Raw genomic sequence first — 113,666 nt, 5'->3', positions numbered from 1 at the left:
CATGCCGATCTGAAGATCGGCGTCGTCCCGGTCATCAACCTCGAGTGGATCCAGAAGCTGCACCGGGACAAGGCGACCCGCGGCTATTCCACCGAGGCGGTCACCGACACGATCCTGCGGCGCATGCCCGACTACGTCACGATGATCGTGCCGCAGTTCACCAAGACCGACATCAACTTCCAGCGCGTGCCGACGGTCGACACCTCCAACCCCTTCATCGCCCGGACCATCCCGACCCCGGACGAGAGCATGGTGGTGATCCGCTTCCGCGATCCGCGCGGCATCGACTTCGCCTATCTCCGGACCATGCTGCACGACAGTTTCATGAGCCGGGCGAATTCGATCGTCATCCCCGGCGGCAAGCTCGACCTCGCCATGCAGCTGATCCTGACGCCGATGATCCTCAAGATCGTCGACCGCAAGCGCCGGTCGAGCTGAAGGAGGGGAGAGGCCGCCCGTTCCTCTCCCCCACCGTCATCCCCGGGCTCGCCCCGGGGATCCATGAGGTGCACCGGAGCCTTCGAGGCCGGACCGACGACCGGGTCGCGCCCGGTCCCGACGGAGACCGAGGCACCCGCGACGCGAGGACCGCGACGACCGGGTCGCGACGCGTCGATCGAGCAACGAACGAGACCTTCGTCAGAGGACCCCCCGATGAACGCCCCCACCACCGTCGACACCGCCCGTCCGGGCTCGCTCGCCTGGCCCGTCACCGCCGCGCTGCGCGCCCTCGCCATGGACGCGGTCGAGGCCGCCAAGTCCGGTCATCCCGGCGCGCCGATGGGCATGGCCGAGATCGCCGCCGTGGTCTGGCGCGATCATCTGAGGCACGATCCGCGGAACCCGTCCTGGCCGGATCGCGACCGTTTCGTGCTCTCCAACGGGCACGGCTCGATGCTGCTCTACGGGCTCCTGCATCTGACCGGCTACGACGTCTCGATCGACGACCTGAAGGCGTTCCGCCAGCTCGGCTCCAAGACCCCGGGGCACCCGGAAGTCGGCCATACGCCGGGCGTGGAGACCACCACCGGCCCGCTCGGCCAGGGTCTCGCCAATGCCGTCGGCTTCGCGCTCGCCGAGCGCACGCTCGCCGCCCAGTTCAACCGGCCGGGCCACACGATCGTCGATCACCGCACCTTCGTCTTCCTGGGCGACGGCTGCCTGATGGAGGGCATTTCCCACGAGGCGGCCTCGCTCGCCGGGTCGCTCGGGCTCGGCAAGCTGGTGTGCTTCTGGGACGACAACGGCATCTCGATCGACGGCAAATGCGCCGAATGGTTCGCCGACGACACGCCCGGCCGTTTCGAGGCCTATGGCTGGCACGTGGTGCGCGGTGTCGACGGGCACGATCCGGTGGCGATCGAGGCGGCGACCCGGGTGGCGCTCGCCGAGACGGCCAAGCCGTCGCTGATCTGCTGTCGGACCGTGATCGGTCGCGGTTCGCCGGGCAAGGAGGGCAGCGAGAGCTGTCACGGTGCGCCGCTCGGTGCGACCGAGATCGCCGCCGTGCGCGCGGCGATGGCCTGGCCGCACGCGCCCTTCGAGATCCCGGAGAGCGTCCGCGCGCAATGGGACGCACGCGCCGCCGGCGCCGCCCGTTCGGCCGAATGGGCCGAGTGCTACGCCGCCTATGCCGCCGCCCATCCCGATCTCGCGGCCGAATTCTCGCGCCGCGTCGAAGGCCGGCTCGCGCCGGACTTCCACAAGGGGCTCGACACCGCGCTCGCGGCCTGCGAGGCGGCGGGCACCGTCGCCAGCCGCAAGGCCGGCCAGATCGCGCTGGGCGCGCTCGCCGAACACGTGCCGGAGTTCCTCGGCGGTTCGGCCGACCTGTCGCATTCGAACCTCACCGTCCACAAGGGCTCGGTGCCGGTCAGCCGCGACCCCGCCGGCAATCAGGTTCTGTGGGGCGTGCGCGAATTCGGCATGGGGGCGATCGCCAACGGGATCGCGCTGCACGGCGGGTTCATCCCGTTCTGCTCGACCTTCCTGGTCTTCTCCGACTATGCCCGCAACGCCATCCGCATGGCCGCCTTGATGAAGCAACGGGTGATCTGGGTGCTGACCCACGATTCGATCGCGCTCGGCGAGGACGGCCCGACCCATCAGCCGATCGAGCATGTCGAGAGCCTGCGGCTGATCCCGAACCTCGACGTGTGGCGGCCGGCGGACGCGGCGGAGACGGCGGCGGCCTGGGGGGCGGCGCTCGCGCGCACCGACGGTCCCTCGGCGCTGATCCTGTCGCGTCAGAACCTGACGCCGCAGCCGCGCACCGCCGTTCCCGGCGCCCAAGGCGCCCATGTCCTGCGGGCGCCGGACGATGCGCGCGTGACGCTCCTCGCCACCGGCTCGGAGGTCGGCCTCGCCGCCGCCGCCGCCGATCTCCTGGCGAAGGAAGGGATCGACGCGCGTCTCGTCTCCATGCCCTGCGTCGAGGCGTTCGAGCGCATGAGCGCAGAGGAGAAGGCGGCGATCCTGCCGAAGGACCTGCCGATCGTCGCGATCGAGGCCGGCACCACGCGCGGTTGGCGCGGCGTGGTCGGCGAGCGCGGAGCGGTGATCGGCATCGATCGCTTCGGCGAGAGCGGCCCCGACAAGGCGCTGCTGGCGCATTTCGGCTTCACGCCGGAGCGCGTCGCCGAGACGGTGCGCGCCGTCCTCGCCTGACGAACCCGATACGTCCCCCGACCCGAGGGACGGCCCGGAGAGAGGGATCCGCGTCGGCCCGCGCCTCTCGCTCTCCGGGCATTTCTTTCCCCCCACGGTCCGCCGGCGACCGTCGCTTCAGAGGTGCGCCATGCTCCCGCTCGTCATCGCTCCGTCGATCCTCTCCGCCGACTTCGCCCGCCTGGGCGAGGAGGTCCGCGCCGTCGAGGCGGCCGGCGCCGACTGGATCCATTTCGACGTGATGGACAATCACTTCGTCCCCAACCTGACCTTCGGCCCGATGGTGCTCCAGGCGATCAAGCCCTGGACGAAGCTCAAGATCGACGCCCATCTGATGGTCGAGCCGGTCGACGCGCTGATCGAGAGTTTCGCCGACGCCGGCGCGGATCTGATCTCGATCCACGTCGAGGCGACGAAACATCTCGACCGCTCGCTGCGGCTGATCCGCCAGAAGGGATGCGAGGTCGGCGTGGTGCTCAATCCGGCGACGCCGGTCGCGACGCTCGACTGCGTGCTCGATCAGGTCGATCTGGTGCTGCTGATGTCGGTCAATCCCGGCTTCGGCGGGCAGGCCTTCCTGCCGCACGTGCTCGACAAGATCGCGGACGTGCGCGCCCGCATCGATCGCTCCGGGCGCGCCATCCGCCTCCAGGTCGACGGCGGCGTCGCCCCGGACACGATCGGCGCGGTGACGAAGGCCGGCGCCGACACGGTGGTGGCGGGCTCGGCGATCTTCAAGAAGGCCGACTATGCGGCGGCGGTCGCGGCGCTCAGGGCCGGCGCGGCCGCGTGAGGCGAGGGGGCGTCGGTGGGGGGGCCATCCAGACGGCCCTCGCCTGCCCGGGAGGTCGCAAGCACTCGCGACCGAAGGCGGAAAACGGAAAACGGCGCCGGATCGCTCCGGCGCCGTTTCTTCGTTCGATCCCCTCGGAGATCAGAACTTGTAGCTGTAGCCGAGCGAGACCTCGTACTGCTCCATCGACAGCGAGATCGGCTGACCGAACATGTCGACGCCGTCGAGACGGGCGCGCGGCACATAGGCCACGGCCAGATCGATGCCGGAGTTCTTGTTGAGCTGATAGCTCATACCGGCCGAGACGTGGTCGGTGACGATGCCCGGGGCGAAGATGTTGAAGAACGCGTCCTGGGAGCGGACCGGGTTGGTGTTGTGCGAATAGCCGACCCGCAGCGTCGCGTCCGCGGTGACCTTCCACGCGGCGGCGAAGGCGAAGACGTCGACGTCGCGCCAGCCGAAGCCGGGGCCGCCGCTGGCGCCGAGCGGAACCGCGCCGAGGGTCGCCGAGGTGTTGGCGATCGCCGGGACGGACGCATAGAAGATGTGGCGATAGTCGGCCATCAGGGTCACGCCGGGCATGGCGTCCCAGGCGACACCGGCGGTGACGTTGGCGGGAATGTCGAAGCTGCCGCCGTCGGCGAAGAGGCCCGAATACCTGTCGAACTTGGTCGACCAGATCGGGGTCTGACCGGACAGGCCGAAGCGCACGCCCGGGGTGACGTTCCACTGCAGACCGGCGCGCACGCCGGCGCCATAGGACCAGTCGTCACCGTTGTTGGTGAGATTGGTCGGCGAGGCGGAGAAGCCGGTGAAGGCGGCGAGGCCCGAGGCGCGGAACTTCTGGATGGCGAAGACCGGGGCGACACCGACCGAGAAGTCGCCCATGCGGCGGGCGTAGCCGACCGACACGAACATCTGCTCGAGGTTGACGCCGGCCTGACCGCCGCAGAAGAGACCCGTGCCGCCGCCGCAGGCGGCGAAGGCGCGCGCCATGCCCGGCCAATCGGTGTTCATGCCGCCGTTGCCGAAGACCGCGACGCCCCAGGCCGACTGCGCGTCGATCTGGCGGGAATAGGCCATGTTCGGCATCAGGAAGAAGTTGCTCTCGCTGGTGGTCGTGCCGCCCGGGAGCATGCCGAAGCCGTTCGCGGTGACGTCGCGCTGGGGCGAGAACACGGTGAAGGCGGCGTTGAAGCGATCGCCGATCGAGACGAGACCGGCCGGGTTGACCGAAAGGCTCATCGCATCTTCCGGATTGGCGACGCCGGCGCCCGACTGCGCCTTCTGGATCGTGCCATAGCCGGTCTGGAAATAACCTTCGGTGGCGTTCGCGGCCGAGCCGGCCCCGAGAAGGGCGGTGGCGGCGAGCGCGAGCGCGGAGACCCCGCCGACGAGATGCCTGATCGTCATACTATCCCCCAATGCGGTCCCGAGACCTTCGGTCCGCCCATCGCACCCGCGTGGCCCGCGCGGGAACGTTCTTGCTTGTTCTTGGGCGAGGATCCGGTGGAAGAGCGCCTCGCGTCCCCCTCCCGGACCCCCGAGACCGACGAACCCCCCGGCCCGCCGATCGTCGACACTCCGATATTCCAGTCGCCCCGAAAGGGCTGAACCACCGAATGCCTCTCGCGGTGGAGCCGCGTCGGACGTCGGTGGTTCCATTCCTCTTCCGGTCGCGTCCCCGTCGCTTCCGGTAGATCGTGATCTCGCTCACGCCGCGCGGCGAATGACGAATCTGAACACCGCACCGTCCTGCGATTGTTCCACCATTTCGTTCCCGGTGGTACGGCAGAAGGCGGCGAAGTCGGCCACGGAACCGGGGTCGGTGGCAATCACTTCCAGAGTGTTGCCGACCGGCAACTCCTTGAGCATCTTCTTCGTCTTGATGATCGGCAGCGGGCAGTTGAGACCCTTGGCGTCGAGGACCTGATCGGCCATGACGAAACCCTTTCGTGGGAGGTCGTGGGGAAGGGGAGCGCCGGCATGCGGCCGGCGCTCAGATGTAGAGGTTGATGTCGGACTTCAGGGCGTTTTCCATGTAGGTGGCGGCGCCGCCGAGCGTGATGCCGTCGATCATGTCGTTCCTGTCGAACTCGAACAGATCCATCGTCATCTGACAGGCGATCATCTTGACGTCGCACTCGATCGCCATGTCGCGCAGCTCCTCGATCGAGGCCACGCCCTTCTTGGCGATCATGTTCTTCATCATCTTGGACGCCATGGCGTCGACACCCGGCAACATGCCGATCAGATTGGGCATCACCATGTGGGTGCCCATCATCGGCATCGCCATCGCCGGGTTGCCCAGCGTGGTCACCTGCAGGTCGAGCTTCTTCTTGAGGAGCGGCAGACCATAGAAGGTGAAGAAGAGAGTCACGTCGACACCCATCGCCGCCGCGGTCGTCGCCAGGATGAAGGGCGGGTAGGCCCAGTCCAGCGACCCCTTGGTCACGATGATGGTCATCGACTTGGGCTTGTTGTCGTCTTGTTCGCTCATCGTCGGACATCGCCTCCTGACGGTCTGATCATGCGTCGTTGCCGTCTTTCAGGGCATATTCGCATATCAGAATGCTGCGATGGAAGAGGGGTAGGCCCGCCGCCCCGGCGTCGCAAGTCTGTTGTTTTGCGAAGGAAATCCGCTGCACTGCGGTGTTCGCAGACGCGAAGGAAAGACGTGAACAATTGAAATGTCGAATGAAATTCCTCAATGAAGCCGTCGTCGTCGCCTCCGACGTCTACCGTCGTGCGGCGTACGGCCGCAATCATCCGCTGGCGATCGCGCGGGTCGAGACCGCTCTGGACCTCGCCGGCGACCTCGGTTGGCTCGCCGGGCGGGTCCATTCGTCCCCCGTCGCCGACTGCGACCTGTTGACGCGGTTTCACACCCGCGACTGGGTTTCGGCACTCGCGGCGGCCGATGCGAGCGGGGTGGTGGCGCCCGAGGTCCGGGCCCGGCACGGGCTCGGGGGGATGGAGAATCCCCTCTTCGCCGGCGTGTTCGAGCGCGCCTCGACCAGCGTCGGCGGGTCGTTCGAGGCGGCGCGTCTCGCCCTCGACGGGCGCGTCGCGTTCCATCCGGCCGGCGGCACCCATCACGGCCGGCCCGACGGGGCCTCGGGCTTCTGCTACTTCAACGACCCGGTCTTCGCGATCCTCGGCCTGCTCGACGGCGGCCTCGAGCGGGTCGCCTATGTCGATCTCGACGCCCATCACGGCGACGGGGTCGAGAATGCCTTCGCGAGCGATCCGCGCGTCTGGACGATCTCGATCCACGAGGCCGGGCGCTGGCCGGGGACCGGCGCCCTCGACGATCGCCGCGAGGGCAGGGCGCGCAACGCGCCGGTCCCACGTGGCATCGTCGACGCCGAATACGATCTCCTGATCACCGAGGGCGTGGCGCCGATTCTCGAGCGGCTGGAGCCGGAGGCGGTCGTGGTCACCTGCGGCGCCGATCCGCTCCTGGGCGATCCTCTGTCGAGCATGCGACTCTCCAACGGCGCGCTGTGGCGGGCGGTGACGCAGGTCATCGCCCACGCGTCCCGGGCCGTCGTGCTCGGCGGCGGCGGCTACAATCCCTGGACGCTGGCGCGGTATTGGGCCGGATTGTGGGGCGTTCTCGCCGGATTCCCGTTGCCGGGGACCCTGCCGGAGGTCTCGCGCGCCCGGCTCGCGGCGCTCGACTGCGACCTGGTCGAGGAGGAGGACCGCGATCCCGCATGGACGACCACCTTGGTCGATTTGCCGAGCGAAGGGCCGATTCGAGACGAGATTCGGACCATCGCGGGCGCGATCCGGGCCGGCTGAAGAAAATGTGAACCGATTAGAAACGCAAATTGCGCGATCGGCCAACTTGCCGCATGGTTTCAGGGTTCATCCCGATTGCGTCGGACGGTGAATGGGAGTTACCTCGATCGAAATATCAGAAGTTTCGCATGTGAGACTCGAAACGAAGCGAGGGAGAGCGTCGGATGGGTTGGTCGGAAGCGATCGCCGCGATCGAGCCGCTCGAGGATGCCGTCTTCGATGCCGCCCTGCTCGCCGAGATGGAACGGGCGGCGGCGGGCCGGTCCCAGCGTGGGCCGATCCGTTTCTCCACGCCCACCTTCAAGGAATATGAGACGAGCGAGCTCTCGGGCTGTTCCAAGGGGACGTTCCCGGCCTTCTCGATCACCGGCTCGGCCTGCGCGCTGAACTGCGACCATTGCCGCACCGAGATCCTGAAGCCGATGATTCCGGCGCTCAGGCCGGAGGAGTTCGACCGGCGCGTCCGCGACATGATCGCGCTCCGCGGGCTCTCCGGCTTCCTGCTCTCCGGCGGTTCCGACAAGCGCAACGAGATCCGCTACGAGCGCTTCTATCCCGTCATCGAGGGGCTGAAGCGTGACTTTCCCCATCTGAAGATCGCGATCCATTCCGCCCTCATCGACCGCGTCCGCGCCCGCGCCATGGAGGCGGCCGGCGTCGACACGGTGATGATGGACGTGATCGGGGCGCAAGAGACGATCGCGCAGGTCTACCATCTCGACCGGCGGGTGGAGGATTTCGAGGAGACGCTGGCGGCGCTGACCGAGACGGGGATGGAGGTCGTCCCCCACATCGTCGTCGGGCTCCATTACGGCCGCATTCTCGGCGAGGCGCGGGCGCTCGACATGGTGGCGCGTCACCCGGTCCATTCGCTGGTCTTCGTGGTGATCATGCCGTTCTACGCCGCGCCCGGCACTTTCGAGACGCCGGATACGGCCGAGGTGGGGCGCATCTTCCTGGAAGGCCGCGCCCGCGTGGCCGATCGCGACGTGCTGCTCGGCTGCGCGCGGCCGGCCGGCATGCACAAGCGCGTGACCGATGCCTATGCCGTCATGGCCGGCCTCGACGGCATCGCCTTCCCGGCGGAAGGCGCGGTCGAGGTGGCGCGGATGATCGGCCGGCCGCACACGCAACAGATGGCCTGCTGCTCCATGAAGGAGACCCGCGACGGTCTGATCGAGGGGAGGGGGCGGATCGCCCCCTGCGCGGCATGACCGGGGCGGCGCTCGAGGCTTGCGACGTGGTCGTGGTCGGGCTCGGCCCGGCGGGAGCGTCGGCGGCGCGGGCCGCCGCGCGGGCCGGCGCCCGCGTGATCGGCCTCGACAAGCGCGTCCGGCCCGGCGAGCCGGTGCAATGCGCGGAATTCGTGCCGCTGTCGCTCGGCTCCGAAGTGGAGGCGCTCGGGCGTTTCGCGGTTCAGCCGATCGCGGCGATGGAGACCTACACGGAAGGCGACGGCCCGCGACGCGACGCGCTGCCCGGCTGGATCATCGATCGGGCGCGGTTCGACGCTGGGCTGGTCGAGGCGGCGCGCGAGGCGGGGGCCGAATGTCGCTTTTCCGCTCCCGTCGCTCGGGTCGACGCCTCCGGCGTGACGCTCTCCGACGGATCGCGGATCGAGGCGAGGGTGATCGTCGGCGCCGACGGTCCGCGCTCGGCGGTCGGCCGGGCCATCGGCTCGGTCAATCGGGTGGTCTCGCACACCCGCCAGATCACCGTGCCGCTGCTCGAGCCCCACGACGCCACCGACATCTTTCTCTCCGCCACCATGCCCGGCGGCTACGGCTGGCTCTTTCCGAAGGGGTCCGTCGCCAATCTCGGCCTCGGCGTCGACGCGCCGGCGCGCGGCTTCCTGCGGGTCCTGCTCGAAGGGCTCCAAGCGACGTTGGTGCGCGAGGGGCGGATCGGCTGGGACGTGCTGGCGATCACCGGCGGGCTGATCCCGGCCGGTGGCCTGCTGGCGCCGTCGGGACGGCTCGGCGGCCGCGAGGTGATCCTGGCGGGCGACGCCTGCGGCCTCACCAATCCGATCACCGGCGCCGGCATCGCCTCCGCCGTGATCTCCGGCCGGATGGCGGGCGAGGCGGCAGCCGCGCGCATCGCCGGGGAGAGAGCCGCGCTCGAGGACTACGCCGAGGAGATCGAGGATCTCTTCGCCCCCGCGCTCACCCGTGCGGTCGCCCGCCGCGAGGCGATCGTCGCGGCCTGCGCCCGCCATCGGGCGACGCCCGCCGATCTCCAGCGCGCCTGGATCGCCTACGACGACTATTGGACCGCGCCCCTCGAGGCGGCGCCACATTCGGGAGTAGCCGCATGAGCTGCCTGGAAACCCACGGGACCACCCGGCCCACCACCGCCGGCGCCCCCGACTTCAACCCCTTCGACGCGATGGCGCCGCGCGCGCCCGCCGTCGTTCCCGCCTCGGCCAAGAACGGCGCGCGAGTGAAGGCCGGTGACGTGGCGCCGCGTGGCGTCTATCTGCCGAACGACAACATCCAGACGCCGAACATGCGTTCGCCCGACTACGTCCAGGTGTCGACGGCGGCCGCGATCTCGCTCGGGCTGATGGGCGGCAAGATGTATCGCTGCTCCTGCACCCATTGCCTCAATCTCCTGCTCACCTACCCGGAAGGCTGCCGCGCCAACTGCGCCTATTGCGGCCTCGCCCGGCACCGGGAGGCGGACCGCGACTATGCCGACCGCAACTTCATCCGCGTCGACTGGCCGGCGGTGCCGATGACCGAGATCGTCGACATCGTGAAGCGCCAAGGTCCCAAGACCAGCTTCCACCGCATGTGCATCTCGATGATCACCCATCCCGACTCGGATGCGGACACGCCGACGGTCCTGAAGACCTGGACCGATCGGATCGATCCGTCGGACATCCCCGTCTCGATCCTGTCGAACCCGACCACGATGGAGCGCGCCGACGTGCAGCGCCTCAAGGATCTCGGCGCCGACATGTTCACCGTCGCCTTCGACGCGGCCACCCCGGACATCTTCGAGCGCACGCGCGGCAAGACCGTCGACGGGCCGCATCGCTGGGAGCGCTATTGGGAGGTGATGGGCCACGCCGCCGACATCTTCGGCCCCGAGAAGATCGGCGTGCATCTGATCGCCGGCATGGGCGAGACCGAGGCGGAGATGCTGGCGATGGTCCAGCGGGTCAAGGACATCGGCGGCCACAGCCACATGTTCTCCTTCTTCCCCGAGAAGGGCTCGCTGATGGACCATCTGCCGGCGACCCCGCGCGACCAGTGGCGCCGGGTTCAGCTCGGCCGTTACCTCATCGATTATCGCGGCCTTCGCGTCGACCAGATGCGGTTCGACAATCATGGACGTGTCGCCGATTTCGGCCTGCCGCGCGCCGAGCTCGAGACGGTGATCGAGGCGGGCACGGCCTTCCGCACCTCCGGTTGCCCGGGCAAGGTCGCCGAGGACGTCTCGGCCTGCGACCGGCCCTATGGCGACAGCCCGGTCTCCGACATCGCCAGCTTCCCGTTTCAGCCGAACAAGCGCGATCGCGCCAAGATCCGCCGTCAGCTGAACCTGCCCAAGGTGGATGCCTGAGATGGGTCCGGTCTTTCGCGTCATCGACACCGGGGTTCGCGGCGGCCGCGCCAACATCGCCTTCGATCAGGCTCTGATCGAGGCGCACAAGGCGGGCGAGATCCCCGACACGATCCGCTTCCTGACCTTCTCGCCCTCGGCGCTGGTCGGGCGGCATCAGTCGTTGTCGCGCGAGATCCGGCTCGACTGGTGTCGCCAGAACGGCGTCGAGACGGTCCGGCGCATCACCGGCGGCGGCACGCTCTATATGGACGAAGGCCAGTTCGGGCTGGAACTCGTGTTCCATCGCCGGAGCCTCGACCTTCCGACCCTCGCCGATGTGGCGCGGGGCGTGTGCGAATCGATCGCCCTCGGCCTGACGAAACTCGGCGTGCCCGCCCGCTATCGGCCGCGCAACGACATCGAGGTCGAAGGTCGCAAGATCTCCGGCACCGGCGGCTTCTTCGACGGCGACACGCTGTTCTATCAGGCGACGATCCTCGTCGACATGGATCCCGTACGCATGTTGGCGGCGCTGAACGTGCCCGAGGCGAAGCTCGCCAAGCGCGCGCTCGACGACGCCGGCGCCCGCGTCACCACGCTGAAGACGCTCCTCGGGCCGGCCACGCCGTCGACCGAGGCGGTCCGCGCGGCCCTCCTCGAGGGGCTCGCCGAACGGCTCGGCATCGCCACCGAATGGGGCGCGATCACCGCGCGCGAGGAGGAGCTCGCCGCCCATGCCCATGACGAGGAGATCGGGACCGACGACTTCGTCGCCGAGATCGATTCTCCCCCCGTCGAGGCCGGTCACGCCGCCAAGCACGGCGCGGGCGGGACGATCGAGGCCTGGGTGCGCCGGGAAGGGGCCTCCGACGACCGGATCCGCGAGGTCCTGATCACCGGCGACTTCTTCGTGACCCCGCCGCGCACCATCCTCGACCTCGAGGCGGTGCTGCGCGGGGCGCCGGTCGCGGAGATCGGCGAGCGGATCGAGCGCTTCTTCGCCGAGGCGCGCGTCGGCGCGCTTTCGGCGGGCGCCGGCGATTTCGCCGAGGTGGTCGAAGCGGCCGCGACCGGAAAGCCACTTTCCATCTCGTGAGGTGGAAAGCAGCCTTCCACCCGATTGTTTTGTCGCAGAGGAAAAAGACGGACGACCAACAGCGAATCCGGACTTAACATTAGAATATCATAATGTAGAGCCCCGACGCGGGGGCCGGGAGGCACTCCGCGCGAACCTCGACGGGAGACGTCACGTGGCCAGCAAACTCTTGATCGTCATGTCGAACACCGATCCCCGCAACGGTCAGGAGCTGGGTGCTCCGCTGTTCCAGGCGACGGTCGCCGCGGCGATGGACTACGAGGTCGAAGTGATCATGACCGCCGCCTCCGGCATCCTCCTGAAGAAGGGCGAGGCCGAGAAGCTGGTGGTGAAGCCGGGCAGCCCGAAGTCGGTCTACGACTTCATCAAGGACGCCCACGGCGCCGGGGTCGTGTTCAAGTCGTGCTCGCCGAACCTCGATCTCTTCGAGATGACCGCCGACGACCTCATTCCCGAGTGCTCCGGCGTGGTCGGCGCCGCCTACATGCTCGAGAAGATCATGGAAGACGACGACCTTCGCGTACTCACCTACTGACGAGACGGGCGTGGGGCAGGGCCCCGCGCCTCTCGCGTCCGATGTCATCCTTCTGAGAGGAAACGAAAAATGCCCGTGGTGCGTGGATGCAACCTTCCCGACGATCTCCTCTACGACGTCGAAAGCCACACCTGGTACCGTGAACTCGACGGCGGCAAGGTGCAGATCGGCATGACCCAGGTCGCCGTGGCGCTGGCCGGCAAGCTCGTCGCCTTCACGCCGAAGAAGGTCGGCAAGCCGATCGCGGCGGGCAAGTCCTGCGCGACGGTGGAGAGCGGCAAGTGGGTCGGCCCGGCGAAGTCCGCCGTCGGCGGCAACGTGCTCGCGGTCAACGACGCTCTCGTCGCCACCCCGACGCTCGCCAACGAAGACCCTTATGTGAAGGGCTGGATGATCGAGCTCGAGCCGGAAGGCTGGGACGCGGTCAAGCCGACGCTGACGCCGGGCGCGGCCGTCTCCGACAAATACGAGGCCAAGATGGCCGCGGACGGGTTCGCCGGCTGCGCCGGCTGAACCTTCGACGACGCATCCATGCTCGCTGAACGCGGACCCGCACGGCGCGGGTCCGCGCGAGGAGGCGTATGTCTCGACGCCTTCGCGGTGCAGCATGCGCTCGCACTCGCAGCACGATCCAAGTCCGTGAAATTCCTCGAGAAATTCGTCATCGGACTTGAGAAAATCGTCCTCGGACAGGTATCGTGTTGATCCGGATCAAAGCGTGCGACGAATTAGAATTTCATAAAGTACGCATGTCTCAGACGGTCGCTTCGAGCCCTCGGTGATCCCATGACCTCGACATCCGCGTCTTCCGAAATCGTCGTCCTCGGTGTCGGCAACACGCTGCTCACCGACGACGGCGTCGGCGTGCTGGTGGTGCGCGAATTGGCGGAGGCCTCGACGAGCGAGGTCGCGTCCGCCGGGGCGGAGGGATCCGTCACCTATCACGACGGCGGCACGATCGGCCTCGCGTTGCTGCCGCTGATCGAGAACACCCCGTCGGTGATCCTGGTCGACGCGGCCGACTTCGGCGGCACGCTCGGCGAGGTGCGCCTGTTCGAGGGCGACGAGATGGACGCGCTGCTGCGGGTCAAGCGGTCGACGCCGCACGAGATCGCCGTCTCCGACCTCATTCTCACCGCCGAGCTGATCGGCGCCAAACCCGGCCGTCGCGCGCTCGTCGCGATCCAAGCCGGCGACCTGACGCTCGGGGCCGAGCCCCAGCCGACCGTCGCCGCCGCCGTGCCCGAGGCCCGGGCCCAAGTCACGGCGCTGATCGAGCGCTGGGGAGGACGCGCATGAACTCCGTTTCACCCATGACCGGGGAGGCGACTCCGCTCGCCCTCGCCGTTCTCTCGGAGATCGCCACCGCGCTCGCCCGTCTCGCCGAGACGGGGGAGGAGACGACGATCGACCTGAAGAGCCTGCCGCTTTCGCCCGACGATCTCGCCCGTCTCGGCGAGTTGTTGGGGGAGGGGGAGGTGCGCTGCGATCTCGAGGTCGCCGGCCGCTCCGAAGTGCGCGAGACCGGCTTCTCCGGCGTCTGGTGGATCCGCCATCTCGGCCTCGGCGACGAGGTCGCGCTGGAGGAGATCGCGATCACCTTCGTTCCCGAAATTCTACATGCCCATCCCGACGACGTCGCCCGCGCCGCCCGGCGCCTCGCCGAGGCCGTCACCGCCCCTCTCGCAGACGAGGAGGAAACACCCCGTGGCTGAATTCGCGACACTCGGCGAACGACTGGCCGAACACGGCATCTCGCGCCGCGCCTTCGTCAAATACGCCTCCTATCTGGGATCGCTGATGGCGCTCGCGCCGGAGGTCTCGCGGTCGATGGCGGCGGAGCTCGCCAAGGCCCGGCGTCAGTCGGTGATCTGGCTCTCCTTCCAGGAGTGCACCGGCTGCACCGAGAGCATCACGCGCTCCTATTCGCCGACGCTCGAGGACCTGATCTTCGACTTCATCTCGCTCGACTACCACGAGACGCTGATGGCGGCCTCGGGCGAGGGGATCGAACATGCCCGCAAGGAGGCGATGGCCGCCAACAAGGGCAAGTACATCGTCGCGGTCGACGGCTCGATCCCGCTGAAGGACGGCGGCATCTATTCGACGAGCGCCGGTCAATCGAACCTCGCCATCCTCGAAGAGACCTGCAAGGACGCCTTCGCGGTGATCTCGATCGGCACCTGCGCGGCCTTCGGCGGTATCCCCAAGGCCAAGCCCAATCCGACCGGCGCGGTCTCGGTGGCCGACATCATCAAGGACAAGCCGATCATCAACATTCCCGGCTGTCCGCCGATCCCGGAAGCGATGACCGGCACGATCGCCTATCTGCTCGCCTTCGGCAAAGTGCCGGAGCTCGATCACCTCGGCCGGCCCAAGGCCTTCTTCGGCGACAACATCCACGACCGTTGCTATCGCCGTCCGTTCTACGAGCGCGGTCAGTTCGCCAAATCCTTCGACGACGAAGGAGCGCGCGCCGGCTGGTGTCTCTATGAAGTCGGCTGCAAGGGCCCGGTCACCTACAACGCCTGCGCCACGACCAAGTGGAACGGCGGCGTGTCCTTCCCGATCCAGTCCGGTCACGGCTGTCTCGGCTGCTCGGAGCCCGATTTCTGGGACAAGGGCGGCTTCTACGTGCCGCTCTCCGGCTCGGTCGGCCCGACCGCCAAACTGGTGGGTGGCGCCGCGATCGCCGGTGCGGTCGCCGGTCTCGCCGCCGCCGCCGTCGCCCGTCATCGCAAGTCGTCGTTGAACAAGGGGTGAGGATCATGGATCTCTTGGATTTCGCCCGTGGCCCGGCGATCAACGTCGCGATGGCCGTCCTGGTGTTCGGCGTCCTGTGGCGCCTGTTCGCCCTCCTGTTCCTCGGCAAGCCGGTGGATCGCACCATCCCGCGTCTCGGCACGCCCGGTCCGTTCTGGGCGGGCCTGCGCGAGATCGGCCGGCGGATGCTGCCGCATCCGACCTTCGCCACCGCCGAGCGCTTCGCCTTCTTCAACGGCTGGGTGTTCCACGTCGGTCTGGCGATCGTGGTGTTCGGCTTCCGGCCGCACATCCTCTTCATCAAGAATCTGACCGGGCTCTCCTGGCCGGCGCTGCCGTCGGGCGTGATCTACGCCGTCGGCGCGATCACCGCGCTCTCGCTGATCGCGGCGCTGGTGAAGCGCATCACCAGCCCGGTGCAACGCTTCATCTCGACCTTCGACGACTACTTCACCTGGGTCGTCACCATCGCGCCCGTGCTGACCGGCCTCGCCGCCGTCGGCCATGTCGGCGCCCGCTACGAGACGCTGCTGGCGATCCACATCCTGTCGATCGCCGTGCTCCTGATCTGGCTGCCCTTCGGCAAGCTGTTCCACGCCTTCCTGGTGTTCCTGTCGCGCGGTCAGACCGGCGCGTTCCTGGCCCGGCGCGGCGTCTGAGTTCCCGTCTCGGGCGGGATTTCCCGCCCGACCCTTCTTCCGTCCCCATGGCCGTCCGTCGAACGAGACGCCGGGGACCCTTGAACCGGAGCACGACCCATGACGGAGCGTGTCGTCGTCGACCCCATCACCCGCATCGAGGGTCACCTTCGCATCGAAGCGGAAACCGGCGCCGACGGCGCCATCACCAAGGCCTATTCGTCGGGGACGTCGGTGCGCGGCATCGAGATCATCCTGCAGGGCCGTGACCCGCGCGACGCCTGGGCCTATGCCCAGCGCATCTGCGGCGTCTGCACGCTCGTCCACGGCCTCGCCTCGGTGCGCGCGGTGGAGAATGCGCTCGGCTACGTCATCCCCGAGAACGCGCAGTTGATCCGCAACCTGATGGTCGGCGCGCAATATGTGCACGACCACGTCATGCACTTCTATCACCTGCACGCGCTCGACTGGGTCGACGTGGTCTCGGCGCTGAAGGCCGATCCCAAGGCGACCTCGGAATTGGCGCAGTCGATCAGCCCTTACGCCAAGTCCTCGCCCGGTTATTTCGCCGAGACCCAGAAGCGGCTGGCGAAATTCGTCGAGGCCGGCCAGCTCGGCATCTTCTCCAACGGCTATTGGGGCCACCCGGCTTACAAGCTGCCGCCGGAAGCGAACCTGATGGCGGTCGCGCATTATCTCGAGGCGCTCGCCTGGCAGCGCGACGTCGCCCAGCTCCATGCGATCTTCGGCGGCAAGAACCCGCATCCGAACTTCCTGGTCGGCGGCACGCCGTCGCCGATCTCCTCGGCGCCGGTCGCCGGCTCCGGCTCGGCCTCGACCTCGGTCAACGTGCTCGGTCTCGAACACGTCCGCCAGATCATCAGCAAGATGAAGGCCTTCGTCGACGAGGTCTATGTCCCCGACACGCTCGCCATCGCCTCCTTCTACAAGGACTGGTTCGCGCGTGGCGAGGGCCTCGGCAACTTCATGACCTTCGGCGACTTCCCCGAGAAGGGGTCGGGCGATCCCTCGACCTTCATGGTGCCGTCGGGCGTGATCCTGAACCGGGATCTCTCCAAGATCCATCCGGTCGACCTCAACGATCCCAGCCAGATCCAGGAGTTCATCGGCCATTCGTGGTACGACTACGCCGGCGGCAAGGACAAGGGTCTCCATCCTTACGAGGGCGAGACCAAATTCGCCTATACCGGCCCGAAGCCGCCCTATACCCAGCTCGACGTCGAGAAGGAATATTCCTGGCTGAAGGCCCCGCGTTGGCGCGGCCATGCGGTCGAGGTCGGGCCGCTCGCCCGCATCCTGATGCTCTACGCCAAGGGCCACGAGGAGACCAAGGCGCTGGCCGGCATGGCGCTGAAGAAGCTCGATCTGCCGCTCACCGCGATGTTCTCGACGATGGGCCGCACCGCCGCCCGCACGCTCGAGACCAAGCTGATCGTCGACAAGATGGACGCTTGGCTCGGCACGCTCAACGCCAACATCAAGGCCGGCAATCTCGCCGTCCACAATCCCGACAAGTGGGAACCCTCGACCTGGCCGTCGAAGTGCCAGGGCGTCGGCTTCATGGAGGCGCCGCGCGGCGGTCTCGCCCATTGGATCGTCATCGAGAACGGCAAGATCGCCAATTATCAGGCGGTCGTGCCCTCGACCTGGAACGCCGGACCGCGTGATCCCTCCGGTCAGCCGGGTGCCTACGAAGCGGCCTTGATGGATCGCCACCAGATGGTCGACGCCAAGCAGCCGATCGAGATCCAGCGCACGATCCACTCCTTCGATCCCTGCCTCGCCTGCGCGGTCCACGTCACCGACGAGGACGGTGAGGAGCTGATGCAGATCCGTGTGAGCTGAGCGACGAGGAGACGTTCGTCATGACCGACACCATCAACGTCCAGGCGGCCGCGGACAAGTTCCTCTCCGTCGTCGGACGCCCGCTCGCGACCTGGGCCGAGGCCTGCGTCAAGTGCGGTCTGTGCGCCGAGGCCTGCCACTTCTATCAGGCGACCAAGGACCCGAAATACACGCCCGCCTACAAGATTCTGCCGATCGCCAAGGCCCACAAGGCCCGCACCGGCTTCCTCGGGATGCTCGGCCTCGCGCCGAAGATCACCGAGAAGGATCTGAAGGACTGGGAGGAGCTGATCTTCGACACCTGCAACATGTGTGGACGTTGCACATTGGTGTGTCCGATGGGGATCGACATCGCCTCGATCACCGGCGCCACCCGCGCGGCCATGGCGTCGGCCGGCATCGGCCCGGCCGATCTCTTCGCGGCGGCGGAGAATTCGCGCGATCGCGGCTCGCCGCTCGGCCTGTCGCCGGAGAAGCTCGAGGATCGTCTCGAGTGGCTCGCCGACGACAACGAGATCGAGTTGCCGCTCGACAAGAAGGGCGCCGAGGTGCTGCTCACCGTCTCGTCGATCGAGATGATGAAGTACCCGGACAGCATCGTCTCCATGGCGAAGCTGCTCAACCACGCGGGCGTGAACTGGACCTTCTCCAAGAAGGGCTACGAGGCGACCAACTTCGGCTATCTCTCCGGCAAGTCCGACATCGCCAAGATGATGACCATGCGCATCGTCGAGGCGGCGGAGGAATTGGGCGTCAAGGCGGTGATCATCCCCGAATGCGGCCATGCCTATGGCGTGATGCGCTGGCAGGCGGCCAACGTCATCGGCCGGCCGCTGCCCTTCGAGGTGTGGCACATCACCGAATATCTCGCCAAGCTGAAGCGCGAGGGCAAGTTCGAGTTCAAGCCCTACACCACGCCCTTCACCTATCACGACCCCTGCCAGATCTCGCGGCGCGGCGGCGCGGCGGCGGACGCGCGCTACCTGATGGAAGGGTTCATGACCGACTTCCACGAGATGGCGCCGACGGGGAATTCCAACTGGTGCTGCGGCGGTGGCGGCGGCGTGCAGGCGATCGCGCGGTCCGCGCCGATCCGCTATCAGGTCTTCAAGATCAAGACCGATCAGGTCGCCAAGGCGGGCGTCGAGACGCTGGTCTCGTCCTGCGCCAACTGCCGCCTGACCATGGACGAGGCCAAGGCCGCGACCAAATGGACCGGCGGGCTCGACAGTATCGTCGAGATCCTGGCGAGCCATCTCATCACGAAGGACGACGACTGAACGCCCCGCGGCTCGCGCCGCGGTCCGTCGTCCCACATCCACACGTTCGCGTGTGACCTCGAAGATCCCGGCTTCGCGGCCGGGATTTCTTCGTCTATGGATCGGGTGACAGCCGAGGAGAGGGAGCGCGATGAGCACCGATCAGTTCCACCATTGGGAGACCCGCTTCGCCCATCCCGACTACGTCTTCGGGACCGAGCCCAACGCCTTCCTCGCCTCCTGCGAGGGGCTTCTGCCGCAGACCGGCGGCAAGGCGCTGGCGATCGCCGACGGCGAGGGGCGCAACGGGGTGTTCCTGGCCGAGTGCGGGCTCGAGGTGCTGTCGATCGACTTCTCTCCGACCGCCCAGGCGAAGGCGCGCGCGCTCGCGGCGGAGCGCGAGGTGGCGCTGGAGACGCGCACGGTCGACATCCTCCATTGGGATTGGCCGGAGGCGGAATTCGACGTGGTCGCCGCGATCTTCTTCCAGTTCGCGACCCCGGCGGAGCGGGCGAAGATCTTCGAGGGGATCCGCAAGGCGCTGAAGCCCGGCGGGCTGCTGATCCTCACCGGCTATCGGCCGGAACAGCTCGCCTATGGCACCGGCGGTCCCAGGGCGCTCGAAAACCTCTATACTCGCGCCCTGCTGGAACATGCCTTCGGCGACTTCACCGATCTCTCGATCGCCGAACACGACACCGTCGTCGACGAGGGCCACGGCCACAAGGGGCTCTCCGCCCTGATCGATCTCCACGGCCGCAAGCCGGTGTGACACGGCGGGGAGAAGGCCGCGACGCTCGCTCGCGGCCTTCTCGAGGGTTCGGCTTCACCCTGAGGTGAAGGGTCGATGACGGTGCCTCGAAGGGCGAAGCCACGACGGGCGGTGCCTCTCGGCCCTTCGCCCTTCGAGGCTCGCTCGTGCTCGCACCTCGGGACGAAGCGCCTCCGCTCGACATCGAATCTGTCCGGACACGCCGCGTTCGGCCTCACCCGTCGGTCTGGCGATCGGCCCAGGCGACCATGGCCGCGCCCCAGTCCCGCGCCGTGGTCGCGTCGAGGTCGAGCTGGGTGATGCGGTGCCCCTCGCGCACGATCACGCGCAGCATGATCATGCCACTCTCGAATTCCACCTCCTCGAGGCGGACCTCGCGGCGGTAGGGGGCCTCGAGCGTGGTCAGGGGTCTGCGGACGACGTCGCTCATGTGGGGGATCCGTCGGACGAGAAATCGGGAACGCCGGCGCGGTAGAAGACCAGCTCGAGGCGCTTCTGCCAATCCCGAGGCGTGTCGGGAAAGTCCGGCTTCAGATCCATGTGCAGCACGATCATGCCGTCGTGGGCGGCGGCCTCCACCAGCTTCTCGAGGTCGCGGTAGGAGGTGATCTCGCGGTGGGAGATGATGAGATCGGACAGAGAGGCCATCAGGCGGTGAACTCCGGTCGGGGAAGGGCGATGCGATCGTAGGACCGCAGGCGGAGGAGCAGGCGACCCTCGGCGGGATCGTCGGCGTCGACGAAGCCGGAGCGGTCGTGCAGGACGTTGTCGGCGAGAAGGCCCATGCCGGGCTCGAGCGCCAGACGGAAGATCACGGGATCGTCGGTCATGATCTCCACCAGCGCCGCCACGGCCGTCCGGGTGAGGGCATCCTCGGCCCAGGCGATGTGACGCTTGCGGGCGGTGTAACGCATGCCGAGGCGGCCGGTCGCGGGGTCGCGGAAGAAGACCGGGCCGATCGTCTCGCCGCGCACCGTGCCGTCCTCCTCCTCGCAAGGGGGGATCAGCATGGCGCCGGGCCGCATCAAGGCTTCGACGAGGGCGGGATCGCGGTCGCGCAGGCGCAGATAGGCAATCTCGGGGTCGAGCAGGGCGTTGAGGCCGCCGGAGCGCGCCGGGCGCACGCAATGGAGCACCATCGCCTGGATCGCCGCCTCGGGCCCACCCCAGGCGTAATAGCCGTCGGTGTGCCAGCCGAGCGGACGGTCGCTGTAGGGGATGAAGCCCGCCTGTCGCGGCGCGTCGGTGATGCGGATCGCCACCAGCCCGTCGTCGCCGGCGGAGCGATGGCGCTCGAAACGGCGCAGTCCGCAGGCCCGCGCGAGCCCCGAGACCGCCGCCCGCGCCCCTGCCTCGTCGAGCACGGGCCCGCGATAGATCACCATGTTCGCCCGTCCGAGCACCTCGGCGAGGGCGTCGAGTTCACGCGCCGTCGGCCGCGCCGGATCGGCGAGCGGCACGATCAGCTCGTCGGCGCGGCGCGGGTGCTCGGCCAGTTTGGCGGCGCGCCAGGCCCGCCACGCGACGTCGTCGTCGAAGCGGGTCGGATCGAATCGCCGCGCCACGCCGAAATCCCCCGGTAGAGCCGCCGGGGCCGGCCTCTCCTCGAGTCGCACCGCGTCCATGAACCCTCCGTCTCCTCCCGCGCGGCCCCGTCTTCGCGGGTGCTCGCGCCGTCTGGTCGATACCCCGGGGCGATCCTCGCCCGTCCTCCCGTCTCCTCGGTGAAAAATTTTTCAACCGATTCAAAAGTCTCGCGGGAAAGTGCGAATCCGTTCGCCGAGGCTCTTTGCAATTCTTGAAAATCAGCATAGCATCATATTCGTGCTCTCGCATATAACCGTTTCGAACGGGCGCCATCACCGACACGAATCGGCTGCGTTCGGCGAGAGAAACGAGTTTTCACGTCCCCCCGGTTCGGACGGAACGGGTGGGGGGCGTGTCGGAATTTCAAACGAGCTTCGTCGCCGACATGTGTGAGACATGCGGGACGGACGAGGCGATAGGGGTCCGATCGGTCTTTCGGGAGCGGTCGGGAAACGTTCGAAGGAGATATCCCATGTCGGGTGTCGAAGACGCCCGCGACGGAGCCGTGTCCGGCGCCGCTCGCGAGACCGCGCAGCATCCCACGCCTCATCTCGACCAGCTCGAGACCGGCCCCTGGCCCAGCTTCGTCACCGGCCTGAAGCGGCTGCGCGACAGCGGCGGCAAGCAATATGCCGCGATGATGAACGACCTGCTCGGCCAGCTCGAGCACTCCTACACGAACCGCCTCGGCTACTGGAAGGGCGGCACCGTGTCGGTCTTCGGCTACGGCGGCGGCATCATTCCGCGCTTCTCGGAAGTGGCCGACAAGTTCCCGGAATCGAAGGAGTTCCATACCCTTCGCGTCCAGCCGCCGGCGGGCTACCACTACACCACCGACCTCCTGCGCAACATGTGCGACATCTGGGAGGAGCACGGATCCGGCCTGATCGCGCTGCACGGCCAGTCCGGCGACATCATGTTCCAGGGCTGCAAGACCGAGAACGTCCAGAAGGCCTTCGACGCCCTCAACGAGATCGGCTTCGACCTCGGCGGCGCCGGCCCGGCGCTGCGCACCTCGATGTCCTGCGTCGGTCACGCGCGCTGCGAAATGTCGATGTACGACGAGGTCAAGGCGCATCGCTCGGTGATCAACGAGTTCCTCGACGAGATGCACCGGCCGTCGTTCCCCTACAAGTTCAAGTTCAAGTTCTCCGGCTGCCCGAACGACTGCGTCAACGCGATCCACCGCGCCGACTTCGCGGTGATCGGCACTTGGCGCGACGACATGAAGGTCGACCAGGAGGAAGTGAAGGCCTATGTCGCCAAGGCGGGCCGCAAGTACACGATCGACCACGTCGTCGCCATGTGCCCGACCCGGGCGCTGTCGCTCAACGACGACGACACGCTCGAGGTCGACAATCAGTCCTGTGTGCGTTGCATGCATTGCATCAACGTCATGAACAAGGCGCTGGCGCCGGGTGACGACCGTGGCGCGACGATCCTGATCGGCGGCAAGCGCTCGCTCAAGGTCGGCGATCTCATGGGCACGATGGTGGTGCCGTTCTTCGACCTCAAGACGGACGAGGACTACGAGAGCCTGGTGGAATTCGCCCGGTCGATCATGGAGTTCTTCACCGACAACGCGCTCGAGCACGAGCGTGTCGGCGAGACCATCGATCGCATCGGCCTGCCGGCCTTCCTCAAGGCGGTCGGCATCGAGCCCGATCCGAACATGGTCAAGCACCCGCGCACCTCGAGCTACGTGCGCACGGACGACTTCACCGTCGAGGCCGACAAGTACTTCGAGCGCAAGCTCCACAAGGCCGCCGAGTGATCCGTCGCATTCGACGAGCCGATCGGGTCGCGACGATCCGATCGGCCGACGACGACGCGGGGGAGAAACCCCGCGCGTTCGAACCATGCCCAGACGTCCCTAGGGAGGGAACATCGCGATGAGCCAAGCTCAGACGGCCGAAGTGCGGCCTCGGCTGCCCGACGAACACGGCGTGCCGGATCCGTTCCAGTACATGCATCCGATCATGAAGAAGAACTACGGCAACTGGGCCTGGCACGATCGCCCGCGCCCCGGCGTGCTCCATCACGTCGCCAAGAACGGCGACGAGATCTGGACCGTGCGCGCCGGCACCCAGCGCCAGATGGACGTCGGCACGATCCGCACCCTCTGCGACATCGCCGACACCCACGGCGAGGGCCATGTCCGCTTCACCACCCGCTCCAACATCGAGTTCATGGTCGGCGACTTCGCCAAGGTGCCGGCGCTGATCTCGGCGCTCGGCGCGGCAGGCTTCCCCGTCGGCGGCACCGGCAACTCGGTGTCGATGATCTCCCACACCCAGGGCTGGCTCCACTGCGACATCCCCGGCACCGACGCCTCCGGCGTGGTGAAGTCGCTGATGGACATGATGCATCACGAGTTCACCCACGAGGAGATGCCGAACCGCGTGCGCATCACCACCTCGTGCTGCCAGATCAACTGCGGCGGCCAGGGCGACATCGCGATCAACGTCCAGTACACGAAGCCGCCGAAGATCAATCACGATCTCGTCGCCAACGTCTGCGAGCGCCCGGCGGTCGTGGCGCGTTGCCCGGTGGCGGCGATCCGTCCGGCCATGGTCGACGGCAAGCCGTCGCTCGAGGTCGACGAGAAGAAGTGCGTGTGCTGCGGCGCCTGCTATCCGCCGTGCCCGCCGATGCAGATCAACGGCGCGGACTCGACCAAGATCGCCATCTGGGTCGGCGGCAAGCACTCGAACGCCCGTTCGAAGCCCGCCTTCCACAAGCTGGTGGTCGCCAATCTGCCCAACAACGCGCCGCGTTGGCCCGAGGTCGAGGAGGTCGTCCGCAAGATCCTCTACGCCTACAAGGACAACGCCAAGGACTTCGAGCGCATGGGCGAATGGATCGACCGGATCGGTTGGCCGCGTTTCTTCGAGCTGACCGGCCTCGCCTTCACCAAGCATCACATCGATACCTGGGTCGGCGCGCGTCACAACATGAACATGTCGACGCACGTCCACTTCTGAGACCGGCGCGGGGCTCGTCCGAGCCCCGCCGCCCCACCGAAGAGGTCAGAACGAGCCCGGGAGGTTTCCGTGAAGTTCGCAGTCGTGGTCAACGAAGGTCCCTATACCCATCAGGCGTCGGATACGGCGTATCAGTTCACCAAGGCGGCGCTCGAGAAGGGACACGAGATCTATCGCGTCTTCTTCTATCACGACGGCGTCAACAACGCGACGCGTCTGACGGTTCCGCCGCAGGACGAGCGCAACGTGCAGAAGAACTGGTCGGAACTGGCCGAGAAGAACGCCCTCGACATGGTCGTCTGCATCGCGGCGGCGCAACGGCGCGGCATTCTCGACGAGGGCGAGGCCAAGCGCCACGGCAAGGGCGAGGGCTCCGCCAACATCGCCCCGGGCTTCCGCATCTCCGGCCTCGGCCAATTGATCGAGGCGGGCATCCAGGCCGATCGCCTCGTCGTCTTCGGCGACTGAGGGGAGGGGATCCATGTCCGACACCAAGCGTTTTCTCTACGTCAACCGCAAGGCGCCGCACGGCACCGTCTATGCGCTCGAGAGCCTCGAGGTGGTGCTGATCGGCGCCGCCTTCGAGCAGGACGTCAGCCTCGCCTTCCTCGACGACGGCGTGTTCCAACTGGTCAAGAAGCAGGTGACGACCGGCATCGGCGTCAAGAACTTCGCGCCGACCTACCGGGCGCTCGGCGACTACGACGTCAAGAAGCTCTACGTCGAGCGCGAGAGCCTCGCCGAGCGCGGCCTCACCGAGGACGACCTCATGGAGGTCACGCACGAGAACGACGACGAGGAGGACGTCTCCTCGATCGAGATCGTCGATCGCGCCCGCATGGCCCAGATCATGGCCGCGCAGGACGTCGTCCTGAGCTTCTGAGGGAGAGACCACCGATGTCCACGCTGCACACCGTGAACAAGTCCCCCTACGAGCGCGGCAGCCTCGATTCCTGTCTGGCGCATGCGCTGCCCGGCGACGCGGTCCTCCTCATCGAGGACGCCGTGGTCGGGGCGCGGGCCGGCTCCACCCGGGTCGCCGAAGCCTTGAAGGCGGCGATGCCCGGCTGCACCATCCATGTCCTCGGTCCGGATCTCGCCGCGCGCGGCATCCCGGCCGATGCGGTGGTCGAAGGCGTCTCGGTCGTCGATTACGGCGGCTTCGTCGACCTGGCGGCCACCCACGACAAATCCCAGGCCTGGCTCTGACCGGACTGGCCACGACAACGAAAATTCACTGGAGGAACCCCATGAGCTATCATTTCAACGGCGCCGACATCGCTTCCGACGAAGAGGGCTATCTGACCGACCTGTCGCTGTGGAACCCCGAACTCGCCCTGCTGATCGCCAAGGACGAGAAGATCGAGATGTCGGACGAGCATTGGGAAGTGGTGAACTTCCTGCGCGAATATTACGACGAGTATCAGATCGCCCCGGCCATCCGCGTCCTCACCAAGGCGCTGAAGAAGAAGCTCGGCGAGGAGAAGTCCTCGAACAAGTATCTCTACGAGCTGTTCCCCTACGGCCCGGCCAAGCAGGCGTGCAAGATCGCCGGCCTGCCCAAGCCGACCGGCTGCGTCTGAGCCACGGGCGCGCGGCCCCGGCCCGCGACGGCGCGTTCGTTCTTCTCCCCGTCGCCGGGGAGAGGTGACGACCCGGACGGAGCCGTCGCGATCTCGCCGCCTCGCATCGGGCGCGCCTTCGCCCGAACGGACGTCATCGACCGATCAGGTCCTTTTGCGGATGGCAGGGGAACGCCCGTGCTGACGACGATCTACGCTTGTCTCTTCTATGGCGCGACGGCGATCTTCCTCGCCGGCATGGTGTTGCGCATCACGCGCTTCGCCCGCACCCCGGCGCCGCTCAAGATTCCGACCATGCCGGCCCCGACCACCAAGTCGGGTGTGGCCTACCGTCTCTTGCGCGAGGTGACGGTGTTCGAGAGCCTGTTCCGGGCCAACAAGTGGATCTGGGCCTTCGGGTGGATCTTCCACGTGGCGCTGGCGGTCGTGCTGATCCGTCACTTGCGCTACTTCGTCCAGCCGGTGCCGAGCCTGCTCGCCCTGATGCAGCCCCTCGGCGTTCTCGCCGGCTTCGCCATGGTCGCGGGCCTCGCGGGCCTCTGGGGCCGCCGCCTGATCGTGCCGCGCATCCGCTACATCACCGGGCCGTCGGACCATCTGATGCTGGCGCTGCTGGTGGCGATCGGCTGCTCCGGGCTCCTGATGAAATTCGTCGCCCACACCGACATCGTCGCGGTGAAGACCTTCTTCCTCGGCCTGATGCGCTTCGACATCCAGCCGCTGCCGAGCGATCCGATCCTGCTCGTCCATCTCGGGCTGGTGGCGACGCTGATGATCGTCTTCCCGTTCTCCAAGCTGGTGCATGCCGCCGGCGTGTTCTTCTCGCCCTCGCGCAATCAAGTCGACGACAGCCGTGAACGTCGTCATCTGGCGCCGTGGGCGGCGAAGCTCGAAGCCGACCGCGCGAGGTGAGACCCATGGATGCGATCGTTCCCGGCTCGGATGCCGACCGTCTCGATCCGCTCGAGATCCCGACGCTGTGCCCCGGCGCCATGGCTGCCTCGCAGCCGTGGGGCGCCTCGCCCGACCACCAGAAGGCGCTCGGTTTCCCGGGCGAGCTGGTCGACGACTGGCAGAACGTCGCCATCGCCAAGATGGGCGAGCTTCTGGAAAAGAACCGCGCGCTCCGGGTCTATCTCGACTCTTGCGTGAAGTGCGGCGCCTGCACCGACAAGTGCCACTATTTCCTCGGCACCGGCGACCCGAAGAACATGCCGGTCGCCCGCCAGGACCTGCTGCGCAAGGTCTACCGTCGCTATTTCACCTTCACGGGGAAATATTTCCCCGGTCTCGTCGGCGCGGAAGAGCTGACGAAGGAGGTGATCGACGACTGGTACTCCTATTTCCATCAGTGCTCGCAGTGCCGGCGCTGTTCGGTGTTCTGTCCCTACGGGATCGACACGGCCGAGATTTCGATGGCCGGCCGCGAGATCCTCGATGCGATCGGCAAGGGACAGAAATACTGCAACGAGATCATCGGCAAGGTCCACACGATCGGCAACAACCTCGGCCTCAACAAGAACGCGCTGCGTTCGACGTTGGAGGGCCTCGAGGAGGACATCGAGGACGACATCGGTGTGCCGGTGAAGCTGCCGCTCGACGTCAAGGGCGCCGACATCCTGCTGGTCACGCCCTCGGCCGACTTCTTCGCCGAGCCGCACGTCGACGGGCTGATAGGCTACGCGAAGGTGTTCCACGCCGCCGGCGCCAGCTGGACGATTTCGTCCTACGCCTCGGAGGCGGCGAATTTCGGCATGTTCATCGGCTCCTACGAGCAGATGCGGCTGATCTCTCTGCGCATTCGCGAGGCGGCGCTCGATCTCGGCGTCAAGCGCATCGTCTTCGGTGAATGCGGGCATGCCTGGCGCGTCGCCTATTCGTTCCTCAACACGCTCGCCGGTCCCTTCGACTTCCTCGACCAGCGCTACCCGATCCCGCAGCACATCTGCGAGTACACCTGGGATCTGATCCAGAAGGGGGCGCTCGAGTTCGACAAGTCGAAGAACGACCACATCCGGCTCACCTATCACGACAGCTGCAACGTCGCCCGCGCCACCCGCATGGGCGACCAGCCGGGCGGCCAGTTCGAGATTCCGCGCGCCATCCTGAAGACGGTCTGCAACCATTACTTCGACATGGCGCAGGACACGATCCGCGATCAGACCTTCTGTTGCGGCGGCGGCGGCGGGCTCCTGACCGACGAGTTGATGGACATCCGCAAGAAGGGGGCGAGCCCCCGCATGAAGGCGCTGAAGACCGTCGCCGAAGATCACGGCGTCACGCACATGGCGGCGATCTGCGCCATCTGCAAGACCCAATTCGCCAAGGTGATGCCCGACTGGGGCTTCGAGCGCGACTCCATCCTCAGCGTCCACCAGCTCGTCTCCAACGCCATCATCCTTCAGAAGCCCAAGCAAGAAAACGACGACGACCGCTGAAGCGGCGCGAATGGTCCTGGGAGGACGTCATGAACGAGAGCCCGAACCCCAAGAAGTTGACCTTCCGTCGTTTCGAGAACGGCGAGTCCATGTGGAATTGGGACGATCTTCAGGAGAAGATCTTCACCGCCGACAAGTCGCACAAGTGCCCGACCTACATCCACCGCGCCCCGCCGTGTCAGGCCGGCTGCCCGTCGGGCCACGACATCCGCGGCTGGCTCGCCATCGCCCGCGGCCAGGACAAGGCCCCCGACGGCCGGCCGTGGCAGGCCTATGCCTTCGACCGCATGGTCGAGGCCAATCCGTTCCCGTCCGTCATGGGTCGCGTCTGCCCGGCGCCGTGCGAGGACGGCTGCAACCGCAACGAGGTCGACGATTTCGTCGGCATCAACGCGGTCGAGCAATATGTCGGCGACTGGGCGATCGACAACGGTCTCGCCCTGCCGAAGCCGGAGGCCGAGACCGGCAAGAAGGTCGCGGTGATCGGTGGCGGCCCGGCCGGCCTCGCCGCCGCCGGGTTCCTGCGCCGCAAGGGCCACGCCGTGACCCTGTTCGAGGCCCATGACCGCCTCGGCGGCATGATGCGCTTCGGCATCCCCGGCTATCGTACGCCGCGTGACCGTCTCGACGCCGAGATCGACCGGATCATCGCCACCGGCATCGAGGTCCGGCTCAACACCCGCGTCGGCACCGACGTGAGCCTCGAGACCCTCGAGGCCGACTTCGACGCGATCTTCTGGGCGCTCGGCGCGCAGAAGGGCCGGCCGCTGCCGGTTCCCGGCAACGACGCCGAGGGATGCATCACCGGCATCGAGTTCCTCGACGCCTTCAACCAGGGCTGGGTCTTCTCGACCGCGCCGCGCGTGGTCGTGGTCGGCGGTGGCGACACCTCGATCGACGTCGCCTCGGTCGCCCGCCGCCTCGGCCACATCACCAAGAGGGCCGAGAAGGATCGCGCCGGGTCGGAGACGATGGGCTTCGAGGCCCACGACGTCGCCGGGACGATGGCCCGCGAGGGCGTCAAGGCGACGCTGACCTCGCTGTTCCCGATGGCCAAGATGACGGCGGCCGAGCGCGAACGCGAGGACGCGCTGCGCGAGGGCGTCGACATCCGCGACAGCGTGATGCCGCTCGAGGTGATCTCCGAGGGCGGTCGCGTCACCGGCCTCAGGATGTGCGCCTGCGACATGAAGGGCATGGTGCCGATGCCGCGCGAGGGCACCGAATTCGTCATCGAATGCGACATGATCGTCTCGGCGATCGGCCAGATGGGCGATCTCGCCGAGGGTCTCGCCCGGCTCGACGGCGGTCGTGGCTTCATCGCGGTCGACGGCGTCTATCGGGTTAAGGGCACCGAGAAGCACTTCGCCGGCGGCGACATCGTCAAGCCGCATCTCCTCACCACCGCGATCGGCCACGGCCGCATCGCCTCCGAGGTGATCGATCACTTCCTCGACGGCGAGATGCCGGAGAAGCGACCCAAGATCGACGTCCACCATTTCCGTCTGCTCGAGGAACTCCAGCAACGGCATCTGGAGCCGGAGGCCTACGACCATCTCCAGAAGCGCGGGACCAGCGAAGCCGACTTCGCCATCCACAACTGGGACGATCGCTCGTCGTCGCACGTCGTGCCGCACACCGATCTCTTCAAGGGTCACTTCTCCTACGACCCGCGCGAGCATCGCGCCGAGATCCACGTCGAGGCGGAGAACGTCATCGGCAACTTCCAGGAGCGCATCCAGGGGCTGACCGAGGAGCAGGCGCAACACGAGGGCAAGCGCTGCATGAGCTGCGGCCTCTGCTTCGAGTGCGACGCCTGCGTGATCTACTGCCCGCAGACCGCCATCTCGCGTGTGCCGAAGAAGGAACGGGCGATCGGGCGTTACGTCGAGACCGACTACGCCAAATGCGTCGGCTGCCACATCTGCAAGGACGTCTGCCCGACCGGCTTCATCCAGATGGGTCTGGGGGAGTGACATGACGCGTCGCTCCAACCTCGCCACGCTCCTGTTGTTCCTGGCGACGCTGTTCACGGGCGGCCTCGTCGGGGCGGCGACGGGCTCGGCGATCGAAAGCGCGGTCGCGGCCCCCGCGATCCCCAAGGCGGAAGGCCAATGCGTGGCGCCGCCGGAGGTGATGCGGCGGTCGCACATGACCATGCTGAAGCACACCCGGGACGTCACGGTGCGCGAGGGCGACCGCAAGACCGCCGAGGGCCTCACCGCCTGCATCACCTGCCATGCGGTCAAGGACGCCTCGGGCGCCTTCGTCTCGATCAAGTCGCCGCAGCACTTCTGCCGCGCCTGTCACGACTACGCGGCGGTCAAGGTCGACTGTTTCGAGTGCCACGCCTCGCGTCCCTTGACCGAGAAGACGGCCGAGGCGGCGCACGCCGCCTCGAGCGCCGACCTCGCGGCCCTCGCGGCCTTTGCCCGGGAGACCAGACCATGAGCGGATGCGGCACGGACAAGACCGGCGGATGCGGCGGCGGTTGCGGTTGCGGTTCGGCCGCGCCCTCGGCCGAGACCGCGATCGACGCCGGCCGTCGCGCCTTCCTGGGCGGGGCCGGCGCGGTGGCGGTGACGACACTCGCCCCGACGGTGACCCTGATCGCCTACGGCACCTCGGAGGCCCAGGCGGCCGGCGCCGATCCGGCCAAGCGCTGGGGGCTCCTGATCGACATCTCGAAATGCGCCGACGGCTGCACCGCCTGCGTCACCGCCTGCAAGACCGAGAACGGTTGGGAAGGGGGGGCGGACAACCAGCAGGACAGCCAGTGGATCCGCAAGGTCTCGCTGCGCGATCCGAAGTCGGGGGTGACGCGTTCGGCCCCGGTGATGTGCCAGCACTGCGCCCTTCCGCCTTGCGTCGACGTCTGCCCGACCGGCGCCTCGATGAAGCGGGCGGACGGCATCGTGCTGGTCGACAAGCATCGCTGCATCGGCTGCCGCTACTGCATGATGGCGTGTCCCTACAAGGCGCGGTCCTTCGTCCATCACGAGCTCGAGGACCAGAAGCCGTGGGCGCCGCGCGGCGTCGGCACGGTCGAGAGCTGCACGCTCTGCGTCCACCGGGTCGATCGCGGCGAGGCGCCGGCCTGCGTCTCGGCCTGCGCGACCGCCGGCGGGGCGATGCTCTTCGGCGATCTCAACGATCCCGGCTCCGAGATCGCCAAGGCGGTGGCGAGCGTTCCCACCAAGCAGATCCGTGGCGACCTCGGCGTCGACCCGGGCGTGCGCTACCGCAATCTGTGAGGGGACGGACGATGACCCACATCACCTATACCGAATGCAAGGGTGGGCGCTGGTTCGGCACGGCCTTCGTGGCGCTGCTCGGCGTCCTCGGCATCGGCGCCGCCTCCGCGCTCTACATGGAGATCAACGGCCACGTCGTCTCCGGCATGAACAACTCGGTCGTGTGGGGGCTGCCTCACGTCTTCGCGATCTTCCTGATCCTGGTCGCGTCGGGCGTGCTCAACATCGCCTCGCTCGGCTCGGTCTTCGGCGAGATGGGCTACAAGCCCAAGGCGCGCCTGTCGTCGGTGCTGGCGATCACCTTCCTGGTCGGCGGCCTTTCGGTGCTGGTGCTCGATCTCGGCCGTCCCGATCGGCTGACGGTGGCGATGACCAACTACAACTTCCGATCGATCTTCGCCTGGAACGTGCTGCTCTATTCCGGCTTCGTCGGCATCGTCGGCGCCTATCTGGTGGTGCAGATGACGCGGCGCTGGGAGAGGTTCGTCAAGCCGGTCGGGCTCCTCGCCTTTCTGTGGCGTCTGATCCTGACCACCGGCACCGGCTCGATCTTCGGCTTCCTGGTGGCGCGCTCGGGCTACGGCACCGCGGTGCTGGCGCCGGAATTCATCGCCATGTCTCTGGCGTATGGCCTGGCGGTGTTCCTGCTGATCCGCATCGCCATCGACGACGCCTCCGACCGCCGCCTCGCCGACCTGCTGCTCGATCGGCTGGCGCGTCTTCTGGTGATCTTCGTCGGCTCGGTGCTCTATTTCACCGGCGTCTACCACTTCACGGCGATCTTCTCGCCGGAGCGGGTCGAGTTCGAGGCCTGGATCCTGCTTCACGGCGGGCTCTACACGGGCGTCTTCTGGATCGGCGCGGTGGCGCTCGGCCTGATCGCGCCGATGGCCATGCTCTACAACCGCACCGAAGTGACGCGCGGCCGGGTGGCGCTCGCCAGCGCCCTGGTGATCCTCGGCGGCTTCGCCCAGCTGTGGGTGATCCTGATCGGTGGACAGGTCTTCCCGATGCGTCTCTTCCCCGGATTCGAGGTCTCCTCGAGCTTCGGCGACGGCGTGGTGGCGACCTATGTCCCGAGCCTGCCGGAATTCGGTCTCGGCCTCGGCGGCGTCGCGGTGGCGCTGCTCTTGACCATGATCGCGCTCCGGCTCTTCCGGCTGCTGCCGCACGAGGAGGCCTGAACCATGCCGCGTCTCGTCGTCTCCGCCGCCCACAAGTCGTCCGGCAAGACCACTTTCACGATCGGCCTCGCCGCCGCGCTCGCCCGCATCGGCCGGCGCGTCCAGTGCTTCAAGAAGGGGCCGGACTACATCGATCCGCTGTGGCATCGCCGCGCGTCGGGCCGACCGAGCTACAATCTCGACTTCAACACCCAGACGCCCGACGAGATCGCCGCGCAGGTGGCGGCGCGCGAGGCGGGGCTCGATCTCGCCCTGATCGAGGGCAACAAGGGTCTGCACGACGGGGTCGATCTGGAAGGGGCGGATTCGACCGCCGCGCTCGCCAAGCTCCTGAAGGCGCCGGTCGTGCTGGTGCTCGACGCCTCCGGCATGACGCGCGGCATCGCGCCGCTCCTGATGGGCTATCGGATGTTCGACAGCCAAGTCGACATCGGCGGCGTGGTGGTGAACCGCGTCGCGACCGCGCGCCAGGAAGCGAAGCTGATCGCCGCGATCGAACGCTACACCGACGTGCCGGTGCTCGGCACCATCGGCCGGCGCGCCGATCTGGTGGTCGAGGAGCGTCACCTCGGGCTGACCACGCCGCAGGAGACCGACGACGTCGAGCGCGTCGTCTCCCATCTCGCCGAGACCGTCGCCGGCGGTGTCGACCTCGCCCGGATCGAGGCGCTCGCCGAGAGCCGGGCGCCGACCCCCGATCGGGCCCGCCCGATCGTGGTGCGCGGTGGCAAGGCGTCGCTGCCCCCGGGCGCGCCGACCATCGCGGTCGCCCGCGACGGCGCCTTCTGCTTCTACTACCAGGACGATCTCGAGGCGCTGGAGCGGGCCGGGGCGCGGCTCGAGTTCTTCTCGACCCTCGAGGCGAAGCGTCTGCCGCCGGCCGACGGTCTCTTCATCGGCGGCGGCTTCCCGGAGAGCCACGTCGCGGCGCTCGAGGCCAATGCGAGCCTCAGGGCCGACATCGCCGAGAAGGGCAGGGCGGGCCTGCCGATCTACGCCGAGTGCGGCGGGCTGATGTATCTCTCGCGCAAGATCGTCTGGAACGGCGTCGAGGGCGACATGGTCGGTCTGGTGCCGGGCGACGCGGTCGTCCACGAACGTCCGCAGGGTCGTGGCCTCGTCGTGCTCGAGGAGACCACCGCGATGCCGTGGCCGCGCGGCGGCGCCACGCCCGAGGCGGCCGGGCCGCGCCGCGTGCGGGCGCACGAGTTCCACTACGCCCGGCTCGAGAACCTCGCCCCGGACCTCGCCTACGCCTGGAAGGTGTTGCGCGGCGACGGCATCACCGGCCGCGACGACGGCGTGGTGATCGCCAATACGGTGGCGAGTTTCACCCATCTGCGCGACACCTCGCGCCTCGATTGGGCACGGCGCTTCGTCGCCTTCGTCGAGACGCATCGCGCGGCGCGGCGCGAGGGGCGCGGCGAGCGGATCGCCGGGGCGGCGCCGGCGCCGGTAGGGCGGCGCGGCGATCTCGGCGCGGTCGGCGAGGCGATGGCGTTCGGAGGCCTGCGGTGACCCGACGAGCCCGCCCCGCCACCGACGCCGACGGCTATCTGCTCGACCCCGACGACTGGGACGAGACCTTCGCGCTCGAGACGGCCGCCGCCCTCGGCGTCACCATGACCGAGGAACATTGGGACGTCGTGCGCTTCATGCGGGCGGAGCGCGAGGAACACGGCGTCTCCCCCGACGCCCGCCACGTCATGCGCCACCTCGCGGAGACCCGAGGCGCGCCCCGCAATCGCCTGTTCGAGCTCTTTCCCTACGGCTATCCGGGTCAGGCGTGCCGGATCGCCGGGATGAAGCGCCCCCGTGTCTGGAGTACGGGATGATCCTCGACCCCACCCGAGACCCCGGCGATCTTCACCGAAAGAAAGGTCGATACCGGGTGAAATTTTTGACCCGTGACATGGCGCGGGTCGAAACATGAGAATATTATGAAGGACATAATGGTGGTGTCCTCGTCCGGGCCGTCTCACCGGGGGGTGATCGGTGGAGGCACGACCGAAGAAACAGACCGCCTCGAAGAGGGTCCCAGGACTTCGCGGCGGGCGTGATCAGGAGGGTTCGATGGCTCACATCGTCGTAATGGGCGCCGGTCTCGGCGGCGTCGTCATGGCCTACGAGATGAAGGATCAGCTGCGTCCGGAGGACAAGCTGACCGTCATCACCAAGGATCCGAAATATCATTTCGTCCCGTCGAATCCGTGGATCGCCGTCAAGTGGCGCCAGCGCGAGGACATCCAGATCGATCTGGCGCCGACCTTCGCCAAGCGCGGCATCGGTTTCCGCGCGACGCCGGCCAAGAAGGTGATGCCGACCGAAAACAAGGTCGAGCTCGCCGACGGCTCTTTCATCGACTACGACTTCCTGATCATCGCCACCGGCCCGGAACTGGCCTTCGACGAGATCGAGGGCTTCGGTCCCGAAGGTCACACCCAGTCGATCTGCCACATCGATCACGCCGAGAAGGCGGCCGAGGCCTTCGAGGAGTTCTGCAAGAATCCGCAACCGATCATCATCGGCGCGGCGCAGGGCGCTTCCTGCTTCGGCCCGGCCTACGAGTTCCTCTTCATCGTCGAGACGGAGCTTCGCCGCCGCAAGATCCGCGACAAGGTGCCGATGACCTTCGTCACCGCCGAGCCCTATATCGGCCACCTCGGCCTCGACGGCGTCGGCGACACCAAGGGTCTGCTCGAGAGCGAGATGCGCGGCAAGCACATCAAGTGGATGACCTCTTCGCGGGTGAAGAAGGTCGAAGCGGGCAAGATGACGGTCGAGGAGATCGCCGACGACGGTTCGGTCAAGGCCGAGAAGGAGATGCCGTTCGGTTTCGCGATGATGCTGCCGGCCTTCCGCGGCATCGAGGCGGTGCGCGGCGTCGAGGGTCTCGTCAATCCGCGCGGCTTCATCCTGGTCGACAAGCACCAGTGCAACCCGACCCATCGCAACATCTTCTCGGTCGGCGTCTGCGTCGCCATCCCGCCGATGGGGCCGTCGCCCGTGCCCTGTGGCGTGCCCAAGACCGGCTTCATGATCGAGTCGATGGTCACCGCCACGGCGCAGAACATCGGGCAGATCCTGCGCGGCGGCGTCTCGACCCACGAGGCGACCTGGAACGCGGTCTGCCTCGCCGACTTCGGCGACTCGGGCATCGCCTTCGTCGCCCAGCCGCAGATCCCGCCGCGCAACGTCAACTGGTCGTCGTCGGGCAAGTGGGTGCATGCGGCGAAGATCGGCTTCGAGAAGTACTTCATCCGCAAGATGCGTCGCGGCGAGAGCGAGCCCTTCTACGAGAAGGCGATGCTCGACTTCCTCGGCATCGGCAAGCTGAAGAAGAGCACCTGATGCCAAAGGCCGAGGGTGCGGACGCACCCGGCCTTTGAAGAAGCGCGAATTTCTCATCTGCATCAGAGGCATGAGAAGTTCGCGTCGGGAATACCGTCGGTCATTTTCAATGCCCGACGGCATGACGCATCGACGGCGCCGGGTCCCCGGCGTCGTCCTCCCCCTTCGCGACCGCCCGTCTCGTCCTCCTCGCGGGGATCGAGGAGCGAAAGGTCGTACCCGAAACGGGTCGCCGGGCCTTTCCGCCCGGCGATCAGGACGACCGACCCCTCCGACAGACGAGGGGCGAGAGCGGAGCCCGAACAGGGGCCCGCGAACGACGTCTCGAGGAAACCGACAACGAGGAGGGACCGCGCCTTGGCCGCGTCCGCTCGCATCAGTGCCGTCTTGCCCGCGCTCCTGCCGTTCCTCGGCTGGATGCGGATGAGCGACCGCGCCTCGATCCGAGCCGACCTGATCGCCGGCCTGACCGGGGCGGTCGTGGTGCTGCCGCAGGGCGTCGCCTTCGCCACCATCGCCGGCATGCCGCCGGAATACGGGCTCTATGCCGGCATCGTCCCGACGATCATCGCGGCGCTGTTCGGCTCGTCGTGGCATCTCGTCGCCGGTCCCTCGACCACCGCCTCGCTGGTGCTCTTCACCTCGCTCTCGGCCTTCGCCACGCCGGGGTCGGAGCGCTACGTCGAACTCGCGCTGACGCTCGCGCTGATGGTCGGGGTGATCGAACTCAGCCTCGGCGTCTTCAAGCTCGGGGCGATCGTCAACTTCATCTCCCATTCGGTCGTCGTCGGTTACACGACCGGCGTCGGCATCCTGATCATCGCCCATCAGGTCAAGGGGTTCCTCGGGATCCCCGTCTCCAAGGACGCCGAATTCCTGGAGATCCTGCGGGATTTCGTCTTCGGGCTCGATCAGATCGCCTGGCCGACCTTCGCCGTCGCGATGGCGACCCTTCTGACCGCGATCGCGGTGCGGATCTGGACGCCGCGCATCCCCTACATGATCGTGGCGATCCTCGCGGGCGGGCTCGCGGGCGCGCTGGTCGATCGTTGGATGCCCGGGTCGGTCTCGACCGTCGGGGCGCTGCCGGCGCATCTGCCGCCGCTGTCGATGCCGGATTTCGACCCGGCGACCTGGCGCATGCTGCTGCCGACGGCCTTCGCGGTCGCGGTCTCCGCCTCCAACGAGGTGGTGTCGATCTCGCGGGCGCTGGCGTTGCGTTGCGGTCAGCACGTCGACGCGAACCAGGAGTTCATCGGCCAGGGGCTCGCCAACGGGATCGGCAGTTTCTTCTCCGGCTACGTCGTCTCGGGCTCCTTCAATCGCTCGGCGCTCAATTACGACGCGGGTGCCCGCACACCGCTCTCGGCCCTTTCGGCCGGGGTGCTGCTGGCCGGCATCCTGGTCTTCGCCGCGCCGCTCGCGGCGTGGCTGCCGCATGCGGCGATGGCGGCGACGCTGGTGCTGGTCGGCTGGAGCCTGATCGATCGCAAGCGCATCGCCCAGATCTTGCGCTCGGCCCATTCCGAACGCGCGGTGATGGCGATCACCATCTTCACGGCGCTCTTCGTGCACATCCAGGCGGCGATCCTTGTCGGCGTGGTGCTGTCGCTGATCGTCTATCTCTATCGCACGTCGAAGCCGCAGATCCTCCCGCGCGTGCCCGATCCGATGAGCGGCGGCCGCAAGTTCACCAATCCCGGTCCGACCCTTCCCGAATGTCGCCAGCTGCGCATCATCCGCATCGACGGATCGCTGTTCTTCGGCGCGGTGGCGGCGTTTCAGGACAAGCTCAGGCGCTTCGAGGCGGAGAGCCCGAACCGGCGTCATCTCGCCATCGTCATGAGTGGCGTCAACTTCGTCGATCTCGCCGGCGCCGAGGCGCTGGTCCAGGCGGCGCGGCGGTGGCGGGCGCGCGGCGGCGGGCTCTATCTGATCCGGGTGAAGGAGCGGGTCTGGGACATCCTGGAGAAGGGCGGGCACCTCGACGAGATCGGCCGGGCCAACGTCTTCACCTCCAAGACCGACGCGCTCAGGACCCTCTATCGCAAGTTCGACTACGAGGAATGCAGGAGCTGCGGACTGAACGTCTTCGTCGAATGCGCCCGGATGGGCAAACAGGAACCGCTCGAGGAGGACTTCGAGGAAGAGGTCACGATCGAGAACTGTCCGCCCGAATGGGTGGGCGGCGAGGCGGAGCGGGACGCGCCCGCGCCCGCGAAGTGAACCGTCCGGCGTGACGCCGACGAAGCTGAATCAAGGCCCCTCGCGGGCGAGGCAAGAGGAAACGGGGTTCATGTCGAAGGAGCCGACACCGGATCTGTCGCCCGTCGTCCACGACGAGGTGAAGTACACGACCTGCTACATGTGCGCCTGCCGTTGCGGCATCAAGGTCCACCTCAAGGACGGGATGATCCGCTACATCGAGGGCAACAAGAACCATCCGATCAACAAGGGCGTGATCTGCGGCAAGGGATCCTCCGGGATCATGCAGCATTATGCGCCCTCGCGCCTCCGGAAGCCGCTGAAGCGGGTCGGCAAGCGCGGCGAGGGCGAGTTCGTCGAGATCGAGTGGGAGGAGGCGCTCGGCCTCGCCACCGAATGGCTCGGCGCGATCCGCGCGAGCGATCCCAAGAAGCTCGCCTTCTTCACCGGCCGCGATCAGTCGCAGTCGCTGACCGGCTGGTGGGCGACCCAGTTCGGCACGCCCAATTTCGCCGCCCATGGCGGCTTCTGTTCGGTCAACATGGCGGCCGCCGGGCTCTACACGATCGGCGGCTCGTTCTGGGAGTTCGGCGAGCCCGATTGGGAGCGCGCGAAGTATCTGATCCTGTTCGGCGTCGCCGAGGATCACGATTCCAACCCGATCAAGACCGGCCTCGGCAAGATGAAGGGGCGTGGCGCCAAGGTGGTGTCGGTCAACCCGATCCGCACCGGCTATTCGGCGATCGCCGACGAATGGCTCGGCATCCGGCCGGGTACCGACGGGCTCTTCGTGATGGCGCTCATCCACGAGTTGCTCCACGCCGACAAGATCGATCTCGACTATCTGATCCGCTACACCAACGCGCCGTGGCTCGTCATCGACGCGCCCGGCACCGCCGAGCATGGGCTCTTCGCCCGCGACGCCGCCGGCGATCCGCTCTGCTTCGACCAGACCACCGGCCGGCTGGTGTCGGCGAAGCTGCCCGAGGTGGCGCCGGCGGTCGTGGGCTCGTTCGAGCTTCCCGACGGGCGACAGGCGGTGCCGTCGTTCCAGCGGATCGCCGAGCGCTACATGGACGCGGCCTTTGCGCCGGAGGCGGTCGCGGCCTCCTGCGGCATTCCCGCCGACACGATCCGCCGCATCGCCGCCGAGCTCGCCGAGGTCGCCTTCGAGCAGACGATCGAGCTCGACGTCGAATGGACCGACTGGGCCGGGCGCACCCATTCCAAGATGATCGGCCGCCCCGTGGCGATGCACGCGATGCGCGGCATCTCCGCCCACACCAACGGCTTCCACACCTGCCGGGCGATCCATCTCCTCCAGGTGCTGCTCGGCTCGGTCGAATGCCCCGGCGGCTTCCGCTTCAAGCCGCCGTTCCCCAAGCCGATCCCGCCGGGTCAGAAGCCGGCCGGCAAGACCTCGGCGCCCAACACGCCGCTCGCCGGCCTGCCGCTCGGCTTCACCACCGGGCCGGAGGACCTGATCGTCGACGACGAGGGCCGTCCGATCCGCATCGACAAGGCCTATTCCTGGGAGGCGCCGATCGCCTCACACGGCCTGATGCACATGGTGATCACCAACGCCTGGAAGGGCGATCCTTATCCGATCGACGTGTTGTTCATGTACATGGCCAACATGAGCTGGAACTCGACCATGAACACCAAGGGTGTCATGGACATGTTGACCGACGTCGATCCCAAGACCGGCGAATACAGGATCCCGAAGATCATCTATTCCGACGCCTATGCCTCGGAGATGGTCTCCTACGCCGATCTGATCCTGCCGGACACGACCTATCTCGAGCGCTGGGACTGCATCTCGCTGCTCGACCGGCCGATCTGCGAGGCCGACGGGCCGGCCGACGCGATCCGCCATCCGATCGTCGAGCCCGATCGCGACGTGCGCGCGTTCCAGACCGTGCTGCTCGATCTCGGCGCCCGGCTGAAGCTTCCCGGCATGACCAATCCGGACGGCACGGCGAAGTTCCCCGGCGGCTATCCCGACTACATCGTCAACCACGAGCGCACACCGGGCATCGGTCCGCTCGCCGGTTGGCGCGGCGAGAACGGCGAGACCTTCGGGCGCGGCGCGGTCAATCCGAACCAGCTCGACGCCTATATCGCCCATGAGAGCTTCTGGCATCACGAACTGGCGCCGGATCAGAAGTTCTACAAATTCGCCAACAAGTCCTATCTCGACTTCGCGGTGAAGATGGGCTTCATCGGCCACGCCGATCAGATCGTCATCCAGCTCTATTCCGAGCCGATGCAGAAGTTCCGCCTCGCGGCCGAAGGTCACGGCGCGATCCAGCCACCCGACCATCTGCGCGCCAATCTGAAGGCGGCCTTCGATCCGCTGCCCGTCTGGTACGTGCCGCACGAGGAGGCCTCGGTCGACACCAAGACCTATCCGCTGCACGCGCTGACCCAGCGGCCGATGATCATGTACCACTCCTGGGGTTCGCAGAACGCGTGGCTCCGCCAGATCCTCGGTCGCAACAAGCTCTATGTCGCCACCTCCAAGGCGCGCGACCTCGGGCTCGACGACGGCGATTGGGTGCGCGTCACCAGCCACAACGGCTCGATCAAGGTGCAGATCAAGACCATGGAGGGGCTCAACCCCGACACCGTCTGGACCTGGAACGCGATCGGCAAGCGCTCGGGTTCGTGGAACCTCGCCCCCGACGCGCCGGAGGCGAAGAAGGGCTTCCTGCTCAATCACCTGATCTCGGAGCTGCTGCCGCCGCGGTCGGACGGGCGCCGGCTCTCCAACTCCGATCCGATCACCGGACAGGCGGCGTGGTTCGACCTGCGCGTGCGCATCGAGAAGGTGGCGGCGGGGGCGGAGATCACCGAGCCGCAATTCCCGACCCTGCCGCGCGTCGTCGGTCTCGACCCGGCGCCGGCGATCAACGACTACGGCGCCCATTTCGCTCCCGATCACGACCCGAAGAGGACCCGCGCATGACTTCGCTGCCCGCGACCCGGCCCGAAAAGCGCCTCGGCCTCGCCATCGATCTCGACACCTGCGTCGGCTGTCATGCCTGCGCGACCAACTGCAAGGAATGGAACACCGGCGGCATCTCCGGCCCGCTGACCGACGTCAACGCCTATGCCGCCGAACAGCACGGCGTGTGGTTCAACCGCGTCTTCACCTACGAGGTGGGCGGGGAGGGGGAGGCGGGCCGCACGGTCCACTTCCCGAAGAACTGTCTCCATTGCGAGAACCCGGCCTGCGTCACGGTGTGTCCGACCGGCGCCTCCTACAAGCGGTCGGAGGACGGCATCGTCCTGGTCGATCACGACAAGTGCATCGGCTGCAAACTGTGCTCCTGGGCCTGCCCCTACGGCGCGCGCGAATACGACGAAGTCCAGGGCGTGATGAAGAAGTGCACGCTCTGCGTCGACAAGATCTACAACCAGAACCTCCCCGAGGAAGACCGGGTGCCGGCCTGCGTCGCGGCGTGCCCGTCCAAGGCGCGTCACTTCGGCGACTTCGCCGATCCGAATTCGACCGTCTCGAAGTTGACGGCCGAGCGCGGTGGCTATGATCCGATGCCGGAGAAGGGCTATCGCCCGACCTCGAAATATCTGCCGCCGCGCCCCGGCCGTCGTGGCGCGGCGCCGGCGGCGACCGCCGCCACCGCGAGCCTCGAAGGCGCCGGCCGCTTCCTGAAGTGGGTCGACCGGATCCTGACGCGTTGAGAAGGACGACGAGACGATGCATCCCGCCTATTCCGTCATCTTCTTCACGACCGCCTCGGGCGCCGGCTACGGTCTCTTGATCCTCGCCGCGATCTTCGCCGTCGGCGGTCTCCTGCCGGCGACGAGCCTCCTCGGCTTCGTCGTGGTCGGCCTCGCCCTCGGGCTGATCGGGGGAGGGCTCTTGTCCTCCACCTTCCATCTCGGCCGGCCCGAACGGGCGATCAACGCCTTCTCGCAGTGGCGCACCTCGTGGTTGTCGCGCGAGGGCGTTCTGGCGGTCGCCACCTTCCTGCCGGCCGGTCTCTTCGGCATCGGCTGGGTGTTCCTCGGCAAGACCACCGGCTTCTTCGGCTGGATGGGCGTCGCCGCGGCTCTGCTCGCCGGCGCCACGGTGATCGCCACGTCGATGATCTACGCCAGCCTCTCCACCATCCGGCAATGGAACCTCGCCACGGTGCCGGTCGCCTATCTCGGCCTCGGGCTGATGTCGGGCGCGGTCCTGCTCGCGGTCGTCACGCGCCTCTTCGGCGTCCACACCCCGGCGGTCGACGTGGTGGCGATCGCCTCGATCGTGATCGCCTGGGGCGTCAAGCTCGCCTATTGGACCACCATCGATCGGCTCCAGCCGACCAGCGATCTCGGCACCGCCACCGGCCTCGGCCGTTTCGGCGCCGTGCGTCTGCTCGAGCAGCCGCATACGGAGGCGAATTTCCTGATGCACGAGATGGGCTTCGTGGTGGCGCGCAGACATGCCCGCCGGCTGCGCTCACTCGCCCATGTCGCGCTCTTCGCGCTGCCGCTGATGCTCACCGTCGCCGCGCTCTGGGCGCCCGCGGTGACGGCCGCGGTGATGGCGGTCGGCGCGGTCGGCTCGCTCGCCGTCGGCCTCCTGGTCGAACGCTGGTTGTTCTTTGCGGAAGCCCGGCACGACTGCATGATCTGGTACGGCCGCTGAGACGGCCGACCCGAACCCTTCCCCGCGTTCGCGCGTGGGGAACACCTTCAACGAAGAAACTCCAAGGGAGACGAACGCCATGGCCGACATGACCCTCGACGCCAAGGGACTGAATTGCCCGCTGCCGATCATCAAGACCAAGAAGATGCTGAAGGACGTGCCGTCGGGCGGCACGCTCGAGGTGCTCTCGACCGACCCCGGCTCGGTCGCCGACTTCGACGCCTTCTGCCGCACCACCGGCAACACGATGGTGGAGAAGAGCGCCGACGCGGGCGTGTTCCGCTTCGTGATCAAGCACACCGCCTGACGACGACGGCGGATCGGGACGCTTCGCCTTTTTCTCGCCACGGATGAGGACGAGGGGAGGCGACCCGGCCGCCGGGGCAATGCGCGGCGAGGATCGAGCATGGACGAATTCGAGCCGACAGACACCTCCGCCGCCATGCGTCGCCGCGACCTGATCGGCATGGTGATTCTCGCCCTGGTCGCGGCCGCCCTGATCGTCGTCGCCGTCGTCCTCGGGGGTGGCCTCAGCGACTGACGGCGCCTCCGGCGTCACCGGGGGACATCACGCCGCCACACCTCGCCTCTTGAAGTTCCCGATGGTTCCGGCCATTGAAGGCGCGACGGAAGCGTGGCCGAGTGGTTTAAGGCAGCGGTCTTGAAAACCGCCGTGGGTGCAAGCCCACCGTGGGTTCGAATCCCACCGCTTCCGCCAAGACGCGCGGTCTCCGGTTCGTCCATCGAGGAGCGAAGGGGCGGACATGCCGCGCGCGATCAACGTCGTCGACTTCTGGCGCGGCTTCGCCCTGGTCGAGATCTTCGTCAATCACATCCCCGGCAACGTCTACGAGCAGTTCACCCACAAGGCGCTGTCGCTGTCGGATTCGGCCGAGCTCTTCGTCTTTCTGGCGGGCTGGTCGCTGAAATACGTCGAAGGCCCGGCCCATGCGCCGCGTCCGACCGTGCACGTGGTCGGCCGGCTGGGGCTTCGCGCCGGCAAGCTCTACGCCGCCCACATGGTCATCGTGATGATGGCGATCGCGATGCTGGCGGTCACCTCGCTTTGGCTCGACAATCCGCTGATCCTCGAATGGTTCAACGCCGGGGCGGTCTTCACCGATCCGATCGAGGCGCACATCGGTCTGGTCTTTCTGACCCATCAGCTCGGCTATTTCGACATCCTGCCGCTCTATGTCGTGCTGCTCTGCCTGTCGCCGCTCGTGGTGATCCTCCACCGACGATGGCCGGCGCTGCTCTTGCCGGTCTCGGCGGCCGTCTACCTGACCGCGCTCGTCGGACAGATCACCTTCCCGACCTGGCCGACGCAGGGGGAGTGGTTCTTCAATCCGCTGTGCTGGCAGTTCGACTTCGTTCTGGGTTTTCTCCTGTCGCGCCCCGAGGGCCTCGGTGGCTTCGCGGCGCGGCACATGACGGCGATCCGCGTGATCGCGCTGCCGCTGATCGTCGCCGCCGCGGTTCTGCGCCTCGAAGGGATCGAGCTCGATCCGACCATGGCGCCGTTCCCGCGTCTGCTCTTCGTCAACGACAAGAGCTTCCTGACGCCGACCCGGATCGTCCATTTCCTGCTTCTCGCCACCCTCTTCGCGCCGACCTTCACGTTCTTCGAGCGCTACGTTCCTCGGTTCGCGGGGGCGTTGTCGCTGCTCGGGCGGCATTCGCTGCTGGTGTTCTGTCTCGGCTCGATTCTCAGTCTCGCCGGGCAGATCCTTCGATTTGCGTTCAGGGGCGGTTTGCCTTTGGATACGATCGTCGTCTGCGTTGGGCTGGCGATCTCGTTCGTCGTGGCCCGGGGGGCCGACTGGTGGGAGCGCGCTCGATGACGACGATGGGACGTCGGGTCCGGATCGCCCTCTTCCTCACCGCGCTCGCGTCGGCGACGGGCGCGCGGGCCGAGGCGCCGGTCGCGCCCTCGTCCTCTGCCTGCGGGCTCGCGGCCGGCGACGCGACGGCGATCGCCTTTCCCAATCTCGAGCGCGCGATGAAGGAACGCAAGCGCATCGTCGCCGTGGCGATCGGCAGTTCCGTCGTCGGCGGGAGCTTCCGCAACGGCGATTATTACGAGCTGGTCGAGGGGTTTCTGGAAAAGACCTTCAAGGGCCTCGACGTGGTGGTGGTCCAGCGCGGCGTCTCCGGCGAGCTCGCGCGCGACGCCGCCGACCGGATCCGGCTCGAGGTCGCCCGATCCGCGCCCGACGTCGTCTTCTGGCAGGTCGGCACGGCCGATGCGATGGCCGGCCTCGATCCGGCGGAGATCGGCGAGACGGTGCGCGACACCATTCGCTGGCTGAAGGACCACGGCGTCGACGTCGTCCTGATCGGCCTCCACTACACCCCGGTTCTGCGCAACGACGCCGAATATCAGGCGGTGCGCGCGATGATCACCCAGGTCGCGCGCGAGGAGAGGGTGCTGCGGGTGCGCCGCTACGAGGTCGGCGAGACCTTGGAGAAGCTGCGCGCCGGCAAGGCCGACACCGCCACCAGCGGCGAGGTCGCGACCCGGACCGACGGCTGCATGGCCGAGGATCTGGCGCGGTCGCTGGCGACCGGGCTCTTCGCGAGACGGCCATGATCGGGGCCGCGCGCGACCTCTTCCCCTTCCCACGATCCCCTTCCGCCACCGAGCGAGGCCCCATGACGACGTCGAGCGACGAGGCACGATCGCGAAGCCCGAGGACCCCGCAGCGGCGGTTCGCGCTCGTGGCGGCGGGGCTCGCCGCCGGTCTGATGGTGGCGATGCCGTCGCTGGCCTCCGCCGAGGCCGCGCCGGCCGAGCCGGTCTGTGCCGCCCCCCCGGAAGGGGTCCGGCTTCATCGCCCGTTGCCGCGCTTCTACAAGCGCTGGGTCGACGGCGGGCCGCTGAAGATCGTCGCGCTCGGGTCGTCCTCGACCTTCGGGCTCGGCGCGTCGAGCCCGGAACGGTCCTATCCGAGCCGGCTCGAGGCGGAGCTGCGCCGCGCCGCGCCCGGGCGTTCGATCACCGTCGTCAATCGCGGCGTCAACGGCAACGAGACCCGAGACGAGATGCTGCGCTTCGATCGCGACGTCCTCGCCGAGCGTCCCGACCTGGTGATCTGGCAGATCGGCACCAACGTGCTTCTCGCCGGCCACGACATGTGGTCGGTGTTTCTCGACGCGCGCGCCGGGATCGCCCGTCTCCAGGCGCAAGGGTCCGACGTGCTCCTGATGAACATGCAATATTCGCCGCGCGTGCTGGCGCGGTCGAACTACGAGGCGATGCTCGATCTCATCGCCGTCACCGGGCGCGAGACGCGGGTGGACGTGTTCGATCGCTTCGCCGTCATGAAGAGCTGGCATCGCGATCGCCACTATCCGTTCGAGACCTTCGTCACCGAGGACGGGCTGCACATGAACGACTGGTCCTACGGCTGCGTCGCGCATCTCCTCGCCGGGGCGATCCTGGAGGCGCGTCCGCACGGGCGTGGTCCCGGACCGGCTGCGGCTCGAGACGACGCCGCCCGTGCCGATTGAGCGGCGCCTCGGCGCGGCGTCCGGCGATCCTTCGGTGAAATCTGCGGGGCCCGGCGTTTTCGACGCCACGTAAACGTCCTCTCAACCATCACACTTCATCGTCCGCTCATATACGAGCGCGGCACGAGTATGAGTGTGGCACTGGCGCAGCGGGAGACGTCGATGGGCACCGATCTGAACATGGCATCCGTGAGCGCCTTCATGGGGCGATCGAGCATGCCACGGCGCGGCCGGGTCGACCTGTGGGCCGATTGCGAGAAGGTCGTTCCCGCGATCCTGAGCGAGTTCTATCAGGGTCTGCGCCAGAGCGAGGAATTCGGCGAGGCCGTCGCGTCGGACGTCACCGTCGAGCGGCTGAAGGGCGCCCAGGCGGCCCATTGGCGCGAGCTCTTCCGGCCGGAGCTTCCCGCCGATTTCGCGACGCGCAGCAAGACCATCGGCGAGGTTCACGTCAAGATCGCGCTGCCGTCGGGCTGGTACATGGCGGGCTACGCCTTCCTGCTCAAGAAGCTGGTGCCGCATCTCGCCAAGCGCCATCGCTTCTCGCCGGGCGGGTTCGAGGCGGCGGTCGATCTCTTGATCGAACGCGTCTTCACCGACATGATCGTCTCCAACACCGCCTATGAGGACCTCGTCGGCGAGGCCCGCGACGGCAAGGCCTCGCGCGAGAGCGATCTGCGCAACCTGCGCAATGCCGCGCACATGGTCTCCGACACCAACGAAACCGCCCTCGATCTCGCCCAGCTGACCCGCAACACCGTGCTCGTCGGCGAAAACAGCCAGACGATTTCCGCCGCCGCCGCCGAGCTGGTGGCCTCGGTGGAGGAGATCGCCCGCAATTCCGAGAGCGCCTCGTCGGAAGCGGTGGAGACCGATCGCACCGTCGGCGTCGGCCGTTCCGCCGTGCGCGACGTCGCGGCGGCGATCGGCAACATCTCGACTGCGGTCGACGAGACGGCGGCGAGCGTCGACGAACTCTCCAAGGCGTCGGAGCAGATCGGCCAGATCCTGACGGTGATCGAGGGGATCGCCGGCCAGACCAATCTCCTCGCCCTCAACGCCACCATCGAGGCGGCGCGCGCCGGCGAGGCGGGACGCGGCTTCGCCGTGGTCGCCGCCGAGGTCAAGAACCTCGCCAACCAGACGTCGCGCTCGACCGAGGACATCACCCGGCGCATCGCCGCGCTGAAGGCGGGCATGACCGACATCCTGGAGACCATGCAGCGCTCGAACGCCGCCGTGGCCGAGGGGCGCTCGGCGATCGACCGCGCCGCCTCGACCATGGACACCGTCGCGGGGCAGGTCTCCAACGTGACGCTCAAGATGCGGGACATCTCCGAGATTCTCGGCGGGCAGAAGAACACGTCCTCGGAGATCGCCGCGGCGATTTCCCAGGTCGCCGGCACCGCGACGCAGAATCAGTCGATCCTCGTCACGATGAGCGACAAGATCCGCGACAACAACGATCGCTTCGCCGATCTCGCCAAGAGTTGGTTCGAGCCCGATTCGGACCGTTCGATGTGTGAGATGGCGAAGATCGATCACGTCTTCTTCAAGAAGCGGATCCTCGACACGCTGGTCGGCCGTGGCGACTGGAAGCCGGGCGAGATGCCCGATCATCACCAGTGCCGCCTCGGCAAGTGGTACGATTCCATCTCGAAGCCCGAATATCGCGCGCTGCCGGCCTATCGCAATCTGGTCGAGCCGCATGCGCTGGTCCACGCCTTCGGTCTCCAGGCGCTGCGCGCCCATGCCGAGGGCCGCGACGTCGAGGCCTTCGCGGCGATGGAGAAGGTGGGCGAGGCCAGTCATCAGGTGCTGGCGCTGCTCGACGAATTGTCGCAGGCGATCGGCGGCATCGAGATGGGCGAGGAGCGGCGAGGGGACGTGCGTCGCATCGTCGCCCAGCCGGCGATGCTCCAGGTCGACGGGCAGAGCCGTTCCGTCACCATCGTCGATCGCTCGTCGGGCGGCGTGCGTGTCGAAGGTCTGACGCCAAGGGACGTCGGACGTTCGGTCCGCCTGACGCTGCGTGACGGAAGTTGTTGCACAGGACATGCCACTTGGGCCGAGGGCAATCAGGGTGGGATCCGCTTCGAGGCGGTCGCGGCGGAGTGAGACGAGCGCCTCCGGGGGGTGCTCTTTTCACGGCGCCGTGATTGATGTATTTCGTTTACGAAGAGTTAACCGCGTAGATCGATGATCGAACTCGACGGCGCCGGCTCGAGGTGCGTCGTCGGGGAAGACGCGGTCGCGACGGTGCGGCGGCAGAGGGAGCACACCATGGCAAGTGACGCGGGTTGGACGCGACGTCGGACTTCGCTCGTCGGCGCTCTCGTCGCCTCCACGGCCTTCTCACTCGCCGGATGTTCCTCCACTCACAATCTGCGCACCAGCGGCATCGAGCCGATCGAGCGGGTCGTCGGCCCGCACGACAAGGTCACGCCGGGCGGCGGCCGCTATCAGGTCGGCAAGGCCTATACGATCAACGGCCGCACCTACGTGCCGCGCGAGGATCCCCGTTACGACGCGGTCGGCGCCGCCTCCTGGTACGGCGGCGACTTCCATCACGGAACCCGCACCGCCAACGGCGAGGTCTACGACCGCACCACGATTTCCGCCGCCCATCCGACCATGCCGATCCCGTCCTATGCGCGGGTGACCTCGCTCGAGACCGGGCGCTCGATCATCGTGCGCGTCAACGATCGCGGGCCCTATGCGGCCGGTCGCATCATCGATCTCTCCGAACGGACCGCGCATCTGCTCGAGATCAAGGGGCGCGGCGTCTCCAAGGTCCGGGTGCAGTACGTCGGCCGCGCCGGTCTCGCCGGATCCGATCAGCGCACCCTGCTCGCCAGTCTGCGTGGTCCGGGTCTCGCGCCCAACGTCGACGACCGGGTGCTCGTCGCCTCGGCCGATCTCGCGCCGCTGCCGCGCCGCATCCCGACCACCGCGACGCTCGTCGCCGACGCTCGTCCGGCGACGCCGGTCAACGTCCTGGCGCCGAGCCGGCCGATCATGCCGGTCTCCTCGCGCGCGCTCGCCGCGACCCAGGACGCCTCCTCCTTCGAACTGGCCGGCGTCGATGCCGCCGGGCTGCGGGCCGCCGCGCGCGAGCGTCTGCCGAAGCCCGTCGCGACCTCGGCCGAGGTCATCCAGGCCGAGTTGCCGGGTGCCTCGGGCGCGCCGATGTCGCTGATGCCGCTGCCGGGCGGCGACGGGCGCTACGACACCTCGGCGCTGCCGGTCGCTCATTCGCAGCGTGCCTCCTACGCCGCCGAGGACCGGATCGCGGGGGCCTTCGCTCGGATCGCCGAGGGCGACGCTCTCGGCCGGGTGACGCGCTGACGCGCACCGGAATTCGTCGGACGAGATCGGCCCCGCGCTCCGGACGGGGTGGCGAGCGATCGGGCCCCTTCCTATACTGAGTGGCGATTCACGGATGTCGCGAGGACGGGTCCTCGCCGGATGTTCGTGCCCTGGTCGGGAAGGGGACGACGATGCGCGCACGCCTCGAGCGATGGCTCGATACCGAGAGCAGACGCTGGACGCGGTGGGTCGCGGCGGTCGCCTGTCTCGCCCTGGTCGCGGCCACCAAGCCGCCGGCGACCGCCCCCGGGACGATCGACACCAAGGCGGACGTGGCACTCTTGGTCGACGGGGCCTCGGGCGCGGTTCTCTTCGCCAAGAACGCCGACAAGTCCTTCGTTCCGGCGAGCCTCACCAAGATGATGACCGTCGCGGTGGCGGCGCGCGAGGTGAAGGAGGGGCGGCTGTCGCTCGACGGCGAGTTCACCATGTCCGAGCACGCCTGGCGCACCGGCGGGGCGCCCTCGCGCACCTCCTCGATGTTCGCGCCGGTCAATTCGAAGGTGCGGATCGCCGATCTCTTTCGCGGCATCATGATCCAGTCGGCCAACGACGGCGCCATCGCCATGGCCGAGGGGATCGCCGGCACCGAGGGCGCCTTCTCCGACGTGATGAACCGGCAGGCCCAGGAAATCGGCATGACGGCGTCGCATTTCGGCAATCCGAGCGGCCTGCCCGGCGCCGACAATCGCACCACCGCGCGCGATCTGATCGTGCTCGCGAAGTACCTCGTCCGCGACTATCCCGACATCTACAAGATCTATTCCGAGCGCGAATTCACCTACAACAAGATCCGTCAGTTGAACCGCAACCCGTTGCTCAACGACGGCATCGGTGCCGACGGTATCAAGACCGGATACTTGAAGGAATCCGGCTATAATCTGGTCGGCTCGGCGGTTCAGGGGTCGCAGCGTCTCTATGTGGTGATCGGCGGCGCGCCCACCGACAAGGATCGAGGGGAAGATGCCAAGAAGTTGCTCGAATGGGGCTTCCGCACCTTCGAGACGGTGCGGATCTATCAGGCCGGCGAGGCCCTCGGCGCGGCGACGGTGTTCGGCGGGGCGGCCAATACGGTGACGATTTCGTCGCCGACCGACGTCGACATTCTGGTGCCGCGCGGCAATCGCGACAAGTTGCGGGCCCGGATCGTCTATACGGGGCCGATCAAGGCGCCGATCGAGAAGGGCCGGACGATCGGCCGTCTCTACGTCACCAACGACGACAAGCCGGTGGTCGACTATCCCGTTGTGACCGCCGAGGCGGTGCCGCTCGGTACCCTCGGCCGGCGGGCGATCGACGGAACCCGCGAACTCCTGATCGGACTGTTGCGCCGATGAACGTCTCTCCGGGCGCGGCCCCGGCCTTCGCGTCCCCGCGTGGACGGTTCGTCACCTTCGAGGGCGGGGAGGGGGCCGGCAAGTCGAGCCAGGTGACGCGGCTCGCCGAGCGCTTGCGCGGCCGCGGTCTCGACGTGGTGGTGACGCGCGAGCCGGGTGGCTCGCCGGGCGCGGAATGCGTCCGTCACGTCCTGCTCGAGGGGGCGGCGGAGGCCTTCGGCCCGCTCGCCGAGGCCTGCCTCTTCGCCGCCGCCCGTGCCGATCACGTCGATCGCACGATCCGCCCGGCGCTCGACGCCGGGCGCTGGGTGATCTCCGATCGGTTCTACGATTCGACGCGCGTCTATCAGGGCGGCGGCGTCGCGCCGGAGATGGTGCGGCTCCTGGAACAGGTCGCCGTCGACGGGACGCGTCCCGACCTCACGATCCTCCTCGACGTTCCCGCCGAGATCGGGCTCGCGCGGGCCGGGGCGCGGCGCGGGGAGGGGGTCGCCGACCGTTTCGAGAAGGAGGATCTCGCGACCCATGAGCGCCGCCGTCTCGCCTTTCTGAAGCTCGCCCACGAGGAGCCGGAGCGGTTCGTTGTGGTCGACGCCACCGACGATCCCGGCACCGTGGCGGAAGCGATCTGGTTCGCGGTCGAGACCCGTCTCGGCCTCGCCCCGGCGGAACGGAGCGCCTGATGGCCCGCGCCCCCGCCCCCGTCGAAGCCGCTCCCGAGATCGACGAGATCGACGGCGTCGAGCTGCCGCGCCGCCGCGCCGAGCTGTTCGGTCAGGTGGAGGCCGAGCGGACGCTGCTCGAGGCCTATCGGTCCGGCCGTATCCATCATGCCTGGATCCTCGGTGGTCCCAAGGGCATCGGCAAGGCGACGCTGGCGTTTCGCTTCGCCCGGTTCGTGCTCGCCCATCCCGATCCGACGGCGGCCGAGGTGGCGCGCGCCACCTCGCTCGCTGTCGACATGGAGCATCCGGTCGCCCGCCGCATCGCCGCCGGCGCGCATGGCGACCTCCTCCACCTGCGCCGGCCGTGGGACGAGAAGGCGAAGCGCTTCAAGACCGAGCTGCCGGTCGACGAGATCCGCCGCACGGTCGGCTTCTTCGGCTCGACGGCGGGCGAGGGCGGTTGGCGCATCGCCATCGTCGACTCGGCCGACGAGATGAACGCCAATGCCGCCAACGCGCTCCTGAAGATCCTCGAGGAGCCGCCGCCGCGCTCGCTGTTCCTGGTGATCTCGCATGCGCCGGGCCGGCTGATGGCGACGATCCGCTCGCGCTGCCGCAGGCTCGATCTCGCTCCGCTCAGCCCCCATGCCATCGCCGCCGGTCTCGGGGCGATCGGCATTTCGGGCGATCCGCGCGCCTTCGCCGCCGCCGCCGAACTCGCCGACGGTTCGTTGCGCCGGGCGGCGACGCTGATCTCGGCCGACGGCGTCGGGCTGAAGACCGCGCTCGACGCGATGATGGCGCGGGCGCCGGATCTCGACCTGCGCGCAGCCCACGCCTTCGCCGACCGGGTCTCCGCGCGGGGCGCCGACGAGGCCTTCGACATCGCCGTCGACTTCCTCGGTGAAGCCGCCGTCGCGGCCGCCGAACGGGCGCTCGCGATCCGGGGCGTGGCGGCGGCCGCCGCCTTCGCCGAGGCCCACGACGAGATCGGCCGCATCGTCGCGCGCACCGACGCGCTCAACCTCGACCGCAAGGCGGCGATCCTCGCCGCGCTGCGAGCCCTTGCCGAGGCGGCGCGGAATTGAGTAGACCTCTGGGACGACGGCGATTTCCGACACGACGTCCGATCTCGCGCACGGGTGCGCCGAGCGACACCCGAAGGATCACGACATGACCGGCCCGAAATTCTTCATCACCACGGCGATCGATTATCCCAACGGGCGGCCCCACGTCGGCCACGCCTACGAGAAGCTCGCCACCGACGCGCTCGCCCGCTTCAAGCGGCTCGACGGGTACGACGTCTTCTTCCTCACCGGCACCGACGAACACGGGCTCAAGATGCATCAGACCGCCGGTCGCGAGGGGATGACCCCGCGCGCGCTGGTCGACCGCAACACCGCCGTCTTCAAGGAGATGGACGCCGCCTACGAGGTCTCCTACGACCGCTTCATCCGCACCACCGAGGCCGAGCACCATGCCTCAGTCCAAGAGGTCTGGCGGCGGATGGCGGCGGCCGGCGACCTCTACATGGCCAAATACGGCGGCTGGTACTCGGTCCGCGACGAAGCCTATTACACCGAGAGCGAGACGGAAGTCGGCGAGGACGGCCAGCGCCGCGCCACGCCCACCGGCACGCCGGTGGAATGGACCGAGGAGGAATCCTGGTATTTCCGCCTCTCCGCCTTCCAGGAGCGGCTCCTCGCCCATTACGAGGCGAACCCCGACTTCATCGGGCCAGACGCGCGCAAGAACGAGGTGATCTCCTTCGTGAAGGGCGGGCTCGAGGACCTCTCGATGAGCCGCACCACCTTCGATTGGGGCATCCCGGTTCCCGACTGTCCCGGCCACGTCATGTACGTCTGGGTCGACGCGCTGACCAACTACATCACCGGCGCCGGCTTCCCCGACGAGGCCTCGGACGACTACAGGAAGTGGTGGCCCGCCGATCTCCACGTCATCGGCAAGGACATCGTCCGCTTCCACGCGGTCTATTGGCCGGCGTTCCTGATGTCGGCCGGTCTGCCGCTGCCCAAGCGCGTCTTCGCCCATGGCTTCATCTTCAACAAGGGCGAGAAGATGTCGAAGTCGACGGGCAACGTCGTCGACCCCTTCACCCTCGCGGAGGACTACGGCGCCGAGACCGTGCGCTACTTCTTCCTGCGAGAGGTGCCGTTCGGGCAGGACGGCAACTATTCGCACGAGGCGATCGTCGGCCGGATGAATGCCGATCTCGCCAATGATCTCGGCAATCTGGCGCAGCGCTCGCTCTCCATGATCGCCAAGAACTGTGAGGGGAGGGTGCCGATCCCGGGTCCGCTCGCGCCGGAGGACGAGGCGATGCTCGCCGCCGCCGACGCGCTCCTCGCCACCTCGCGCGCCGCCTACGACCGCCAGGAGATCCACAAGAGCCTCGAGGCGATCTGGGCCGTGGTCGGCGAGGCCAACCGCTGGTTCACCGCCGCGGCGCCGTGGGCACTGAAGAAGACCGATCCGGAGCGCATGGGCACGGTGCTGTGGGCGACGGCGGAGGTGATCCGCATCGTCGCGCTGCTCGCTCAGCCGGTGCTGCCGACCGCCGCCGGCAAGCTCCTCGATCTGCTCGCCCAGGCGCCCGAGGATCGCGACTTCGCGGCCGTGACGAGGCGTCTCGCCGCCGGGCTGATGCTGCCGGCGCCGACGCCGGTCTTCCCGAAATGGGTCGAGCCGACGGTGGAGACGCCGGTGGGGAAGGGGGGCTGAGCCCGTGGTTCTGGTCGACAGTCACTGCCATCTCGACTTCCCCGACTTCGCCGAGGACATGGACGGCGTTCTCGCGCGGGCGAAGGAGGCCGGCGTCGCCAAGATGGTGACGATCTCGACGCGGGTGAAGCGCTTCGACGTGGTGCGCGGCCTCGCCGAGGCGCACGACCCGGTCTGGTGCTCGGTCGGAACCCATTGCCACAATGCCGAGGAGGAGGAGGACGTCACGCTCGACGATCTCCTCCGGCTCGCCGAGCATCCGAAATGCGTGGCGATCGGCGAGGCGGGGCTCGACTATCACTATGATCTCGCGCCGCGCGACCTGCAGCATCGCGGCTTCCGCATGCATGTGGCGGCGGCGCGGACGACCGGCCTGCCGCTCGTCATCCATGCGCGCGAGGCCGACGACGACATGGCGCGGATCCTCGAGGAGGAGACCGAGATCGGGGCCTTCCCGCACCTCCTCCATTGCTTCTCGTCGGGGCCGGATCTGGCGCGGCGGTCGCTGGCGCTCGGCGGCTACGTGTCCTTCTCGGGCATCCTCACCTTCAAGAAGGCGGACGAGGTGCGGGCGGTCGCCGCCGACGTGCCGCTCGATCGGCTGCTGGTGGAGACCGACGCGCCCTATCTGGCGCCGCTGCCGTGGCGCGGCAAGCGTTGCGAGCCGGCCTTCGTCGCCAAGACCGCCGAGGTTCTGGCGGCGGTGAAGGGCGTCGGCGTCGAGGAGATCGCCGCCGCCACCACCGCCAATTTCCATCGGCTCTTCGCGAAAGTCGCGGCCTGAGGCCGTCAAGGCTTCGTCCAGACCCACGAAAACGACAATCATATCAGGGAGTTTCGACGATGACCGCAACGATGACCTTTCGGATCCTCGGCTGCGCCTCGTCGCCGGGCAACCCGCGCATCGGCAACGATTGGGGCGCCTGCGATCCGGCGAACCCGAAGAACCGCCGCCGCCGCGCCGCTCTCCTGGTGACCCGCACCGAGGCCTCGGGCGGCACCACGCGGGTGTTGGTCGACGCCGGGCCCGACTTGCGCGAGCAGATGCTGGACGCCGGGGTCGACTGGGTCGACGCGGTCGTCTTCACCCACGCCCATGCCGACCACATCCACGGCATCGACGATCTGCGCGCCTTCGTCCTCAACCGGCGCCGGCTGGTCGACGTGTGGATGGACGAGACCACGTCGAAGCGGGTTCACGACGCCTTCGGCTATTGTTTCCAGACCCCGCCGGGGTCGGCCTATCCGCCGATCGTCACCGAGCATCGCCTGACGCTTGGTCATCCCGTCACGGTGCATGGGGAAGGGGGCTCGATCGGCATCGTGCCGTTCCGCCAGATCCACGGCGACATCGACAGTCTCGGTCTGCGCTTCGGCGACGTGGCCTATTCGACCGACGTCAGCGAATTCCCGCAGGAGTCCTGGCCGCATCTGCAGAAGCTCGATCTGTGGATCCTCGATTCGCTGCGGTGGCGGTCGCATCCGAGCCATCTCAGCGTCGAAGAGGCGCTCGGCTGGATCGCCCGCAAGAAGCCGAAACACGCCGTTCTGACCCACCTCCACAACGAACTCGACTACGAGGCGCTGAAGGCGAAGCTTCCCGCCGGCGTCGAGCCGGGTTGGGACGGTCTGGAATTTTCCTTCAAGTCGTGAGGTCGGTTCTGCCGGCGTCGCGAGGTTCGGCGGGTCGGTGGGCGCGGTCGGGGATGCGCCGGGGTGCCGACGGGATCTGAAGTCCGCGTCCTCGTGTGGACCGGACGCGAGACGAGGGATCGAACGGTGCGCCGACGTGCGTTCGTGCCGATCGTTCGAGGAACAGTCCGCAGGTGCCTCGAGAATCGAGGAGATCCGCCGTCGCATACCCGTCTCCGGCTTCACGGACCGCATCAAATATATTCCATAATCCGTCTTATGCGAATCTGATCACTCCACCCGGACCGTGTCTTGGGGCCGGATCCGGGCCCCTCGTTCGAGCCTTCGGGGTACGATCCCTCTCGCAGGTCCGTTTGATCCCTCTTTCAGGAAGGTGTGCGCCATGCCCCGTGACGTGCCGCGCGAGCGCCTCGGCGATCGGCGGCTTCGCAAGCTTCCCCGCACGGCGCGCGAACTGCTCGCGCGGCCGCGTCTGACGCTGGCGACCGCGCTCTTCGCGGTCGCCGCCACCGGGCTCGGTCTCGCCACCGACTGGCGCATTCCGACCGTGATCCTCGTCGCCTGGAACGGCGCCATCGGCGTTCACCTCGGGCTGGTACTGCACATGATGGCGGCCTCCGACGCGCCGACGACACTGCGCCGCGCGCGGCGGCTCGACGAAGGCGCGCGGGCGAGCCTCGCCCTGTCGATCCTTTCGGGTGTGGCGAGCCTTCTCGCGGTCTTCGGCGAGCTGGCGGTCGTGAAGGACCTCGACGGGGTCCTCCGCCTCGCCCATGTCGGGCTCGCCGCGCTCACGGTGCTCAGCGCCTGGAGCTTCATCCAGGTGATGTTCGCGCTCCATTATGCTCACGCCTGGTCGATCGCAAGCGCCGACGGGGTCGATCCGGGTGTGAGGATTCCCGGCGAAACCCATCCGGATTATTGGGATTTCCTCTATGTGGCGGTGGCCGTCGGCACCTCCGGCCAGACCGCCGACGTGGAGTTCACCGGCAAGCGCCTCCGGCGGGTGGCGCTGATTCACTCCGCCCTCGCCTTCTTCTTCAACACCACGATCCTGGCGCTGACGATCAACATCGCCGCCGGCCTGATCTGAGCGCGATCCGCCTCAGTCGACGTCCGGGCGGCCGGAGCGCATCTTCTTGATACCGCTTCGGTTCTTCTTGCCCTCCAGGCGGCGGATCTTCGAGCCGAGAGTGGGCTTCGTCGCCCGGCGCGGCGGCGGCGGCGGGGTCGCGGCCTCGCGGATGATCTCGAGCAGACGCTCCAGCGCATCGGCGCGATTGCGCTCCTGGGTGCGGAAGCGGTCGGCGCGCAGCACCAACACGCCCTCCCCGGTCAGGCGCCGGCCGGCGATCGCCGCCATGCGTTCGCGGACGCGCTCGGGCAGCGACGGCGAGGCGGCGACGTCGAAGCGCAGTTCGACCGCCGTCGCCACCTTGTTGACGTTCTGCCCGCCCGGCCCGGAGGCGCGGATGAAGGTCTCGACGACTTCGTCGGCGTCGATCGAGATCGAGCGGGTGACGGGGATCGAGGGCGGCATGGCGGGCTTTCGCGGATGAAATCGGCGCCCGACCCATAGCACGCGGCGGCGCGACGCGTCTCGGCTGGCGGGGGCCGGCTCTGCTAAGGTGCGACTCGCCCCCTCCCCGATCCGGATCCGATCATGACCCCCTCCCGCGACATCGCCCGCCTCGTCGAGATCATGGCGCGGCTGCGCACCCCCGGCACCGGCTGCCCGTGGGATCTCGAGCAGACCTTCGCCACCATCGCTCCCTATACGATCGAGGAGGCCTATGAGGTCGCCGAAGCGATTTCGCGCGGCGATCGCCCCGACATCTGCGAGGAATTGGGCGATCTTCTGCTCCAAGTGGTGTTCCACGCCCGCATGGGCGAGGAGGAAGGCGCCTTCGATTTCGGTTCGGTGGTCGAGGCGATCACAGCCAAGATGATCCGCCGCCATCCGCACGTCTTCGGCGACGACGATACCCGCGACGTCGCGGTGGCGCAGGACGCCTGGGCGCGCATCAAGGCGGAGGAGAAGGCCGCCCGCGCCGCCCGTCTCGCCGCCGAGGGCAAGGTGGAGCCACCGAGGGGCCTGCTCGACGGCGTCGCGGTCGGCCTGCCGGCGTTGACGCGCGCGGTGCGGCTTCAGGCCAAGGCCGGCACGGTTGGCTTCGATTGGAACGATCCGCTCGCGGTGCTCGCCAAGATCCGCGAGGAACTCGACGAGATCGAGGCCGAGATCGTCACCCCTTCCCCGGTTCGCGCTCGCCAGAGCGACGAATTGGGCGACGTGCTCTTCGCCGTCGCCAATCTCGCCCGCCATCTCGATCTCGATCCGGAGACGGCGCTGCGCGGCACCAACGACAAGTTCCGCCGCCGCTTCGCCCATATCGAGGCCCGCCTCGCCGCCGAGGGCCGCACCCCGGCCGAGGCGACGCTCGACGAGATGGAGGCGCTGTGGGTCGAGGCGAAGGGGATGTGAGGCCGTAGGCGGGTCGCCACTCGGCTCGCCCTCCGTCGCTTCCGGCGCACCGGGGACGACGGCGGAGGGGGCGCGTCGGCGCTCGTCTCGGGGTCGAAGATCGCGATCTCTCCCGTGGCTCAGAGTCGCAGCCGCCGCATTTGACCCCCGTCAATTGCGAGAGGGGCGGAATCTGCGATAGGTTGAGCATGGCTCGGGGATATCCCCCCCCTCCCCGGCCTCCCCGAGACCGAAGCGTGTCCGCACGCGCCGAAACGAGTGCCCATGATCGGCCGCACCCCCACGAGCCTCGACAGGATCCGCCAGAGCCGCCTCGGCGTGCTCGCGGCCGTCGTGTTGCTCCTGTTCCAGGTGGTGCTGTCGGCCGATCACCTCGGTGCCACCGCGGCGCGCGCGACCGGCCTCGTCGCCGACGACGCGGCCCTCGGTCTCCTCTCCCTGTGTGGCGGTCACGACGAGAGCCCCCTCGCCGCGCCCACGGGGAACACGGCGGACCGCAGCAACGACTGCGTGCTCTGCTCGCTGGCGGCTCTGGCGAGCCACGGCGTCGCCGCGACTGCCCCTGTCGTGGAGATGCCGGCCTCGCTGGTCGTCGCCGTCCTCGTGCCCGCCGCGCTCGACGAGGTCGCCGATCGGCGGCCCCTGCTGCGGCACGGGACCTTGCGCGGACCGCCCGCGCGTCGCTTCGCCTGAACGTCCGATCACCCGTTCTCGTGCCGTCTCGGCTCGGTGAGAACGTGCGTCGACACTCGTCGAACGACCATACAAAGGGACATCCCATGACCATCATCGATCGCCGCGGCCTGGTCGCGGGCGCCGCTCTCGCGTCTCTCTTCGCCGCCGTTCCCGCCCGCGCCGAGGACAAGCCCATGGCGCCGTGGGTCTGGACCGACAAGCACGGCCTGATCAAGGATCTGCCCAAGGACGAGAACCCGCTCACCGACGAACTGAAGAAGTTCCCGCGCTGCCGCTATTGCGGGATGGAGCGCGCCAAGTTCAGCCACACCCGCCATCTGATCCACTACGAGGACAACTCGGTCGACGGCACCTGCTCGCTGCATTGCGCGGCGATCGGCCTCTCCCTCAACATGGACAAGGGGCCGAAGGCGATCTGGGTCGGCGACGCCGGCGCCGACGGCGCGGTGAAGCCGCTGATCGCGGTGGAGAAGGCGTTCTACGTGATCGACCCCTCCAAGCCCGGCACCATGACGCGCGTCTCCAACGCCGCCTTCGCGGACGAGGCCAAGGCCAAGGCCGCCGCCGCGCAGGAGGCCTCCGCCAAGGCCGGCGCCGAGGTGACGAATTTCGACGGCGCTCTCCGCAAGGCCTATCTGGCGATGGCCGACGACACGATCATGCTGCGCAAGCGTCGCAGCGAGATGCGCCAGAAGATGGGCAAGATGTGATCGTCTCTCCCGGCGGCGCGGGGCGCCGCCGGGCCCCTCCCTTCCCGGGATCCCGCCCATGCCGCTGCCGCGTCCCTCCCGCCGCCTCGCCTCGCCCGATCGCCGGTCGGTGCTTCTCGGCCTCGCCGCCTTCGCCTGCGTGGAGGTGCCCGCCGCCTCGGCCGACGAAGGCGCCGCGCGCGCGCCGGTGCTCGACCTGCCGAAGCCCGGCGAGCGCGATCTCTGCCCGGTCTGCGGCATGTTCGTCGCCAAATACCCCTATTGGATCGCCACGCTGATGTGGCGCGACGGCACCGTCTTCCATTTCGACGGGGCCAAGGACCTCTTCAAATATCTCGGCGATCTCACCCGCTGGGCGCCGGGCCGGACCCGCGATCAGGTCGCGAGGGTCGGCGTCACCGCCTATTACGACGGCGACCGGGTCGATGCCTTCGCCGCGACCTACGTGCTCGGCTCCGACGTCTACGGGCCGATGGGCCACGAGGCGGTGCCGCACGCGACCCGAGCCGACGCCGACGAGTTCGTCAAGGACCACAAGGGGCGCCGGGTCGCCGCCGCCGCCGATCTGACGCCGGGACTGATGCGGGCCCTCGACGAGGGGCGGTTCGAATGACCTCCGCTTCCCTTGCGTCGCGGCCGCGCGGCTCGACGCTCGCCGCGCTCTCGACCTGCGGTCTGGTTCTGGCGCTCGGCGCCCTGATCGCCGCGGCGCTCTTGGCGCGGCCGGCGACCGAGGCGCGTCGCGAGAGCGGGCGCGCGCTCGCCCGCGAGCTCGGGCTGACCGATCCGGCGCTCTTCGGCGAGGCGCGCTATACGCGCCATCCCTCGCAGGCCGATCTAGCCTCCGCCTTCCAGGACGCGCCGACCGGCCTCGATCATTTCCCGGCCGGCTCGCTGGTCGCGGCGCCGCGCGGCTTCGGCACGGGCCATATCGGCGGCGGCGAGGAGTGAGGCGCATGGGCGCTCGGTTCGAACGGCAACGCCATCTCCTCGATTTCGCTGTCGCCTCGCTGGCGCGGCGGCCGGCGAAGAACCTTGGCCTGACGCTGGTCTATGCGCTCGTGGTGTTCCTGCTCGGCTCGGTGATGCTGTTCGGTTCGGCGATCCGGCGCGAGGCCGGGGTGATGCTCGCCGACGCGCCGGAGATCGTCGCCCAGTCGATGGTGATGGGCCGCCACGACCTCGCCACCGGCGCCGATCTCGAGGCTCTGAAGGGACTGCGCGGCATCCGCAGGGTCGAGCCGCGCCTTTGGGGCTATCTCTGGGACAGCGCCGGGGCGGCGAACTACACGGTGATGGTGCCCTCCCCGTCCGATGCGGCCCATGCGCTCGCCTCCGGTGAGGCGATCGTCGGCGAGGGCGTGGCGCGCGCCCGCAAACTCGCGGTCGGCAAGCCGTTCTTCCTGGTGTCGCCGGCGGGGAAGTTCCTGCGCACCCGTATCAAGGCGATCCTGCCGCAGGCGTCCGCCCTGGTCTCCTCCGACCTGGTGCTGGTCGCCGAGGCGGACTTCCGGTCGTTCTTCGCCATCCCGGCCGATCGCTACACGGATTTCGCGATCGAAGTCGCCAATCCGCGCGAGGTCTCGACCATCGCCGAGAAGGCCTCGGTGCGGCTCCCGACCTATCGTTTCGTCACCCGCGCCGACATGCACCGCACGCTCGAGGCGCTGTTCTCCTGGCGCGAAGGGTTGGCGCTGGCGCTGCTCGCCGCCTCGCTCCTCGCCTTCGTCATCCTCGCCTTCGACAAGGCCTCGGGGCTCTCGGCCGAGGAGCGGCGCGAGATCGGCATTCTCAAGGCGATCGGCTGGGAGACCTCGGACGTCATCCGCATGAAACTCTGGGAGGGAACCGCGATTTCCGGAACCGCCTTCCTCGCGGGGCTCCTCGCCGCCTGGGTCCATGTCTTCTTCTTTTCCGCCGGGCTCTTCGAACCCGTGTTGAAGGGCTGGTCGACGCTGTGGCCGCGGTTCCCGCTGTCGCCGGAGGTCGATGCGTTGGAGATCGCGACCCTCGCGCTCCTGACGGTCGTCCCCTACACCGCCGCCGTCGTCGTGCCGATCTGGAAGACCGCCGTCACCGACCCCGACGCCGTGATGCGGTGAGGAGCGCGCCATGATCGAACTCACCGAGGTCACCAAGGTCTATGGCGAGGGCCGTCCCGATCGGGTCGAGGCGGTGCGCGGCGTCGATCTCACCATCGCCGATCGTGCCGTCACCGTGCTCGAAGGGCCGAGCGGCTCGGGCAAGACCACCCTCCTCACCCTGATCGGCTGCCTCGCACGCCCGACCATGGGGCGCATCCGCCTCGACGGCGAGATCGTCTCGGGGCTCCCGGAGAAGTTCCTGACCGAGGTGCGGCGGCGGACCTTCGGCTTCGTCTTTCAGAAGTTCAATCTGATCCGGGGGATGACGGCGCTCGACAACGTGATGTTGCCGGCCTTCCCGCTCGGGGTGCCGCATGCGCGGTTGAAGGCGCATGCGCGCGAGCTGCTCGAGCATTTCGGGGTCGGCGATCGCGCCGGCCTCGGGGTGGAGAACCTCTCCGGCGGCGAGGCGCAGCGCGTCGCCATCGCCCGGGCGCTCATCAACGATCCCGCCGTCGTCATCGCCGACGAGCCGACCGCGAGCCTCGACGGCGCCCGGGTCGAGCAGTTCCTCGCCATGGCCGCCGATCTCAAGGCGCAAGGCAAGACGGTGATCATCACCTCGCACGATCCGCGCATCACCCGCGCGAGCGTCGTCGACGCGCGCGTCGCGATGGCGGACGGACGCATCGTCGAGGCGACGCCATGATCTTCCACCCCTCGATCCTGGCGCTTCTCGGCTCGTCCTGGCTCGCGACGGCGGTGCTTCTGGCGAGCGCGGTCTTCGCGATGCGCCTGCTGGCGTCGTGGGATCGCGCGTCGGGCAGCGAAAGGCAGATCCGGCTGGAGCGGGCGACGATCCTGGTCTCGACGGCGGTCGGGCTCGTGCTGGCGCTCGAGGCGGCGTCGCTGATCCTCTTCGTCTTCAACGCCGACCGGATGAGCGCCCTCTTCGTCGGCGCCATGTGCGCGGTCGGCACGCTCAATGCCAGCGTCTACGGGTTTGCGACGCTCTATGCCAAGATCGCGGTCTTCTTCGCGAGCGCCTTGTGGCTGGTGCTCGACCGGGTCGACGGCGAGGGCCGCGACTTCCCGCTGATCCGCCTGAAATACGCCGCCCTGCTCGCGGTCGCGCCGATCGTCGCGCTCGAGGCCGGGCTCGAGACCGCCTATTTCCTCGATCTGAAGGCCGACACCATCACGTCGTGCTGCGGCAAGCTCTTCGAGGACGGGCCGCAATCCTCGGGAGCGGGCGGCGAACTCGCCGCGCTCGAGCCGCGACCGGCGCTGTGGCTCCTCTTCGGCGGGGCCGCCGTCGTGGTCCTCGGCGGGCTCGTCGCCGGGCGGTCGCGCGTTTTCCAGATCGCGCAGGGGGTGTTCGGCGGGGCGATGTTCGTCGTCGGGCTCGCGGCGATCGTGTCGGTCGTCTCGCTCTACGTCTACGAGCAGCCGCACCACCACTGCCCGTTCTGCCTCCTGAAGCGGGAATACGATCACTTCGGCTTCGCGCTCTATCTGCCGCTCTTCCTCGGCGCGGCGGCGGCGCTCGCCTCCGGCATGCTCGGGGTGGTGCCGCGCCGGGCGAGCCTCGCGGTGGCGCAGCCGGCGATCGCCGCCCGGCTCGCGCGCCTCTCCGCGCTCGGCTTCGCGCTCTTCGCGCTCGCCTGTCTCTGGGTGATCTGGCGGTCGAACCTGCTGCTGTTCGGTTGACGGTTCAGAGAAGCGACGTGGCGAAGGCCGAGATCAACCAGCCGCCGTCGACGTTCGGCAGGAAGCAGATGCCCCAGGGGGTGGGGTTCTTCAGCTCCTTCTCGGGCACCGCGCCGACCCCGCCGCCGGGCAGACGCACCGCGCTCCAGCCCTCGGGCAGGTCGTCCATGAAGCCCTGGAGATAGAGGTGGCCGGGCTTCAGCGTCGCCACCGTCCGGGCGCCCGGGTCGGCCGATCCGAAGGCCTTGGTGGGCGCGTCGACCCAGTAGCCGCGCGAGCCGCTCGCCCGCGTCTTCTCAGCCGCCTTCGGGTCCCAGCGCGCGGCGCGATAGGTGCAGAACCCGCCCTTGACCAGGGGATCGCGGCCCCAGTCGGCCTCGTCGATCGAAGAGGCGATCACGCGCATCGTGTCCTCGGCATAGAGCGAACCGAGGTTCAGTTTCTTGCCCGACGCCTTGGCCATGGCGACGATGTCGCCCTCCTGGAACATGCCGCCGATCGTCGAGAAGGCGTCGTCGGCGCTCTCGAAGGGGCCCTTCTTCTCGATGCTCCGTCCGGCGGTGACGGTGATGCCGGAGTTCACCAGCGTCACCTCGTCGGCGATCATCGCGAAGACGGCCTCGCCGTTGCGCGCCACGGCGGCGTCGCGGGCGACCTTGGCGGCGATCAGGAGCTCGTTCGACGGGGCGACCGCCTTGCCGATCTCGGCCGGGATCGGGGCATAGGGTCTGTTCTCGTCCTCCGCCGAGGCGGCGGTGACGAGAAGGGCCGCGAGGGCGGCGGCGAGAAGGGGGCGACGAACGGCGCGATCGGCGGTGACGGGCATGACGGATCCTCTCCTCGCGGCCGCGCCCTCGGCGTGGCACGGTTCCGTGGCGTGATCTTGCCCGCCGCGCGCGGCCGGCACAACCGGCGGCAGATGACGTTCGCCGTCATCCTCCGACCATCGAGACGATGACAAGGCCTTCGCCCCCGGCTAGAACGGCCACGAAGGCAGCGAGGAAGGGACCACGGATGAGCGGCATCACCAGCGACGGCCTGGAGCCTCGGCGCAAGAAGGCGCTGTTCCGCGCCTGGCATCGCGGCACCAAGGAGATGGACTTCGTCATGGGCCGTTTCGCCGACGCTCATGTCGCCACCCTCTCCGTCGACGATCTCGCCGACTTCGAGCATCTCCTCGACGTCTCCGATCGCGAGCTCTTCGCCTGGGTGGTCGGGACCGAGGAGGTCGACCCGATTCACGACAAGCCGGTGTGGCGGGCGATGAAGGCCTTCACGCACGAGGCGAAGGGCGCCTGAGGGCCAGCCCTTCGAAAAGGGGCTGGCGAGCGGCCCCGGAATCCTGTTGAAGAGAGACGTGACGATCCCGCGCGGTGTCCCGGAAAGGCCCTCGCGGGCGTCGCCGCGTTTTCACGCCCAGTCCGTTCCCGAGGATCGCCACCCGTGAAGAAGCTCTCCGGTCTCTTCCGCACTCGCGTTCACGTCACGCTGTCGCGCGTCCCCGACGGCGCCGAAGGCCTGGTGATCGGCGATCTCGCCCGCGATGCCGGCGCCCGCGACGGTCGCGCCTCGCTCCTGGTGATCTGTCGCGACGGCGTGCGCATGCAGAGGCTGGAGGCGGCGCTCGCCTTCTTCGCGCCCGACGTCCACGTCCTCACCCTCCCCTCCTGGGATTGCCGTCCCTACGACCGCGTCTCGCCCAATCCGGTCATCGTCGCCCGGCGGATGACGACGCTCTCCCATCTCGCCACGCCGCGCGAGCGCAAGAAGCCGATCGTCGTCCTGACCACGGTCAATGCCGCCGCCCAGCGCCTGCCGACCCGTGAGAGCGTCGCCACCGAGACCTTCGCCGCGCAGGCGGGTGGGCGCGCCGACATGAAGAAGCTGATCGAGTGGCTGGAGGCCAACGGCTTCGAGCGCACCTCGACGGTGCGCGACACCGGCGAATATGCCGCGCGCGGCGGCATCCTCGATCTCTTCGCGCCGGGGGCCGAGACCCCGGTCCGACTCGATTTCTTCGGCGACGAGTTGGAACAGATCCGCCGCTTCGATCCCGAGACCCAGCGCACCACCGGGCAGCTCAAGCGCCTGGAATGGGTGCCGATGTCGGAGGTGACGTTGACGCCCAACGTGGTCAGCCGGTTTCGCCGCAACTATCTCGCGACCTTCGGCGCCGCGACCCGCGACGACGCGCTCTATGGCGCCATTTCCGAGGGCCGCCGCTACGCCGGCATGGAACATTGGCTGCCACTCTTCCACGATCGTCTGGAGACCATCTTCGACTATTGCGGCGATGCCCGCATCGTCCTCGACGATCATGTCGAGGATGCGCTGAAGGAGCGGATCGACGACGTTCGCGACCATTACGAGGCCCGCCGTGAGGCGCTCGAGGAGGCGGCGTCCGGGTCGGTCCCCTACAAGCCGCTGGAGCCGACCGCCCTCCATCTGACGCCGGAGGAATGGACGACCCGCCTCGCCGACGCCAAGACCACCCGCCTCACCCCCTTCGCCTTGCCGGACGAGCGCCTCGACGTGGTCGATCTCGACGGGCGCCAGGGCCGCTCCTTCGCCGCCGAACGGGCGATGGAGGGGGTCAACGTCTTCGACGCGGCGATCGCCCATCTTGCGGAGCTGCGCAACGGCGCGCGCAAGGTGGTGCTGGCGGCTTGGTCGGAGGGCGCGCTCGACCGCCTGAAGCAGGTGCTCGACGACCACGGCCTCGCCCGCACCCGGCGGCTCGAGACCTTCCCCGAAGCGGCGCTGATGGAGAAGGGCGAGATCGGCCTCGCCGTGCTCGGGCTCGAGCAGGGGTTCGAGATCGAGGATCTCGCCGTCGTCGCCGAGCAGGACATTCTCGGCGACCGTCTGATCCGCGCCAAGAAGCGCAAGCCCAAGGGCTCCGACTTCCTGACCGAGGTGGCGGGTCTCGCCGAGGGCGATCTCGTCGTCCACGTCGATCACGGCATCGGCCGCTTCACCGGCCTCAAGACGATCACGGCGGCCGGCGCGCCGCACGACTGCCTCGAGCTTCAATACCAGGGCGGCGACAAGCTCTATCTGCCGGTCGAGAACATCGAGCTTCTGACCCGCTACGGCTCCGACGAGAGTGACGCGCAGCTCGACAAGCTCGGCGGCGTCGCCTGGGGCGTGCGCAAGGCGCGGATGAAGAAGCGGATCCGCGAGATCGCCGATCAGCTCATCAAGACCGCCGCCGCGCGCCTCCTCCGCACCGCGCCGCGCTACACGCCCCCGGAAGGGCTCTACGACGAATTCCGCGCCCGTTTCCCCTACGAGGAGACCGACGACCAGCTCGCCTCGATCGACGCGATCTTCGACGATCTCGCCTCGGGGCGCCCGATGGACCGGCTGGTGTGCGGCGACGTCGGCTTCGGCAAGACCGAGGTGGCGCTGCGTGCGGCCTTCGCGGTGGCGGCCTCGGGTCGGCAGGTGGCGGTGGTGGTGCCGACGACGCTCTTGGCGCGCCAGCACTATCGGACCTTCGCCGAACGCTTCAAGGGACTGCCGATCCGCGTCGCCCAGGCCTCGCGGCTGGTGTCGCACAAGGACATGGTGGCGGTCCGCAAGGAACTCGCCGAGGGCACGCTCGACGTGGTGGTCGGCACCCACGCGCTGCTCGCCAAGGGGATCTCGTTCAAGGACCTCGGCCTCCTCATCATCGACGAGGAGCAGCATTTCGGCGTCAAGCACAAGGAACGGCTGAAGGAGCTGAAGGCGGACGTCCACGTCCTCACCCTCTCGGCGACGCCGATCCCGCGCACGCTGCAGCTGGCGCTCACCGGCGTGCGCGAGCTCTCGATCATCGCGACGCCGCCGGTCGACCGCATGGCGGTCCGCACCTTCGTCTCGCCCTTCGACGCGCTGGTGGTGCGCGACGCCCTGATGCGCGAGCATTATCGCGGTGGCCAGAGCTTCTACGTCTGTCCGCGCCTCTCCGATCTCGCCGAGCGCAAGGAGTTCCTGGAGAAGGTGGTGCCGGAGGTGAAGGTCTGCGTCGCCCACGGCCAGATGCCGGCGACCGAGCTGGAAGACGTGATGAACGCCTTCTACGAGGGCAAATACGACGTTTTGCTCTCCACCACGATCGTCGAATCCGGTCTCGACATCCCGACCGCCAACACGCTGATCATCCACCGCGCCGACATGTTCGGCCTCGCCCAGCTCTATCAGCTCCGGGGCCGCGTCGGCCGATCGAAGGTGCGCGCCTACGCGCTCTTCACGACGCCGGCGGAGAAGAAGCTCACCACGCAAGCCGAGAAGCGTCTCAAGGTCCTGCAGTCGCTCGACAACCTCGGCGCCGGCTTCCAGCTCGCCAGTCACGATCTCGACCTGCGCGGCGCCGGCAACCTGATCGGCGAGGAGCAGTCCGGCCACATCAAGGAGGTCGGCTACGAACTCTACCAGCACATGTTGGAGGAGGCCGTGGCGGCGCTGAAGTCGGGTGACGAGGCGATGCCGGAGGAGAAGTGGTCGCCGACCATTTCCGTCGGCACGCCGGTTCTGATCCCGGAGGACTACGTCGGCGATCTCGCGCTCAGGCTCGGGCTCTACAAGCGCTTGTCGGATCTCTCGACGCTCGAGGAGATCGACGGCTTCGGCGCGGAACTGATCGACCGCTTCGGCCCGTTGCCGGAGGAGGTCGAGCATCTTCTGAAGATCGTCTACGTCAAGGCGCTGTGCCGGCGGGCGAACGTGGAGAAGATCGAGGCCGGGCCGAAGGGCGTCGTCGTCGCCTTCCGCGAGGGGTCCTTCGCCAATCCGGCCGGGCTGGTGCGCTGGATCGGCGAGCAGGGCAGCCTCGCCAAGATCCGCCCGGATCAGAAGATCGTGCTCTCGCGCGACTGGCCGGAGCCGATCGATCGTCTCAAGGGCTCGGCGGTGATCCTGACGCAGCTCGTCAAGCTCGCCGAGCGCAAGGACGATGGGCCGATCACGCTGTCGTCGGGCATGGTCGAGGCGCCGGAGGTGAAGAAGTTGCGGTTGGAACCGACCCCGCCACCGCCGCCCCCGCCGCAGAAGAAGCTCGGCCGCTATCCGAGCCTCGAGAGCCTGAAGAACCGCGGCAAGCCGAAATGGCCGAGCGGTGGCGGTTCGGGGGGCTCGGGCGGTGGACGGTGGCGGTGAGAAACGTCCGTGGGGCGCCCAATGGATGGCGGGGTCGAGCCCGGCCATGACGGAGCGTGGGGAGGCGGGAGGGGAGAAGGCGCACAGCCCCCTCCCCGCCCATCTTGCTTCCTGCTAGAACGGAACGAGAATCCGTCGTACCCAGCGCCCGAGGCCCCATGCGCCCCGAGATCCTCACTCCCCTCTTCGCGAGCCTGAAGGGCCTGCCCGGTGTCGGGCCGAAGACGGTCGTGCTCTATGACCGCCTGCTCGAGGGCGCCAATCCGGTGGCCGGGGTGGAGGCGCGGATCGTCGATCTCCTGTTCCATCTGCCGGTCTCGGTGATCGACCGCCGCCATACGCCGAAGATCGGCGAGGCCGTCGACGGGGCGATTGCGACGATCCGCGTCACCGTCGCCGAGCATCGGGCGCCGCCGCGCGGCAGCCGCGCGCCCTACAAGGTCATCGCCTTCGACGAGACCGGCGATCTCACGCTCGTCTTCTTCTCCGCCCGCGCCGATTGGCTCACCAAGCTCCTGCCGGAGGGCGAGACGCGATGGGTCTCCGGCCGCGTCGAGTGGTTCAATCGCTCGCCGCAGATGGTCCATCCCGACTTCGTCGCGACCGAGGCGGAATTCGCCACCCTGCCGCTGGTCGAGCCGGTCTATCCGCAGACGGAGGGGCTCTCCTCCAAGGCGATCGCCCGGACCGTGCGCCATGCGCTCGACCGGCTGCCGCATTTGCCCGAGTGGCAGGATCCCGATTGGCTCGCCAAGCGGAAGTTCCCCGATTTCGGCTCGGCGCTCAGGGCGCTCCACCACCCGGAAGGCCCGCTCGACGAGACCGCCGAGGATCCCGCCCGCGAGCGGCTCGCCTATGACGAATTGCTCGCCCAACAGCTGACGTTGGCTCTGGTACGCGCCTCCGCCAAGCACCTGCCCAAGGCCCCGCGCTTCGCCACCGGGGTGCTCACCACCAAGATCCGCGACGCCCTGCCCTTCTCGCCGACCGGGAGCCAAGAGGCGGCGATCGACGACATCCGCGCCGATCTCGCCAAACCCGAACGGATGTTGCGTCTGCTCCAGGGCGACGTCGGCTCCGGCAAGACGCTGGTCGCGGTGATGGCGGCGGCGATGGCGGTGGAGGCCGGCGGTCAGGCGGCGATCATGGCGCCGACCGACCTCCTCGCCCGCCAGCATGCCCGCTCGATCGCGCCGCTCGCCGAGGCCGCCGGCATCCCCTGGGCGATCCTGACGGGACGCGAGAAAGGGCGCGAGCGCGAGGCGATCCTGGAAGGGCTCGCCTCCGGCGCGGTGAAGATCCTGATCGGCACCCACGCGCTCTTTCAAGGCCCGGTCGAATTCGCCGATCTCGCCCTCGCCGTCGTCGACGAGCAGCATCGGTTCGGCGTCCATCAGCGTCTGGCGCTGACCTCCAAGGGGCGGGCGACCGATCTCCTGGTGATGACGGCGACGCCGATCCCGCGCACGCTGATGATGAGCTCCTTCGGCGATCTCGACGTCTCCCGCCTCACCGAGAAGCCGGCGGGGCGCCAGCCGATCGCCACCCGCCTCGCCTCGTCGGAGCGCATGGGCGAGATCGTCGAGAGCCTCGCGCGCGCCATCGCCAACGGCCAGAAGATCTATTGGGTCTCGCCGTTGGTCGAGGAGAGCGAGACGTCGGATCTCGCCGCCGCGGAGGCTCGGTTCGAGGAGTTGACGATGGTGCTCGGGCCGGTCGTCGGCCTCGTCCATGGGCGCATGAAGGCGGAGGAGAAGGACGCGGCGATGCGCGCCTTCAAGGAGGGCGACACCCGGCTCCTCGTCGCCACCACGGTGATCGAGGTCGGGGTCGACGTGCCCGACGCGACGATCATGGTGATCGAACACGCCGAACGCTTCGGTCTCGCCCAGCTCCATCAGTTGCGGGGGCGGGTCGGGCGCGGCACCGAGGCCTCGTCCTGCCTCCTCGTCTACAAGGGGCCGCTGGGCGAGACCGCCAAGGCGCGGCTCGAGATCATGCGCGCCACCGAGGACGGGTTCGTCATCGCCGAGGAGGACCTGAGGCTGAGGGGCGGTGGTGAGGTGCTGGGCACGCGCCAGTCGGGCCTGCCGGGGTTCCGCGTCGCGCGGCTCGACCGCCACGGCGATCTCCTCGCCGCCGCGCGCGACGACGCCCGGCTGATCCTCGCCCGCGATCCCACTCTCGCCACACCCCGGGGCGAGGCTCTTCGGGTGTTGCTCCATCTCTTCGATCAGGATCGCGGCATCCGTCTGGTCGAGGCCGGCTGACGAGACGAGAGGCTCGAGATGACGACGCATCATCATCCCCACGATCGCGGTGCCCGTGCCGCCTGCGCGTTGACCGGCGTCGATCTGCCGCTCGCCGAGTTGATCCCTCTCTTTGCGCTGACGCCGGGGCTCGCCGAGACGATCCTGCGCGAGAAGCCCGGCCTTCCGCGCGACGCGCTGCTGTCGCGGGCGGCGGTCGCGGAACGGCGCGATCGCTACATCCGCGAGATGCTCGCCGCCGAGCATGGCGAGCTGACCTCGCTCGAGGCGCAGGTCGCCGCCTCGATCGCCAATGCCGACACGATCTCGAGCAACGTCGCCGCCGACTATGCCGAGGATCGGACCCTCGGCGAGCGGTGGTCGGACGCGGTCGCCAATTTCGGCGGCAGCTGGACCTTCATCACCTTGTTCGCGGTGGTGCTGGTCGCGTGGATGGGGCTCAACGTGGCGATGACGGCCCGGGCCTTCGACCCCTACCCCTTCATCCTGCTCAATCTGGTGCTGTCCTGCATCGCCGCCGTCCAGGCGCCGATCATCATGATGAGCCAGAAGCGCCAGGAGGCGAAGGATCGACTGCGCTCGGAGAACGACTACCGGGTCAATCTCAAGGCCGAGCTGGAGATCCGCCATCTCCACGAGAAGCTCGATCACATCCTGTCGCATCAGTGGCAGCGGCTCGCCGAGATCCAGCAGATGCAGATCGAGATCATGCAGGAGCGTCGCTCCGCCACTCCCGAACCGCCGCGCTGAGGCGTCACGCGCCGGTGGCGGTGGCGTCACGACCGGCGTCGACGGCCGGCGTCGCGACCCGTTCGGGGGAGACGATCCCGCCGGAGATCACCAGTTTCGCCCCGTCCTCGACACTCATCTCGAGGATCCGTACCTCGGGCCGCGGCAGGAACATGACATAGCCGCCGGTCGGATTGGGCGTGGTCGGAATGAACACCGTCAGCCAGTCGTCGACGGCGACCTCGGGCCGCTCGGCGGAGAGGCGCTCGGCCACCTCGCCGCGCGCCGGGCCGGAGACGAACACCAGCGACCAGACGCCCGCGCGCGGCCATTCGATCAGCCCGACCTCGCGGAAACTCTGATCGCGCGAGGAGACGAAGGTCTGGAAGATCTGCTTCAGGGTCCGATAGACCGGCCGCACGAAGGGCATGCGCCCGACCAGATCCTCGCCGTAGGAGAGAAGCGTCCGCCCGACCAGCGAGGCGGTCGCCGCGCCGAGGATGGTGATGCCGACCAGCGCCACCAGGAGCCCGAAGCCGGGCACCGCGAAGGGCAGATAGTGATCGGGGTTCCAGGCCGCCGGCATCAGCGGCTTGACGGTGGCGTCGACCCATTCGAGGAAGCCGCGAGCGAGATAGACGGTGATGGCCAGGGGGCCGACCACCACCAGTCCGGTGACGAAGTGATTGCGCAGCCGCGCACGCCAGGTCGCGTGCATCGGCGTGTCGTCGCGCTGTTCGATCATCGCTCGGCCTTTCGATGTCGAGGACGCCCTCGAGCCGCCGTCAGCCTATCCGTCTTCGCAGCGCAAAAGAACCCCGCCTCCGGTAAACCACGCATCCCCCGTCTTCGCCCTTGCGGCCGGGGCAAAGTTGGATTTTATCTCGAAGATATTTGATTTGCCGCATGGATCGGGACACCCGAGCCCGGCACTGTCCGCCCGAAACCCCGGCCACCGGGGCACCATGTTCGGAGACCATCTCGATGGCCAAGGGTCCAGGGTTCGAAAAGGCGGCTCATCCCGCCGACGCCATGGAAGAGAATTACTACCAGGAACACATCAAGGTCTATCCTGCCGCCGTGCAGGGAACCGTGCGCAAGGTCAAGTGGGCGATTCTCATCGCGCTCTTGTCGATCTACTACGTCATGCCGTTCATCCGCTGGGATCGCGGCCCGGGTCTGCCCGATCAGGCGGTGCTGGCGGATCTGCCCGGCCGGCGCTTCTATTTCTTCTTCATCGAGATCTGGCCGCAGGAAGTCTACTATTTCACCGGCCTGCTGATCACCGCCGCCTTCACGCTGTTCCTGATGACCTCGGTCGCCGGCCGCGTGTGGTGCGGCTATCTGTGCTGGCAGACGGTGTGGACCGACCTCTTCCTGGCGGTGGAGCGGCTGATCGAGGGGGATCGTCGCGAGCGAATCAAGCTCGACGAGGGTCCGATCGACGGCGCCTATGTGGCCAAGAAGGTCATGAAATGGGTGGCGTGGCTGGTCATCGCCGTGGCGACGGGCGGTGCCTGGGTGCTCTATTTCTCGGATGCGCCGACGCTGGTGAAGAACGTCTTCACCGGGCAGGCGCCGTTCATCGCCTATCTGTGGATCGGCATCCTCACCTTCACCACCTATTTCTTCGCGGGTTACATGCGCGAGCAGACGTGCATCTACGTGTGCCCGTGGCCGCGCATCCAGGCGGCGATGACCGACGAATTCGCGCTCAACGTCACCTATCGCAACGATCGCGGCGAGCCGCGCGCCTCGGTGAAGGAGGCGAAGAAGCTGAAGGCGGCGGGCCAGCCGGCCGGCGACTGCGTCGACTGCTATCAGTGCGTCGCCGTGTGCCCGACCGGCACCGACATTCGCCTGGGCTCGCAGCTCTCCTGCATCCAGTGCGGCCTCTGCATCGACGCCTGCACCTCGATCATGACCAAGCTCGGTCGCGAGACCGGCCTGATCGCCTATGACACGCCGGTCAACTTCGACCGCCGCCGCGAGGGTCTGGCGCCGGTCTACAAGATCGTGCGGCCCAGGACGATCCTCTATGCGGTGCTGATCGTCGCCGTCACCGGCTTCATGGCTTATACGTTCCTCTCGCGCGGCAATGCCGGCGTGAACGTGCTGCACGACCGCAATCCGCTCTACGTCCAGAATTCCGACGGTTCGGTGCGCAACGGCTATACGATCCGCCTCCTGAACCGGGTCGGCCACGAGCGGCACTTCATCCTCGCGGTCGAGGGCGTGCCGCAGGGGGCGAGGCTCGAAGTGGTCGGCATCGACCACAACGTCGACGGCAATCCGGTGATCCACGTCGGCCCCGACCGGACCCGCGAAGTGCGCGCCGCCGTGATCGTCCCCGGCGCCGAGCTGAAGGGAAGGTCGAGCGACGTGGTCTTCCGCATCACCGAACAGGGTGGGCGCGAGACCGCCACCGCCAAGGACTTCTTCAAGGCGCCCTGAGCCGAGGTCCCGTCTCCTCGACGAAGCGCCGCCCCTCGCGATGCGAGCGGGCGGCGCTTCGCGTTTCGGCGCGCGCGCGGGACGGCCGAGGGCGCGGGCGTCCTCCCGATGCACCAGACGAAACGGCGCGGGAGAGGTCTCCCGCGCCGTTCGGCGTCTCGATGTCGCGGATCGGCCGTCAGCCGCGATTGCGCATGTGGTTCGCCAGCGTCTCGACCTGCGGCAAGATCGCGGCGCGGATCTCCGGATCCTCGATCGTGTCGACCAGCGCCCAACGGAAGCACAGGACCCAGCCCTTCGCCTCCTCGGCGCCGATCGGCGCGGAGAGATGGCGGGCGCGCAGCATCGGGGCGCCGCGCCGCTCGACGAAGAGCTGCGGCCCGCCGAGCCAGCCGGAGAGGAATTCGAAGAGCTTCTGCTCGCTCTCGGCGAGGCTCTCGGGGTGGATCGCCCGGCAGGCGGCCGCCTCGGGCGCCGTGTCCATCACCTCGTAGAAACGACGGGTGAAGCGGCGCACGCCCTCCTCGCCTCCGATCCGGTCGTAGAGGGAAGGCGCGGGCGCGGCGTCGGCGGACGTCATGGGCAGGGTCTCCTGTCGGGAGTCTCGATCGAGCGAGTACGAACACGAGTTCCCGCGCTCCGCAAGATCGAGAAAGCCCGAAATGGCGGAGGCGGGAGCAATCGGGCGACCGCGATCAGTCGCGAGCGGCGAGATAATGCGCGAGGCTCTCGATCTGAGGCAGGAGTTCCTCGACCACGGCGGCGTCGGTGACGGTCTCGGTCGCGGCCATGCGGAAGCACAGGAGCCAAGCGTCGCGTTGCGCCGGGCCGATCGGCACCAGGAAGTGCCGGCGCTTCAGCTTCGGCGCGCCGTGGCGCTTGGTGTAGAGTTCCGGCCCGCCGAGCCAGCCGGAGAGGAATTCGTAGAGTTTCGGCCCGAGATCGGCCGGGGCGACGTGCAGCACCACGCGCGCGGCCTCAGCCTCCGGCAACGTCGCCATCAGCTCGGAGAAGCGCCGCACCAGCCGGCGCAGCGCCACCGCTCCGCCCATCCGCTCATAGAGGCCGACGCCGCCGCGCGACTTGGCGCGCACCTGCGAGGGACGCCGCATCCGCACGCGCTCGGGCCCCTCCCCCGCTTCGGTCTCGACCGGGGCGACCGCATGGAGCGGAGACGGCACGCAGGCCTCCTCGCTCGATCCCGCGTCGAGAAAGAGGGGTTCCGTGGCCTGTGCCTCTCCCTCGACAGTTCGTCGAGTATGGGGCGCCTCGAAGGGGCTTTCGGCGAACTCGTGCGCGATGTCCATGCGACCGGCTCCGAACGTTTGCTTTCCAGCACTATGCGCCGTCTAAGATAGACGTAACATACAACTTATTACGTGCGGAGATCTCCCCGGCTCGACCCGCGATCCTGGATCCGCTTTGGAGAATAAAATAATTTCAAATATTTATCGGTATTTCGCGACCCCGGTGGGGCCTCCGCCGGAGGGCATCGAGCGGGCGGCTTGCGACGCGATGCCGCTGCGACGGCACGCCACCTGCGACGAAGGCGCACGGCGGCGGTCGGCGCCGGCCCCGCCCCGCCGCCGGGTGGGCGGCGGGTGGCGGGCCGAGGCCGGGGCGGGGCTGTAACGATTCGGTCGCAATTGGATAAACGCCGGCAAAAGTTTCGTGCGACCGAGCCCACGACCGCCCCTGCCCGAGGAAGGACGACCTTCGTCCCGAGACGCGGCGACGGGTCGCGCGACGTGCTGGGAGGCGCGTCGGATCTCGGAGACGGGGCGGGTTCGAGGACGAGGGCGCGCGCCTTCGTCGGGAGGAGACGCGGCATCGACGGTTCGTCGATCGCCGGCGTGTGAGCAGGGGGAGGACGCCATGTCCAGCTCGATCACCGAAAAGGTCCGGGCCAATCCGAAATTTCTCGAGCTGAAGGCCAAGCGCTCGCGCTTCGCCTGGACGCTCATGGCCGTCGTGCTGACGGTCTATTACGTCTTCATGGCCGTCGTCGCCTTCGCGCCGGCGATGATGCGCGCGCCGATCGGCGCGGGCTGGACGCTGACCATCGGCTTTCCCATCGGCGCGGCGATCATCGTCGGCGCCTGGCTGACGACCGGCCTCTACATCCGCCGCGCCAACGGCGAATTCGAAGACCTGACCCGTGACATCGTGAAGGAGGCCGGCAAGTGACGCGTCGTCTCGCTCTCGCCGCCTCGATCGCGGCTCTCGCCCTCCCCGCCCTCGCCGGCCCGGCGCTCGCCGCCGGCGTCGAGGGCGCCGTCCAGCAGCAGCCGATCAACGTGATCGCCATCGGCATGTTCCTGGTCTTCATCGTCGCCACGCTCGGCATCACCTGGTGGGCGTCGAAGCGCACCCGCTCCGCCGCCGACTTCTACACGGCCGGCGGCGGCATCACCGGCATGCAGAACGGTTGGGCGATCGCCGGCGACTACATGTCGGCGGCGACGCTCCTCGGCATCTCGGCGATGGTCTACGCGGTCGGCTACGACGGTCTCGTCTATGCGATCGGCTTCTTCGTCGGCTGGCCGGTGATCATGTTCCTGCTCGCCGAACGGCTGCGCAATCTCGGCAAGTTCACCTTCGCCGACATCGCCGCCTACCGGCTCGACAAGAACTCGGTGCGCACCTTCGCCGCCGTCGGCTCGCTGACCGTGGTGTGCTTCTATCTGATCGTTCAGATGGTCGGCGCCGGCCAGCTGATCCAGCTGCTGTTCGGCCTGCCCTACAACTACGCCGTCGTCCTCGTCGGCGTCCTGATGATCGTCTACGTCACCTTCGGCGGCATGGTCGCAACCACCTGGGTGCAGATCATCAAGGCGGGCCTGCTGCTCTTCGGCGGCACGCTGCTGGCGATCCTGGCGCTGTGGAAGTTCGGCTTCAACTACGAGACCGTCGCCAAGACCGCCGTCGAGGCGCGGGGCGCGACCGGCTCGTCGCTGATGGGCCCGGGCAAGCTCCTCGCCGATCCGATCACGGCGGTGTCGCTGTCGCTCGGCCTCGTCTTCGGCAACGCCGGCCTGCCGCACATCATGATGCGCTTCTTCACGGTGCCGAACGCCAAGGAGGCGCGCAAGTCGGTTTTCGTCGCGACCGGCCTGATCGGCTTCTTCTTCCTCGTGGTCTGCACGCTCGGTCTCACCGCCGTCTCGATCGTCGGCACCGATCCGCAGTTCTTCGAGGGCGGCAAGATCGGCGGCAAGATCCTCGGCGGCTCCAACATGCCGGTGATGCATCTCGCCAAGGCGCTCGGCGGCGACGTCTTCCTCGGCTTCCTGTCGGCGGTCGCCTTCGCCACCATCCTGGCGGTGGTCGCGGGTCTGGCGCTCGCCGGTGCCTCGGCGATCGCGCACGACCTCTATGCGGGCGTGATCATGAAGGGCAAGGCCTCGGAGGCCTCGGAGATGCGCGTCTCCAAGATCGCCACCGCCGCCATCGGCGTGGTCGCGATCGTCCTCGGCATCGCCTTCAAGGATCAGAACGTGGCCTTCCTCGTGGCGCTCGCCTTCGGCGTCGCGGCGTCGGTGAACTTCCCCGTTCTGCTTCTCTCGATGTATTGGCGCGGTCTCACCACCCGTGGCGCGCTCGCCGGCGGCATCGCCGGGCTCGTCTGCGCGGTCACTCTGGTGGTCCTGTCGCCGGCGGTGTGGGTGAAGGTCCTCGGCAACGCCCAGGCGGTGTTCCCGATCGATCATCCGGCGCTGTTCTCGATGACGCTCGCCTTCCTGGTCGCCTTCGTGGTGTCGAAGCTCGACGCCTCGCCCAAGGCCGTCGCCGAGCGCGCCGCCTTCGACGAGCAGGACGTCCGCGCCGAGACCGGCATCGGCGCGGCCGCCGCCTCGGCCCATTGATCCGCTCGCCCTCGGGCGAGATCCGGATCCGGACCATCGATCGGCGCGGGGAGCGATCCCCGCGCCGACGTCGCATCGAGGCGGGCTTGTGGTTCGCCCGCGCCCGGACCATCCTTCCGCGCCGCTCGTTCGAGTGGTTCGATCCCGAGCCGGATGCCGATGTTCAAGTCTCGTCTGTTCCTCGAGCTCTTTTCCGCGCTGATGCTGGTCATCGCGGTTCTCGCCTCGGCGATGTGGCTCTTCACGGTGCCGCTCGTCGAACGCAAGGCCTATGAGATCGAGCTCGAGGCGAGCCGCACCATCCTCGACAACGTGTTCGAGATGGCCGCCAAGATGGCCGGCCGGCTCGACGAGACCCGTGACATCACGCTGAAGTCCTTCGAGGGCCAGTTGCGCACGGCGGTCACGCTCGCCGTCGGCCTGATCGAGGGCGTCGAGGCGCGGCGCGCCCGGGGCGAGATCGGCGAGGACGACGTCAAGCGTCTCGCCTGGGAGACGCTGCGCACCGTCAAATGGGGCAATGACGACTACATCTGGGTGTCGGACTACGCCGCCCACATTCTCTCCCATCCCGATCCGCGCTGGTACGACCACGACGTCTCCACCATCAAGGACGAGGCGGGCGAGAACATCATTCCCCGGGTCATCGAAATCGCCCGCAAGGCCGGCGAGGGCTCGACCGTCTACGACTGGACCCGGCTCGGCTCGACCAAGCCGTCGCGCAAGATCTCCTATTTCCGCGACCTGCCGAGGCTCGGCATCGTGGTCGGCGCGGGCGCCTATCTCGACGACGTCGACGCCGAGGTGGAGCGACGGCGCGTCCGCGCGATCGACGACATGCGTCGGGCGCTGCGCGAGATCCGCATCGCCCGCACCGGCTACGCCTATGTCTTCGACGCCGCCAACAACATGATCATCCATCCCAACTCGAACATCGAGGGGACGGAGTTCACGGCCCGGTCGGATCCCAAGACCGGCGCGCCGATCGCCGGCGAGTTGCGCGCCGTCGCCGACGGCGACCAGCCGCTCCACTACATGTGGGACAAGCCGTCGGACCCGGGCAATTACGTCTACGAGAAGATCTCCTGGGTCCGGCACTTCAAGGAATTCGACTGGTACATCGCCTCCTCGGTCTATGTGGACGAGCTGAAGTCGAGTTCGGAGGAGCTGTCGCGGCGCATTCTGGCGATCACCGGCGGCATCGGGGCGCTCGCCGCGCTCCTCGGTGGGTTCGGCCTGTGGCGGCTGGTGCAGCCGTTGCGCTCGCTCGCCGTCACGGCGGCACGTGTCTCCGGCGGCGATCTCGACGCGCGCACCGGCATTCGGCGCGCCGACGAGATCGGCGTCCTCGCCGAGACCTTCGACGCCATGGTCGCCCGCGTCGGCGAGAACGTCGGCCTGCTCGAGGAGCGTGTGCGCGCCCGCACCGATCAGCTGCAACGCGCCAATGCCGATCTCGAGGGGGCCATCGTCGCCGAACAGCGCTCGCAGGCCCGTCTCGCCGAGGTCGAGGCCCGGCAGCGCCTGATCCTCGACGCGATCCCCGCCGCGATCGCCTATCTCGGGCCCGACGAACACTTCCGCTTCGTCAATCGCGCCTGGAGCGAACTGGTCGACAAGCCCAAGGAGGCGATCGTCGGCCAACCGCTGCAGCCGGTGATCGGGCGCGCCGCCTACGCCACCCTCGCCGAGCCGCTCGCCCGGACGCGAGGCGGCGGCGTCGTCAATCTGGAATATGCATTCCAGAACCGGGCGGGCCGGCGCATCGTCACGGCGAACACCGTGATCCCGCAGATCGGCGCGGCCGGGGAGGTGCTCGGCATCTTCGTGCTGACCCGCGACGTCACCGACGAGCGCGAGACCGAGCGGCGGATCTTCGAGGCCGAGCATCTGAAGGCGATCGGCCAGCTCTCCGGCGGCCTCGCCCACGACTTCAACAATCTCCTGTCGATCATCATCGGCAATCTCGCCACGGCGCGCGAGAAATACGCCGACGTCGAGGGCTTCGTCGCCTATGTCGAGCCGGCGGAGCGCGCGGCCCGGCGCGGCGCCGACCTCACCTCGCGGCTCCTCTCCTTCGCCCGGCGCCAGCCGATGCGCACCGAGCAGATCGAGGTGGCGGCGCTCCTCGCCGAGATCGGCATGCTGCTGCGCCGCTCGCTGCCGCACACGATCGACGTGGTGCTCGAGGCGGAGGGCGGGCGCCACGACTTCTGGATCGTCACCGATCACGTCCAGTTGGAGCGCGCGGTCGTCAACCTGGCGCTCAACGCCCGCGACGCGCTGCCCGACGGAGGACGGATCCGTCTCGTCTGCCGCCGCCTCGGCACCGAGGATCTCGGCGACTGGGACGAGCCGGTGCCGGCCGGACGGTGGATCGAGATCGCCGTCGCCGACGACGGCCAGGGCTTCCCCGAGGGGGCGCTGGCGCGGGCCTTCGAGCCCTTCTACACCACCAAGAAGATGGGCTCGGGCCTCGGCCTCGCGATGGTCTGGGGCTTCGTCAAGCAGTCTCAGGGCTTCATCCGCATCGTCTCCGCCGCCGGACGGGGCGCGACCGTGTCGCTGCTCTTCGCCGAGACCGATCCGGTTCCCGACGCGCCGCTGATCGACGCCGCCTCGAGCGACGGCGAGGCGCTCTTCCCCGGCGAGATGGCGCTGGTGGTCGAGGACGACGACGACGTCCGCCGGATGGCGCTCGAGCAGATGGTCGGTCTCGGCTTCGCGGTGATCGAGGCGGAGAGCGGCGAGGAGGCGCTGAGCCTGATCGAGGGCATCGCCGACATCCGGGTGGTGCTCTCCGACGTGGTGATGCCGGGCCTCTCCGGTCTCGACCTCGCCCGGCGCCTGCGCGAGACACGCCCGGAGATCGCGGTCGTCCTCGTCACCGGCTTCGCCCGGGCGGAGACCCCGACCGATCTCCCCGACGTCCCGATCCTGGCCAAGCCCTGGGAGAAGGACGAGTTGATCGCGGCGCTGGCGACCGCCATGCGGGCGCGCGGCGACGAAGAAAAGGAACGCGGCCGATGAAGAAACGCATCTATCTGGTCGAGGACGAACTGGAGATCTGCGCGCTGGTGCGCGATCTGCTCGAGACCTACGGCTATGCCTTCACCGCGTTCCAGACCGGCCGCGAGGCGCGCGCCGCCATCCGCCGCGAGGCGCCCGATCTCCTCATCGTCGATCTCAATCTGCCCGACATGAACGGGCTCGATCTGGTGCGCGAGCTGTGGACCGACGTTCGATTCGGTCTGATCGTGCTGACCGGGCGGGTCGAGGTTTCCGACCGGGTTCTGGGGCTCGAACTCGGCGCCGACGACTATGTGGTGAAGCCGTTCGAGCCGCGCGAGTTGGTGGCCCGGGTCGGCGCCGTGCTGCGCCGCCACGACCAGTTGGTCGCCGCCGCGCGCAACGCCGATCAGTCGCGCGCCCGCTTCGGCCCCTGGACCTTCGACGTCGGCAATCTCACGCTGACCCGCGACGACGGACACGTCGAAAACCTCACCGCCGCCGAGGCCGCGCTGCTGCTGATGTTCGCCCGCGCGCCCAACCGGGTGCTGTCGCGCGAGCAGCTGCAATCGGATTCCGACGACGGCGACGACTTCCCCTACGAGCGCTCGATCGACGTTCGGATCTCGCGACTGCGAAAGAAAATCGAGGTGGATCCGCGCAAACCGCAGTTGATCAAGACCGTCTATGGTGCAGGATACGTTCTGGCCAAGGATGTGACCTGGTCGATGGCACGATGATCGGGCCGTGCGATCTCGCATGTGCGAAATTGAGGACTTACCTACGACCTTTGGATGAACCCCTTGCAACAATCGGTTCACATTCGGACAGCATTTCGCAAAACCCCGTTGTTAGCGTCCGCGTCAATCAATGATTCCGTCCGTGTCCTCCGGGGCACGGCGCGGGACGACCACCCGAGGAGGGAGCCCGAGTGACCGCCGTCAATCCCTACGAATGCGATCTCGATCAGAACGCCGCCAATCACGTGGCGTTGACGCCCCTCACCTTCCTGGAGCGGGCGAGCGCGATCTGGCCGAACAAGACCGCCATCGTCCACGGCACGCTGCGCCGCACCTGGGCCGAGACGGCCGAACGGTGCCGCCGGCTCGGCTCGGGCCTTTCGAAGATGGGCTTCGGCAAGGGCGCGACCATCGCCTTCCTCGCCGCCAACACGCCCGAGCTCTACGAGGCGCATTTCGGCGTGCCGCTGATGGGCGGCGTGCTCAACGCCATCAACACCCGGCTCGATCCGGAGGCGGTCGCCTTCATCCTCGACCATGCCGAGGCGAACATCCTCTTCGTCGACCGTGAGTTCTCCAAGATCGCCAAGGGCGCGATCGCGCTCCTGAACCGGCCGATCACCGTCGTCGACATCGACGATCCGCAATACGAGGGCGGCGAGCTGATCGGCTCGATGACCTACGAGGACGTGATCGCGAAGGGCGACGCCGACGCGCCCTGGACCTTCCCCACCGACGAGTGGCAGGCGATCACCCTCAACTACACCTCGGGCACCACCGGCAACCCGAAGGGCGTCGTCTATCATCATCGCGGCGCCTATCTGAACGCGGTTTCCAACGCGCTCTCCTGGCACCTCGGCGAGGACACGGTCTATCTGTGGACGTTGCCGATGTTCCACTGCAACGGCTGGTGCTTCCCCTGGACCATGGCGGTGGTCGCCGGCACCTCGGTGTGCCTCCGGGCGGTGCGCGTCGACAAGATCTACGAGGCCATCGCCGTCGAGAAGGTCTCCCACTTCTGCGGCGCGCCGATCGTCCTCAACATGATCAACAACGCGCCCGCCGCGCTGAAGGAGAAGGTCTCCCACAGCGTCAAGGCGATGGTCGCCGGGGCCGCCCCCCCGGCCGCCATCATCGCCGGCATGGAGCGGATGGGCTGGGACGTCACCCACGTCTACGGCCTCACCGAGGTCTATGGCCCGACCATGCTCAACGTCTGGAAGGACGAGTGGAAGGACCTCGAACTCGACGAGAAGGCGACGATCAAGTCGCGCCAGGGCGTGCGCGGGCCGATGCTCGAGGCGGTCATGGTCGCCGATCCGACGACGCTCGAGCCGTGCCCGAAGAACGGCCGGACGATGGGCGAGATCTTCATGCGCGGCAACAACGTCATGAAGGGCTATCTGAAGAACCCCAAGGCGACGGCGGAAGCCTTCGAGGGTGGCTGGTTCCACACCGGCGACCTCGCGGTCTGGCATCCCGACGGCTATGTCGAGATCAAGGACCGTTCCAAGGACATCATCATCTCCGGCGGCGAGAACATCTCCTCGATCGAGGTCGAGGACGTGCTCTACAAGCACCCGGACGTGATGGAGGCCGCCGTGGTCGCCCGTCCGGATGAGAAATGGGGCGAGACGCCCTGCGCCTTCATCATGCTGAAGGACGGCGCCGAGGTGAGCGAGGCCGATCTCGTCGCCTTCTGCCGTCAGCATCTGGCCGGGTTCAAGATCCCCAAGACCTTCGTCTTCGGGGCGCTGCCCAAGACCTCGACCGGCAAGATCCAGAAGTTCATGCTGCGCAATCAGGCCAAGGACATCTGAGATCGCTCAGCCTCCCGGCGCGGTTTCGCCGCGCCGGACATCGTCGACTCTGAGATCGATCGCGGCGGGAGCGAGCCCGAATCTCCCTCCCGCGCCGATGGTCGATCGGGCGCCGGTCCCTGAAACCGGCGCCTTTTTCTCTCAACCGGAGTGAACCCATGACGGGCTACGCCGCGCCGATCCGTGACATCCGCTTCGTTCTCGACGAGGTCGTCGATCTCCCCGCCATCGCCGGTCTGCCGGGCTACGAGGAGGCGACCGCCGATCTGGTCGGCTCGATTCTCGAGGAGGCCGGCAAGATCGCCGCCGACGTCGTCGCGCCGCTCAATCAGGTCGGCGACAGCGTCGGCTCGACCTGGGCCGACGGCGACGTGACCACGCCCGAGGGCTGGTCGGACGCCTGGAACGCCCTCGTCGAGGGTGGCTGGAACGGCCTGCCCTTCCCGGCCGAATGGGGCGGCATGGGTCTGCCGCAGGTGCTCAACCTCGCCGTCCAGGAGATGTGGCAGTCGGCCAACATGGCCTTCGCGCTGTGCCCGATGCTGACGCAGGGCGCGGTCCATGCGATCGAGCTCTTCGGCAGCGAGGAGCAGAAGGCGCGCTGGCTGCCGAACATGGTCACCGGCGTGTGGACCGGCACCATGAACCTGACCGAGCCGCAGGCCGGTTCCGATCTCGCCGCCGTGCGCGCCAAGGCGGTGCCGGAGGGCGACAAGTACCGGATCTCCGGCCAGAAGATCTTCATCACCTATGGTGAGCAGGATCTGACCGAGAACATCGTCCATCTGGTTCTGGCGCGCCTTCCCGACGCGCCTCCGGGCGTCAAGGGCATCTCGCTCTTCATCGTGCCGAAGGTGTTGGTCGGCGAGGACGGCGCGCTCGGCGCGCGCAACGACGTGGTCTGCGCCTCGATCGAGCACAAGCTCGGCATTCACGGCTCGCCCACGGCGGTCCTCGTCTTCGGCGAGGCCGGCGGCGCGCTGGGCGAGATGATCGGCGAGCCCAATCGCGGCCTCGAATACATGTTCACGATGATGAACCATGCCCGTCTCAACGTCGGGCTCCAGGGTCTCGCCATCGCCGAGCGCGCCCATCAGCAGGCGGTCGCCTATGCCCGCGAGCGTATCCAGGGCAAGCCGGTCGGCTGGCGCGAGGCGGGCGTGCCGCCGATCATCCATCACCCCGACGTGGCGCGCATGCTGGTGTCGATGAAGAGCCGCATCGAGGCGATGCGCGGCCTGCTCTATACGGTCGCCGCCGCCCACGATCTCGCCCACGCCCATCCCGACGCCGCGGCCCGCAAGGCGGCGCAGTTCGAGGTCGATCTGCTGACGCCGGTCGCCAAGGGCTGGTCGACGGAGACCGGACAGGACGTCGCCTCGCTCGGCGTCCAGGTGCACGGCGGCATGGGCTACATCGAGGAGACCGGCGCCGCCCAGCATCTGCGCGATGCCCGCATCACCACGATCTACGAGGGCACCACGGCGATCCAGTCGAACGCGCTGGTCGGTCGCTCGGTACTGCGCGACAAGGGCGCCTCGCTCGAGGCGTGGTTCGACCGTCAGGCGGCGGTGGCGAAGGCGCTCTCCGCCCGCTCGGGGCTCGCCGATCTCGGGACCGCCCTCGATGCCGCGATCGATACCGCCCGCCTCGCCTCCGCCTGGCTCGTCGAGGCGAACGGCCGCGATCCGCGTCTGCCCTTCGCCGCCTCGGTGCCGTTCCTGATGCTGATGGGGGCGCTCGCCGGCGGCATCATGCTCGGCCGGTCCGCGCTCGCCGCGCAGGCGATGATCGCCTCCGGCGCCGATCACGACGGCTGGGCCGTCGCCAAGGTGGCGCTGGCGCGTGCCTATTTCGGCCAGACCCTCGCCGACGTCGACGCCCGTTGGGCGACGATCCGGGATTCGAGCGACGCGGTGCTCGCCGTCGATCTCGCCTTCCTGTGACATCGTTCCCGCCCGTTCGCGGGCGGGACCACCCCGAGACGACGCGACGCCGCCGCACGAACCGCGACGGCGAACGACGGGTCGTCGCCGTTCGGACCACCTCGGCCGAGCCCCGCGCCGTCCGCGCCTCGACCGCACCCAGGAGGGGACCGCCATGAGCCATGCGAGAGCCGATCTCGTCGACGTCTTCGCCCGCCTCCTGGCGGGAGTGGTCGCCTCGCCGGCGGTGCTGCGGTCGGAGACCGCGCTGGCGGCGCTGCTGCGGGTCGATCCCCGGCGCCTGCAGGAGCTTCGCCGCGCCGGGCTGGTGACGCCGGCACGGCCGGGGCGCGGCTATCTCTATCGGCCGGGCGACATCCGCGACACGTCGGTGATGCTGGCGCTGCTCCGGCTCGGGGCGACGCTTTCCGAGCTCGAAGTGTTCTTCGACGCCGGTCGGCGTCCCTGCCCCGGGTGCCTCGGCGAACAGGGGCGCGCTGCCTGCACGCCGGCGGTCTGCTGCGCCGGCTTCCTCGAGCGTCTGTCGCGGCGGATGGAGGACGAGATCACCCGCCTCGAGGCGCTCGACGCGTTGGTACTCGACCATGCGGCGGAGATCGGCCTCGCCCTCGCCGTTCCCACCGAGCGTCCGCGCGAGGGCCGTCCCTGCGCCCGAACCCCACGCCCCGCGTCCGAGGCGCGCGGCGAGGGGGCGACGGATTCCGTTATCCGTTTCCAGAAATCGGCGGGCCACATGGACCTATCCTGACGGATCGAGGTGTCTCGGCAAGGCGTCGGCAACGATTTTCGGTGTCGGATGGCGCCCGTTACGGACGTCTTTGGAGATCCCTCATGGGACAGACCCTCACCGCCGATCCGCAGCTCCACACGGCGCCTGTCGACGGGCGACGCCACCGACGGGTCGCCGTCGCGCTCACCGGACGGTGCATGTTCGAGGATCGCAGCGAAGTCGCCTGCCGGATCCTCGACATGTCGGCCGGCGGAGCGGCCGTGGCGGCCCCGGTCGGGGGTGACCTCAAGGAGCGGGTCGTCGCCCATGTCGATCAGATCGGCCGGATCGAGGGGCGCATCGTGCGCCATCTCGCGGGCGGTTTCGCCTTCGCCTATTCGGTCTCGCAGAGCCGCCGCGACAAGCTCGCCGACCAGTTGACCTGGATCGCCAACCTCCCCCTCATCGGCCTCGCCGAGGTCCGCCGCCATGTCCGCGTGGTGCCGGCGAATCCGTGGTCGACGCTGGTGTTGCGCGACGGTTCGGTCCAGCGCTGCCGTGTCCTCGACGTGTCGATGTCGGGGGCGGCGGTGCGGGTGGCGGTGCGTCCGCCGATCGGCGCGCCGGTTCTGCTCGGGCGGACCCGGGGCAAGGTGGTGCGTCTCGGCCGCGACGACATCGGCATCGAATTCGCCGACATGAAGACCGACGGCCTGTCCGCATGCGCGGTCGCGTGAGGCTCAGGCGAGCGGATCGTAGGGTTTGGATGCGGGCGGCTCGTCGTCGCGGCGCGGCTCGATCACCCGGCCGCGCACCTCGCGGATGAAGCGCCCGGCGCGGGCGCGGAAGTGATCGAGGTCCTTGTCGGGGACCCGCAGCCGCAGCGACACGGCCTCCTCGCCGTCCTCGCGCGCGATCACCTCGGTATGGCGATGGAGCCAGGCGACCAGCTCGCCCTCGCTCGATGGGATCTCGACGCGGAACACGGCGCGATCACGATTGAGCCGGTCCTCGATCAGGGCCAGCAGGCTCGCGACGCCGTCGCCGGTGATCGCCGAGACCGGCAAGGCGGTCGGCGCGTCGATCGAGGTCCGCTCGCCCTCCTCGAGCAGCTTGGCGCGATGGTCGGGATCGAGCTTGTCGATCTTGTTCCAGACCTCGATCATCCGATCGCGGTTCAGCGGATCGACGCCGAGCTGGGAGAGGACCGTCTCGACGTCGTGGGCCTGCGCCGCGGTGTCCTCGTGGGCGATGTCGCGCACGTGCAGGATCAGATCCGCCTCGATCACCTCCTCGAGCGTCGCCCGGAACGCCGCCACCAGGGTGGTGGGCAGATCCGAGACGAAGCCGACCGTGTCGGAGAGGATGATGTCGCCGCCGTGCGGCAGACGCACCTTGCGGAGCGTCGGATCGAGGGTCGCGAAGAGGAGATCCTTGGCGAAGACCTCCGAATCGGTCAGCCGATTGAACAGCGTCGACTTGCCGGCGTTGGTGTAGCCGACCAGGGCGACCACCGGATGCGGCACCTTCTTGCGGTTCTTGCGGTGCAGCGCGCGGGTGCGGGCGACCGATTCCAGCTCGCGCTCGAGCTTGGCGATCCGCTCGGTGATCATCCGCCGGTCGGCCTCGATCTGGGTCTCGCCGGGGCCGCCGAGGAAGCCGAAGCCGCCGCGTTGCCGTTCCAGATGGGTCCAGGACCGCACCAGACGGCTCTTCTGATAGGTGAGATGGGCGAGCTCGACCTGGAGCCGGCCCTCCTTGGTATGGGCGCGCTCGCCGAAGATCTCGAGGATCAGGCCGGTGCGATCGAGCACCTTGGCCTTCCATTCCTTCTCGAGATTGCGCTGCTGGATCGGCGACAGCGGGTGATCGACCACGACCAGATCGATCTTCTCGGCCTCGATCAAGGCCCGGGCCTCCTCGAGCTTGCCGGTGCCGAGCAGCGTCGCCGGGCGCGCCTCGCGGAGCTTGACGGGGAAGTCGGAGACCACCTCGAGCTCGATCGCCCGGGCGAGACCGATCGCCTCCTCCCGGCGCGCGTCGAGCGAGCGGGCGGCGTTGGGCGCGTCGGTGCCCTCGCCCCGGGGCGGCCTCTCGCTGCGCCAGGGAACCACCACGAGCGCGCGCGTCGGCGCGGCGTCGCGAGCGACGCCTTTCAGCGCCTTCTCGTTTCGCCGCTCCGGTTCGTGGGATGAACCTTCGTCGTCGATGTCGTTCAAGGGCCGTTGCCCCTCGCCTGTCGAGCTCGCGGCGCGCCCGAGGGAATTCCCTGGCGCGCCGGCGATGCGATCACGCCTCTTCCGCCGGCTCGAAGAGCTGCACCGGGCCACCCGGCATCACGGTCGAGATCGCATGCTTGTAGACGAGTTGGGAGTGTCCGTCACGGCGCAGAAGGACGCAGAAATTGTCGAACCAAGTGACGACACCCTGCAACTTGACGCCGTTGATCAGAAAGATCGTGACCGGGGTTTTGTTCTTGCGAACGTAGTTGAGGAACGTGTCCTGCAGATTGGGAGCGCGATCCGCCATGTTTGACGACCTCTGTTCTTGGTGTTGCGAGGCCCCTGCCACGTCATCGGGCAAGTTCGCTTTCCGTGCTGGAACACGGACGCCTCGGGTCTGACTGAGATGATAGGCGGCCGAGCGCGAGCCGAACAGCTTTTTTGCACTGCAGCATGCCCAATTTTCAGACATTTTCGATATTCATCGCAAGGCTGTGCCCTGGCCGCCACGCTTTGCGGCGGCCGGCCGTCTCGCACCTGCTCAGAGCGGCGATCAGAGCGGGACGCGTTCGGTGGAGCCGTGGAAGGCGCGGCGCAGGGCGAGCGCGGTCTCGCCGGGATGGCCGTTGCCGATCGCGGTTCCGTCGATCGAGACCACCGGCATCACCAGGGTCGTGGCGGCGGTGATGAAGGCCTCCTTGGCGGCCTTGGCCTCGGCGACGGTGAAGGAGCGTTCCTCGACCCGCAGGCCGAGGCGCTTCGCCACCTCGAGCAGAACCGTGCGGGTGATGCCGCGCAGGATGCCGAATTCGGCCGAACGGGTGACCAGGGCGCCGTCGCGGGTGACGATCCAGGCGTTGGTCGAGGAGCCCTCGGTGACGAGGCCGGTGCCGTCGACGAACCAGGCCTCCTTGGCGCCCGCCTCCTTGGCGGCCTGTTTGGCGAGGCAGTTGGGCAGGAGGCCGACCGACTTGATGTCGACCCGCTCCCAGCGATTGTCGGGGACGGTGATGACGGCGATGCCCTTCTCGGCCTGGGCCTCGGCCTTGGCGCGATCGTGCGGCTTGGCGGTCATGACGACGGTCGGCGGCACCGACGCGTCGGGGAAGGCATGGTCGCGATGGGCCTCGCCGCGCGAGACCTGGACGTAGACGCCGCCGTTCCTGACGCGATTGCGCTTGGCGGTCTGACGCATCACCACCAGGAGCGCCGTGCGGCTCATCGGCATGCGGATGCGCAACTCGCGCAGGGAGCGCTCCAGCCGATCGAGATGGAGGCCGGGATCGATCACCTCGCCGTCACGGATCTCGCAGACCTCGTAGACCGCGTCGGCGAACTGGAACCCGCGATCCTCGATGCTCACGGCGGCGTTCGCATGGGGCAGATAGCGGCCGTTGACGTAAGCGATACGGGACATGGGAACACTCCTTCGCGCCCGGGCGGGTCTCAGCCCACCCCGAGCGACTTCAGCTTGCGATGCAGCGCCGACCGCTCCATGCCGACGAATTCGGCGGTGCGGCTGATGTTGCCGCCGAAGCGGTTGATCTGCGCCATCAGATATTCTCGTTCGAAGATCTCGCGTGCGTCGCGCAAGGGCAAGCTCATGAGATGCTCGCCGCCCGTGGAGGTGGGCAGCGCGGGAAGCATGGCACCGATTTCCGAGGGCAGCAGGTCGGCGGTGATCACCGCGTCCTCGTCGCCGCGGGTCAGGATCATCAGGCGCTCGACGTTGTTCCGGAGCTGGCGGATGTTGCCGGGCCAGTCGTGGGCCTGGAGCACGGCCATCGCGTCCTCGCCGATGCGACGCATCGGCAGACCGGCGGTGCGGGAGATCTGCTCCATGAAATATTGGACGAGATGGGGGATGTCGTCGCGCCGCTCGGCGAGCGAGGGGACGCGAATCGGCACCACGGCGAGGCGATGGAACAGATCCTCGCGGAAGCGGCCGTCGGAGATCTCGCGCTGGAGGTCGCGCGCCGTCGACGACACCACCCGCACGTCGACCTGCACCTTCACCGAACCGCCGACGCGGGTGAAGCTCTGCTCGACGAGGACGCGCAGGATCTTGCCCTGGGTCTCGCGCGGCATGTCGGCGACCTCGTCGAGATAGAGCGTGCCGCCGTGGGCCTCCTCGAGCGCGCCGATCTTGCGGTTGGAGCCGCCGTCCTGCTCGGTGCCGAACAGCTCGACCTCCATGCGTTCCGGCGTGATCGCGGCCGCGTTGAGCACCACGAAGGGGCCGGAGGACCGCGTGGAGGTCTGATGGATCAGGCGGGCCGCCAGTTCCTTGCCCGACCCGGAGGCGCCGGTGATCAGCACGCGGCTGTTGGTCGGCGCGATCCGCTCGATCTGCTGGCGCAGCTGGTTGATCGTCGACGAAGAACCCAGCATTTCCTGAGTATCGACAGATCGTTCTCGCAGTTCCTTCACCTCTCGCCTGAGCTTGGAGGTCTCCAACGCGCGCTCGGCGATCAGGATCAGCCGATCGGCCTTGAAGGGCTTTTCGATATAGTCGTAGGCCCCGCGCTTGATCGCCGAGACGGCGGTCTCGACGTTGCCGTGGCCGGAGATGATGACCACCGGCAGATCGGGATGCTGACGCTTGATCACGTCGAGCAGGGCGAGACCGTCGAGCCGGCTCTGCTGCATCCAGATGTCGAGGAAGACGAGGCTCGGCCGTCGCTTCTCGATGGCCGCGAGGCACTCGTCGGAATTCGACGCGAGCCGCGCCGCGTGTCCCTCGTCCTCGAGAATTCCCGCGATCAGTTCGCGAATGTCGCGCTCGTCGTCGACGATGAGAATGTCAGACGCCATGATCGGTCACTTCGTTTTCGGTTGCAGGAGAAGTCTTCGTGGCGGTCTCGGGCGCCCGTCCGGGGCCGTCTTCCGCCGGCAGCGTCAGGCGCACCATCGCCCCGCGTCCACCCTCGGCGACGCTCGGGGCATCGACCAGCTCGATCCGTCCGCCGTGATCCTCGAGGATCTTACGGACGATGGCGAGGCCGAGGCCGGTGCCCTTCTCACGGGTGGTGACATAGGGTTCGAGCAGACGGTGGCGGTTTTCGGACGGCAGGCCGATGCCGTTGTCGATCACCTCGACCACGACCATGTCGCCCTCGCGCCGGATCGAGGCCTCGACCGCGCCGCGCGCGGCCTGTTCCGGCGGCACTGCCTCGATCGCCTCGCAGGCGTTCTTGACCAGATTGGAGAAGGCCTGGAGCAACAGGCGGTGATCGTACTGGCCCCAGATCGGCCCGTCGGGCAGATGGGTCGAGAAATCGATCTCGGGCGCCGCCACCGAGCGCAGGAACACCGCCTCGCGCAGCGCCTCGACGAGATCGGCGCGCACCAGCTGCGGCTTCGGCATGCGCGCGAAGGAGGAGAACTCGTTGACCATCCGCTCGATGTCGCCGACCTGACGGATGATGGTGTCGACACATCGGTCGAAGACCTCGCGGTCGTCCTCGACCCTCTTGCCGTAGCGCCGACGCAGGCGCTCGGCCGACAATTGGATCGGGGTCAGCGGGTTCTTGATCTCGTGGGCGATGCGGCGCGCCACGTCGGCCCAGGCGGAGGAGCGCTGGGCGGAGACGAGATCGGTGATGTCGTCGAGGGTGACGACGAAGCCGCGTCCGGTGGCGTCCGACAGTTCGGAGGTGATGCGGACGTTGACCGTCTGCTCGCGCCCCGAGCGCAGCAGCGAGATCTGATCCTGGTGCATCAGGGTGGCGGGATCCTGGAGCGCCGCGTCGAGAACGCCGGTCACCTCGGGGATCACCTCGACGACGCGGCGGCCCATCATCTCGCTCTCGCCGGCCGCCAGCAGATGCTCGGCCGAGCGGTTGACGAGGGTGATCCGCCCTTCCGCGTCGACGCCGAGGACGCCCGCCGTCACGCCCGACAGAACCGTCTCGGTGAAGCGGCGGCGGCGGTCGATCTGGTCCTTGGCGGCGATCAGCTCGGCGCGCTGACCGCGCAGTTCGTTGGTCATGGTGTTGAAGGTCTCGGCGAGGTGGGCCATGTCGCCCTCCTTGCGCCGGACCGGCACCTGCACCGCCAGATGGCCCTTGGAGACGTAGTCGGCGGCGAGGATCAGCCGGCGGATCGGTGCCACGAGGCGATTGGCGAAGCCGATGCCGATCCAGATCGCGGCGATCAGGAAGATCAGCGACACGCCGACGAAGATCAGTCCGAACGCCAATTGCGCGCCGAAGCGGCTCTGATCGAGCTGGCGATAGTCGGAGGCCGCCTCCTTGGACTGGCGGAGCGGCCCCAGCACCTGCGGGTCGAGCGGCCGCGTCACGTAGAGATAGAGGTCGTCCCAGCCCTCGAGCTTGATGATCACCCCGACCTGATTGGTCTGGCCCGGGGTCAGCACCACCGGCTCGCCCGCCTCGGCGGCCGGATAGGCCTCCGGCGGCGGCATGCGGATCTCCGACCAATCCGGCACGATCACCGTGCGGGTCATCACCGTGCCGTCCTTCTGGAGAATGAAGGCGGCGGGAAGACCGCGCAGGCGCGCCTGCGCGAGCATCAGGCCGTCGAAGCGATCCGGCTCGGACTCGTAGAGTTCCTTGACCTTGGAGACGTCGGCGGCCATCGCCATCGCGTCGGCGCGGATGGCGCGGGAATGTTCGGCGAGATAGGCGTCGCCCACCATCGCCGCGCTGTCGACGATGAGGCGGGTGCGATCCTCGAACCAGCGGTCGAGGCCGCGATCGAGGGTCACGGAGGCGAGAACCGCGATGATCAGGGCGGGTGCCGCCGCCACCAGCGAGAAGGCGCCGATCACCCGCAGGTGCAGGCGCGCCGCCGCGCGGCCGGCGATCCAGGCTCGCCACAGGCCGAGCATCTCGAAGCCGATCAGCCCGAGCAGCGTCGCCATCAGCACGCCGTTGACGCTGACGAGGATGGTGACGGTCGAGGTCGTGGGCACGACCCGGGTCATGCCGGTCAGGATCGCGAAGGTCACCATGACCGTGATCAGCGCGACCACGGTCAGGACCATGCCGAAGCGACGCATCCGCCGGGTCCGGTCGCCGATCGGCACGGACGTCGCCTTCGGAATGGTCAGGATCGTCTGCTGGTCCAAGAATGCCCCCCAGGCCCCTCGACCCGACCGTTGGGGTCGCCGAGTCGACGCGTTCCTTCATCGGACCGGATTGTTGCCGAATTACGGCACTGTTGCCAGACGACAACAGGTCACGCGCTCAGGCCGGGCGGTTCGGCAGCGCCGCTTCCCATACGGTGCGCAGGCCGAAGGCGACGAAGAGCACGCCGACGCCGCGCGTCACGACCCCGCGAAAGCGCAGGAACAGCCGGCCGACCGCAGGCAATCCGCTCCAGGCGACGGTGATCGCCGCGCCCAACGCCATGCCGAGGCCGGTCGCAAGGAAGAGCCCGACGGCGCCGGCGAGCTCGAGCGACGGGCCGACCCCGACCGAGAGCGCGCCGTACATGGCGAGCGAGAAGGGATAGGCCTTCGGATTGGTCAGGCCGAAGACGACGCCGGTGCGGATCGGGCGATCGCCGCCGACGGTCGTCGCCGCCGCCCCCGGCCGTGACACGATCGCACGCAGGCCGAGCACGATCAGATAGAGGCCGCAGGCGAGACCGAGCAGGCGGAAGAGTTCGGGCCCGAGCCGGCTCGCCCCCATCAGCGCCGCCAGCGCCAGCGCCGACCAGATGGCGTCGCCGACGCCGTGGCCGAGGAAGAAGGCGAGACCGCGCGCACGTCCATGGGTGGCGGTGATGCCGAGGACGGCGAGCGTCGCCGGGCCGGGCGTCACCACATAGACGATGCCGGCGGCGACGGCGGCGACGAAGGTGGACGCATCCATCGGACCTCTCCCCTCTCCGTTCGCGCCGTGGACGCGCGTCCGGTCACCGCGACGAGCGGATCACCTGGACGTCGAGGTCGCGGATCTTCTTGCGCAACGTGTTGCGGTTGACGCCGAGCAGCTCGGCCGCCTTGATCTGGTTGCCGCGCGTGGCCGCGAGCGCCGCCGAAATCAGGGGATATTCGACCTCGCGCAGGATCCGGTGATAGAGGCCGGGCGGGGGGAGATTGTCGCCGAAGGAGGCGAAATAGGTCGTCAGGTGGCGTTCGACCGCCGCCGCGATCCCCTCCTCGCCGGGCTTTTCCTCCGGCGCGGAGGCGAGCGTCGGCTGGGCGAGCTCGGTGTCGATCACCGAGGCGGTGATGACGTCCTGCGGGTAGAGCGCGGCGAGGCGGCGGATCAGGTTCTCGAGCTCACGGACGTTGCCGGGCCAGCGATAGCGGCGCAGGCGATCGAGCGCGGCGGCCTCGACCTGCTTGGCCGGCAGGCCCTCCTTCTCGGCCATGGCGAAGAAGTGGCGCACGAGATCGCCGATGTCCTCGGAACGCTCGCGCAAGGGCGGCAGGCGGATCGGCACCACGTTGAGGCGGAAATAGAGATCCTCGCGGAACAGGCCCTGATTGATCAGGATGCGCAGGTCCTTGTTGGTCGCGGCGACGATGCGCACGTCCGACTTGATCGGAGTGCGTCCTCCGACGGTCGTGTATTCGCCCTGCTGGAGGACGCGCAGCAGACGGGTCTGGGCGTCCATCGGCATGTCGCCGATCTCGTCGAGGAAGAGGGTGCCGCCCTCGGCCTGCTCGAAGCGGCCGGAGGCGCGGGCGGCGGCGCCGGTGAAGGCGCCCTTCTCGTGGCCGAACAGCTCCGATTCGATCAGGTCGCGCGGAATCGCCGCCATGTTGATGGCGACGAAGGGGCCGGAGCGGCGCTTGCCGTAGTCGTGGAGCGCGCGCGCCACCAGTTCCTTGCCGGTGCCGCTCTCGCCGGTGATCATCACCGTGAGGTCGGTCTGCATCAGACGGGCGAGGACGCGGTAGATGTCCTGCATCGCCGGCGAACGGCCGACCAGCGGGATCGCCTCGCCGTCCATGTCGCCGCGATCGGGGATGCGGCGGTTCTTCGGCTCCGACAGCGCGCGGCCGACGATGGCGATCAGCTCCTTCAGGTCGAAGGGCTTGGGCAGATATTCGTAGGCGCCCTTCTCGGAGGCGCGGATCGCCGTCATGAAGGTGTTCTGGGCGCTCATCACCACGACCGGCAGGTCCGGCCGCATCTTCTTGATGCGTGGCAGGAGGTCGAAGGCGTTCTCGTCCGGCATGATCACGTCGGTGATGACGAGATCGCCCTCCCCTTGCGCGATCCAGCGCCACAGGGTGGCGGCATTGGAGGTCAGGCGTACCTCGTATCCGGCGCGCGACAGCGCCTGATTGAGCACGGTACGGATGGCGGCATCGTCGTCGGCGACCAGAATGTTGCCCGCTGGCATGTGCGAAGGTCCTCGCCGGTTGGGTCAGGAGCCGAAGCTCATCTTGTCGCTCTGCGCTCGCGTGTAGGCGGGCATCAGGATGCGAAAGATGGTTCGACGCGGCTGGCTGTCGCATTCGACCACGCCACCGTGATCGCGCACGATCTTGGCGACGAGCGCCAGACCCAGGCCCGACCCGTTGGTCTTGGTGGTCACGAAGGGATCGAAGAGATGTTCCATCAGGTCGGACGGCACGCCCGGCCCGTTGTCCTTGACGCAGAATTCGAGCGGCAGGGTCACCTTGTCCTTGGACCCCGGCACCGACAGGCGCACGCCCGGCCGATAGGCCGTGGTCAGGACGATCTCGCCGTCGGGGGCGTCGCCGATCGCCTCGGCCGCGTTCTTGATCAGGTTCAGGAACACCTGCACCAACTGATCGCGGTTGGCGAAGACCGGCGGCAGCGACGGGTCGTATTCCTCGACGACGCGGATGTCGCGGGCGAAGCCGGTCTGGGCCAGCCGCTTCACGTGATCGAGCACCGTGTGGATGTTCACCGCCGAACGCTCGACCGGGCGCTCGTCGGAGAAGACCTCCATCCGGTCGACCAGCTTGACGATCCGGTCCGCCTCGTCGGTGATCAGGCGCGTCAGGGTCCGGTCCTCGTCGCTCGCCGACTGCTCGAGGAGCTGCGCCGCGCCGCGAATGCCGGAGAGCGGGTTCTTGATCTCGTGGGCGAGCATGGCGGCGAGGCCGGTCACGGTGCGCGCCGCGCCGCGATGGGTCAGCTGACGGTCGATCTTGTCGGCCATCGAGCGCTCCTGCAGCATCACCACGACGCAGTCGGGGCGATCGGACATGGGCGCGGCATAGATGTCGACCACCTTGTCGCCGGGCAGGCGCGGGCTCTCGATGTCGACCCGGTATTCGCTGACCGGCGCCTGACGCTCGCGCACCTGATCGATCAGCTCCAGCACCGGCGAGCCGAAGGGAATGAAATAGGAGATCATGTGGCGCCGCATGAACGGCGCGCTCGCCTGGAAGAAATGCTCGGCCGCGTCGTTGGCCGAGACGATTCGTCCGTTGGCGTCGACGCCGATCACCGGATGCGGCAGCGCATTCAGGACCGCGTTCGGCGTCGGCTCGCTCGCGGCCGAGGGACGGGGAGACGTGGAGGTCATGCGGCCCGCCTTTCCATGTCGTCGGTGAAGATCCGATCGACGAGATCGATCACGGCGCCGGGATCGGTCGCCGTCAGCAGCGCCTTGCGCGCTGCTTCGCTCACCGTGAGCCCGGCGTCGGCGACGGCCGCGTCGAGATACCAGGCGAGGTGCTTGCGCGCCGCCTTGAGGCCGACGCTCACGCCGTGATGGGCGATCATCGCCTCGTGATGCTCGACGACGAGATTGCGCAAGGCGCGCCCTCGCGGCGGCTCGATCGGCGCCTCGCCGCGCAGCGCCCGCCCGACCGCGCCGGGGAGCCACGGGCGCCCGCAGGCGGCGCGGCCGATCATCACCGCATCGGCGCCGGAGGCCGTCAGCGCCGCGCGCGCCGAGGCCTCGCCGTCGATGTCGCCGTTGACGACCAGCGGCACGTCGACCGCCTCGCGCACGGCCCGGACCGCCGCCCAATCGGCGGTGCCCTCGTAGAACTGATCGCGGGTGCGGCCGTGAACCGTCACCAGCTCGACGCCCTCGGCGACGGCGCGGCGGGCGAGTTCCGGCGCGTTCATGGTCTCGCGCGACCAGCCGAGCCGCATCTTCAGCGTCACCGGGATCGAGGCGGGAACGGCGGCGCGCACCGCGCGGATGATGTCGACCGCGAGATCGAGATCGCGCATCAGCGCCGAGCCCGACCAGCCCTGACAGACGCGCTTGGCCGGGCACCCCATGTTGAGATCGATCACGTCGGCGCCGGCCTCGACCGCCATCAGCGCCGCCCGCGCGGTCGGTCCGGGCTGGCGACCCGCCAGCTGCACGACATGGAGGCCGAGACCCTCGCCGGCGACGCGCACGGTCGCGTCGACGCCGCCGGTGGTGAGTTCATCGGAGGCCACCATCTCGGTCACCACGACGTCGCAGCCGAATCGCGCCGCGATCCGCCGGAACGGCAGATCGGTGATGCCGGACATCGGCGCCAGAAACACCGGCGACCGCAGACCTCGCCGGCCCGACGGGCCGGCTCCCGGCCAGGAGACGCGCGCCTCACGCGCGAACACACCGCCCGTCGTCCGGTTCTCGCTCATGCTCATTCGTTGGGCAAACTCGTTCATTGGTCACATAGATGGCAGAAAATCGGCCGAGAGCAAGAACCTCGTTGAAATTTCTCCCGGGGATCGACGTCGGCGGCTCTGGATATGGTGTATTTGCAGGCATGTCGATGGTAACGAGGGCGCCATGGCAATCGTCTCGGTCGCGTCCTCGGACCGTCGCCCGTTCCCCGTGTCCTCGTCCAGGTGGTCCATGCGCACAGCCGTCGTCATCGTCGCCGCCGGCAGCGGCAGCCGCGCCGCCCGCGACGGCGAGGCCCCCAAGCAATATCGCCGCCTCGTCGATCGACCCGTCCTCGCCCATACGATCGCGGCCTTTCTCGATCATCCGGCGGTCGACGCGGTCGTGGTGGCGATCCATCCCGACCACGCGTCGCCCTATGGCGAGGCCGTCGCCGTCTTCGGCGCCGATCAGCGCCTCCTCGCGCCCGTTCCCGGCGGCGCCACGCGGCAGTCGTCGGTGCGGGCCGGGCTCGCGGCGCTGGCGGCGCATGCGCCCGATCGGGTGCTGGTCCACGATGCCGCGCGGCCCTTCGTCACGGCCGAGGTGATCGATCGCACGCTCGCCGGGCTCGACGCGGCGGACGGGACGCTCGCGGCGGTCGCGATCGTCGACACGCTGAAGCGTGTCGATGCCGAGGCGCGCATCGTCGAGACGATCCCGCGCGAGCGCGTCCATGCCGCGCAGACGCCGCAGGGGTTCCGCTTCGCCGCCCTCGCGGAGGCCCACGCCCGCGCCGCCGCCGCCGGGCGCGACGACTTCACCGACGACGCGGCGGTCGCGGAATGGGCCGGGCTCGACGTCCGCGTCGTCGCCGGCGACCCGGCCAACGTCAAACTGACCACCAACGCCGATTTCGAGATCGCCGAGGCCCGTATGACCCTCGATCGCTTCGCCCGCCTCGCCGACGTCCGCGTCGGCTCCGGCTACGACGTCCACGCACTCGTTCCCGGCGATCACGTCACGCTGTGCGGGGTCGAGATCCCTCACGTCGCCCGTCTCGACGGCCATTCGGATGCCGACGTGGCGCTGCACGCGCTGACCGACGCGATCCTCGGCGCGCTCGGCGACGGCGACATCGGCGCCCATTTCCCGCCGTCGGATCCGCAGTGGCGCGGGTGCGACAGCGTCGTCTTCCTGAAGGACGCGCTGGCGCGGCTCGCGGCGCGTGGCGGCATGCTCGCCCACGCCGACGTCACCATCGTCGCCGAGGCGCCGAAGATCGGTCCCCATCGCGAGCACATGCGGGTCCGTCTCGCCGAGATCTGCGACTGCGCACTCGACCGGATCGCGGTGAAGGCGACCACCAACGAGAAGCTGGGTTTCGTCGGGCGCAACGAGGGGATCGCCGTCCTCGCCACGGCGACGATCCGGCTGCCCCTTCGCGGGTGAGCGCCTCGGCGCGTCACCGATCCCTCCCAGATTCGAGGAGACGATCATGCTCGATCTCACCCCACGGCTCGACCGGGCGCGCCGCGTCGTCGAACGGGCGACCGCCGCCGGCCTGATGATCGCCACCGCCGAATCCTGCACCGGCGGCCTCGTCGCCGCGCTGCTCACCAGCATTCCCGGCTCCTCGGCCGTGGTCGATCGCGGCTTCGTCACCTACACCAACGAGGCCAAGACCGAGATGCTCGGGGTGCCGCGCGATCTGCTCGCGCGGGTCGGGGCGGTCTCGGCTGAAGTGGCGCTGGCGATGGCGGAGGGGGCGATCGCCCATTCGCGCGCCGATCTCGCGGTCTCGATCACCGGGATCGCCGGCCCGGGCGGCGGCAGCGCGGCGAAGCCGGTCGGGCTCGTCCATTTCGCGGCCGTCCGCCGTGCCGGTCCGAGCCTCGCGCACGAGGCCCGCTTCGGCGACCTCGGCCGCGACGCGATCCGGCTCGCCGCCGCCGAGACCGCGCTCGATCTCCTCGAGCGGTTGCTCGACGCCGGCTGAGCCTCTCGCCGATCAGTCGGCCTTGGCGACCCGATCGAAGGCCTGGAGGCGGGCGAGCAGCGCCGGCATCTCGGCCAAGGGCACCATGTTGGGTCCGTCGGAGGGGGCGCGGTCGGGATCCTCGTGGGTCTCGATGAAGAGGCCGGCGACGCCGACCGCCACCGCCGCCCGCGCCAAGACCGCGACGAAGCGCCGTTCGCCACCCGAGGACGTCCCCTGCCCGCCCGGCTGCTGCACCGAATGGGTCGCGTCGAAGATCACCGGCGCGCCGGTCTCCGCCATGATCGGCAGCGAGCGCATGTCCGAGACGAGCGTGTTGTAGCCGAAGGAGGCGCCGCGCTCGGTGAGGAGCACATTCGCATTGCCCGCGCCGGTCAGCTTGGCGACCACGTTCTTCATGTCCCAGGGGGCGAGGAACTGGCCCTTCTTGACGTTGATCACGCGCCCCGTCGCCGCCGCCGCCAGGAGGAGGTCGGTCTGGCGGCAGAGGAAGGCCGGGATCTGCAGGATGTCGACCACTTCGGCGACCGGCGCGCATTGGCCGGCGTCGTGGACGTCGGTCAGGACCGGCAGGCCCAGGCTCTCGCGGATCTCGGCGAAGACCGGCAAGGCGCCGGCGAGCCCGACCCCACGCGCGGCGCTCGCCGAGGTGCGGTTCGCCTTGTCGAACGAGGTCTTGAAGACGAGGCCGATGCCAAGCTTCTCGGTCATCTCCTTCAGCGCCGCCGCCGTCTCCAGAGCATGCGCCCGGCTCTCCATCTGGCAGGGGCCGGCGATGAGCGAAAACGGCAGGTGATTGGCGAAGCGGACCGATCCGACGACGACTTCCCGGTTGGGCGACATGGGTCTTCCTCTCGTGCGTTGGTGCGGCCTCACGCCGTCTTCTCGAAGGCGATCGTCGCGCCGTGGATGCCGGTGACCACGAAGGCATCGGCCCGATCGGCGACGCTGAATCCTCCGGCGATCAGCTGGCTCGCGGTCTCGCCGAGGTCGGAGACCCCGAAGCGGAGCCCCGCGAAGGTCAGCCGTTCCGGCGTCACCGGCAGCGCGTCGGCGCCATAGCGCCAGCGGAAGGCCGTCGGGGTCGTCACCTCGATCGATCCGCGCGGGGTCGGGATCACCAGCCCGGCGCCGGTCGCGTGGAAATCGCGCACGCCGGCGAAGGCGGAGAGGCCCTCGTGAAAATCCGAGGGATCGGGCGCCACGAGCACGACCGCGTCGAGGCGCTTCGCCGTGTTGGGGTGGCGCTGGTATTCGGTTCGCCAGAAGGCCTCGGGAAAGCGCTGGCGGCAGGTGAAGAGCCCGAGATCGAGGCTGCCGTGATCCCCTTCGCCGGTGAAGCCGGTGAAGGCGAGATCGAAGCCGACGCGACGCTCCTCGCCCTCCGGGGAGATCGCCATGCGCTCGAAGCCGAAGGGCGCCCAGGTCGCGAGGCCGGCCTTGGCGAAGATCGCCCGATCGACGGCGGTGTCCCGGCTCTCGAGCGCCAGCATCGACAGGCCGTCGCCATGGGCGGCGAGGAAGTCGCGGTTGAAGGCGCCGAAGGAGAAGGCACCGGCGCGCGGGGCCTCGATGTCGGCGCCCTCGCCGATGGCGAGAAGCTCGATGAAGGATCCGTCGAGCTGGACCAGGCGGTTCTCGGTGCCCCAGGGGTGGCGTGCGCGCGGCGTGACGAGAAAGCCGAGCCGCTCCCAGGTCGCCGCCGCCGCGTCGAGATCGCCGACCGCCGCCACGACGTGATCGAGGCCGCGCCCCGACGGAAGCGACCTTACGGAATGCACTGTCTCGGTCATCGAAAACTCCCCGTCGTCACGCCCGGCCGTCTCCGCGAGGGACGGCGGCGGTGCGCCCCGGTCGCCGGTCACACCGCCATCGCGGCGGCGTCGACGATGCCGCCGGCGAGCGAGGCCGCGCCCAGCAGAATGCCGGCCGCCACCTCGCCGCGATCGATCCGGGCGGAGACGTCGCGCAGCATCAGCAGGCGGAAGAACCAGTAGATCACCACCTGAACGACGATCGCCACCACGCCCCACACCAGGAAGACCAGCAGCGTCGCCGAATGCTGCGCCGCCACCGCCAGCGGCAGCGTGTAGCCGATCAACGACCCGGCGAAGGCGATCGCCGCCGCCGGGTTGTTGCGCTTGATCTGGCCCAGTTCGTCGTGCGCCGTCGCCAGCATGTAGATCGCCGCGTAGATCGCGATCAGCCCGAGCGACAGGCCGACGTAGATCAGGAACGGCGCGAGGCCCGCGAGACTGTCGGTGAGCGGCGTCCAGTCCATCAGGGTCTCCTCGCGGGTCACACCAGCCGGCTCTGCACCTTGGCGGCGGCGATGAACGACGTGAACAGGGGATGCGGCTCGAACGGCCGGCTCTTCAGCTCGGGGTGATACTGCACGCCGATGAACCAGGGATGATCGGCGATCTCCACCGTCTCCGGCAGTTCGCCGTTGGGCGACATGCCGGCGAAGTGCAGGCCGGCCGCCTCGAGCGCGTCGCGATAGGCGACGTTGACCTCGTAGCGGTGGCGGTGACGCTCGGAGATCTCGGTCTTGCCGTAGATCCCGGCGATCTTCGAGCCCGGCTCGAGCCGCGCCTCGTAGGCGCCGAGGCGCATGGTGCCGCCGAGGTCGCCGCCCTCGGCGCGGGTGTGCAGCTCGTTGCCCTTGACCCATTCGGTCAGGAGGCCGACCACCGGCGCCTGGCAGGGGCCGAATTCGGTGGAATTGGCGCCCTCGATGCCGGCGAGATTGCGCGCCGCCTCGATCACCGCCATCTGCATGCCGAAGCAGATGCCGAAATAGGGCACCTTGGCGCGGCGCGCCCAGGAGGCCGCGCGGATCTTGCCCTCGGTGCCGCGCTTGCCGAAGCCGCCGGGAACGAGAATACCCTGGACGTGCTCGAGATAGGGCGCGGGATCCTCCTTCTCGAAGATCTCGGCGTCGACCCAGTCGAGATTGACCTTGACCCGGTTGGCGATGCCGCCGTGGGTCAGAGCCTCGATCAGCGACTTGTAGGCGTCCTTGAGCTCGGTGTACTTGCCGACGATGGCGATGGTGACCTCGCCCTCCGGATTGTGGATCCGGTCGGAGATCTCGCGCCACATCGAGACGTTCGGTTCCGGCGCCACGTCGATGCCGAAGGCGGCGAGGACCTCGTTGTCGAGACCCTCGGCGTGATAGGCGATCGGCACGTCGTAGATCGACTTGACGTCGAGGGCCTGGATCACCGCGCTCGGGCGCACGTTGCAGAAGAGCGAGAGCTTGCGCCGCTCGTTCTCCGGGATCGGCCGGTCGGCGCGCACCAGGAGGATGTCCGGGGCGATGCCGATCGAGCGCAACTCCTTGACCGAGTGCTGCGTCGGCTTGGTCTTCAATTCGCCCGCCGAGGGGATGTAGGGCATCAGCGTCAGGTGGACGTAGACCGCGTGGTTGCGCGGCAGGTCGTTGCCGAGCTGGCGGATCGCCTCGAAGAACGGCAGGCCCTCGATGTCGCCGACGGTGCCGCCGACCTCGGTCAGGACGAAGTCGTAGCCTTCGTTGCCGGAGGAGACGAATTCCTTGATCGCGTCGGTGACGTGCGGGATCACCTGGACGGTGCCACCGAGGTAGTCGCCGCGGCGCTCCTTGGTGATGATGTCCTGGTAGATCTTGCCGGTCGTGATGTTGTCCTGCTTGTTGGCGGGACGGCCGGTGAAGCGCTCGTAGTGGCCGAGATCGAGGTCGGTCTCGGCGCCGTCGTCGGTCACGAAACATTCGCCGTGCTGATACGGAGACATCGTCCCCGGATCGACGTTGAGATAGGGGTCCAGCTTGCGGAGCCGAACCTTGTAGCCGCGTGCCTGAAGAAGCGCTCCGAGGGCCGCAGACGCAAGCCCCTTGCCGAGCGAAGACACCACGCCGCCGGTGATGAAAACGTACCGCGCCATGGGATTCGACCATATCTCGGTCGCCGGCCGATTCGAAAGAGCGAAACGGCGAGCGGTGACGGTGTCCACGGAAAGGTCGAACGACCCCTCCAACGAATGCGGGACCGGAGAGCGTCAGCCGCCACCCGGTCCCGGGAAATCTCTCGAGGCCCGAAGGCGCGAGATCACTGGCCCGCGGGCTTGGGCGCGGCCGGCGCCGCCGGAGCCGGAGCGGCGGGCGCGGCCGGAGCCGCGGGCGCCGTCTGCGAGCCCTTCTGCATCTGCTGCAGCTGGTCGAGGATGCCGCCGCCGGTGCCGGCCGGAGCGGCGGGCGCCGTCGGGGCCGCGGGAGCGGCGGTGCCGGCCGGGGCCGGACCATCGAGGATCGACGACGGACGATCGCCCTGACGGCCCGCGAGGATGGCCAGGATCAGCGAAGTCGCGAAGAACGCGGCGCCGAGAATCGCCGTGGTGCGGGTCAGTACGTTGGCGGTGCCGCGCGAGCCCATGAGGCCGCCGCCGCCGCCACCCATGCCGAGGGCGCCGCCTTCCGACTTCTGCAGGAGCACGACGCCGACCAGCGCCAGCACCAGCATCAGATGTACAACGATGATGACGGTTTCCATCGATCCCGACCAGATTGAGAAACGAACCGAACGGCGCCGGAGTTGCTCCCCCGCGCCGCTTTCGCGATGCGTCTTACACGATCGTGACGGCGGACGCCAGTGACCGAGAGCGGTCGCGGCGATGGCGCGCGTCCCTCGGACAGGGAACGACGGCGAAGATCGGGCCGGGATTGTTCACGCTACGGCGACATTGCGTCGTCGCACGGCGGTCTCGTGCGAACCGTTCGCGACAGGCACAGTGGGGCTCACGAGTTGCGGCGCCGCCGCTCCCCCTCGCTCGAAACCCGGAGTTCCCCCGATGTCTCTCGCCTCGACCCTCACCCCGCATGCCCCCAAGGCGCTCGCCGTGCTGCGCATCGCCACCGCGCTGGTGTTCCTCGCCCACGGCACCGCCAAGTTCTTCGCCATCCCGCACGTCGCCATGTTCGACGGGATGCCGGTCTTCTCGATCTACGGTCTCGCCGGCGTGCTGGAGGTCGTCGGGTCGCTTCTGTTGATCGTCGGTCTCTTCGTGAGGCCGACCGCCTTCGTCCTCTCCGGCTTCATGGCGGTCGCCTATTTCATGGCGCATGCGCCGAAGAGCTTCTTCCCGATCCTGAACGGCGGCGACAGCGCGATCCAGTTCTGCTTCGTCTTCCTCTACTTCGTCTTCGCCGGCGGCGGCGCCTGGACGCTCGACGGCAAGCGCGGCGCCTGATCGCGCGCCCGTCCCGACGTCTCCTCCCGGACCTCATCCCCTGAAACGCGAAACGGCGGCTCCTCGCGGAGCCGCCGTTTCCGATTCGCGCCGACGTCGCGAGAGATCAGAGATAGGCCGAGGCGATCGCCAGGAAGTCGGCCGCCTTGAGCGAGGCGCCGCCGACCAGCGCGCCGTTCACGTCCGCGACCGACAGGAGTTCCTCGGCGTTCGACGGCTTGACGGAGCCGCCGTAGAGGATGCGCACGCCGGCGCCGTCGGCCCCGTAGAGCCCGACCAGCTTCTCGCGGATGAAGCCGTGGACTTCCGCCACGTCCTCGAGCGTCGGGACGAGGCCGGTGCCGATCGCCCAGACCGGCTCGTAGGCGACGACCAGCGTGGAGCCGTTCAGACCCGCCGGCAGCGAGCCGAGCACCTGGGTGCCGACGACGTCGAGGGTCTTGCCGCCCTTGCGCTCGGCTTCGGTCTCGCCGACGCAGACGATCGCCACCAGCCCGGCGCGGACCGCCGCCTCGGCCTTGGCCTTGACGATCGCGTCGGTCTCGCCGTGGTCGGTGCGCCGCTCGGAATGGCCGACGATGACGGCGCTCGCGCCGGCATCCTTCAGCATTTCCGCCGCGATGTCGCCGGTATGGGCGCCGGAGACCTTGGCGTGGCAGTCCTGGCCGCCGACCGGGATCGGTCCGCCGACGCTCGCCAGCGCCGAGACCAGGGTCGCCGGCGGGCAGATCATGAGATCGACCTTCGCGGCGAGATCGGCGCCGTAGCCGGCGATCATCGCCTCGAATTCGGCGACGGAGGCTCTGAGCCCGTTCATCTTCCAGTTTCCGGCGACGAGCGGCTTCATGGCGTTCTCCTCTGATCTCGGGACGATGTCGCGACCGGGCCCACGGGCCCTCTCGGTGGCGATCGGTAGCAGATCGCGGGAGCGCCTCGCAACGGCCGCGACGGCGTCTCTTCGTCCGACGGGACACTACGGATGCGCCGCCGCCCGCCGCCGCCGCTCCATCGCCTGGGCCAGTTCCTCCGGGGCGAGGCCGTAGCTGTCGGTGAAGGTGTGGATGCCGAGCGTCGGGTCGCGGGGCAGGCCGGGGATCAGGCCGATGTCGGCGCCCTCGACCAGATGCACCGCCACCGTCGCCCCGGCCCAGCCCTCGCCGGCCTCGACCGAGGCGACCTTCGACCAGGGCACGAACCCGCCCAGCACCCCCATGACGCGGACGCGGAATCCGTCCTCGCGCAGCACCAGCGCGTTGGCGAAGGGCATCACCGAGACCACGGCGAGACCGACCGCGATCCACATCACCCCGACCATCACGCCCGTCAGCCAGGGGGTGGCGCCGTCGCGCTCGATGATCGAAAGGGTGGTCGCGGCGACCGCGATGCCGACGGCGATGCCGAGCATCGGGACACGGCGAATGTCGACGGCGTCGAGGCGAACCCTCGGCGCGGTGAGGTCGATCGGCGTCATGGTGGTCCTCCCGGCACGAATCGCTCCCTCTCGCGCCGCCGTCATTGTGGACCGACCGTACGCCACGGCAATCGCCTCGTCGGGCGCTCGGCGGCGGCGGAGGCGCCGTGCGCGGAGCACTTTCGATCTCACGCGAACGCGCCTTGCCTCGGCCGAGGTCCGTTCCTATGATCCGCGCCGCCCGCGCCGGGGGTCGTCCCGGCAGATCGATCACGCTCCCACGGGACCCCTCCCCCCATGCTCGACGTTCTGCGCCGCGGCGCCTCCACCTGGATCTCCAAGCTTCTGCTCGGCCTTCTCATCGTCTCCTTCGGCGTGTGGGGCATCGCCGACGTGTTCCGCGGGTTCGGATCGAACACCGCCTACAAGGTCGGATCGCACGAGATCGGGGTGATCGAACTCGACCAGACCTATCAGCGCGAACTGCAGCAGCTGTCGCGTCGCATCGGCCGCCCCTTCAACAAGGAGGAGGCGCTGAAGACGGGCGTGTCGAATCAGATCCTGTCGAAGGTGGTCACCGACGCGACCATCGCCGAGGCGGCCCATCTGCTCGGGCTCGGCATCTCCGACGACACCATTCGCGCGGAGATCCTCAAGGATCCGAACTTCAAGGGGGCGAACGGCGCCTTCGACCGCAATCGCTTCGTCGATCTCCTGCGGTCCAACGGCTGGAGCGAGGACATGTACGTGGTCCGCCGCCGCGCCGATGTGCTGCGCGCCCAGTTGATGGACGCGCTGGTCGGCGGTCAGGCCGCGCCGACGGCCCTGGTCGAGGCGGTCGACCAGTACCGCAACGAGAGCCGCACGGTGAAATACGTCACCCTGTCGGCGGCGAGCCTCGGCGACATCGCCGCGCCCTCCGAGGCGGATCTCGACACCTTCTTCAAGGAGCGCGCCCGCGCCTTCCGCGCGCCCGAGCGCCGCACCATCACCGCGTTGATCCTCGATCCCGCCGCGATCGCGCGCGCCGAGGACGTGACCGACGACGACGCCAAGGCCGAGTACGACCGGCTGAAGGCGACCTACACCACGCCGGAGAAGCGCCGCGTGCTCCAGATTGCCGTGCCGGACGAGGCGGCCGGCGCCGCCGTGCTCGACGACGTGAAGGCCGGCCAGAGCTTCGAGGCGATCGCCACGGCGCGCGGCCTCAAGACCGAGGACATCGATCTCGGCCTGATGGCGGAGAAGGACTTCCTCGACCCCGAGGTCGCCAAGGCGGCCTTCGCGATCCCCGCCGTCGGCGAGGTGTCGCCGGTCGTGAAGGGCCGGCTCGGCTCCGTCGTTCTGAAGCTCGCCGAGGTCGCGCCGGGGTCGGTCGAGACCTTCGCCGAGGTCGCGCCGGCGCTGAAGAAGGAGATCGCCGCCAAGCGCGCCGAGGGGGATCTCCTGTCGCGTCACGATCAGGTCGAGGACGCCCTCGCGGGCGGCGCCAAGCTGACCGAGGTCGCCACCCGCCTGTCGCTGAAGACCATCGACTTCGTCCGCGTCGATCAGGCCGGTAAGCCGCTCGACGGCCCGAAGCCGACCGGCATCGCCAAATACGACGAGATGATCAAGGGCGCCTTCGAGAGCGACATCGGCGTCGAGAACGACCCGATCGATCTCGGTGGCCACGGCTTCATGTGGTACGCCGTGACCTCGATCGATCCGGCCCGCGATCAGACGCTCGCCGAGGTGCACGACCGCGTGCTCGCCGCCTGGAAGGCGGAGGAGACCGCCCGCCGCCTCGCCGCGACCGCCAAGGGCCTGACCGAGCGTCTCGGCAAGGGCGAGGCCTTCGACGAGGTCGCGAAGTCGGCCGGGCTCGAGGTCAAGACCTCAGCCGCCTTCAAGCGCGAGGACAAGGTCGAGGGTCTCTCGGCCGCCGCCGTCGTCGCCGCCTTCTCCGGCCCGGAGGGGCATTTCGCCTCGGTGCCGAGCGAGACCGGCGACACGGTGCTGCTCCAGGTGGAGAGCGTCACGCCGGCGGTCTTCTTCGCCGAGACCGACGACGCCAAGGCGAGCGCCGATCAGCTCGGCGGCTCGATCCGGAACTCGCTGCTCGAGACGTGGCTGACGCTCGAGCAGAAGGACATCGGGGTCACCGGCAACCGTGCCGTGATCGACCGCGTCACCGGCCACGCCCGCGACTGAGGACGATCCCATGCGCATCGAACCCTCGCTCGAGGACTTCTCGACCCTCTACGACGCCGGCTCGCCGACCGTGGTGTGGACCACGCTGGTCGGCGATCTCGAGACGCCGGTCTCGGCCTATGTGAAGATCGCCGGGGGACGCGACCATTGCATCCTGCTGGAATCGGTCGAGGGGGGAGCGGTGCGCGGCCGCTGGTCGATGATCGCCTTCGATCCCGACCTCGTCTTCCGCGCCTTCGGTGAAAGGGGCGAGATCAACCGCCGCTTCGCCACCGACCGCGCCGCCTTCGAGCCGGTCGAGGGGCGCGCGCTCGATGCGCTGCGGACCCTGGTCCACGCCAACGAATTTCCGATGCCCGAGGGGTTGCCGCCGATGTCGGCCGGCATGTTCGGCTATCTCGGTTACGACATGGTCCGCCAGATGGAAGAGATCGGCGAGCCGAACCCGGACGTCCTCAACCTTCCCGACGCCATTCTGGTGCGTCCGCGCACCGAGCTGGTGTTCGACGGCGTCAAGGACGAAATCTGGGTGGTCACCCGGGTCCATCCCGAGCCCGGTGTCTCGGCGGCGCAGGCGCATGCGCGGGCGGTCGAGCGCATCACCTCGGTGATCGACGCCCTCGATCGGCCGGTCGACAAGAGCGCCTATGAGATCGGCGACGTCGGCCTCGACGTGCCGATGGTCTCCAACACCACGGCCGAGGAATACGGCGCCATGGTCGAGCGCTCGAAGGAGTACATCAAGGCCGGCGACATCTTCCAGGTGGTGCTGTCGCAGCGCTTCGAGGCGCCCTTCACCCTGCCGCCCTTCGCGCTCTATCGGGCGCTGCGGCGGGTCAATCCGGCGCCGTTCCTCTATTTCCTCGATTTCGGCGACTTCTGCGTCGCCGGTTCGAGCCCGGAGATCCTGGTGCGCGTGCGCGACGGCGAGGTGACGATCCGCCCGATCGCCGGCACCCGCCCCCGGGGCAAGACCCCGGCCGAGGACAAGGCCAACGCGTCCGATCTCCTCGCCGATCCCAAGGAACTGTCGGAACACCTGATGCTGCTCGACCTCGGCCGCAACGACGTCGGCCGCGTCGCCTCGATCGGCACGGTCAAGGTCACCGACAAGTTCTTCCTGGAATACTATTCCCAGGTGATGCACATCGTCTCCAACGTGGTGGGGCGGCTCGATCCGAGCCACGACGCCCTCGACGCGCTCGCCGCCGGCTTCCCGGCCGGCACGGTCTCGGGCGCACCCAAGGTGCGCGCGATGGAGATCATCGACGAGTTGGAGAAGGAGAAGCGCGGTCTCTACGCCGGTTGCGTCGGCTATTTCTCCGCCGACGGGGCTATGGACACCTGCATCGCGCTCAGAACCGCCATCGTCAAGGACGGCAAGATGTACGTCCAGGCCGGCGCCGGCATCGTCGCGGATTCGGTGCCCGCCTCCGAACAGGCCGAATGCGTCAACAAGGCCAAGGCCTTGTTCCGCGCGGCCGAGGAAGCCGTGCGCTTCGCCAGCGGCGCGAAACGCGGGCAGTGAGAGCGGGTCGGCGCGCCGGCTCTGGCCTCACTCCTCCGCTTCGATGCGCACCACGTAGTCGAGCGTCGACGTCACGCCGTCGCCCCAGAAGCCGCCCTCGAGGGGCATCGTTCCGACCTGATCGGGCGCCGCGCAGAGCGCGACGTGGCCGTCCTCGACCTCGAGCCCGTGGGTCGGATCGTAGCCGCGCCAGCCGAGGCCGGGCAGATGCACCTCCGGCCAGGCGTGGAGATGGCGGCCGCCGTCGGCGGTCTCGGCGCGGGCCTGATAGCCGCTGACGAAACGGGCGGGAATGCCGAGCGCGCGCGCCGCCGCGATGAAGAGCATCGCCGTGTCGCGACAGGCCCCCGCCCCGGTCGCCAGCGTCACCGCCGGCGCCTGGGCGAATCCGCCGTGGCGGATGTGATGGCGGGTGCGGTCGTGGAGGGTGCGGTTCAGCCGTGTGAGGAAGCCCCGCGCCGACCAGCCGCTCGCCTCGGCGAGATCGCGGGCGAAGGACTTCACCGTCGGGTCGATCGCGCTCTCGGCGTCGAGATAGACCGTCAGGTCCGCGTCGAGCGCGTTCCACGGCAGATCGGGTGTCGCGAAACCGTCGAGGGGGGGCGGGGCGGCGGTCTCCAGATCGAACGTGCTGTCGATACAGAGCTGCGTGCTCGTGCCCTCGAACTCGAGTTCGGTGACGGGATTGCCGAAGCGATCGACCACCTCGCGCCACCCGACCGGCTCGGGGGCGACGATGAGGCTGCGCGAGAGCACGGTGATGCCGTCGCCGCGCGGATTGAACCGCAGCAGATGGGGGCCGAGGCGCACCGGCGCCGAATAGCGATAGCGAGTTCTGTGATGGACGAGGAAACGCATGGCGGACCTCCGATCGGGACCGTCCATGGCGCAAAATATCACTTCGGCGGCGAAACGACGTCCGCAATCCGACCATTCCGGGGTTCTCGGTATGGGCAGTCGCGCCGGCGTCGCGGGCGCGAGGCGGAGCTCGCAGGTGACAAAGCCGCCCTCCCCCGCTATCTCTGACGCTCCATGCGCAAGAAGGCTCGGCCCATGTTTCTCGTCGTCGACAACTACGACAGCTTCACTTGGAACCTCGTGCACCTCATCGGCGAACAGGGTCCGGAGTTGAAGGTCGTGCGCAACGACAAGATCACGGTCGACGAGATCGCCGCGCTCGATCCCGAAGGCATCATCCTGTCGCCCGGCCCGTGCACGCCGACCGAGGCCGGGATCTGCCTGGAGACGATCCAGCGGCTCGGCCCGCGCATGCCGATCTTCGGCGTCTGCCTCGGTCATCAGGCGATCGGCCAGGCCTATGGCGGCAAGGTGATCCGCGCGCCGCATCTGATGCACGGCAAGACCAGCGTGATCCGCCACGACGGACGCGGCGTCTTCCGCGGTCTCAACGCCGACTTCACCGGCGCGCGCTATCACTCGCTGATCGTCGAGCGGTCGAGCCTGCCGTCCTGCCTCGTTCCCGTCGCCTCCTCCGACGACGGTCTGATCATGGGGATGATGCATGCGGTGGATCCCGTCCACGGCGTGCAGTTCCATCCCGAATCGATCGCCTCGGAGAACGGCGCCAAACTGGTGCGCAATTTCCTCGAGATCGCCCGCGGTTTCAACGACCGCCGCCGCGACCGCCGCGCCGCCTGACGTCCCCGGAGACTATTCATGACCGATTTGAAGGCCCTCATCGCCAAGGTCGCCACCGGCGCGAGCCTGACCCGCGCCGAGGCGCGCACCGCCTTCGACGTGATGATGTCGGGATCCGCCACCCCGGCCCAGATCGGCGGCTTCCTGATGGCGCTGCGCGTGCGCGGCGAGACCGTCGACGAGATCACCGGCGCCGTCGAGGTGATGCGCGAGAAGATGCTGCGGGTCGCCGCCCCCGCCGACGCGGTCGACATCGTCGGCACCGGCGGCGACGGCTCTGGCTCGTGGAACGTCTCGACCGCCTCCGCCTTCGTCACCGCCGCCTGCGGCGTTCCCGTCGCCAAGCACGGCAATCGCGCGCTGTCATCGAAGTCCGGCGCCGCCGACGTGCTGATGGCGCTCGGCGTCAAGATCGACGTCGGCCCCGACAAGATCGCCGAATGCATCCGCGAGACCGGGGTCGGCTTCATGTTCGCGCCCGCCCATCACGCCGCGATGAAGCACGTCGGCCCGGCCCGCGTCGAACTCGGCACCCGCACCGCCTTCAATCTGCTCGGCCCCCTCTCCAATCCGGCCGGGGTCAAGCGCCAGATGACCGGCGTCTTCGCCCGCGCCTGGGTCGAGCCGATCGTCCATTCGCTGGCGGCCCTCGGCGCCGAGGCGGCCTGGGTGGTCAACGGGTCCGACGGGCTCGACGAGATCACCGTGACCGGGGAGACCCATGTCGCCGAGCTGAAGGACGGCCGCATCGCCACCTTCGTGGTGACGCCGGAGAGCGTCGGCCTCACCCGGCATCCCGGCGAGGCGCTCAAGGGCGGCGATGCCGCCCACAACGCCGCCGCTCTCAGGACCATGCTCGGCGGCACGCCCGGCGCCTATCGGGACATCGTGCTGATGAACGCGGGCGCCGCGCTGGTGGTCGCCGACAAGGCGTCGACGCTGCTCGAAGGCGTCGAGCGCGCGGCCCGGGCGATCGACGACGGCTCCGCCCGCGCCCGCCTCGACGCGCTCATCCTCGTCTCCAACGCCTGAGGATCCGATGGCCGACATCCTGAAGACCATCGAGATCTACAAGCGCGCCGAGATCGAGGCCGCCAAGCGGGTCACCTCCGAGGCGGATCTGCGCGCCCGCATCGCCGAGGTCGACCGCCCGCGCGGCTTTCTCGCCGCCCTCCGGGCGAAGAAGGCGGACGGGCAGCGCGGCCTCATCGCCGAGATCAAGAAGGCGAGCCCGTCGAAGGGTCTGATCCGCGCCGACTTCGATCCGCC

At 68.5% G+C, this 113,666-nt stretch carries 107 protein-coding genes and 1 tRNA gene (2 of these 108 only partly in view); 80 read left to right on the top strand and 28 right to left on the bottom strand.

The features are described 5' to 3' along the window. The 3 genes from J3S89_RS10270 to rpe all read left to right on the top strand — a co-directional run. Positions 1-438, top strand: the 3' end of a protein-coding gene (locus J3S89_RS10270; RefSeq protein ID WP_217927426.1) for a phosphoribulokinase. It extends 438 nt beyond the left edge of the window; the window shows 438 of its 876 coding nt (coding positions 439-876); its start codon lies off the left edge, out of view; it ends in the stop codon at positions 436-438. A gap of 216 nt (positions 439-654) precedes the next feature. After that, positions 655-2,667, top strand: coding sequence for a transketolase (gene tkt / locus J3S89_RS10265; protein ID WP_217927425.1), 2,013 nt, complete (start codon positions 655-657; stop codon positions 2,665-2,667). Positions 2,668-2,797: 130 nt separating this feature from the next. Further along, positions 2,798-3,460, top strand: a complete 663-nt coding sequence (rpe, locus tag J3S89_RS10260) for a ribulose-phosphate 3-epimerase (protein ID WP_217927423.1) — start codon at positions 2,798-2,800, stop codon at positions 3,458-3,460. Between the two features lie 141 nt (positions 3,461-3,601). On the opposite strand, the gene J3S89_RS10255 is transcribed toward rpe, so the two are convergent. The 3 genes from J3S89_RS10255 to dsrE2 form a co-directional block, all read right to left on the bottom strand. Then, positions 3,602-4,873 carry an OmpP1/FadL family transporter gene (locus J3S89_RS10255; RefSeq protein ID WP_217927422.1) on the bottom strand — a complete coding sequence of 424 codons (1,272 nt, stop codon included), beginning with the start codon at positions 4,871-4,873 and terminating at the stop codon, positions 3,602-3,604. 300 nt (positions 4,874-5,173) lie between these two features. Further along, positions 5,174-5,401, bottom strand: coding sequence for a sulfurtransferase TusA family protein (locus tag J3S89_RS10250; protein WP_217927421.1), 228 nt, complete (start codon positions 5,399-5,401; stop codon positions 5,174-5,176). Positions 5,402-5,459: 58 nt separating this feature from the next. Beyond that, positions 5,460-5,960, bottom strand: coding sequence for a sulfur carrier protein DsrE2 (dsrE2, locus tag J3S89_RS10245; protein WP_217927420.1), 501 nt, complete (start codon positions 5,958-5,960; stop codon positions 5,460-5,462). A gap of 197 nt (positions 5,961-6,157) precedes the next feature. Between dsrE2 and J3S89_RS10240 the strand changes: the two genes are divergently transcribed. The 14 genes from J3S89_RS10240 to J3S89_RS10175 all read left to right on the top strand — a co-directional run bounded on the left by J3S89_RS10240 (position 6,158) and on the right by J3S89_RS10175 (position 19,748). Beyond that, the gene (locus tag J3S89_RS10240) at positions 6,158-7,267 is read left to right on the top strand and encodes an acetoin utilization protein AcuC (protein WP_217927419.1); all 1,110 of its coding nucleotides are present in this window, start codon (positions 6,158-6,160) and stop codon (positions 7,265-7,267) included. 164 nt (positions 7,268-7,431) lie between these two features. Next, on the top strand, positions 7,432-8,481 hold the full coding sequence (locus J3S89_RS10235; protein ID WP_217927418.1) for a radical SAM protein: 1,050 nt from the start codon (positions 7,432-7,434) through the stop codon (positions 8,479-8,481). Further along, positions 8,478-9,584 carry a geranylgeranyl reductase family protein gene (locus tag J3S89_RS10230; RefSeq protein ID WP_217927416.1) on the top strand — a complete coding sequence of 369 codons (1,107 nt, stop codon included), beginning with the start codon at positions 8,478-8,480 and terminating at the stop codon, positions 9,582-9,584. The genes J3S89_RS10235 and J3S89_RS10230 overlap by 4 nt, the downstream gene beginning before the upstream one ends. Then, complete coding sequence (locus J3S89_RS10225; protein ID WP_217927415.1) at positions 9,581-10,837, top strand: radical SAM protein; 1,257 nt, start codon at positions 9,581-9,583, stop codon at positions 10,835-10,837. Before J3S89_RS10230 ends, J3S89_RS10225 begins: the two co-directional genes overlap by 4 nt. A gap of 1 nt (position 10,838) precedes the next feature. Then, entirely contained in the window at positions 10,839-11,915 is a 1,077-nt protein-coding gene (locus J3S89_RS10220) for a lipoate--protein ligase family protein (protein ID WP_217927414.1), read from the top strand. 154 nt (positions 11,916-12,069) lie between these two features. Continuing rightward, positions 12,070-12,450: a DsrE family protein gene (locus J3S89_RS10215; RefSeq protein ID WP_217927413.1), complete on the top strand. Its 381-nt coding sequence runs from the start codon at positions 12,070-12,072 to the stop codon at positions 12,448-12,450. Between the two features lie 69 nt (positions 12,451-12,519). Next, entirely contained in the window at positions 12,520-12,963 is a 444-nt protein-coding gene (locus J3S89_RS10210) for a glycine cleavage system protein H (RefSeq protein ID WP_217927412.1), read from the top strand. Positions 12,964-13,236: 273 nt separating this feature from the next. Then, positions 13,237-13,749, top strand: coding sequence for a hydrogenase maturation protease (locus J3S89_RS10205; RefSeq protein ID WP_217927411.1), 513 nt, complete (start codon positions 13,237-13,239; stop codon positions 13,747-13,749). Further along, positions 13,746-14,165 (top strand): hydrogenase expression/formation protein, encoded by a 420-nt coding sequence (locus J3S89_RS10200; protein WP_217927410.1) that lies wholly within the window; start codon positions 13,746-13,748, stop codon positions 14,163-14,165. Before J3S89_RS10205 ends, J3S89_RS10200 begins: the two co-directional genes overlap by 4 nt. Further along, positions 14,158-15,213: a hydrogenase small subunit gene (locus J3S89_RS10195; protein ID WP_230488961.1), complete on the top strand. Its 1,056-nt coding sequence runs from the start codon at positions 14,158-14,160 to the stop codon at positions 15,211-15,213. Before J3S89_RS10200 ends, J3S89_RS10195 begins: the two co-directional genes overlap by 8 nt. Positions 15,214-15,218: 5 nt before the next feature. Continuing rightward, positions 15,219-15,872 (top strand): hypothetical protein, encoded by a 654-nt coding sequence (locus J3S89_RS10190; protein WP_217927408.1) that lies wholly within the window; start codon positions 15,219-15,221, stop codon positions 15,870-15,872. A 99-nt stretch (positions 15,873-15,971) separates the two neighbouring features. Further along, the gene (locus J3S89_RS10185; RefSeq protein WP_217927406.1) at positions 15,972-17,717 is read left to right on the top strand and encodes a nickel-dependent hydrogenase large subunit; all 1,746 of its coding nucleotides are present in this window, start codon (positions 15,972-15,974) and stop codon (positions 17,715-17,717) included. 20 nt (positions 17,718-17,737) lie between these two features. Then, positions 17,738-18,997, top strand: a complete 1,260-nt coding sequence (locus J3S89_RS10180) for a (Fe-S)-binding protein (RefSeq protein ID WP_217927405.1) — start codon at positions 17,738-17,740, stop codon at positions 18,995-18,997. Between the two features lie 130 nt (positions 18,998-19,127). After that, positions 19,128-19,748: an SAM-dependent methyltransferase gene (locus tag J3S89_RS10175; RefSeq protein ID WP_217927404.1), complete on the top strand. Its 621-nt coding sequence runs from the start codon at positions 19,128-19,130 to the stop codon at positions 19,746-19,748. Between the two features lie 214 nt (positions 19,749-19,962). Here J3S89_RS10175 and J3S89_RS10170 read toward each other — a convergent pair whose 3' ends face one another. Genes J3S89_RS10170 through J3S89_RS10160 form a run of 3 tightly spaced genes read right to left on the bottom strand, consistent with a single transcriptional unit; the run spans position 19,963 to position 21,373 of the window. Continuing rightward, positions 19,963-20,178 carry a DUF6967 family protein gene (locus J3S89_RS10170; RefSeq protein ID WP_217927403.1) on the bottom strand — a complete coding sequence of 72 codons (216 nt, stop codon included), beginning with the start codon at positions 20,176-20,178 and terminating at the stop codon, positions 19,963-19,965. Beyond that, positions 20,175-20,396 (bottom strand): sulfur relay protein DsrC, encoded by a 222-nt coding sequence (locus J3S89_RS10165; RefSeq protein WP_217927402.1) that lies wholly within the window; start codon positions 20,394-20,396, stop codon positions 20,175-20,177. The genes J3S89_RS10170 and J3S89_RS10165 overlap by 4 nt, the downstream gene beginning before the upstream one ends. Then, a complete protein-coding gene (locus J3S89_RS10160; protein WP_217927400.1) occupies positions 20,396-21,373 on the bottom strand; it encodes a TauD/TfdA family dioxygenase in 978 nt (325 codons plus the stop codon). The genes J3S89_RS10165 and J3S89_RS10160 overlap by 1 nt, the downstream gene beginning before the upstream one ends. A gap of 434 nt (positions 21,374-21,807) precedes the next feature. Between J3S89_RS10160 and dsrA the strand changes: the two genes are divergently transcribed. The 34 genes from dsrA (at position 21,808) to J3S89_RS09995 (ending at position 57,366) form a co-directional block, all read left to right on the top strand. After that, positions 21,808-23,109 carry a dissimilatory-type sulfite reductase subunit alpha gene (dsrA, locus tag J3S89_RS10155; protein WP_217927399.1) on the top strand — a complete coding sequence of 434 codons (1,302 nt, stop codon included), beginning with the start codon at positions 21,808-21,810 and terminating at the stop codon, positions 23,107-23,109. Between the two features lie 118 nt (positions 23,110-23,227). After that, a complete protein-coding gene (gene dsrB, locus J3S89_RS10150) occupies positions 23,228-24,319 on the top strand; it encodes a dissimilatory-type sulfite reductase subunit beta (protein ID WP_217927398.1) in 1,092 nt (363 codons plus the stop codon). Positions 24,320-24,388: 69 nt separating this feature from the next. Next, positions 24,389-24,787 (top strand): sulfurtransferase complex subunit TusD, encoded by a 399-nt coding sequence (gene tusD / locus J3S89_RS10145; RefSeq protein WP_217927397.1) that lies wholly within the window; start codon positions 24,389-24,391, stop codon positions 24,785-24,787. 13 nt (positions 24,788-24,800) lie between these two features. Then, the gene (gene tusC / locus J3S89_RS10140) at positions 24,801-25,202 is read left to right on the top strand and encodes a sulfurtransferase complex subunit TusC (protein WP_217927396.1); all 402 of its coding nucleotides are present in this window, start codon (positions 24,801-24,803) and stop codon (positions 25,200-25,202) included. A gap of 14 nt (positions 25,203-25,216) precedes the next feature. Continuing rightward, the gene (gene tusB, locus J3S89_RS10135) at positions 25,217-25,528 is read left to right on the top strand and encodes a sulfurtransferase complex subunit TusB (protein WP_217927395.1); all 312 of its coding nucleotides are present in this window, start codon (positions 25,217-25,219) and stop codon (positions 25,526-25,528) included. A 41-nt stretch (positions 25,529-25,569) separates the two neighbouring features. Beyond that, complete coding sequence (locus tag J3S89_RS10130) at positions 25,570-25,902, top strand: TusE/DsrC/DsvC family sulfur relay protein (RefSeq protein WP_217927394.1); 333 nt, start codon at positions 25,570-25,572, stop codon at positions 25,900-25,902. A 177-nt stretch (positions 25,903-26,079) separates the two neighbouring features. Next, positions 26,080-26,814: a respiratory nitrate reductase subunit gamma gene (locus tag J3S89_RS10125; protein ID WP_217927392.1), complete on the top strand. Its 735-nt coding sequence runs from the start codon at positions 26,080-26,082 to the stop codon at positions 26,812-26,814. Between the two features lie 5 nt (positions 26,815-26,819). Then, on the top strand, positions 26,820-28,340 hold the full coding sequence (gene dsrK / locus J3S89_RS10120; RefSeq protein ID WP_217927390.1) for a sulfate reduction electron transfer complex DsrMKJOP subunit DsrK: 1,521 nt from the start codon (positions 26,820-26,822) through the stop codon (positions 28,338-28,340). A 29-nt stretch (positions 28,341-28,369) separates the two neighbouring features. Then, positions 28,370-30,316 carry an NAD(P)-binding protein gene (locus tag J3S89_RS10115; RefSeq protein ID WP_217927389.1) on the top strand — a complete coding sequence of 649 codons (1,947 nt, stop codon included), beginning with the start codon at positions 28,370-28,372 and terminating at the stop codon, positions 30,314-30,316. A gap of 1 nt (position 30,317) precedes the next feature. After that, positions 30,318-30,791, top strand: coding sequence for a hypothetical protein (locus tag J3S89_RS10110; protein WP_217927388.1), 474 nt, complete (start codon positions 30,318-30,320; stop codon positions 30,789-30,791). Beyond that, complete coding sequence (dsrO, locus tag J3S89_RS10105; protein WP_217927387.1) at positions 30,788-31,594, top strand: sulfate reduction electron transfer complex DsrMKJOP subunit DsrO; 807 nt, start codon at positions 30,788-30,790, stop codon at positions 31,592-31,594. The genes J3S89_RS10110 and dsrO overlap by 4 nt, the downstream gene beginning before the upstream one ends. A gap of 11 nt (positions 31,595-31,605) precedes the next feature. Then, positions 31,606-32,778 carry an NrfD/PsrC family molybdoenzyme membrane anchor subunit gene (gene nrfD, locus J3S89_RS10100; protein WP_217927386.1) on the top strand — a complete coding sequence of 391 codons (1,173 nt, stop codon included), beginning with the start codon at positions 31,606-31,608 and terminating at the stop codon, positions 32,776-32,778. A gap of 3 nt (positions 32,779-32,781) precedes the next feature. Continuing rightward, positions 32,782-34,296 carry a cobyrinic acid a,c-diamide synthase CobB gene (locus tag J3S89_RS10095; RefSeq protein ID WP_217927384.1) on the top strand — a complete coding sequence of 505 codons (1,515 nt, stop codon included), beginning with the start codon at positions 32,782-32,784 and terminating at the stop codon, positions 34,294-34,296. Further along, positions 34,293-34,613 carry a TusE/DsrC/DsvC family sulfur relay protein gene (locus J3S89_RS10090; protein WP_217927383.1) on the top strand — a complete coding sequence of 107 codons (321 nt, stop codon included), beginning with the start codon at positions 34,293-34,295 and terminating at the stop codon, positions 34,611-34,613. Before J3S89_RS10095 ends, J3S89_RS10090 begins: the two co-directional genes overlap by 4 nt. 238 nt (positions 34,614-34,851) lie before the next feature. Next, positions 34,852-36,129 carry an NAD(P)/FAD-dependent oxidoreductase gene (locus J3S89_RS10085; protein ID WP_217927382.1) on the top strand — a complete coding sequence of 426 codons (1,278 nt, stop codon included), beginning with the start codon at positions 34,852-34,854 and terminating at the stop codon, positions 36,127-36,129. Between the two features lie 357 nt (positions 36,130-36,486). Further along, complete coding sequence (locus J3S89_RS10080; protein WP_217927381.1) at positions 36,487-38,355, top strand: SulP family inorganic anion transporter; 1,869 nt, start codon at positions 36,487-36,489, stop codon at positions 38,353-38,355. Between the two features lie 70 nt (positions 38,356-38,425). Next, positions 38,426-41,302, top strand: a complete 2,877-nt coding sequence (locus J3S89_RS10075; protein ID WP_217927380.1) for a molybdopterin oxidoreductase family protein — start codon at positions 38,426-38,428, stop codon at positions 41,300-41,302. After that, a complete protein-coding gene (locus tag J3S89_RS10070) occupies positions 41,299-42,039 on the top strand; it encodes a 4Fe-4S dicluster domain-containing protein (RefSeq protein WP_217927379.1) in 741 nt (246 codons plus the stop codon). Before J3S89_RS10075 ends, J3S89_RS10070 begins: the two co-directional genes overlap by 4 nt. A 16-nt stretch (positions 42,040-42,055) precedes the next feature. Further along, entirely contained in the window at positions 42,056-42,994 is a 939-nt protein-coding gene (locus tag J3S89_RS10065; protein WP_217927378.1) for a dimethyl sulfoxide reductase anchor subunit family protein, read from the top strand. 79 nt (positions 42,995-43,073) lie between these two features. Further along, positions 43,074-43,301: a sulfurtransferase TusA family protein gene (locus J3S89_RS10060; RefSeq protein ID WP_217927377.1), complete on the top strand. Its 228-nt coding sequence runs from the start codon at positions 43,074-43,076 to the stop codon at positions 43,299-43,301. Positions 43,302-43,400: 99 nt separating this feature from the next. Continuing rightward, positions 43,401-43,535 carry a hypothetical protein gene (locus tag J3S89_RS23380; RefSeq protein ID WP_274383157.1) on the top strand — a complete coding sequence of 45 codons (135 nt, stop codon included), beginning with the start codon at positions 43,401-43,403 and terminating at the stop codon, positions 43,533-43,535. Positions 43,536-43,622: 87 nt separating this feature from the next. Next, a tRNA-Ser gene (locus tag J3S89_RS10055) sits at positions 43,623-43,712 on the top strand. A gap of 46 nt (positions 43,713-43,758) precedes the next feature. Then, positions 43,759-44,838: an OpgC family protein gene (locus J3S89_RS10050; protein WP_217927376.1), complete on the top strand. Its 1,080-nt coding sequence runs from the start codon at positions 43,759-43,761 to the stop codon at positions 44,836-44,838. 5 nt (positions 44,839-44,843) lie between these two features. Continuing rightward, the gene (locus tag J3S89_RS10045; RefSeq protein WP_217927375.1) at positions 44,844-45,587 is read left to right on the top strand and encodes an SGNH/GDSL hydrolase family protein; all 744 of its coding nucleotides are present in this window, start codon (positions 44,844-44,846) and stop codon (positions 45,585-45,587) included. 62 nt (positions 45,588-45,649) lie between these two features. Further along, positions 45,650-46,507, top strand: coding sequence for an SGNH/GDSL hydrolase family protein (locus tag J3S89_RS10040; RefSeq protein WP_217927374.1), 858 nt, complete (start codon positions 45,650-45,652; stop codon positions 46,505-46,507). A gap of 162 nt (positions 46,508-46,669) precedes the next feature. Continuing rightward, positions 46,670-48,625 (top strand): methyl-accepting chemotaxis protein, encoded by a 1,956-nt coding sequence (locus J3S89_RS10035; RefSeq protein WP_217927373.1) that lies wholly within the window; start codon positions 46,670-46,672, stop codon positions 48,623-48,625. 165 nt (positions 48,626-48,790) lie between these two features. Then, positions 48,791-49,855 (top strand): septal ring lytic transglycosylase RlpA family protein, encoded by a 1,065-nt coding sequence (locus J3S89_RS10030; RefSeq protein ID WP_217927371.1) that lies wholly within the window; start codon positions 48,791-48,793, stop codon positions 49,853-49,855. A gap of 152 nt (positions 49,856-50,007) precedes the next feature. After that, entirely contained in the window at positions 50,008-51,213 is a 1,206-nt protein-coding gene (locus J3S89_RS10025; protein WP_217927370.1) for a D-alanyl-D-alanine carboxypeptidase family protein, read from the top strand. Next, the gene (gene tmk / locus J3S89_RS10020; protein ID WP_217927368.1) at positions 51,210-51,896 is read left to right on the top strand and encodes a dTMP kinase; all 687 of its coding nucleotides are present in this window, start codon (positions 51,210-51,212) and stop codon (positions 51,894-51,896) included. Before J3S89_RS10025 ends, tmk begins: the two co-directional genes overlap by 4 nt. Then, positions 51,896-52,966 (top strand): DNA polymerase III subunit delta', encoded by a 1,071-nt coding sequence (locus J3S89_RS10015; RefSeq protein WP_217927367.1) that lies wholly within the window; start codon positions 51,896-51,898, stop codon positions 52,964-52,966. The genes tmk and J3S89_RS10015 overlap by 1 nt, the downstream gene beginning before the upstream one ends. An 85-nt stretch (positions 52,967-53,051) precedes the next feature. Continuing rightward, on the top strand, positions 53,052-54,620 hold the full coding sequence (gene metG, locus J3S89_RS10010) for a methionine--tRNA ligase (RefSeq protein WP_217927366.1): 1,569 nt from the start codon (positions 53,052-53,054) through the stop codon (positions 54,618-54,620). A gap of 4 nt (positions 54,621-54,624) precedes the next feature. After that, positions 54,625-55,404: a TatD family hydrolase gene (locus J3S89_RS10005; protein ID WP_217927365.1), complete on the top strand. Its 780-nt coding sequence runs from the start codon at positions 54,625-54,627 to the stop codon at positions 55,402-55,404. A gap of 59 nt (positions 55,405-55,463) precedes the next feature. Further along, a complete protein-coding gene (locus J3S89_RS10000) occupies positions 55,464-56,273 on the top strand; it encodes an MBL fold metallo-hydrolase (RefSeq protein WP_217927364.1) in 810 nt (269 codons plus the stop codon). Positions 56,274-56,655: 382 nt separating this feature from the next. Beyond that, the gene (locus J3S89_RS09995) at positions 56,656-57,366 is read left to right on the top strand and encodes a DUF1345 domain-containing protein (protein ID WP_217927362.1); all 711 of its coding nucleotides are present in this window, start codon (positions 56,656-56,658) and stop codon (positions 57,364-57,366) included. A gap of 12 nt (positions 57,367-57,378) precedes the next feature. Here the strand turns inward: J3S89_RS09995 and arfB are convergent, their stop codons facing one another. Further along, positions 57,379-57,813, bottom strand: coding sequence for an alternative ribosome rescue aminoacyl-tRNA hydrolase ArfB (gene arfB, locus J3S89_RS09990; protein WP_217927361.1), 435 nt, complete (start codon positions 57,811-57,813; stop codon positions 57,379-57,381). Between the two features lie 123 nt (positions 57,814-57,936). Here arfB and mazG point away from each other — a divergent pair, with 123 nt between their 5' ends. The 8 genes from mazG to J3S89_RS09950 all read left to right on the top strand — a co-directional run bounded on the left by mazG (position 57,937) and on the right by J3S89_RS09950 (position 63,958). Continuing rightward, entirely contained in the window at positions 57,937-58,758 is an 822-nt protein-coding gene (gene mazG, locus J3S89_RS09985; RefSeq protein ID WP_217927360.1) for a nucleoside triphosphate pyrophosphohydrolase, read from the top strand. Positions 58,759-59,022: 264 nt separating this feature from the next. Continuing rightward, positions 59,023-59,451: a DUF2946 family protein gene (locus J3S89_RS09980; RefSeq protein WP_217927359.1), complete on the top strand. Its 429-nt coding sequence runs from the start codon at positions 59,023-59,025 to the stop codon at positions 59,449-59,451. 86 nt (positions 59,452-59,537) lie between these two features. Beyond that, the gene (locus J3S89_RS09975; protein ID WP_217927358.1) at positions 59,538-60,164 is read left to right on the top strand and encodes a nitrous oxide reductase accessory protein NosL; all 627 of its coding nucleotides are present in this window, start codon (positions 59,538-59,540) and stop codon (positions 60,162-60,164) included. 58 nt (positions 60,165-60,222) lie between these two features. Then, a complete protein-coding gene (locus tag J3S89_RS09970) occupies positions 60,223-60,777 on the top strand; it encodes a nitrous oxide reductase accessory protein NosL (RefSeq protein ID WP_217927357.1) in 555 nt (184 codons plus the stop codon). Further along, on the top strand, positions 60,774-61,115 hold the full coding sequence (locus J3S89_RS09965) for a hypothetical protein (protein ID WP_217927355.1): 342 nt from the start codon (positions 60,774-60,776) through the stop codon (positions 61,113-61,115). The genes J3S89_RS09970 and J3S89_RS09965 overlap by 4 nt, the downstream gene beginning before the upstream one ends. A gap of 5 nt (positions 61,116-61,120) precedes the next feature. Further along, positions 61,121-62,266: an ABC transporter permease gene (locus J3S89_RS09960; RefSeq protein WP_217927354.1), complete on the top strand. Its 1,146-nt coding sequence runs from the start codon at positions 61,121-61,123 to the stop codon at positions 62,264-62,266. Positions 62,267-62,276: 10 nt separating this feature from the next. Then, the gene (locus tag J3S89_RS09955; RefSeq protein ID WP_217927353.1) at positions 62,277-62,957 is read left to right on the top strand and encodes an ABC transporter ATP-binding protein; all 681 of its coding nucleotides are present in this window, start codon (positions 62,277-62,279) and stop codon (positions 62,955-62,957) included. Continuing rightward, positions 62,954-63,958, top strand: a complete 1,005-nt coding sequence (locus tag J3S89_RS09950; protein ID WP_217927352.1) for a hypothetical protein — start codon at positions 62,954-62,956, stop codon at positions 63,956-63,958. The genes J3S89_RS09955 and J3S89_RS09950 overlap by 4 nt, the downstream gene beginning before the upstream one ends. Before the next feature lie 4 nt (positions 63,959-63,962). On the opposite strand, the gene J3S89_RS09945 is transcribed toward J3S89_RS09950, so the two are convergent. Next, positions 63,963-64,784, bottom strand: a complete 822-nt coding sequence (locus tag J3S89_RS09945) for a hypothetical protein (protein WP_217927351.1) — start codon at positions 64,782-64,784, stop codon at positions 63,963-63,965. A gap of 188 nt (positions 64,785-64,972) precedes the next feature. Here J3S89_RS09945 and J3S89_RS09940 point away from each other — a divergent pair, with 188 nt between their 5' ends. The 4 genes from J3S89_RS09940 (at position 64,973) to J3S89_RS09925 (ending at position 72,120) form a co-directional block, all read left to right on the top strand. Further along, entirely contained in the window at positions 64,973-65,257 is a 285-nt protein-coding gene (locus J3S89_RS09940) for an FAD assembly factor SdhE (protein WP_217927349.1), read from the top strand. 144 nt (positions 65,258-65,401) lie between these two features. Then, on the top strand, positions 65,402-69,100 hold the full coding sequence (gene mfd / locus J3S89_RS09935; protein WP_217927348.1) for a transcription-repair coupling factor: 3,699 nt from the start codon (positions 65,402-65,404) through the stop codon (positions 69,098-69,100). A 158-nt stretch (positions 69,101-69,258) separates the two neighbouring features. After that, positions 69,259-71,370, top strand: a complete 2,112-nt coding sequence (gene recG / locus J3S89_RS09930) for an ATP-dependent DNA helicase RecG (RefSeq protein WP_217927347.1) — start codon at positions 69,259-69,261, stop codon at positions 71,368-71,370. Positions 71,371-71,388: 18 nt separating this feature from the next. Further along, complete coding sequence (locus J3S89_RS09925) at positions 71,389-72,120, top strand: DUF1003 domain-containing protein (protein ID WP_217927346.1); 732 nt, start codon at positions 71,389-71,391, stop codon at positions 72,118-72,120. A 4-nt stretch (positions 72,121-72,124) separates the two neighbouring features. Here J3S89_RS09925 and J3S89_RS09920 read toward each other — a convergent pair whose 3' ends face one another. Then, entirely contained in the window at positions 72,125-72,844 is a 720-nt protein-coding gene (locus J3S89_RS09920; protein ID WP_230488963.1) for a DUF502 domain-containing protein, read from the bottom strand. Between the two features lie 239 nt (positions 72,845-73,083). Here J3S89_RS09920 and ccoG point away from each other — a divergent pair, with 239 nt between their 5' ends. Beyond that, on the top strand, positions 73,084-74,553 hold the full coding sequence (ccoG, locus tag J3S89_RS09915; protein ID WP_420801299.1) for a cytochrome c oxidase accessory protein CcoG: 1,470 nt from the start codon (positions 73,084-73,086) through the stop codon (positions 74,551-74,553). Between the two features lie 178 nt (positions 74,554-74,731). On the opposite strand, the gene J3S89_RS09910 is transcribed toward ccoG, so the two are convergent. Then, positions 74,732-75,133, bottom strand: coding sequence for a group II truncated hemoglobin (locus J3S89_RS09910; RefSeq protein ID WP_217927345.1), 402 nt, complete (start codon positions 75,131-75,133; stop codon positions 74,732-74,734). Positions 75,134-75,248: 115 nt separating this feature from the next. Further along, a complete protein-coding gene (locus J3S89_RS09905) occupies positions 75,249-75,860 on the bottom strand; it encodes a globin domain-containing protein (protein ID WP_238483847.1) in 612 nt (203 codons plus the stop codon). Between the two features lie 568 nt (positions 75,861-76,428). Here J3S89_RS09905 and J3S89_RS09900 point away from each other — a divergent pair. The 8 genes from J3S89_RS09900 to J3S89_RS09865 all read left to right on the top strand — a co-directional run bounded on the left by J3S89_RS09900 (position 76,429) and on the right by J3S89_RS09865 (position 87,380). Further along, on the top strand, positions 76,429-76,740 hold the full coding sequence (locus J3S89_RS09900; protein ID WP_217927344.1) for a DUF485 domain-containing protein: 312 nt from the start codon (positions 76,429-76,431) through the stop codon (positions 76,738-76,740). After that, complete coding sequence (actP, locus tag J3S89_RS09895; RefSeq protein WP_420801300.1) at positions 76,737-78,419, top strand: cation/acetate symporter ActP; 1,683 nt, start codon at positions 76,737-76,739, stop codon at positions 78,417-78,419. Before J3S89_RS09900 ends, actP begins: the two co-directional genes overlap by 4 nt. Before the next feature lie 159 nt (positions 78,420-78,578). After that, entirely contained in the window at positions 78,579-81,449 is a 2,871-nt protein-coding gene (locus tag J3S89_RS09890; protein WP_217927343.1) for a cache domain-containing protein, read from the top strand. Further along, entirely contained in the window at positions 81,446-82,168 is a 723-nt protein-coding gene (locus J3S89_RS09885; RefSeq protein WP_217927342.1) for a response regulator transcription factor, read from the top strand. The genes J3S89_RS09890 and J3S89_RS09885 overlap by 4 nt, the downstream gene beginning before the upstream one ends. A 191-nt stretch (positions 82,169-82,359) precedes the next feature. After that, entirely contained in the window at positions 82,360-83,988 is a 1,629-nt protein-coding gene (locus J3S89_RS09880) for an acyl-CoA synthetase (protein ID WP_217927341.1), read from the top strand. A gap of 158 nt (positions 83,989-84,146) precedes the next feature. After that, on the top strand, positions 84,147-85,934 hold the full coding sequence (locus J3S89_RS09875; RefSeq protein ID WP_217927340.1) for an acyl-CoA dehydrogenase: 1,788 nt from the start codon (positions 84,147-84,149) through the stop codon (positions 85,932-85,934). 154 nt (positions 85,935-86,088) lie between these two features. Further along, on the top strand, positions 86,089-86,682 hold the full coding sequence (locus J3S89_RS09870; RefSeq protein ID WP_217927339.1) for a MerR family transcriptional regulator: 594 nt from the start codon (positions 86,089-86,091) through the stop codon (positions 86,680-86,682). A gap of 83 nt (positions 86,683-86,765) precedes the next feature. After that, the gene (locus J3S89_RS09865; RefSeq protein WP_217927337.1) at positions 86,766-87,380 is read left to right on the top strand and encodes a PilZ domain-containing protein; all 615 of its coding nucleotides are present in this window, start codon (positions 86,766-86,768) and stop codon (positions 87,378-87,380) included. A 3-nt stretch (positions 87,381-87,383) separates the two neighbouring features. Here J3S89_RS09865 and hflX read toward each other — a convergent pair whose 3' ends face one another. From hflX to J3S89_RS09820, 9 genes are all read right to left on the bottom strand, one after another. After that, entirely contained in the window at positions 87,384-88,853 is a 1,470-nt protein-coding gene (hflX, locus tag J3S89_RS09860) for a GTPase HflX (protein WP_217927566.1), read from the bottom strand. A 79-nt stretch (positions 88,854-88,932) separates the two neighbouring features. Beyond that, positions 88,933-89,172, bottom strand: coding sequence for an RNA chaperone Hfq (gene hfq / locus J3S89_RS09855; protein WP_217927335.1), 240 nt, complete (start codon positions 89,170-89,172; stop codon positions 88,933-88,935). A 246-nt stretch (positions 89,173-89,418) separates the two neighbouring features. Next, on the bottom strand, positions 89,419-90,282 hold the full coding sequence (locus J3S89_RS09850; protein ID WP_217927334.1) for a D-amino-acid transaminase: 864 nt from the start codon (positions 90,280-90,282) through the stop codon (positions 89,419-89,421). A 29-nt stretch (positions 90,283-90,311) separates the two neighbouring features. Then, on the bottom strand, positions 90,312-91,679 hold the full coding sequence (gene ntrX / locus J3S89_RS09845; protein WP_217927333.1) for a nitrogen assimilation response regulator NtrX: 1,368 nt from the start codon (positions 91,677-91,679) through the stop codon (positions 90,312-90,314). Continuing rightward, the gene (locus tag J3S89_RS09840) at positions 91,669-93,957 is read right to left on the bottom strand and encodes a sensor histidine kinase NtrY-like (RefSeq protein ID WP_230488965.1); all 2,289 of its coding nucleotides are present in this window, start codon (positions 93,955-93,957) and stop codon (positions 91,669-91,671) included. The genes ntrX and J3S89_RS09840 overlap by 11 nt, the downstream gene beginning before the upstream one ends. Positions 93,958-94,075: 118 nt before the next feature. Next, positions 94,076-94,705: a LysE family translocator gene (locus tag J3S89_RS09835; protein WP_217927332.1), complete on the bottom strand. Its 630-nt coding sequence runs from the start codon at positions 94,703-94,705 to the stop codon at positions 94,076-94,078. Positions 94,706-94,748: 43 nt separating this feature from the next. Then, positions 94,749-96,191, bottom strand: a complete 1,443-nt coding sequence (ntrC, locus tag J3S89_RS09830; protein ID WP_217927331.1) for a nitrogen regulation protein NR(I) — start codon at positions 96,189-96,191, stop codon at positions 94,749-94,751. Between the two features lie 24 nt (positions 96,192-96,215). Next, entirely contained in the window at positions 96,216-97,349 is a 1,134-nt protein-coding gene (locus J3S89_RS09825) for a two-component system sensor histidine kinase NtrB (RefSeq protein WP_217927329.1), read from the bottom strand. Beyond that, positions 97,346-98,299 carry a tRNA dihydrouridine synthase gene (locus tag J3S89_RS09820; RefSeq protein ID WP_230488981.1) on the bottom strand — a complete coding sequence of 318 codons (954 nt, stop codon included), beginning with the start codon at positions 98,297-98,299 and terminating at the stop codon, positions 97,346-97,348. Before J3S89_RS09820 ends, J3S89_RS09825 begins: the two co-directional genes overlap by 4 nt. 331 nt (positions 98,300-98,630) lie before the next feature. Here J3S89_RS09820 and J3S89_RS09815 point away from each other — a divergent pair, with 331 nt between their 5' ends. Both J3S89_RS09815 and J3S89_RS09810 read left to right on the top strand, forming a co-directional pair. Next, positions 98,631-99,830: a bifunctional 2-C-methyl-D-erythritol 4-phosphate cytidylyltransferase/2-C-methyl-D-erythritol 2,4-cyclodiphosphate synthase gene (locus J3S89_RS09815; RefSeq protein ID WP_217927326.1), complete on the top strand. Its 1,200-nt coding sequence runs from the start codon at positions 98,631-98,633 to the stop codon at positions 99,828-99,830. A 46-nt stretch (positions 99,831-99,876) separates the two neighbouring features. Next, positions 99,877-100,377: a CinA family protein gene (locus tag J3S89_RS09810; protein ID WP_217927325.1), complete on the top strand. Its 501-nt coding sequence runs from the start codon at positions 99,877-99,879 to the stop codon at positions 100,375-100,377. A 12-nt stretch (positions 100,378-100,389) separates the two neighbouring features. On the opposite strand, the gene kdsA is transcribed toward J3S89_RS09810, so the two are convergent. The 5 genes from kdsA to secG all read right to left on the bottom strand — a co-directional run bounded on the left by kdsA (position 100,390) and on the right by secG (position 104,909). Continuing rightward, a complete protein-coding gene (gene kdsA / locus J3S89_RS09805) occupies positions 100,390-101,220 on the bottom strand; it encodes a 3-deoxy-8-phosphooctulonate synthase (protein WP_217927324.1) in 831 nt (276 codons plus the stop codon). A gap of 29 nt (positions 101,221-101,249) precedes the next feature. Further along, positions 101,250-102,170, bottom strand: coding sequence for a VOC family protein (locus J3S89_RS09800; RefSeq protein WP_217927323.1), 921 nt, complete (start codon positions 102,168-102,170; stop codon positions 101,250-101,252). Positions 102,171-102,238: 68 nt separating this feature from the next. Beyond that, positions 102,239-102,658, bottom strand: coding sequence for a DUF350 domain-containing protein (locus J3S89_RS09795; protein ID WP_217927322.1), 420 nt, complete (start codon positions 102,656-102,658; stop codon positions 102,239-102,241). Positions 102,659-102,675: 17 nt separating this feature from the next. Then, positions 102,676-104,304: a CTP synthase gene (locus J3S89_RS09790; RefSeq protein WP_217927321.1), complete on the bottom strand. Its 1,629-nt coding sequence runs from the start codon at positions 104,302-104,304 to the stop codon at positions 102,676-102,678. Between the two features lie 164 nt (positions 104,305-104,468). After that, the gene (secG, locus tag J3S89_RS09785; protein ID WP_217927320.1) at positions 104,469-104,909 is read right to left on the bottom strand and encodes a preprotein translocase subunit SecG; all 441 of its coding nucleotides are present in this window, start codon (positions 104,907-104,909) and stop codon (positions 104,469-104,471) included. 298 nt (positions 104,910-105,207) lie between these two features. Here secG and J3S89_RS09780 point away from each other — a divergent pair, with 298 nt between their 5' ends. Next, positions 105,208-105,606 carry a DoxX family protein gene (locus tag J3S89_RS09780; protein WP_217927319.1) on the top strand — a complete coding sequence of 133 codons (399 nt, stop codon included), beginning with the start codon at positions 105,208-105,210 and terminating at the stop codon, positions 105,604-105,606. 106 nt (positions 105,607-105,712) lie between these two features. Here J3S89_RS09780 and tpiA read toward each other — a convergent pair whose 3' ends face one another. Both tpiA and J3S89_RS09770 read right to left on the bottom strand, forming a co-directional pair. Next, positions 105,713-106,453, bottom strand: a complete 741-nt coding sequence (gene tpiA, locus J3S89_RS09775; protein WP_217927318.1) for a triose-phosphate isomerase — start codon at positions 106,451-106,453, stop codon at positions 105,713-105,715. A gap of 126 nt (positions 106,454-106,579) precedes the next feature. Further along, positions 106,580-107,077 (bottom strand): hypothetical protein, encoded by a 498-nt coding sequence (locus J3S89_RS09770; RefSeq protein WP_217927317.1) that lies wholly within the window; start codon positions 107,075-107,077, stop codon positions 106,580-106,582. Positions 107,078-107,314: 237 nt separating this feature from the next. On the opposite strand from J3S89_RS09770, the gene J3S89_RS09765 reads away from it, so the two are divergent. Together J3S89_RS09765 and trpE are read left to right on the top strand one after the other, a co-directional pair. Next, positions 107,315-109,210, top strand: coding sequence for a SurA N-terminal domain-containing protein (locus J3S89_RS09765; RefSeq protein ID WP_217927316.1), 1,896 nt, complete (start codon positions 107,315-107,317; stop codon positions 109,208-109,210). A 10-nt stretch (positions 109,211-109,220) separates the two neighbouring features. Continuing rightward, positions 109,221-110,738, top strand: a complete 1,518-nt coding sequence (gene trpE / locus J3S89_RS09760; RefSeq protein ID WP_217927315.1) for an anthranilate synthase component I — start codon at positions 109,221-109,223, stop codon at positions 110,736-110,738. A 27-nt stretch (positions 110,739-110,765) separates the two neighbouring features. Here the strand turns inward: trpE and J3S89_RS09755 are convergent, their stop codons facing one another. Continuing rightward, positions 110,766-111,596, bottom strand: coding sequence for a transglutaminase family protein (locus J3S89_RS09755; RefSeq protein WP_217927314.1), 831 nt, complete (start codon positions 111,594-111,596; stop codon positions 110,766-110,768). A gap of 195 nt (positions 111,597-111,791) precedes the next feature. Between J3S89_RS09755 and J3S89_RS09750 the strand changes: the two genes are divergently transcribed. The 3 genes in view from J3S89_RS09750 to trpC are tightly spaced (at most 18 nt apart) and all read left to right on the top strand, a layout consistent with a single transcriptional unit that may run on beyond the window. Continuing rightward, complete coding sequence (locus J3S89_RS09750) at positions 111,792-112,397, top strand: anthranilate synthase component II (RefSeq protein WP_217927312.1); 606 nt, start codon at positions 111,792-111,794, stop codon at positions 112,395-112,397. A gap of 18 nt (positions 112,398-112,415) precedes the next feature. Beyond that, positions 112,416-113,429, top strand: a complete 1,014-nt coding sequence (gene trpD, locus J3S89_RS09745; RefSeq protein ID WP_217927311.1) for an anthranilate phosphoribosyltransferase — start codon at positions 112,416-112,418, stop codon at positions 113,427-113,429. A 7-nt stretch (positions 113,430-113,436) separates the two neighbouring features. Continuing rightward, on the top strand, positions 113,437-113,666 hold the start of the coding sequence (gene trpC, locus J3S89_RS09740; RefSeq protein WP_217927310.1) for an indole-3-glycerol phosphate synthase TrpC. It continues 565 nt past the right edge of the window; the window shows 230 of its 795 coding nt (coding positions 1-230); its start codon is at positions 113,437-113,439; its stop codon lies beyond the right edge, outside the window.

Origin of the sequence: Pinisolibacter aquiterrae, from assembly GCF_019160155.1 — a bacterium.
GTDB classification, from domain to species: domain Bacteria; phylum Pseudomonadota; class Alphaproteobacteria; order Rhizobiales; family Ancalomicrobiaceae; genus Pinisolibacter; species Pinisolibacter aquiterrae.
The sequence above is the reverse complement of the archived record's forward strand: the minus strand, read 5'-3'. Positions and strand labels throughout refer to the sequence as shown.

Coding starts and splice junctions, on each gene's coding strand:
- J3S89_RS09890 (WP_217927343.1), top strand. CDS start 78,579: ATGTTCAAGTCTCGTCTGTTCCTCGAGCTCTTTTCCGCGCTGATGCTG.
- J3S89_RS10255 (WP_217927422.1), bottom strand. CDS start 4,873: ATGACGATCAGGCATCTCGTCGGCGGGGTCTCCGCGCTCGCGCTCGCC.
- J3S89_RS10035 (WP_217927373.1), top strand. CDS start 46,670: ATGGGCACCGATCTGAACATGGCATCCGTGAGCGCCTTCATGGGGCGA.
- J3S89_RS09835 (WP_217927332.1), bottom strand. CDS start 94,705: ATGGATGCGTCCACCTTCGTCGCCGCCGTCGCCGCCGGCATCGTCTAT.
- J3S89_RS09885 (WP_217927342.1), top strand. CDS start 81,446: ATGAAGAAACGCATCTATCTGGTCGAGGACGAACTGGAGATCTGCGCG.
- J3S89_RS09865 (WP_217927337.1), top strand. CDS start 86,766: ATGGGACAGACCCTCACCGCCGATCCGCAGCTCCACACGGCGCCTGTC.
- J3S89_RS10000 (WP_217927364.1), top strand. CDS start 55,464: ATGACCGCAACGATGACCTTTCGGATCCTCGGCTGCGCCTCGTCGCCG.
- J3S89_RS09790 (WP_217927321.1), bottom strand. CDS start 104,304: ATGGCGCGGTACGTTTTCATCACCGGCGGCGTGGTGTCTTCGCTCGGC.
- J3S89_RS09755 (WP_217927314.1), bottom strand. CDS start 111,596: ATGCGTTTCCTCGTCCATCACAGAACTCGCTATCGCTATTCGGCGCCG.
- dsrK (WP_217927390.1), top strand. CDS start 26,820: ATGGATGCGATCGTTCCCGGCTCGGATGCCGACCGTCTCGATCCGCTC.
- J3S89_RS10015 (WP_217927367.1), top strand. CDS start 51,896: ATGGCCCGCGCCCCCGCCCCCGTCGAAGCCGCTCCCGAGATCGACGAG.
- J3S89_RS10040 (WP_217927374.1), top strand. CDS start 45,650: ATGACGACGTCGAGCGACGAGGCACGATCGCGAAGCCCGAGGACCCCG.
- J3S89_RS10110 (WP_217927388.1), top strand. CDS start 30,318: ATGACGCGTCGCTCCAACCTCGCCACGCTCCTGTTGTTCCTGGCGACG.
- J3S89_RS10210 (WP_217927412.1), top strand. CDS start 12,520: ATGCCCGTGGTGCGTGGATGCAACCTTCCCGACGATCTCCTCTACGAC.
- J3S89_RS10095 (WP_217927384.1), top strand. CDS start 32,782: ATGCCGCGTCTCGTCGTCTCCGCCGCCCACAAGTCGTCCGGCAAGACC.
- J3S89_RS10130 (WP_217927394.1), top strand. CDS start 25,570: ATGAGCTATCATTTCAACGGCGCCGACATCGCTTCCGACGAAGAGGGC.
- J3S89_RS10235 (WP_217927418.1), top strand. CDS start 7,432: ATGGGTTGGTCGGAAGCGATCGCCGCGATCGAGCCGCTCGAGGATGCC.
- nrfD (WP_217927386.1), top strand. CDS start 31,606: ATGACCCACATCACCTATACCGAATGCAAGGGTGGGCGCTGGTTCGGC.
- J3S89_RS09820 (WP_230488981.1), bottom strand. CDS start 98,299: ATGTCCGGCATCACCGATCTGCCGTTCCGGCGGATCGCGGCGCGATTC.
- J3S89_RS10170 (WP_217927403.1), bottom strand. CDS start 20,178: ATGAGCGACGTCGTCCGCAGACCCCTGACCACGCTCGAGGCCCCCTAC.
- J3S89_RS10250 (WP_217927421.1), bottom strand. CDS start 5,401: ATGGCCGATCAGGTCCTCGACGCCAAGGGTCTCAACTGCCCGCTGCCG.
- J3S89_RS09975 (WP_217927358.1), top strand. CDS start 59,538: ATGACCATCATCGATCGCCGCGGCCTGGTCGCGGGCGCCGCTCTCGCG.
- tmk (WP_217927368.1), top strand. CDS start 51,210: ATGAACGTCTCTCCGGGCGCGGCCCCGGCCTTCGCGTCCCCGCGTGGA.
- recG (WP_217927347.1), top strand. CDS start 69,259: ATGCGCCCCGAGATCCTCACTCCCCTCTTCGCGAGCCTGAAGGGCCTG.
- J3S89_RS09900 (WP_217927344.1), top strand. CDS start 76,429: ATGTCCAGCTCGATCACCGAAAAGGTCCGGGCCAATCCGAAATTTCTC.
- J3S89_RS10205 (WP_217927411.1), top strand. CDS start 13,237: ATGACCTCGACATCCGCGTCTTCCGAAATCGTCGTCCTCGGTGTCGGC.
- J3S89_RS09825 (WP_217927329.1), bottom strand. CDS start 97,349: ATGACCTCCACGTCTCCCCGTCCCTCGGCCGCGAGCGAGCCGACGCCG.
- ntrC (WP_217927331.1), bottom strand. CDS start 96,191: ATGCCAGCGGGCAACATTCTGGTCGCCGACGACGATGCCGCCATCCGT.
- J3S89_RS09950 (WP_217927352.1), top strand. CDS start 62,954: ATGATCTTCCACCCCTCGATCCTGGCGCTTCTCGGCTCGTCCTGGCTC.
- J3S89_RS09945 (WP_217927351.1), bottom strand. CDS start 64,784: ATGCCCGTCACCGCCGATCGCGCCGTTCGTCGCCCCCTTCTCGCCGCC.
- secG (WP_217927320.1), bottom strand. CDS start 104,909: ATGGAAACCGTCATCATCGTTGTACATCTGATGCTGGTGCTGGCGCTG.
- J3S89_RS09810 (WP_217927325.1), top strand. CDS start 99,877: ATGCTCGATCTCACCCCACGGCTCGACCGGGCGCGCCGCGTCGTCGAA.
- J3S89_RS10190 (WP_217927408.1), top strand. CDS start 15,219: ATGGATCTCTTGGATTTCGCCCGTGGCCCGGCGATCAACGTCGCGATG.
- J3S89_RS09940 (WP_217927349.1), top strand. CDS start 64,973: ATGAGCGGCATCACCAGCGACGGCCTGGAGCCTCGGCGCAAGAAGGCG.
- J3S89_RS10085 (WP_217927382.1), top strand. CDS start 34,852: ATGGCTCACATCGTCGTAATGGGCGCCGGTCTCGGCGGCGTCGTCATG.
- J3S89_RS09955 (WP_217927353.1), top strand. CDS start 62,277: ATGATCGAACTCACCGAGGTCACCAAGGTCTATGGCGAGGGCCGTCCC.
- J3S89_RS09960 (WP_217927354.1), top strand. CDS start 61,121: ATGGGCGCTCGGTTCGAACGGCAACGCCATCTCCTCGATTTCGCTGTC.
- J3S89_RS10075 (WP_217927380.1), top strand. CDS start 38,426: ATGTCGAAGGAGCCGACACCGGATCTGTCGCCCGTCGTCCACGACGAG.
- J3S89_RS10030 (WP_217927371.1), top strand. CDS start 48,791: ATGGCAAGTGACGCGGGTTGGACGCGACGTCGGACTTCGCTCGTCGGC.
- tpiA (WP_217927318.1), bottom strand. CDS start 106,453: ATGAAGCCGCTCGTCGCCGGAAACTGGAAGATGAACGGGCTCAGAGCC.
- dsrO (WP_217927387.1), top strand. CDS start 30,788: ATGAGCGGATGCGGCACGGACAAGACCGGCGGATGCGGCGGCGGTTGC.
- J3S89_RS10175 (WP_217927404.1), top strand. CDS start 19,128: ATGAGCACCGATCAGTTCCACCATTGGGAGACCCGCTTCGCCCATCCC.
- J3S89_RS09800 (WP_217927323.1), bottom strand. CDS start 102,170: ATGACCGAGACAGTGCATTCCGTAAGGTCGCTTCCGTCGGGGCGCGGC.
- tkt (WP_217927425.1), top strand. CDS start 655: ATGAACGCCCCCACCACCGTCGACACCGCCCGTCCGGGCTCGCTCGCC.
- tusB (WP_217927395.1), top strand. CDS start 25,217: ATGTCCACGCTGCACACCGTGAACAAGTCCCCCTACGAGCGCGGCAGC.
- tusC (WP_217927396.1), top strand. CDS start 24,801: ATGTCCGACACCAAGCGTTTTCTCTACGTCAACCGCAAGGCGCCGCAC.
- J3S89_RS10160 (WP_217927400.1), bottom strand. CDS start 21,373: ATGGACGCGGTGCGACTCGAGGAGAGGCCGGCCCCGGCGGCTCTACCG.
- dsrB (WP_217927398.1), top strand. CDS start 23,228: ATGAGCCAAGCTCAGACGGCCGAAGTGCGGCCTCGGCTGCCCGACGAA.
- J3S89_RS09980 (WP_217927359.1), top strand. CDS start 59,023: ATGATCGGCCGCACCCCCACGAGCCTCGACAGGATCCGCCAGAGCCGC.
- rpe (WP_217927423.1), top strand. CDS start 2,798: ATGCTCCCGCTCGTCATCGCTCCGTCGATCCTCTCCGCCGACTTCGCC.
- J3S89_RS09965 (WP_217927355.1), top strand. CDS start 60,774: ATGACCTCCGCTTCCCTTGCGTCGCGGCCGCGCGGCTCGACGCTCGCC.
- J3S89_RS10230 (WP_217927416.1), top strand. CDS start 8,478: ATGACCGGGGCGGCGCTCGAGGCTTGCGACGTGGTCGTGGTCGGGCTC.
- J3S89_RS09780 (WP_217927319.1), top strand. CDS start 105,208: ATGTCTCTCGCCTCGACCCTCACCCCGCATGCCCCCAAGGCGCTCGCC.
- mazG (WP_217927360.1), top strand. CDS start 57,937: ATGACCCCCTCCCGCGACATCGCCCGCCTCGTCGAGATCATGGCGCGG.
- J3S89_RS10165 (WP_217927402.1), bottom strand. CDS start 20,396: ATGGCCTCTCTGTCCGATCTCATCATCTCCCACCGCGAGATCACCTCC.
- J3S89_RS09850 (WP_217927334.1), bottom strand. CDS start 90,282: ATGTCCCGTATCGCTTACGTCAACGGCCGCTATCTGCCCCATGCGAAC.
- J3S89_RS09875 (WP_217927340.1), top strand. CDS start 84,147: ATGACGGGCTACGCCGCGCCGATCCGTGACATCCGCTTCGTTCTCGAC.
- J3S89_RS09920 (WP_230488963.1), bottom strand. CDS start 72,844: ATGATCGAACAGCGCGACGACACGCCGATGCACGCGACCTGGCGTGCG.
- J3S89_RS10045 (WP_217927375.1), top strand. CDS start 44,844: ATGGGACGTCGGGTCCGGATCGCCCTCTTCCTCACCGCGCTCGCGTCG.
- trpD (WP_217927311.1), top strand. CDS start 112,416: ATGACCGATTTGAAGGCCCTCATCGCCAAGGTCGCCACCGGCGCGAGC.
- J3S89_RS09795 (WP_217927322.1), bottom strand. CDS start 102,658: ATGGACTGGACGCCGCTCACCGACAGTCTCGCGGGCCTCGCGCCGTTC.
- ntrX (WP_217927333.1), bottom strand. CDS start 91,679: ATGGCGTCTGACATTCTCATCGTCGACGACGAGCGCGACATTCGCGAA.
- metG (WP_217927366.1), top strand. CDS start 53,052: ATGACCGGCCCGAAATTCTTCATCACCACGGCGATCGATTATCCCAAC.
- dsrA (WP_217927399.1), top strand. CDS start 21,808: ATGTCGGGTGTCGAAGACGCCCGCGACGGAGCCGTGTCCGGCGCCGCT.
- J3S89_RS10185 (WP_217927406.1), top strand. CDS start 15,972: ATGACGGAGCGTGTCGTCGTCGACCCCATCACCCGCATCGAGGGTCAC.
- J3S89_RS10225 (WP_217927415.1), top strand. CDS start 9,581: ATGAGCTGCCTGGAAACCCACGGGACCACCCGGCCCACCACCGCCGGC.
- arfB (WP_217927361.1), bottom strand. CDS start 57,813: ATGCCGCCCTCGATCCCCGTCACCCGCTCGATCTCGATCGACGCCGAC.
- J3S89_RS10115 (WP_217927389.1), top strand. CDS start 28,370: ATGAACGAGAGCCCGAACCCCAAGAAGTTGACCTTCCGTCGTTTCGAG.
- J3S89_RS09910 (WP_217927345.1), bottom strand. CDS start 75,133: ATGACGTCCGCCGACGCCGCGCCCGCGCCTTCCCTCTACGACCGGATC.
- J3S89_RS10050 (WP_217927376.1), top strand. CDS start 43,759: ATGCCGCGCGCGATCAACGTCGTCGACTTCTGGCGCGGCTTCGCCCTG.
- ccoG (WP_420801299.1), top strand. CDS start 73,084: ATGGCCAAGGGTCCAGGGTTCGAAAAGGCGGCTCATCCCGCCGACGCC.
- J3S89_RS10180 (WP_217927405.1), top strand. CDS start 17,738: ATGACCGACACCATCAACGTCCAGGCGGCCGCGGACAAGTTCCTCTCC.
- J3S89_RS09995 (WP_217927362.1), top strand. CDS start 56,656: ATGCCCCGTGACGTGCCGCGCGAGCGCCTCGGCGATCGGCGGCTTCGC.
- J3S89_RS09750 (WP_217927312.1), top strand. CDS start 111,792: ATGTTTCTCGTCGTCGACAACTACGACAGCTTCACTTGGAACCTCGTG.
- J3S89_RS09970 (WP_217927357.1), top strand. CDS start 60,223: ATGCCGCTGCCGCGTCCCTCCCGCCGCCTCGCCTCGCCCGATCGCCGG.
- dsrE2 (WP_217927420.1), bottom strand. CDS start 5,960: ATGAGCGAACAAGACGACAACAAGCCCAAGTCGATGACCATCATCGTG.
- J3S89_RS09815 (WP_217927326.1), top strand. CDS start 98,631: ATGCGCACAGCCGTCGTCATCGTCGCCGCCGGCAGCGGCAGCCGCGCC.
- J3S89_RS23380 (WP_274383157.1), top strand. CDS start 43,401: ATGGACGAATTCGAGCCGACAGACACCTCCGCCGCCATGCGTCGCCGC.
- J3S89_RS10200 (WP_217927410.1), top strand. CDS start 13,746: ATGAACTCCGTTTCACCCATGACCGGGGAGGCGACTCCGCTCGCCCTC.
- hfq (WP_217927335.1), bottom strand. CDS start 89,172: ATGGCGGATCGCGCTCCCAATCTGCAGGACACGTTCCTCAACTACGTT.
- J3S89_RS10060 (WP_217927377.1), top strand. CDS start 43,074: ATGGCCGACATGACCCTCGACGCCAAGGGACTGAATTGCCCGCTGCCG.
- J3S89_RS09925 (WP_217927346.1), top strand. CDS start 71,389: ATGACGACGCATCATCATCCCCACGATCGCGGTGCCCGTGCCGCCTGC.
- kdsA (WP_217927324.1), bottom strand. CDS start 101,220: ATGTCGCCCAACCGGGAAGTCGTCGTCGGATCGGTCCGCTTCGCCAAT.
- J3S89_RS10220 (WP_217927414.1), top strand. CDS start 10,839: ATGGGTCCGGTCTTTCGCGTCATCGACACCGGGGTTCGCGGCGGCCGC.
- J3S89_RS10240 (WP_217927419.1), top strand. CDS start 6,158: ATGAAATTCCTCAATGAAGCCGTCGTCGTCGCCTCCGACGTCTACCGT.
- J3S89_RS10065 (WP_217927378.1), top strand. CDS start 42,056: ATGCATCCCGCCTATTCCGTCATCTTCTTCACGACCGCCTCGGGCGCC.
- J3S89_RS10025 (WP_217927370.1), top strand. CDS start 50,008: ATGCGCGCACGCCTCGAGCGATGGCTCGATACCGAGAGCAGACGCTGG.
- J3S89_RS10070 (WP_217927379.1), top strand. CDS start 41,299: ATGACTTCGCTGCCCGCGACCCGGCCCGAAAAGCGCCTCGGCCTCGCC.
- trpE (WP_217927315.1), top strand. CDS start 109,221: ATGCGCATCGAACCCTCGCTCGAGGACTTCTCGACCCTCTACGACGCC.
- J3S89_RS09870 (WP_217927339.1), top strand. CDS start 86,089: ATGAGCCATGCGAGAGCCGATCTCGTCGACGTCTTCGCCCGCCTCCTG.
- J3S89_RS09770 (WP_217927317.1), bottom strand. CDS start 107,077: ATGACGCCGATCGACCTCACCGCGCCGAGGGTTCGCCTCGACGCCGTC.
- J3S89_RS09905 (WP_238483847.1), bottom strand. CDS start 75,860: ATGGACATCGCGCACGAGTTCGCCGAAAGCCCCTTCGAGGCGCCCCAT.
- J3S89_RS09765 (WP_217927316.1), top strand. CDS start 107,315: ATGCTCGACGTTCTGCGCCGCGGCGCCTCCACCTGGATCTCCAAGCTT.